111 protein-coding genes, 3 pseudogenes and 1 riboswitch (2 of these 115 only partly in view) are annotated in these 115,343 nt (G+C 51.5%); of the genes and pseudogenes, 69 read left to right on the top strand and 45 right to left on the bottom strand.

Going from position 1 to position 115,343, the window contains the following annotated elements; all coding sequences use genetic code 11:
* From Q9L42_RS15060 to Q9L42_RS15040, 5 genes are all read left to right on the top strand, one after another.
* Positions 1–1,216, top strand: the 3' portion of a protein-coding gene (locus Q9L42_RS15060; protein ID WP_349431341.1) for a GTPase. It extends 527 nt beyond the left edge of the window; only the last 1,216 of its 1,743 coding nucleotides appear in the window; its start codon lies beyond the left edge, outside the window; it ends in the stop codon at positions 1,214–1,216.
* Positions 1,197–2,771 (top strand): GTPase, encoded by a 1,575-nt coding sequence (locus Q9L42_RS15055; RefSeq protein ID WP_305907595.1) that lies wholly within the window; start codon positions 1,197–1,199, stop codon positions 2,769–2,771. Before Q9L42_RS15060 ends, Q9L42_RS15055 begins: the two co-directional genes overlap by 20 nt.
* A gap of 359 nt (positions 2,772–3,130) precedes the next feature.
* Positions 3,131–3,493: a hypothetical protein gene (locus tag Q9L42_RS15050; protein ID WP_305907596.1), complete on the top strand. Its 363-nt coding sequence runs from the start codon at positions 3,131–3,133 to the stop codon at positions 3,491–3,493.
* The gene (locus Q9L42_RS15045; protein ID WP_349431340.1) at positions 3,459–4,529 is read left to right on the top strand and encodes a DUF763 domain-containing protein; all 1,071 of its coding nucleotides are present in this window, start codon (positions 3,459–3,461) and stop codon (positions 4,527–4,529) included. Before Q9L42_RS15050 ends, Q9L42_RS15045 begins: the two co-directional genes overlap by 35 nt.
* Before the next feature lie 775 nt (positions 4,530–5,304).
* The gene (locus tag Q9L42_RS15040; protein ID WP_305907597.1) at positions 5,305–5,736 is read left to right on the top strand and encodes an ATP-binding protein; all 432 of its coding nucleotides are present in this window, start codon (positions 5,305–5,307) and stop codon (positions 5,734–5,736) included.
* Between the two features lie 19 nt (positions 5,737–5,755).
* Here the strand turns inward: Q9L42_RS15040 and Q9L42_RS15035 are convergent, their stop codons facing one another.
* The 3 genes from Q9L42_RS15035 to Q9L42_RS15025 all read right to left on the bottom strand — a co-directional run bounded on the left by Q9L42_RS15035 (position 5,756) and on the right by Q9L42_RS15025 (position 8,835).
* On the bottom strand, positions 5,756–6,091 hold the full coding sequence (locus Q9L42_RS15035; RefSeq protein ID WP_305907598.1) for an STAS domain-containing protein: 336 nt from the start codon (positions 6,089–6,091) through the stop codon (positions 5,756–5,758).
* Positions 6,092–6,220: 129 nt separating this feature from the next.
* Positions 6,221–7,309 carry an amino acid ABC transporter ATP-binding protein gene (locus Q9L42_RS15030; RefSeq protein WP_432648848.1) on the bottom strand — a complete coding sequence of 363 codons (1,089 nt, stop codon included), beginning with the start codon at positions 7,307–7,309 and terminating at the stop codon, positions 6,221–6,223.
* The gene (locus tag Q9L42_RS15025; RefSeq protein ID WP_349431339.1) at positions 7,306–8,835 is read right to left on the bottom strand and encodes an ABC transporter substrate-binding protein/permease; all 1,530 of its coding nucleotides are present in this window, start codon (positions 8,833–8,835) and stop codon (positions 7,306–7,308) included. The genes Q9L42_RS15030 and Q9L42_RS15025 overlap by 4 nt, the downstream gene beginning before the upstream one ends.
* A gap of 85 nt (positions 8,836–8,920) precedes the next feature.
* Between Q9L42_RS15025 and Q9L42_RS15020 the strand changes: the two genes are divergently transcribed.
* From Q9L42_RS15020 to Q9L42_RS21505, 3 genes are all read left to right on the top strand, one after another.
* Positions 8,921–9,466: a DUF6444 domain-containing protein gene (locus tag Q9L42_RS15020; protein WP_349431337.1), complete on the top strand. Its 546-nt coding sequence runs from the start codon at positions 8,921–8,923 to the stop codon at positions 9,464–9,466.
* A gap of 115 nt (positions 9,467–9,581) precedes the next feature.
* Entirely contained in the window at positions 9,582–10,061 is a 480-nt protein-coding gene (locus Q9L42_RS21510) for an IS66 family transposase (protein ID WP_432648847.1), read from the top strand.
* Positions 10,055–10,489, top strand: coding sequence for an IS66 family transposase (locus Q9L42_RS21505; protein ID WP_349431147.1), 435 nt, complete (start codon positions 10,055–10,057; stop codon positions 10,487–10,489). Before Q9L42_RS21510 ends, Q9L42_RS21505 begins: the two co-directional genes overlap by 7 nt.
* Here Q9L42_RS21505 and Q9L42_RS15010 read toward each other — a convergent pair whose 3' ends face one another.
* From Q9L42_RS15010 to Q9L42_RS14985, 6 genes and pseudogenes are all read right to left on the bottom strand, one after another.
* A complete protein-coding gene (locus Q9L42_RS15010; protein ID WP_349431336.1) occupies positions 10,490–11,968 on the bottom strand; it encodes a transporter substrate-binding domain-containing protein in 1,479 nt (492 codons plus the stop codon).
* The gene (locus tag Q9L42_RS15005; protein WP_305907602.1) at positions 11,965–13,923 is read right to left on the bottom strand and encodes a SpoIIE family protein phosphatase; all 1,959 of its coding nucleotides are present in this window, start codon (positions 13,921–13,923) and stop codon (positions 11,965–11,967) included. Before Q9L42_RS15005 ends, Q9L42_RS15010 begins: the two co-directional genes overlap by 4 nt.
* Positions 13,907–14,761: pseudogene (locus tag Q9L42_RS15000) on the bottom strand (ABC transporter substrate-binding protein); the annotation flags it as partial. The gene Q9L42_RS15005 and the pseudogene Q9L42_RS15000, both read right to left, overlap by 17 nt.
* An 893-nt stretch (positions 14,762–15,654) precedes the next feature.
* Positions 15,655–16,749, bottom strand: a complete 1,095-nt coding sequence (locus tag Q9L42_RS14995; RefSeq protein WP_305907604.1) for a 5-(carboxyamino)imidazole ribonucleotide synthase — start codon at positions 16,747–16,749, stop codon at positions 15,655–15,657.
* On the bottom strand, positions 16,746–17,243 hold the full coding sequence (gene purE / locus Q9L42_RS14990; RefSeq protein ID WP_305907605.1) for a 5-(carboxyamino)imidazole ribonucleotide mutase: 498 nt from the start codon (positions 17,241–17,243) through the stop codon (positions 16,746–16,748). Before purE ends, Q9L42_RS14995 begins: the two co-directional genes overlap by 4 nt.
* A 95-nt stretch (positions 17,244–17,338) precedes the next feature.
* Positions 17,339–17,485 (bottom strand): hypothetical protein, encoded by a 147-nt coding sequence (locus tag Q9L42_RS14985; protein WP_305907606.1) that lies wholly within the window; start codon positions 17,483–17,485, stop codon positions 17,339–17,341.
* A gap of 135 nt (positions 17,486–17,620) precedes the next feature.
* On the opposite strand from Q9L42_RS14985, the gene Q9L42_RS14980 reads away from it, so the two are divergent.
* From Q9L42_RS14980 to Q9L42_RS14890, 19 genes and pseudogenes are all read left to right on the top strand, one after another.
* A complete protein-coding gene (locus Q9L42_RS14980) occupies positions 17,621–18,253 on the top strand; it encodes a DUF6781 family protein (protein ID WP_305907607.1) in 633 nt (210 codons plus the stop codon).
* 14 nt (positions 18,254–18,267) lie between these two features.
* Positions 18,268–19,950 (top strand): ABC1 kinase family protein, encoded by a 1,683-nt coding sequence (locus Q9L42_RS14975; protein WP_349431335.1) that lies wholly within the window; start codon positions 18,268–18,270, stop codon positions 19,948–19,950.
* 202 nt (positions 19,951–20,152) lie between these two features.
* Positions 20,153–20,575 (top strand): hypothetical protein, encoded by a 423-nt coding sequence (locus tag Q9L42_RS14970; protein WP_305907608.1) that lies wholly within the window; start codon positions 20,153–20,155, stop codon positions 20,573–20,575.
* A gap of 71 nt (positions 20,576–20,646) precedes the next feature.
* Positions 20,647–21,096: an SUF system Fe-S cluster assembly regulator gene (locus Q9L42_RS14965; protein ID WP_305907609.1), complete on the top strand. Its 450-nt coding sequence runs from the start codon at positions 20,647–20,649 to the stop codon at positions 21,094–21,096.
* Between the two features lie 17 nt (positions 21,097–21,113).
* Entirely contained in the window at positions 21,114–22,562 is a 1,449-nt protein-coding gene (sufB, locus tag Q9L42_RS14960) for a Fe-S cluster assembly protein SufB (protein ID WP_305907610.1), read from the top strand.
* Positions 22,563–22,653: 91 nt separating this feature from the next.
* A complete protein-coding gene (sufC, locus tag Q9L42_RS14955) occupies positions 22,654–23,403 on the top strand; it encodes a Fe-S cluster assembly ATPase SufC (protein WP_305907611.1) in 750 nt (249 codons plus the stop codon).
* A complete protein-coding gene (sufD, locus tag Q9L42_RS14950) occupies positions 23,403–24,728 on the top strand; it encodes a Fe-S cluster assembly protein SufD (RefSeq protein ID WP_305907612.1) in 1,326 nt (441 codons plus the stop codon). The genes sufC and sufD overlap by 1 nt, the downstream gene beginning before the upstream one ends.
* 122 nt (positions 24,729–24,850) lie before the next feature.
* Complete coding sequence (locus Q9L42_RS14945) at positions 24,851–26,074, top strand: cysteine desulfurase (RefSeq protein ID WP_305907613.1); 1,224 nt, start codon at positions 24,851–24,853, stop codon at positions 26,072–26,074.
* The gene (sufU, locus tag Q9L42_RS14940) at positions 26,074–26,526 is read left to right on the top strand and encodes a Fe-S cluster assembly sulfur transfer protein SufU (RefSeq protein WP_305907614.1); all 453 of its coding nucleotides are present in this window, start codon (positions 26,074–26,076) and stop codon (positions 26,524–26,526) included. The genes Q9L42_RS14945 and sufU overlap by 1 nt, the downstream gene beginning before the upstream one ends.
* A 77-nt stretch (positions 26,527–26,603) precedes the next feature.
* Complete coding sequence (locus tag Q9L42_RS14935) at positions 26,604–27,392, top strand: class I SAM-dependent methyltransferase (protein ID WP_305907615.1); 789 nt, start codon at positions 26,604–26,606, stop codon at positions 27,390–27,392.
* A 16-nt stretch (positions 27,393–27,408) separates the two neighbouring features.
* Positions 27,409–27,729 carry a non-heme iron oxygenase ferredoxin subunit gene (locus Q9L42_RS14930; protein ID WP_305907616.1) on the top strand — a complete coding sequence of 107 codons (321 nt, stop codon included), beginning with the start codon at positions 27,409–27,411 and terminating at the stop codon, positions 27,727–27,729.
* A gap of 389 nt (positions 27,730–28,118) precedes the next feature.
* A complete protein-coding gene (gene lgt, locus Q9L42_RS14925) occupies positions 28,119–28,922 on the top strand; it encodes a prolipoprotein diacylglyceryl transferase (RefSeq protein ID WP_305907617.1) in 804 nt (267 codons plus the stop codon).
* 203 nt (positions 28,923–29,125) lie between these two features.
* Positions 29,126–30,223 (top strand): peptide chain release factor 2, encoded by a 1,098-nt coding sequence (prfB, locus tag Q9L42_RS14920; RefSeq protein WP_305907618.1) that lies wholly within the window; start codon positions 29,126–29,128, stop codon positions 30,221–30,223.
* A gap of 87 nt (positions 30,224–30,310) precedes the next feature.
* Positions 30,311–31,807 (top strand): lysine--tRNA ligase, encoded by a 1,497-nt coding sequence (gene lysS / locus Q9L42_RS14915; protein WP_349431334.1) that lies wholly within the window; start codon positions 30,311–30,313, stop codon positions 31,805–31,807.
* On the top strand, positions 31,807–32,121 hold the full coding sequence (locus Q9L42_RS14910) for a DUF2818 family protein (RefSeq protein ID WP_305907619.1): 315 nt from the start codon (positions 31,807–31,809) through the stop codon (positions 32,119–32,121). The genes lysS and Q9L42_RS14910 overlap by 1 nt, the downstream gene beginning before the upstream one ends.
* 1,064 nt (positions 32,122–33,185) lie before the next feature.
* Positions 33,186–33,979, top strand: a pseudogene (gene ltrA / locus Q9L42_RS14905) (group II intron reverse transcriptase/maturase); the annotation flags it as partial.
* Positions 33,980–34,084: 105 nt separating this feature from the next.
* Positions 34,085–34,498 carry a group II intron maturase-specific domain-containing protein gene (locus tag Q9L42_RS21500; protein WP_349431453.1) on the top strand — a complete coding sequence of 138 codons (414 nt, stop codon included), beginning with the start codon at positions 34,085–34,087 and terminating at the stop codon, positions 34,496–34,498.
* Between the two features lie 450 nt (positions 34,499–34,948).
* Complete coding sequence (locus tag Q9L42_RS14895; protein ID WP_305907620.1) at positions 34,949–35,434, top strand: flavin reductase family protein; 486 nt, start codon at positions 34,949–34,951, stop codon at positions 35,432–35,434.
* A 167-nt stretch (positions 35,435–35,601) separates the two neighbouring features.
* Positions 35,602–35,757 (top strand): hypothetical protein, encoded by a 156-nt coding sequence (locus Q9L42_RS14890; RefSeq protein WP_305907621.1) that lies wholly within the window; start codon positions 35,602–35,604, stop codon positions 35,755–35,757.
* A 345-nt stretch (positions 35,758–36,102) separates the two neighbouring features.
* Here Q9L42_RS14890 and Q9L42_RS14885 read toward each other — a convergent pair whose 3' ends face one another.
* Positions 36,103–36,975 (bottom strand): winged helix-turn-helix domain-containing protein, encoded by an 873-nt coding sequence (locus Q9L42_RS14885; RefSeq protein ID WP_305907622.1) that lies wholly within the window; start codon positions 36,973–36,975, stop codon positions 36,103–36,105.
* Positions 36,976–37,832: 857 nt separating this feature from the next.
* Between Q9L42_RS14885 and Q9L42_RS14880 the strand changes: the two genes are divergently transcribed.
* From Q9L42_RS14880 to Q9L42_RS14855, 6 genes are all read left to right on the top strand, one after another.
* Positions 37,833–38,786, top strand: a complete 954-nt coding sequence (locus Q9L42_RS14880) for a hypothetical protein (RefSeq protein ID WP_305907623.1) — start codon at positions 37,833–37,835, stop codon at positions 38,784–38,786.
* A 109-nt stretch (positions 38,787–38,895) separates the two neighbouring features.
* Positions 38,896–39,861 carry a hypothetical protein gene (locus Q9L42_RS14875; RefSeq protein ID WP_305907624.1) on the top strand — a complete coding sequence of 322 codons (966 nt, stop codon included), beginning with the start codon at positions 38,896–38,898 and terminating at the stop codon, positions 39,859–39,861.
* A 95-nt stretch (positions 39,862–39,956) separates the two neighbouring features.
* Positions 39,957–40,313 (top strand): hypothetical protein, encoded by a 357-nt coding sequence (locus Q9L42_RS14870; protein ID WP_305907625.1) that lies wholly within the window; start codon positions 39,957–39,959, stop codon positions 40,311–40,313.
* Positions 40,314–40,343: 30 nt separating this feature from the next.
* Positions 40,344–41,036 (top strand): C39 family peptidase, encoded by a 693-nt coding sequence (locus Q9L42_RS14865; RefSeq protein WP_305907626.1) that lies wholly within the window; start codon positions 40,344–40,346, stop codon positions 41,034–41,036.
* A 13-nt stretch (positions 41,037–41,049) separates the two neighbouring features.
* The gene (locus Q9L42_RS14860; protein WP_305907627.1) at positions 41,050–41,541 is read left to right on the top strand and encodes a hypothetical protein; all 492 of its coding nucleotides are present in this window, start codon (positions 41,050–41,052) and stop codon (positions 41,539–41,541) included.
* Positions 41,542–41,682: 141 nt separating this feature from the next.
* Complete coding sequence (locus Q9L42_RS14855) at positions 41,683–42,933, top strand: ISL3 family transposase (protein WP_305907628.1); 1,251 nt, start codon at positions 41,683–41,685, stop codon at positions 42,931–42,933.
* A 687-nt stretch (positions 42,934–43,620) separates the two neighbouring features.
* On the opposite strand, the gene Q9L42_RS14850 is transcribed toward Q9L42_RS14855, so the two are convergent.
* Complete coding sequence (locus Q9L42_RS14850) at positions 43,621–44,880, bottom strand: transporter (RefSeq protein WP_349431333.1); 1,260 nt, start codon at positions 44,878–44,880, stop codon at positions 43,621–43,623.
* A 1,459-nt stretch (positions 44,881–46,339) separates the two neighbouring features.
* Between Q9L42_RS14850 and Q9L42_RS14845 the strand changes: the two genes are divergently transcribed.
* The 4 genes from Q9L42_RS14845 (at position 46,340) to Q9L42_RS14830 (ending at position 52,096) form a co-directional block, all read left to right on the top strand.
* Positions 46,340–46,843, top strand: coding sequence for a DUF1269 domain-containing protein (locus tag Q9L42_RS14845; RefSeq protein ID WP_349431332.1), 504 nt, complete (start codon positions 46,340–46,342; stop codon positions 46,841–46,843).
* A 304-nt stretch (positions 46,844–47,147) separates the two neighbouring features.
* Complete coding sequence (locus Q9L42_RS14840) at positions 47,148–48,758, top strand: multicopper oxidase family protein (protein WP_349431331.1); 1,611 nt, start codon at positions 47,148–47,150, stop codon at positions 48,756–48,758.
* Positions 48,759–48,867: 109 nt separating this feature from the next.
* Positions 48,868–50,271, top strand: a complete 1,404-nt coding sequence (locus tag Q9L42_RS14835; protein WP_305907632.1) for a cytochrome c peroxidase — start codon at positions 48,868–48,870, stop codon at positions 50,269–50,271.
* Positions 50,272–50,878: 607 nt separating this feature from the next.
* Positions 50,879–52,096, top strand: coding sequence for a D-alanyl-D-alanine carboxypeptidase/D-alanyl-D-alanine-endopeptidase (locus Q9L42_RS14830; protein WP_305907633.1), 1,218 nt, complete (start codon positions 50,879–50,881; stop codon positions 52,094–52,096).
* A 225-nt stretch (positions 52,097–52,321) separates the two neighbouring features.
* Here the strand turns inward: Q9L42_RS14830 and Q9L42_RS14825 are convergent, their stop codons facing one another.
* Genes Q9L42_RS14825 through Q9L42_RS14770 form a run of 12 tightly spaced genes read right to left on the bottom strand, consistent with a single transcriptional unit; the run spans position 52,322 to position 61,591 of the window.
* The gene (locus tag Q9L42_RS14825) at positions 52,322–52,678 is read right to left on the bottom strand and encodes a (2Fe-2S) ferredoxin domain-containing protein (protein ID WP_305907634.1); all 357 of its coding nucleotides are present in this window, start codon (positions 52,676–52,678) and stop codon (positions 52,322–52,324) included.
* Positions 52,671–54,047: a precorrin-3B C(17)-methyltransferase gene (gene cobJ, locus Q9L42_RS14820; protein WP_305907635.1), complete on the bottom strand. Its 1,377-nt coding sequence runs from the start codon at positions 54,045–54,047 to the stop codon at positions 52,671–52,673. Before cobJ ends, Q9L42_RS14825 begins: the two co-directional genes overlap by 8 nt.
* Entirely contained in the window at positions 54,047–54,442 is a 396-nt protein-coding gene (locus Q9L42_RS14815; RefSeq protein WP_305907636.1) for a cobalamin biosynthesis protein, read from the bottom strand. Before Q9L42_RS14815 ends, cobJ begins: the two co-directional genes overlap by 1 nt.
* Positions 54,442–55,188 carry a cobalamin biosynthesis central domain-containing protein gene (locus Q9L42_RS14810; protein WP_349431330.1) on the bottom strand — a complete coding sequence of 249 codons (747 nt, stop codon included), beginning with the start codon at positions 55,186–55,188 and terminating at the stop codon, positions 54,442–54,444. The genes Q9L42_RS14815 and Q9L42_RS14810 overlap by 1 nt, the downstream gene beginning before the upstream one ends.
* An 8-nt stretch (positions 55,189–55,196) precedes the next feature.
* Positions 55,197–55,973, bottom strand: a complete 777-nt coding sequence (cobI, locus tag Q9L42_RS14805) for a precorrin-2 C(20)-methyltransferase (RefSeq protein WP_349431329.1) — start codon at positions 55,971–55,973, stop codon at positions 55,197–55,199.
* Positions 55,966–57,264, bottom strand: a complete 1,299-nt coding sequence (gene cbiE, locus Q9L42_RS14800) for a precorrin-6y C5,15-methyltransferase (decarboxylating) subunit CbiE (RefSeq protein WP_349431328.1) — start codon at positions 57,262–57,264, stop codon at positions 55,966–55,968. The genes cobI and cbiE overlap by 8 nt, the downstream gene beginning before the upstream one ends.
* A gap of 1 nt (position 57,265) precedes the next feature.
* A complete protein-coding gene (locus tag Q9L42_RS14795) occupies positions 57,266–58,366 on the bottom strand; it encodes a cobalt-precorrin-5B (C(1))-methyltransferase (RefSeq protein WP_305907639.1) in 1,101 nt (366 codons plus the stop codon).
* A gap of 13 nt (positions 58,367–58,379) precedes the next feature.
* Positions 58,380–59,048, bottom strand: coding sequence for a precorrin-8X methylmutase (locus Q9L42_RS14790; protein ID WP_305907640.1), 669 nt, complete (start codon positions 59,046–59,048; stop codon positions 58,380–58,382).
* Between the two features lie 9 nt (positions 59,049–59,057).
* Positions 59,058–59,909: a sirohydrochlorin chelatase gene (locus Q9L42_RS14785; protein WP_305907641.1), complete on the bottom strand. Its 852-nt coding sequence runs from the start codon at positions 59,907–59,909 to the stop codon at positions 59,058–59,060.
* Positions 59,906–60,685, bottom strand: a complete 780-nt coding sequence (gene cobM, locus Q9L42_RS14780) for a precorrin-4 C(11)-methyltransferase (RefSeq protein ID WP_305907642.1) — start codon at positions 60,683–60,685, stop codon at positions 59,906–59,908. Before cobM ends, Q9L42_RS14785 begins: the two co-directional genes overlap by 4 nt.
* Positions 60,678–61,406, bottom strand: coding sequence for a CbtA family protein (locus Q9L42_RS14775; RefSeq protein ID WP_349431327.1), 729 nt, complete (start codon positions 61,404–61,406; stop codon positions 60,678–60,680). The genes cobM and Q9L42_RS14775 overlap by 8 nt, the downstream gene beginning before the upstream one ends.
* A gap of 5 nt (positions 61,407–61,411) precedes the next feature.
* Positions 61,412–61,591 carry a CbtB domain-containing protein gene (locus Q9L42_RS14770; protein WP_305907644.1) on the bottom strand — a complete coding sequence of 60 codons (180 nt, stop codon included), beginning with the start codon at positions 61,589–61,591 and terminating at the stop codon, positions 61,412–61,414.
* 112 nt (positions 61,592–61,703) lie between these two features.
* Positions 61,704–61,914: riboswitch (cobalamin riboswitch) on the bottom strand.
* 518 nt (positions 61,915–62,432) lie between these two features.
* On the opposite strand from Q9L42_RS14770, the gene Q9L42_RS14765 reads away from it, so the two are divergent.
* Complete coding sequence (locus Q9L42_RS14765; protein ID WP_349431326.1) at positions 62,433–64,001, top strand: ISNCY family transposase; 1,569 nt, start codon at positions 62,433–62,435, stop codon at positions 63,999–64,001.
* Positions 64,002–64,217: 216 nt separating this feature from the next.
* Here Q9L42_RS14765 and Q9L42_RS14760 read toward each other — a convergent pair whose 3' ends face one another.
* The 3 genes from Q9L42_RS14760 to Q9L42_RS14750 form a co-directional block, all read right to left on the bottom strand.
* Positions 64,218–64,724 (bottom strand): hypothetical protein, encoded by a 507-nt coding sequence (locus Q9L42_RS14760; RefSeq protein WP_305907645.1) that lies wholly within the window; start codon positions 64,722–64,724, stop codon positions 64,218–64,220.
* Positions 64,725–65,159, bottom strand: a complete 435-nt coding sequence (locus Q9L42_RS14755) for a hypothetical protein (RefSeq protein ID WP_305907646.1) — start codon at positions 65,157–65,159, stop codon at positions 64,725–64,727.
* A 99-nt stretch (positions 65,160–65,258) separates the two neighbouring features.
* Entirely contained in the window at positions 65,259–65,894 is a 636-nt protein-coding gene (locus Q9L42_RS14750) for a class I SAM-dependent methyltransferase (protein ID WP_349431325.1), read from the bottom strand.
* Positions 65,895–66,304: 410 nt separating this feature from the next.
* Between Q9L42_RS14750 and Q9L42_RS14745 the strand changes: the two genes are divergently transcribed.
* Together Q9L42_RS14745 and Q9L42_RS14740 are read left to right on the top strand one after the other, a co-directional pair.
* Positions 66,305–66,766 (top strand): YkvA family protein, encoded by a 462-nt coding sequence (locus Q9L42_RS14745; protein ID WP_305907648.1) that lies wholly within the window; start codon positions 66,305–66,307, stop codon positions 66,764–66,766.
* Position 66,767: 1 nt separating this feature from the next.
* Positions 66,768–67,640 (top strand): ZIP family metal transporter, encoded by an 873-nt coding sequence (locus tag Q9L42_RS14740; RefSeq protein ID WP_305907649.1) that lies wholly within the window; start codon positions 66,768–66,770, stop codon positions 67,638–67,640.
* A gap of 25 nt (positions 67,641–67,665) precedes the next feature.
* Here Q9L42_RS14740 and Q9L42_RS14735 read toward each other — a convergent pair whose 3' ends face one another.
* The 9 genes from Q9L42_RS14735 to Q9L42_RS14695 all read right to left on the bottom strand — a co-directional run bounded on the left by Q9L42_RS14735 (position 67,666) and on the right by Q9L42_RS14695 (position 77,609).
* Entirely contained in the window at positions 67,666–68,475 is an 810-nt protein-coding gene (locus tag Q9L42_RS14735; RefSeq protein WP_305907650.1) for a class I SAM-dependent methyltransferase, read from the bottom strand.
* 87 nt (positions 68,476–68,562) lie between these two features.
* Positions 68,563–69,105, bottom strand: coding sequence for an acyl-CoA dehydrogenase family protein (locus tag Q9L42_RS14730; RefSeq protein ID WP_349431324.1), 543 nt, complete (start codon positions 69,103–69,105; stop codon positions 68,563–68,565).
* Positions 69,051–69,731, bottom strand: coding sequence for an acyl-CoA dehydrogenase family protein (locus tag Q9L42_RS14725; protein ID WP_349431322.1), 681 nt, complete (start codon positions 69,729–69,731; stop codon positions 69,051–69,053). The genes Q9L42_RS14730 and Q9L42_RS14725 overlap by 55 nt, the downstream gene beginning before the upstream one ends.
* 62 nt (positions 69,732–69,793) lie before the next feature.
* Positions 69,794–70,729: a SufB/SufD family protein gene (locus Q9L42_RS14720; RefSeq protein WP_305907652.1), complete on the bottom strand. Its 936-nt coding sequence runs from the start codon at positions 70,727–70,729 to the stop codon at positions 69,794–69,796.
* The gene (locus tag Q9L42_RS14715) at positions 70,716–71,438 is read right to left on the bottom strand and encodes an ATP-binding cassette domain-containing protein (RefSeq protein ID WP_305907653.1); all 723 of its coding nucleotides are present in this window, start codon (positions 71,436–71,438) and stop codon (positions 70,716–70,718) included. The genes Q9L42_RS14720 and Q9L42_RS14715 overlap by 14 nt, the downstream gene beginning before the upstream one ends.
* A gap of 3 nt (positions 71,439–71,441) precedes the next feature.
* Positions 71,442–73,433 (bottom strand): heavy metal translocating P-type ATPase, encoded by a 1,992-nt coding sequence (locus tag Q9L42_RS14710; RefSeq protein ID WP_305907654.1) that lies wholly within the window; start codon positions 73,431–73,433, stop codon positions 71,442–71,444.
* 108 nt (positions 73,434–73,541) lie between these two features.
* Positions 73,542–76,061, bottom strand: a complete 2,520-nt coding sequence (feoB, locus tag Q9L42_RS14705) for a Fe(2+) transporter permease subunit FeoB (RefSeq protein WP_305910182.1) — start codon at positions 76,059–76,061, stop codon at positions 73,542–73,544.
* Positions 76,062–76,165: 104 nt separating this feature from the next.
* Positions 76,166–77,110, bottom strand: coding sequence for a radical SAM protein (locus tag Q9L42_RS14700; protein WP_349431321.1), 945 nt, complete (start codon positions 77,108–77,110; stop codon positions 76,166–76,168).
* Positions 77,111–77,234: 124 nt separating this feature from the next.
* A complete protein-coding gene (locus Q9L42_RS14695; RefSeq protein WP_305907657.1) occupies positions 77,235–77,609 on the bottom strand; it encodes a NifB/NifX family molybdenum-iron cluster-binding protein in 375 nt (124 codons plus the stop codon).
* Between the two features lie 170 nt (positions 77,610–77,779).
* Between Q9L42_RS14695 and Q9L42_RS14690 the strand changes: the two genes are divergently transcribed.
* Together Q9L42_RS14690 and Q9L42_RS14685 are read left to right on the top strand one after the other, a co-directional pair.
* Positions 77,780–78,478, top strand: a complete 699-nt coding sequence (locus Q9L42_RS14690; RefSeq protein WP_305907658.1) for a metal ABC transporter ATP-binding protein — start codon at positions 77,780–77,782, stop codon at positions 78,476–78,478.
* Between the two features lie 6 nt (positions 78,479–78,484).
* The gene (locus tag Q9L42_RS14685; RefSeq protein WP_305907659.1) at positions 78,485–79,255 is read left to right on the top strand and encodes a metal ABC transporter permease; all 771 of its coding nucleotides are present in this window, start codon (positions 78,485–78,487) and stop codon (positions 79,253–79,255) included.
* Between the two features lie 16 nt (positions 79,256–79,271).
* Here the strand turns inward: Q9L42_RS14685 and Q9L42_RS14680 are convergent, their stop codons facing one another.
* Together Q9L42_RS14680 and htpX are read right to left on the bottom strand one after the other, a co-directional pair.
* Positions 79,272–79,496, bottom strand: a complete 225-nt coding sequence (locus Q9L42_RS14680) for a DUF2835 domain-containing protein (protein ID WP_305907660.1) — start codon at positions 79,494–79,496, stop codon at positions 79,272–79,274.
* Positions 79,497–79,542: 46 nt separating this feature from the next.
* On the bottom strand, positions 79,543–80,418 hold the full coding sequence (gene htpX, locus Q9L42_RS14675; RefSeq protein ID WP_349431320.1) for a protease HtpX: 876 nt from the start codon (positions 80,416–80,418) through the stop codon (positions 79,543–79,545).
* Positions 80,419–80,530: 112 nt separating this feature from the next.
* Between htpX and Q9L42_RS14670 the strand changes: the two genes are divergently transcribed.
* From Q9L42_RS14670 to Q9L42_RS14630, 9 genes are all read left to right on the top strand, one after another.
* The gene (locus Q9L42_RS14670; protein WP_349431319.1) at positions 80,531–81,643 is read left to right on the top strand and encodes a PQQ-dependent sugar dehydrogenase; all 1,113 of its coding nucleotides are present in this window, start codon (positions 80,531–80,533) and stop codon (positions 81,641–81,643) included.
* Entirely contained in the window at positions 81,640–82,239 is a 600-nt protein-coding gene (locus Q9L42_RS14665) for an NUDIX domain-containing protein (RefSeq protein ID WP_305907663.1), read from the top strand. The genes Q9L42_RS14670 and Q9L42_RS14665 overlap by 4 nt, the downstream gene beginning before the upstream one ends.
* A 101-nt stretch (positions 82,240–82,340) precedes the next feature.
* Positions 82,341–83,237, top strand: coding sequence for a tRNA 2-thiocytidine(32) synthetase TtcA (ttcA, locus tag Q9L42_RS14660; protein WP_305907664.1), 897 nt, complete (start codon positions 82,341–82,343; stop codon positions 83,235–83,237).
* 2 nt (positions 83,238–83,239) lie between these two features.
* Positions 83,240–83,971, top strand: coding sequence for an SAM hydrolase/SAM-dependent halogenase family protein (locus Q9L42_RS14655; RefSeq protein WP_305910183.1), 732 nt, complete (start codon positions 83,240–83,242; stop codon positions 83,969–83,971).
* Positions 83,952–85,652: an AMIN domain-containing protein gene (locus Q9L42_RS14650; RefSeq protein ID WP_349431318.1), complete on the top strand. Its 1,701-nt coding sequence runs from the start codon at positions 83,952–83,954 to the stop codon at positions 85,650–85,652. The genes Q9L42_RS14655 and Q9L42_RS14650 overlap by 20 nt, the downstream gene beginning before the upstream one ends.
* A 216-nt stretch (positions 85,653–85,868) precedes the next feature.
* A complete protein-coding gene (locus tag Q9L42_RS14645; RefSeq protein WP_305907667.1) occupies positions 85,869–86,720 on the top strand; it encodes a hypothetical protein in 852 nt (283 codons plus the stop codon).
* Positions 86,721–86,800: 80 nt separating this feature from the next.
* Positions 86,801–87,847: a UDP-glucose 4-epimerase GalE gene (gene galE, locus Q9L42_RS14640; protein WP_305907668.1), complete on the top strand. Its 1,047-nt coding sequence runs from the start codon at positions 86,801–86,803 to the stop codon at positions 87,845–87,847.
* Between the two features lie 56 nt (positions 87,848–87,903).
* Positions 87,904–89,484, top strand: coding sequence for a peptide chain release factor 3 (locus Q9L42_RS14635; protein WP_349431317.1), 1,581 nt, complete (start codon positions 87,904–87,906; stop codon positions 89,482–89,484).
* 64 nt (positions 89,485–89,548) lie between these two features.
* Positions 89,549–90,244, top strand: coding sequence for an SDR family oxidoreductase (locus tag Q9L42_RS14630; RefSeq protein ID WP_305907669.1), 696 nt, complete (start codon positions 89,549–89,551; stop codon positions 90,242–90,244).
* Between the two features lie 580 nt (positions 90,245–90,824).
* On the opposite strand, the gene Q9L42_RS14625 is transcribed toward Q9L42_RS14630, so the two are convergent.
* Entirely contained in the window at positions 90,825–91,073 is a 249-nt protein-coding gene (locus Q9L42_RS14625; RefSeq protein ID WP_305907671.1) for a hypothetical protein, read from the bottom strand.
* 225 nt (positions 91,074–91,298) lie between these two features.
* Here Q9L42_RS14625 and smrA point away from each other — a divergent pair, with 225 nt between their 5' ends.
* From smrA to Q9L42_RS14565, 12 genes are all read left to right on the top strand, one after another.
* Positions 91,299–91,892 (top strand): DNA endonuclease SmrA, encoded by a 594-nt coding sequence (gene smrA / locus Q9L42_RS14620; protein ID WP_349431316.1) that lies wholly within the window; start codon positions 91,299–91,301, stop codon positions 91,890–91,892.
* A gap of 658 nt (positions 91,893–92,550) precedes the next feature.
* Complete coding sequence (locus tag Q9L42_RS14615; protein WP_305907674.1) at positions 92,551–93,129, top strand: tetratricopeptide repeat protein; 579 nt, start codon at positions 92,551–92,553, stop codon at positions 93,127–93,129.
* 53 nt (positions 93,130–93,182) lie between these two features.
* Positions 93,183–95,105 (top strand): ATP-dependent DNA helicase, encoded by a 1,923-nt coding sequence (locus Q9L42_RS14610; RefSeq protein ID WP_349431315.1) that lies wholly within the window; start codon positions 93,183–93,185, stop codon positions 95,103–95,105.
* A complete protein-coding gene (tsaB, locus tag Q9L42_RS14605; RefSeq protein WP_305907676.1) occupies positions 95,102–95,785 on the top strand; it encodes a tRNA (adenosine(37)-N6)-threonylcarbamoyltransferase complex dimerization subunit type 1 TsaB in 684 nt (227 codons plus the stop codon). The genes Q9L42_RS14610 and tsaB overlap by 4 nt, the downstream gene beginning before the upstream one ends.
* A 36-nt stretch (positions 95,786–95,821) precedes the next feature.
* The gene (locus Q9L42_RS14600; protein WP_305907677.1) at positions 95,822–96,442 is read left to right on the top strand and encodes an L-threonylcarbamoyladenylate synthase; all 621 of its coding nucleotides are present in this window, start codon (positions 95,822–95,824) and stop codon (positions 96,440–96,442) included.
* Positions 96,443–96,460: 18 nt separating this feature from the next.
* Positions 96,461–97,114, top strand: a complete 654-nt coding sequence (locus tag Q9L42_RS14595; protein WP_305907678.1) for a site-2 protease family protein — start codon at positions 96,461–96,463, stop codon at positions 97,112–97,114.
* Between the two features lie 23 nt (positions 97,115–97,137).
* Positions 97,138–97,947 (top strand): segregation and condensation protein A, encoded by an 810-nt coding sequence (locus Q9L42_RS14590; protein WP_305907679.1) that lies wholly within the window; start codon positions 97,138–97,140, stop codon positions 97,945–97,947.
* 40 nt (positions 97,948–97,987) lie between these two features.
* Complete coding sequence (scpB, locus tag Q9L42_RS14585; protein WP_305907680.1) at positions 97,988–98,776, top strand: SMC-Scp complex subunit ScpB; 789 nt, start codon at positions 97,988–97,990, stop codon at positions 98,774–98,776.
* Positions 98,658–99,530, top strand: a complete 873-nt coding sequence (gene rluB / locus Q9L42_RS14580; protein WP_432648846.1) for a 23S rRNA pseudouridine(2605) synthase RluB — start codon at positions 98,658–98,660, stop codon at positions 99,528–99,530. Before scpB ends, rluB begins: the two co-directional genes overlap by 119 nt.
* Positions 99,531–99,656: 126 nt before the next feature.
* Positions 99,657–100,544 carry a LysR family transcriptional regulator gene (locus Q9L42_RS14575; RefSeq protein ID WP_305907681.1) on the top strand — a complete coding sequence of 296 codons (888 nt, stop codon included), beginning with the start codon at positions 99,657–99,659 and terminating at the stop codon, positions 100,542–100,544.
* A 10-nt stretch (positions 100,545–100,554) separates the two neighbouring features.
* The gene (locus Q9L42_RS14570) at positions 100,555–101,469 is read left to right on the top strand and encodes a quinoprotein relay system zinc metallohydrolase 2 (protein WP_305910185.1); all 915 of its coding nucleotides are present in this window, start codon (positions 100,555–100,557) and stop codon (positions 101,467–101,469) included.
* A 71-nt stretch (positions 101,470–101,540) separates the two neighbouring features.
* Positions 101,541–102,365, top strand: coding sequence for a quinoprotein dehydrogenase-associated SoxYZ-like carrier (locus tag Q9L42_RS14565; RefSeq protein WP_305907682.1), 825 nt, complete (start codon positions 101,541–101,543; stop codon positions 102,363–102,365).
* 51 nt (positions 102,366–102,416) lie between these two features.
* On the opposite strand, the gene Q9L42_RS14560 is transcribed toward Q9L42_RS14565, so the two are convergent.
* Positions 102,417–103,046 carry a hypothetical protein gene (locus Q9L42_RS14560; protein WP_349431314.1) on the bottom strand — a complete coding sequence of 210 codons (630 nt, stop codon included), beginning with the start codon at positions 103,044–103,046 and terminating at the stop codon, positions 102,417–102,419.
* Between the two features lie 522 nt (positions 103,047–103,568).
* On the opposite strand from Q9L42_RS14560, the gene Q9L42_RS14555 reads away from it, so the two are divergent.
* On the top strand, positions 103,569–104,171 hold the full coding sequence (locus tag Q9L42_RS14555; protein ID WP_305907684.1) for a GNAT family N-acetyltransferase: 603 nt from the start codon (positions 103,569–103,571) through the stop codon (positions 104,169–104,171).
* Positions 104,164–105,024, top strand: a complete 861-nt coding sequence (locus Q9L42_RS14550) for a carbon-nitrogen hydrolase family protein (protein WP_305907685.1) — start codon at positions 104,164–104,166, stop codon at positions 105,022–105,024. The genes Q9L42_RS14555 and Q9L42_RS14550 overlap by 8 nt, the downstream gene beginning before the upstream one ends.
* A 74-nt stretch (positions 105,025–105,098) precedes the next feature.
* On the opposite strand, the gene Q9L42_RS14545 is transcribed toward Q9L42_RS14550, so the two are convergent.
* The 6 genes from Q9L42_RS14545 to Q9L42_RS14520 form a co-directional block, all read right to left on the bottom strand.
* Positions 105,099–105,530, bottom strand: coding sequence for a host attachment protein (locus tag Q9L42_RS14545; RefSeq protein ID WP_305907686.1), 432 nt, complete (start codon positions 105,528–105,530; stop codon positions 105,099–105,101).
* Between the two features lie 448 nt (positions 105,531–105,978).
* Entirely contained in the window at positions 105,979–107,679 is a 1,701-nt protein-coding gene (locus tag Q9L42_RS14540; RefSeq protein ID WP_349431313.1) for a SulP family inorganic anion transporter, read from the bottom strand.
* Between the two features lie 13 nt (positions 107,680–107,692).
* Entirely contained in the window at positions 107,693–108,412 is a 720-nt protein-coding gene (locus tag Q9L42_RS14535; protein WP_305910186.1) for a carbonic anhydrase, read from the bottom strand.
* Positions 108,413–108,478: 66 nt separating this feature from the next.
* Entirely contained in the window at positions 108,479–108,901 is a 423-nt protein-coding gene (locus Q9L42_RS14530) for a hypothetical protein (protein ID WP_305907687.1), read from the bottom strand.
* Positions 108,902–109,529: 628 nt separating this feature from the next.
* Positions 109,530–110,390 carry a sugar phosphate isomerase/epimerase family protein gene (locus Q9L42_RS14525; RefSeq protein ID WP_305907688.1) on the bottom strand — a complete coding sequence of 287 codons (861 nt, stop codon included), beginning with the start codon at positions 110,388–110,390 and terminating at the stop codon, positions 109,530–109,532.
* A gap of 595 nt (positions 110,391–110,985) precedes the next feature.
* Entirely contained in the window at positions 110,986–111,621 is a 636-nt protein-coding gene (locus tag Q9L42_RS14520; RefSeq protein ID WP_349431312.1) for a TetR/AcrR family transcriptional regulator, read from the bottom strand.
* A 119-nt stretch (positions 111,622–111,740) separates the two neighbouring features.
* Here Q9L42_RS14520 and Q9L42_RS14515 point away from each other — a divergent pair, with 119 nt between their 5' ends.
* From Q9L42_RS14515 to Q9L42_RS14500, 4 genes and pseudogenes are all read left to right on the top strand, one after another.
* Positions 111,741–112,172, top strand: a complete 432-nt coding sequence (locus Q9L42_RS14515) for an SRPBCC family protein (RefSeq protein WP_305907691.1) — start codon at positions 111,741–111,743, stop codon at positions 112,170–112,172.
* On the top strand, positions 112,169–112,573 hold the full coding sequence (locus tag Q9L42_RS14510; protein ID WP_305907692.1) for a hypothetical protein: 405 nt from the start codon (positions 112,169–112,171) through the stop codon (positions 112,571–112,573). Before Q9L42_RS14515 ends, Q9L42_RS14510 begins: the two co-directional genes overlap by 4 nt.
* A gap of 299 nt (positions 112,574–112,872) precedes the next feature.
* Positions 112,873–115,021, top strand: a pseudogene (lpdA, locus tag Q9L42_RS14505) (dihydrolipoyl dehydrogenase).
* A 41-nt stretch (positions 115,022–115,062) separates the two neighbouring features.
* Positions 115,063–115,343 carry the 5' portion of a DUF3592 domain-containing protein gene (locus tag Q9L42_RS14500; RefSeq protein ID WP_349431311.1) on the top strand. 139 nt of this gene lie beyond the right edge of the window, so 281 of the gene's 420 nt are visible here — the first part of the coding sequence; the start codon lies at positions 115,063–115,065; the stop codon falls past the right edge of the window.

The following is a 115,343-nucleotide window of genomic DNA, read 5'->3' as shown; positions in this document are numbered from 1 at the left end:
CATCGTCTTGGTGGTCAGCAAGGAAAAATACGCCGATCAGTCGGTTTGGGAAATCATGGCTATGATCGAGCCGTTCAATCAACCGACGCTGATTTGTGTCAATAAGCTGACCGAAGGCAGCGAACAGTTCATCCTTCCTTCGCTAAAACAGAAATGGCTGCAGGTGCGCAGTGACGCGTTTCCGGATGCGGCGGCATTATTTTACGACAAACAGACCGGCGCGCCGAGCTGGCCGGAAGATAGGGTTGATGTTTTTACCGCGCTGCAAAAAAAGCTCGCCCCTAAAAAACATGCGCTTTATCAGCAACAATTGCTGAATAAGTATTGGTCTTCTTGGCTGGAACCGGTTTATGCGGAACAGGAGGCGCTGGAAAACTGGCGGAACCTGGTCGATCAATGTTTGCAAAATGCGCTGAAGGAATATCGGCGTGATTATCTGGATCATCCCCATCATTACGAAACCTTCCAGAACGCCTTGATAGAATTACTTAATCTGCTGGAAATTCCCGGCATGGCCAAAGTACTGGGAAAAACCCGCCGGGTCATGACCTGGCCATACAGAAAGCTGATGTCACTGGGGAAAAACAAGTCATTGGCCAATATCAGTCATGAGGTCAGTTTGTTAGAGCAAATCGGCGAGCACGTCATGATTCAGTTGTCGGACCGGCTGCTGGAAAAAACCGAGACGGAAACGATGAATAGTGGTTGGTGGAAGGATGCCTGTGGCGTACTCAGACAGCGCAAGGAAGCCATTCTGAAGCGCTACGATAGGGAAGTGGCGCTTTATCATGAAAATTTTCAGCAGGATATCGAGGCCACCGCCCATCGTCTCTATAACAAATTGCTTGAACAGCCGATGACCCTGAATGCGCTACGGGCGACCCGGGTAACGACCGACGCCACGGCCCTGGCCCTTGCGATCAAGACCGGCGGTATCGGCTTGCATGATTTGATTATCACGCCGGCGATGCTGTCGGTGACGTCGTTACTGACCGAAAGCGCCCTAGGCGGCTACATGAACAGGCAGGAAGCCGAATTGAAGCGGCATCAGCTGAATACCGTGACGACGCTATTATTCGATGACACTCTAAAGCAGACGCTCTACCAATTACCGGATCATTTGCCGGGACCCAAACGATTCAACATATCAGCGGAACAACTACAACAGGCCGAACACGATTTAAAAGAGAAAAAACATGGCTTACGAATACTCTGATTTAGTGGCCCGCGCCCAACACTGGGCGGAACAGGCCATTGCCGACCAGCGTCTGGACCAGGAACAGGCTCAGGCAATCATGGCCGTCGATGCTCGCACGCCAGACAATTTATTCGCACAACTCGATGCCAGACCTCTGATCGTCGCCTTCATGGGCGGCACCGGGGTCGGTAAGAGCTCTCTATTGAATCGCCTGGCCGGCCAGGCGATCGCCAAGACCGGTATAGAAAGGCCGACGTCCAGAGAGGTCACGCTCTACCATCATCATTCGGTGACGATACAACAATTGCCGGCCGGTTTGCCGGTGGACAAGGTCAATATCAGCCAGCATCAGGATGACAGCAAAAGCAATATCATCTGGGTCGACATGCCCGATTTTGATAGCGTCGAACTCAGCAACAAGCAGTTGGTATTGGATTGGTTGCCGCATATCGATGTCTTGCTTTATGTCGTCAGTCCGGAACGTTATCGCGACAGCAAGGCCTGGAAATTATTGTTGGCGGAAGGCGCCAGACACGCCTGGTTGTTTGTGCTGAATCAATGGGATCGCGGCCAGCTTTCGCAATATGATGATTTGAAGAGGCAATTGGCCAAGGCCGGCTTCGAGGACCCCTTGGTGTTTCGCACCATATGCAATGGCTCGTCGGAGGATGAATTTGACGATTTACTGACGCAGTTGGAGGCATTGTCGACCGGGCATAGCGTACAGGAATTGGAGCAACGCGGGAGAGAGGTGCGCATTCAACAACTAAGCGAGACCTTGCAGCCTTACCGGCATCTGTTTGTCGGTCAGGATTATCAGCAATTGAAGGAGCATTGTCGTCAGCAATGGCAAAAAACCGAGAGCTTGCTAGGCGACGGATTTAACTGGCCTTTACGACAGTTGGCGTTGGCTTATGCGGGAAAAGGAGGGGCTAAGCCCGATATCAAATTATGGGACGATTGGGCGCAAAGTCGCTTGAATGATCTGTTGGATGATGTGATCGTAAAGGCTTCTCAATTACAGCTGCCGGTTAAGCCGCTGAAGCAATCTTTATTACCGCTGCGGGAAAATGCGGACAAAATCATCAGCACCCAAACGGAACTGGCCTGCAGGCAGGCTTTGATCAGGCCGGGAAACGCTTTGCAACGTTTTTTCATCAAGCTGATGCGTGTTTCGGAATTTTTATTGCCGCTGACGGCGATGGGCCTGGTCGGCTATAAGGTCGTGACCGGTTTTTACCAGAGCGCGTTGACTGGCAACCACCCCTATCTGGGAACCAACTTCGCGATACATAGCGTGCTGTTAGTCGTCCTCAGCTGGTTAGTTCCTTATTTCCTGCATAAGAAGATGCAACCGTCGCTGGAAAAGGCGGCGATTGCTGGGCTGCGTAAAGGCCTGGAGGCCGCATTCGTGCAGATCGAGACGCAGATCAAACAGGCGCTGGAGAACGAACAGCAACAACATCAACAGCTTAATCAGCAACTTAACGATATACTCGAATCCTGTCAAAAGGCTTCCAAGGCCAAGTCGATGAAGCACGATCCTCAACTCGACCGCATGCTGATCGATTAGCATGCGCATTTATGGATTCGGCCTGGGCGGCGTCGAGATAGTCTTTTTGTCAGGAGATCTTAAATTTTAAGTAACTATTCAGTATCTTTCGAGTTTTAGGCAGTAGGTCATTGATTTCTCGGGACGCGTGAATACATCCCTGTAAGCTCTGACTGCAACGTCCTGTTGCAGACAGCCCGATAAATCAATAACCTACTCCCTCTTAGTAAAACTACGCTGAATAATTACAATTTTAAGATGCCAAGCTGGTTTTAAACTTTCTCATCGCATCGGCCATGAGCCGGGTGCTGCTGGTCAATATTAATGTATAACGTATAGGCTTATTCGTTGGGCATAGAACAAGCCGAAGGCGAGAATGGATGAAACCGATGAAGTTATTATGGCGCGTCGTTTTAGTTTTATTGCTTTTTGCCACTGCGTCTGGGTGTGCGGAATTGTTTAGACATAGAACGGCTCGTTACGCCAGCGGAGTTGTCGATTATTTGTATCCGAACAAGGAGTCTATTGAAACTCCTGAAATTCCACATCTTCTTTTGCCGCTCCAGGTAGGCATTGCTTTTGTGCCGGAATCGAAGGCCGGATTGATGGATAGCCGATTGAGCGAACAGGAAAAGATGGATCTGATGGAGCGTATATCGGCTGAATTCAAGAAGAGCCCGCTTTGTTTTGCTATCGAATTGAAATTTAATGAGAACCGGATTCAGTCAATTACCGTTGCATAGCGGCAGGGCGCCGCGCTGGTTATTCGAACGAATGACGCGTCTGGCCCGCGAGATTATCTGTCATCTGGTCAGTGAATATGGCGCCGAAGGGGCCTTACGACGGCTGGCCGATCCTTTTTGGTTTCAGGCTTTCGGCTGTGTGTTGGGCTTCGATTGGCATTCCAGCGGTGTGACGACGACAACTTGTGGCGCCGTTAAGGAGGGTATTAAGGGCTTAGAGCATGAGTTGGGTTTTTATGTCGCCGGCGGAAAAGGCAGGGTGTCGCGCAAAACTCCGGAAGAGATTCAACAGACCTGCGAGAAAACCGGTTACGATGCCGAAAAGCTGGTCAATGCCAGCCGCTTGTCGGCCAAGGTCGACAGTTCCGCGTTGCAGGATGGTTATCAGATCTATCATCATGCCTTCTTTTTTAGCAAAGCGGGGCGCTGGTGCGTGGTCCAGCAAGGCATGAACGAAGCCAGCGGCATGGCCAGGCGATATCATTGGCTGGGCGACGAGCAGACCGATTTCGTCAACGAACCGCATGCCGCCGTCTGTTGCGATCATCGCGGCAAGGCGCTCAATTTTGTCGCCAGAGAAAGCAAAATATCCCGTGAGCGGGTCACCCAATTGGCGGCTCAACCGGACCGGGAGGTGGAACATGTCATGCTGCGACGCCAAGAGTTATTGATGCCGAAACGACACTGGGTCCGTAGCGAAGATATCAATCCGAAATATCTGCACAAAATCTTATTGAAGACTTATGAGCAAGCGCCGGCCGATTTCGCCAGTCTGTTGGCGATACGGGGGGTCGGTCCGAAGACTTTGCGGGCGCTGGCGTTAACGGCTGAATTGATTTATGGCACCAAAACCAGCGTCAGAGATCCGGCGCGGTTTTCATTCGCCCATGGCGGGAAGGATGGTACGCCATTTCCGGTGGATCGTGAAAACTACGACAAAACCATCGAGATTTTGCATGCGGCGTTGCACAAGGCCAAAGTCGATCGCAGCGAAAAGCTGGATGCGTTAAAAAGATTGGGGCGGTTCAATAAATAAGTTGTAAATCAGACATTGACTACCTCAATTCAATAGGCTTCGGACCACAATTGAAGCTCATGAGCATGATTTGTAGTAACTATTCAGTGTAAAAATGCTTTTACTATCAGTTACTTGCTCCAGAAGACGCCGTGGATATGTCCCTATAGGCTTGGATGCGACATCCCTGTCGCATACACTTCTTCCACAAGCAATTGATAGTAAAAGAAATATTTTCTCAGTATCAAGCTGAATAGTTATGATTTGTAGATGATAGATGAGTCTCACAACGCGAGGCGCATTGTTGCGATTCCTACCTCACCGCATCTATAGGCTTCAAGATGGCTGTTCTACCGACTAGACTTTCAGCAGATGGCCGATTATTATGGCCCGTCAGAGCGTTAATGCTCCGCAATAAGTTTGGATTCGCCTATTGAGTGCCGAAATGGCGGCCAATCCAGAAGGCTTTCAAGAGCCATAGTCATTGATGCGGGTGTTTATAGTGTGAAAATGTAACTATTCAGGGTCTTGCAGTCTTTAGGGAGCAGGTCATTGATTTCTCGGGACGCGTTCACCCAGCACCTAAATAAACGACGATTATAAATCATTGCCAATAGTCTATGGTATTTAGGTGCTGGGTGAATACATCCGTGTAAGCTCTGACTGCAACATCCTGTTGCAGACAGCCCGATAAATCAATAACCTACTCCCTCTGAAAAAAAACTATGCTGAATAGTTACGTGAAAATTAACTTAGCCAGATTGACGAATTCAAACTAACTGAATCTCTTCTTGACGTGCACATTAAGAAAGTGTTGCTGGATTACCAGGTCCCTTCAAGACTCGAAGAAATCGAGACTCTGGCCGATGCTGTCAACAACGTGCTTAGCGATCGGGATCTGGCGTTCTCTGTCAACTTGTGCCTGGAAGAGTTGATTACCAACACCATCACTTACGGCCTAAACGGAGCCTCGGACCGGTTTATTCACGTGCAAATAAACAGTACGGCGGAATGCTTGGAGATTGTTCTCAAAGACGATGCGCCGCCATTTGACCCGTTTGTACAAGTCCCGGCGCCTAAGCTGGACCAGGATATCAACGATCGCCCGATCGGCGGTCTCGGTATACACTTGGTTAAGAAAATTATGGACGATGTCCACGCGTATTATGACGGCACTGGAAATTTGATCGTGCTGCACAAGCGCTTACCTCATCAAAGTAAGGTATAAAGCCCAAGAAGACCTTAAGTTAGGTGAGTGTCGCCAGCGCTTCGGCGACGGAATTTTCCATCTTGAAAAGGGACGCGAAGCCGGACATCTCGAAGACCGAGCGGACGTTGCCATTGACGTTGGCAAAGCAGACATTGCCGTTTTTTTCCTTCAGCAGCTTGGCCATCAGCAGCAGAGCCCGAAGGCCTGCGCTGCTGATGTAATCGAGTCGTGCAAAGTCCACGACAAAGTCGGTAGTGCCGCTGGTAATCATTTCTCGGATTCTTTTTTCATACTCAGGGGCTGTTACCGCATCCAGCCTGCCACTGATTGTTACGATGGTGGCGTTATTTTCTATGGTGGTCTGCAAATCCATGGACGTTGTTCTTATGCGTGTTTACTATGAAAGTCGCGAAGCGGCCCCTTAATCTCCCTGGCCCTCTGGGAGAGGGCCAGGGAACGATCAGGCACTTGATGCTAGGGTGGCGCTCAAGCGCCATGATCGTTAGGTCTTAAGCAGCAATTGTAATCGGTTTTTGCCGTCGATCCATCTATATTCAATGCTTTCCGTCAAATTCTTAATAATCATCAGGCCCAGGTCATCGGTTAAACTCGAACTTTCGAGCGGATTACCTTCCTCTCCGCTACTTTCACAGATAATTTCGAGGCGTTCGTTCTTTTCCGAATAGGCTATGGTCATATCCAGAATGATCGTGCGCAGATAAGGATTATAGATTTGCAGCAATTCCTCCACCAATAGCAGCAAATTGTATCGGCTTTTCTTGGGCAGGATCTGCTTTTCACAAAAGGCCTCGATTTCGGCATTCATTGCATACAGATCGTAATCGGGCGAACTGATCTGGCAGCTGTAGCTGCGGACCCTGTTGATGAAAGCCCGGGTTTTTTCCCTTAACGGGCTATCGAAAATCTGTTCCGGCGGTCCGTCTTCGTAGATGATCCCCTCGTCCATGTACAAGATCCGGTTCGATACGTCACGGGCAAAATCCATTTCATGGGTGACGATCGCCATCGTCATGCCCTCCTTGGCGAGGCGACGGATGACCGACAGCACTTCTCTGACCATGGTCGGATCCAGCGCCGAAGTCGGCTCGTCGAACAGGATGATTTCCGGCTCCATAGCGAGACAGCGGGCAATGGCCACGCGTTGTTGCTGGCCGCCGGAAAGTTCGTCCGGATAACTGCCGGCTTTTTCGGCCAATCCGACCAGGCGCAACAGTTCGAGCGCTTTTATCCGGGCGTCTTGCTTGCTTATCCCTTTAAGCCTGATCGGCGCGATGGTGAGGTTTTCCAGCACCGTCAGGTGGGAAAACAGATTGAACGATTGGAACACCATGTTCATCTTCTGGCGTATTTTGGCGACATTGGTCTTCTTATCCAACATATCCTGGCCATTAATTTGAATAGTGCCGCCGCTAGGTGTTTCTAGCAAGTTCAGGCAGCGCAGCAGGGTGCTTTTGCCGGTGCCGGAAGGACCGATGATCGAGACGACTTCCCCGGTTTTTATTTCGGTGGTAATGTCCTTCAGCACGACAAGATCGCCGAATTTTTTGGACAGATGTTCTACCTTGATCATGCCTTGCTTCCTTTAAGCCGCTTATATTTGGGATCGGTAATCCGTTCCAGATATTCCAAAGACAGCATCAGCACCCAGGCAATCACGAAGTACAGGATCGCCACCATGATCAGCGGAAAAAAAGCGTCGAAGGTGCGGGCGCGAATGATATCGCTGGCCTTGGTCAAATCCTGCACTGCGATGTAGCCGACGATAGACGTCATCTTGACTAAGGAAATGAATTCCCCCTTGTAAACCGGTAAAATACGCTGCACGGCCTGCGGCAGCACGATGAAGATAAAGGTTTGTAGCTTCGTGAACCCCATTGCCATGCCGGCTTCGGTCTGGCCTTTGTCGACGCTTTCGATGCCGGTGCGGAACATTTCCGAGACATAGGCGCCGAAATTCAGGCCGAAGGCGATGATGGCGACCAGCACCGGACTGATATTGACCGACGCGAACACGACATAGAAGATCAGCATCAACAGAACCAATACCGGCATGCCGCGCAGGAGGTTGATATAGATTCTAGCGGGCAAGTTCAAAACCGTGCGTTTCGACATTCGCATGAAACAGACCAAGGCGCCGACCAGGGTCCCGAACAGCGTCGCAAAGATCGAAATGACCACAGTGGTCTTCAGTCCGTCCCAGATCAATAAGTAGCGTTGCTCGTGGATGATGTTGCTGTAAAAACTGTCGGCGACGCGGGTAAGGAAGGCTGGGGATATCGTCGCTATATTAGACGAGCTGTCGTAGGCGGCCAGGTTTTTCTTTAGAGTGAAGACGCTGGCCTTTAGGTCAAAGTAAGGCTCGGAAAAATCGATTCGGGTCTTGCGCTCGTCGGTGATCATCAGTGTGCTGTCGATCATGTCGATCTTACCGGAAGAGACGGCGGCGATCAGATTGCCGAATTCCATGTCGGCGTATACGACTTTTTTGTCGAGATAGGCGCCGAAGCGCTCGGCCAATTCGATATCGAAACCGATCAATTCGTTGTTTTGAATGACGGCGAAGGGTAGCCCTTTGTCGCTGACGGTCCCTACCACCAGTACGCCATTGCTACCCGCATTGGCGATCTCAGGCATCACGCTATCGCCTTGTTCGATCCAGCGATTCACCACGTCATCCAACACGCCGTTCGCTTGTATTTGTTTCAGGAAGGCATTGAATTGCTCCCGCAAGCCGTCATTGTCCCGGTTGAAGCCCATGCCGACCGGAATGGACAGCACGGGGTCTCCCAATAAAGCTAATTCCTTGTCTTTGTGGAAGATTTGAATCAAATTCGCTCGGTTATAAATACCGGCATCGATCTTGCCGGATCGGACCGCCAATATCAGATCGGACGGCGATTTGTACTGCAGAATCTCGGCTTCTGGGTAATGCTCGGTCGCATAGGTATCATAGACCGATCCCAACAACACACCGATGCGCTTGTCGTTGAGATCGGCGACCGTCATCAGTTTGTCGGTGGCGACGTTTCTCTTCAGCCCAAAGACGCGGGTGCCCATCTTGAAATAGGGATTGGAAAACTCGATGTAAGTATTCACACACCCTAGCTGAAAATACAAAATAATTGACAAACCGACACAAGAACATTGTACAAATCCATTAAGAAGCCTTAGTATTTATCCCATGCAACTCAGTAACCAGGACCTAAGCCAAATCGATGAAGACGAGCTTCTCAATTTACCGGAAGAGGAATTACGTTACCTATCGATTAAGTTACTTAACGACCTAAAAGAAGCGCGTGAGCGCTTAAGCCAAAATTCGCGCAACAGCTCTCGTCCACCTAGCAGCGAAGCGCCTTGGGATAAAGCAGCTACAGATAATACAAACGATCAAGAACAAACGGAGATCGATAAGTCTGCTGAAACGGAAGACACCGTCACCCCCCCGTCGCCTTCTAAAAAAGATCAGCAACAGTCCGCTGATCCTAACAATGAACATCAAGAACCCCGCAAACCCGGCAAACAACCAGGCGCACAAGGCTTTGGCCGGACACAAAAGCTAGCCATTACCCACTATCAAGATCATTACCCTGAAATATGTGCCTGCTGCCATCAAACATTAGAGCCGCGTCATGCTATCGCCTATGCCGCGTATGAAACAATCAATGTCGAATGGGGCGATGTTGAGCATCCAGGCATTCTAGTCACCCATACCAAGCACACTCTATGAAGTAGTGTGCGCCAATGGACATATCACGCGCAAAGAAGTCAGTCGTAGCAGTCATGCTCAATTGCCGGGTATTAGCCGAACTGAATGGCGTTTAGTGGGGCCTGGACTGGCAGCAATGATTGTTTGTCTTGCCTACCGTATGCGCCTATCGCGTGAGCGTATTCAGGAATTTTTATATGACTGGTTAGGTATTAAATTAAGTGTTGGCACCATCAATAATACCCTGCATGAAAGTGGCGCAGCGGCTATGCCGCTTGAAGATGAGTTTGCACAAGAAATCATTAACAGCGAATTGCTGCATGTAGACGAAACCTCCTGGATGGAGCACACGACTTTTCTTTGGTTATGGGTGTTCAGTACGAATCGCGTCACAGCCTATTGGATTGCTACGCGTAGCGCTGAATTATTGGAAAATCTTTTAGGCGACGACTTTAATGGTTGGTTAATGAGCGATGGCTACACGGTTTATCGCAAATATCTGAGTCGGTTACGTTGCTGGGCTCATCTTCTGCGTAAAGCGAAAGGGCTCAATGAAAGCTTAAACAGAGACGCCCAGCTTTTGGTCAACAAACGCACGATTTACTGGCTGTGTTGATAGGTGCGGTACGCAAAGCGCGAATAACACCACCTGATACGCCACTTTCTGAAACTTATCGCCTGCAATTACTGCTCTATCAGCAGATGTGTATACAAATGAAAACCCATGAACATAAGAAAACAGCAGCATTAGCCACGGAAATGCTAAATGACTGGACAGCTATTTTTCAAGTTCTGGATCAACCGCATCAGCCCTTAACGAATAATGAAGCGGAGCGAGCGTTGCGCCACTGGGTTATTTTACGCGGCATTTGCTATGGCACGCGCTCGGAAAATGGGACGCGTGTGTTCGCTATTTTAATCAGCGTCATTGAAACCTGCCGCAAAAGAAATCAGTCACCGTGGATTTATTTGGCACAAGTGATCGCAAGTCAGCGGTCAGGCTTGCCGGTACCGGCCTTGCCAATTGTTAGGGTGTCTGAATAATTACAACTCGATTTGTTTTTTTCTTTCTTCGGTGACATAGATTGAGCTGATAATGATGTCGGCCTTGCCGGTGGAGACGGCGGCGATCAAGCTGCCGAAATCCATGTTGTTGAATTTTACTTTTTTGCCGAGATAGGCCGCGAATCGTTTCGATAACTCGATGTCGAAGCCCACCCATTGGTTGTCTTGAAGCGCGACAAACGGCATCCCCGCGTCGCTGACACCGACGACCAGAACGCCATTGTTTTTGCTGTTTTCGATAACAGGCATTTGGGTATCGCGTCTTTCCATCCAGCGCCGCAGCATGTCGGCGTAAACGCCGTTTTGCTTGATCTGTGCCAGAAATTCATTGAACCGATTCCTGAGTTGCGGATTGTTTTTGTTGAATCCGGCTGCTACGTCAAAGTCGAACAAGGAGCCGCCCAGCAAAGCCAAACTTTCGTCATGACGCATGATTTCGCGTAGCGGCTCGGCATCGTACAATGCGGCGTCGACCTTGCCGGTCTTGACCGCTAACGCGACATCGGCCGGGGACTTGTATTGAAGAATCGTCGCATCGGGATAGTGTTCGGTAGCATAGGTGTCGTGAGCCGAGCCCAGCAGCACGCCGATGCGCTTGTTTTCCAGGTTTGCGACGGAGGAAAGTTTTACCGATTGCTTGAGCGTTGTTTTCGGGTCGTCGGCGAACCCGGTTGATGGCGCTCGTTTAACCAGCATCACTTGAGCGTTGGCGTAATACGGCTGGGTAAAATCGACAAACTGACTGCGTTCCTGGGTTGCCGTCTTGCCGGTGACGATGATGTCGACCTTGCCCGATTGCAGGGCAGGGATTAGCGCCATGAATTTCATGTTGTAAAATTCGACCGGACGCTGCAGTTTGGCGCCGATAATTCGGGCAAATTCACCGTCATGACCGCTGACCCTGCCGTTTTTGTCGACAAAACTGAACGGTTCCCGTGTCGCGCTGACCCCTATTTTGAGCGGCTTCCCTTCGCTCGGCAGGGTAATGTTTAATTCTATATAAGGGCTTAAATCCGGTTTGAACCAGCGCTTTTTCATCGAAGCGAGCGTGCCGTCATTTTTCAGTTCATCGATGAGTCGGTTCAACGTGGCGAGTAACTCGTCATTGCCTTTCCTGACCGCAATCGCGGTATTTTCGTGAGCTAGCGGTTCGGACAACACGGTGAATTCCGGGTTCTTTTTCGACACCTGAAGCGCAGCGGGAAATGCCGTCACGATGGCATCCAATTGTCCGGATTTCATTGCAGCGACGGCATCCATGATGTCGTCGAAGCTTTTGACCTGAGCCTGAGGAAATCTTACGAGCGTGATGGCTTCACCGGTGGATCCGGTCATAACCCCGATTCTTGCTTGTTTTGCATCATCGAAACGGCTGATGACGATTTCGTTTTTTCTGCATCCGCTGAAAAACACAACGGTCGCCAGCAAGATCATCAAGATCGGTATTGCCTTTTTCATCTATTCTCCTTGCGTATAGTAGCCGGCGGCTTCTTTGCCATTTTTATCGCTAACATCGTGATGTCGTCCGACTGGGAAGCCCCGTCGGCATGACGAGCGACTTCCGAACCTATGTAATGGACCATGTGCATCACGTTTGTATCAGGGGCGGATTGCAACGCATTCAGCAAGCGCTCTTCACCCAAAAGTTCCTCTGATGGATTTTTTGCCTCGGTCACACCGTCGGTATAGAGAAACAGGAGGCCTTCCTGTTCTAATTGGAGTTGTTCGGTTACAAAGACCGTGTCGTCCATCGCCCCCAGCATCAAGCCCGGCTTCGGCTTCAGGTATCGTGCGCCCCGTGAATCGGTAATCAGCGGCGGGTTGTGGCCGGCATTGGCGAAGCGAACGTATCCGCTGGTTATGTCGAGGATAGCGCAGAATACCGTCGTAAACATGCAGCTTTCATTGTCCGCCGCAAGAATGGTGTTGACGGAAGATAAAATCTTGTCCGGTTCCCCTAGACGCTGCCCTTCGGTCTTCAGCAGGGTTTTTGCCACCATCATATACAGGGCGGCGGGAACGCCCTTGTCGGAAACGTCGGCAATCAGAAAGCAGAGATTGTTCTCGTCGATGAAAAAGAAGTCATAGAAATCGCCGCCGACTTCTTTGGCGGGAACCATCGATGCGTAGATTTCAAATTCGGGATGATCGGGGAAGGGCGGAAAGATGCGTGGCAACAGACTCGCCTGAATATCGGTCGTAACCTTGAGCTCGCTCTGAATGCGTTCTTTGGCCGCCGTGGTCTCGGTCAAGTTTTTGATGTATTCCTTCAAAGATTGCTCCATGACCTGGAAATCGTGAGTCAATACGCTCACTTCGTCATTCGACTTCGGCATCGGCAATGCAACCTCGAAGTTTCCAGTCGCGATCTGATCGGTCGCCGCGGTCAATAATTGCAAAGGTTTGACGATCGTCTTGGCAATGTAAATGACTGCCAGAATCAATAGCAATATCCCGACGAATCCCATCGACGCCATGGTCATGCTCAATTTGCGAACATTTTCCAGTAGCTCTGTCTCCGGGAAGACGACGGCCAACGACCAGCCGGTCGAAGGGATCGGCGTGTAATACAACCAGCTGTTAATGCCGACCAAGCTGGTGTAATGGACGAAACCGGACTCGCCCCTGACCATTTTTTTGCCGAGTTCCCGCAGCGAAGTGTCATGGCGTCCCTCCGCAATGCTGAAAAAGGTTTCGTTCATGATGGCGTCCTTCATCGGGTGAGCCAGCACCATGCCGTTGCGGGAAAGCAGGGCCGCGTAGCCGGTCCTGAGGATTTTGACCGAACTAATGTATTCGGTCAGGGCTTCGAGAGAAATGTCCGCAGTTACGATACCCTGGAGTTGTTTCTCGTCATCGCCGTGCTTATAAAACGGAACCGAACAGGTCGACATCAGAATGTTGCCGGCGCCTTCATCGAAATAAGGTTCGCTCCATTCGAGTTCGCCTAACTCACGGGGTATCTGATACCAATCCCAGTATAGGTATGGCAAGTGTTGGTAGGAAACTTCCAACCGTTCAAAGCTAATTGTCCCGTTTTTCCGGTAATAATAGGGCGCATAGAGACGCTCATTGGTGCTGAAGGCATAGGGTTCGAAGGCGACGGCCGAGCCATATATCTCGGGATTGTCTGCGACAGTGGTTTTGAGCAGCGTCAGTAGCTGCTGTTTCTTATGCTCGTTAACTTCCAATGAGCGCGCCATCCCTTCCGCCACTTTGGCAACCGCCGTTAGCTGAGTCTCTATACGATAGACTATTGACATGGCGAGATTGCGAGCGTTGCTTTCCAACTCTTGCTGCAGGATGGTACGGGATCGATAATAGTTGTAGCCGAGCGTCACAGAAAAGATGATAGCGCTGAACAGCGTGATGACCAGAACGAGTCTGGCGGCGATGCTACTTTTCCTCGGCATCGGTCCTCCAGACAAAGGCATTGTAATCGGGATAGTCGCCGATCAGGCCTTGTTCTTGCATGGTGCGGCCTACGGCCTCGTAATCCTGCTCCCGCAATTCGCCGAGTCTGGTTTGTGTGTCGGCAGGCATCATCAGATCCCGCATTCGGTCGAGCATCCATCGCTGGTGAACTCGGTTGGCGGGTAAATGAGCTTTTTGCATGTAATCGATGACGATATCCAGCGCTTCGTCGGAATGATCAAAGGCATAGCGCCATCCCTGCAACGAAGCTTCGACGAATGCCGTCGCCAGCTCGGGGTCAAGAGAAACTGTGTTTTCCAGCGCGTAAATCCCATCCTCCAGAAGGTTCATGCCTTGGTCTCTGAGGAAAAAGACGTTTAACTCCTCAGGATCGATGCCGGAATTAATAATCGTATGATACTCGTTGAACCACATCGCGGAGGTCACATCGATGCCGCCGCGCAGAAACAGATTGACGGTATGCGACTGACGCACTGCGTGAATCTTAATGTGGTGTTTGGCGAACAAGGCGCGAGGCGGAATAGATACTTCTCCTTCCCATAGCCCTACCTTTTTGCCGTCCATGTCGGCAATGGCGTTGATTCCGGATGTCTTCTTTGCAATCAGCAGCATCGACGAACGTTGATTGGTTTGAGCCAAGTTCACCAGTAAAGTCCCTGCAGTACGATGCCGTAGGGCGGACGTCAACCACAAAATGGCAAAGTCGGCGACGCCTTTCTGCAGCGCGTCAACGGGAGAATGGCCGGGGCCAGCCCTGAGAATCGTTAGATCAATGCCATGCCTGGCATAGATGCCTTTGTCGAGCGCCACATAATAACCGGCGAACTGCGCCTATGGCTCCCAAAGCGGCATCAGGGAAGCTTTCTTGAGTGGCATCTCGGTTGCGTCAACAGGAAATGCAATAGCCCAAAAAATGAAAAGGTACATCACGGCGGAGATTGAATCACTCCATATTTGAGGGTAACTCTTAGATGACATTTTACTCATGACCCATTTGTTTACCCTTCCGGGCAAGGCTATCCCACTCAATATACTACCCGTCTTGTGAGTTATAGTAATTTCTGTTGCATCAGAAGAAAAGCATAAAGCGCTAGCTGGCTCAATCGGGATGTCAAAATCGGGTATCCATTCTCAACCAGCTGTCGTCACCGCGCTAACACTGAATGTTCTTATTGATAATAACCGGAGAAATGGATTTTACAGATTTAACTGTGGAAAGAACTCGCCATCTTTGTGGTTATGCTTAACCCCGGAGATTGTGCTAACATGATTCGGTCGTCTGGACAACCATGTTTCTGAAAACACTAGAGGGATTAAAATCTCCGCCATCAAAGAAATGGTTATGTTAAGCGCCAAGGTGGAAGACGCTGCCTCCTTGGCATGGGGGCGCCCTCATTTAGAACACCGGGAATTGATCTGCGAACGCCTCGATGCAGTGTCACACGTCTTCACATACAACAAACCGGAAGGAGCTTATTGTAATCCCTAAAATTGTGGCCAAACATCAAGATTCCCATGAATTTTCGCTACGACTGTTAAACGACGCCAAGGTTACCGTCACACAGGGCAGTGCCGGCGAGCATCATGTCAGAATGGCTTATTACGTTTCGAACGCCATGATTAATCGTGCTTTCGATAGAATTGAAGCCTTATACGGAACGTAAGCTCTAATACTGCTCGTCATGTTCCTTGTGGCTGGAAGTGATTGATCAGGAATCGTCGCTGGCTTCGGCCAGGATGATCAGTTGTTGCAAGGATTCCTTGTATTGTTCGGCGTCATCCGAACGGATCGTCGCATGGGCGACTTTGCGGCCTTTGCGGGCGGTTTTGTCATAAAGATGTAAATGAGCATGCGGTATCTTTAATACCTGTTCGGTATCCGGCATACCGCCGATGAAATTGACCATCGCGGTATGACCGCGCGCCTGGGTCGAACCCAACGGTAAATCGAGTATCGCGCGCAGATGATTTTCAAACTGGCTGGTTTCGGCGCCCTCGATCGTCCAGTGGCCGGAGTTGTGGACGCGCGGGGCGAACTCGTTGGCCAATAATTGGCCGTTGACGTCGAACAGCTCCAAAGTAATGACGCCGACATAATTTAGCGCCTCCAGTAGTCGAGTCACATGGCTTTCGGCGGCTTCCTGCAGGGGATCGACTTCGCGGCATTCCGCGACACGTAAGATACCGCCGCTGTGGCTGTTTTCAGACAATGGATAAAAGGCCACCTCTCCACCCGGGCGCCGGGCGGCAATGATCGAAACCTCGCGCTGGAAGGGGATAAAGCCCTCGACGATCGATGGCGCATCCTGCATGGACGCCCAGGCATAGGCCAGTTGTTCGGCCGATTTCAACACGACCTGCCCCTTGCCGTCATAGCCCAAGCGTCGGCTTTTTATAATGGCGGGATAGCCGATTTCAAGCATGGCCTTTTCCAGGTCTTCCAGGCTATTGATCGGTGCAAACGGTGCAGTGGGAATATCGAGTTGATGGAAGAAGTTTTTTTCGGTCAGGCGATCCTGAGAAACCTCAAGGGCCTTGGCCGGCGGATAGATGCAGGTGTGATCGCTAAGAAACTTGGCGACGTCGGCTGGCACATTTTCGAATTCATAGGTCACGATATCGGCGGTTTCGGCCAATTCGCCGAGCAGCTTCATGTCGTCATAAGCGCCGTGCAAATGTTTGCCTAGTCCGACGGCGCCGGCATCGGCGCCCGGGTCGAGGATGGTGAAATGCTGCGCCAATGGATAGCCGGCCAGGGCAATCATGCGGGCCAACTGGCCGCCGCCTAAAATTCCTATGTTCATTGGGTCACCTTACGGGGGTCGGGGGTGGCTGTTACGCTATCGGTTTGACGTTGCCGGTAATCGGTCAGCGCTTGACGGTATTCCGTGTGCTTGTTGCTGATGATGGCGGCGGCCATCAGGGCGGCGTTGATGGCGCCAGCGCGACCGATGGCCAGGGTGCCGACCGGAATGCCGGCGGGCATTTGCACGATCGATAATAATGAGTCCATGCCATTCAGCGCTTTCGATTGCACCGGTACGCCCAGCACCGGTAATAGGGTTTTGGCGGCGGTCATGCCGGGCAGGTGGGCGGCGCCGCCGGCGCCGGCTATGATAACTTCAAGGCCTTTGTCTTCGGCGCCTTCGGCATACTGAAATAGTTTATCAGGGGTCCGGTGCGCAGACACCACTTCCACTTCATGCGGTATGTTCAGTTGTTGCAGCGTTTGCGCGGCATGTTGCATGGTCTCCCAGTCGGAAGTCGAACCCATGATAATGCCAATCAATGCGGTCATGCACAATCTCCTGTATCAGCAGCCTATAGCCGTTTAATAGCGGTAAAAATTTTTAAATCGGAAATTATCTCACAAATGATCTGTGTTGTGAGTAGTCAAATCGGCAAAATTTCATTACTTAACTGGGTGCGATAACTGGCAATGGCATTAAAGCCGGGGTAAGTAATGAAATCGTCCAAGGTTTCTTCCATCCAGGTGAGGAAAAGTGTGGATTTTCCTAGGCAATGTCTTTGCTTTAACATAGAATTTTCTAATGAATTGGTGCTCGTCATATAGCAAGGTCTGCTCTCCTGCCGAGGGGGGAGGAGGGCGATACAAATCAGTGTTATGATCAATCCAGCAGACCCCTCTATCATCCATTAACCCGGAGTTGCAAAATGAACGATACGACTACACAGCAAGTTGAAAACACGGTCCGTGAAGCGGTTGAATCAGGCGAGGATATTTATCAAAAAGTCCGGTCGATTACCTTGAAGGCCTTAACTGAGCGAGAGCTCGACCGGGATAATATCGCCGATGTTGTGCAAGCGGTTGGCGAGGGTATCAGAACCGGTATGGGCGCACAATATGAAACATCTCGAACGGCGTTTCAAGAATCGACGCAGGCCCTCGACGATGCCTTGGCCAGCACCGCCGAGGCGACCAAGCTGGCGGTGGAGGAAGCCGCTTCGAGAATGGATGAGTTTTCCAGGACGGACCTAAAGAGAACGACGGATGATTTGAAAGGATTGGAAGAGTTATTTCTGGAAACGATGGGGAATATCGCCAAAGACAGTCAAGGGGTTATGTCCGATGTTGTCCGGGATTTTATTAGCCATGCCCAGACCAAGGGCACGGCGGTGGGAAAACAGGCGGAATTGGTGTTGGACCGGATTAAGCATGTGGTGTTAAGTGGCGAGCATTCGGCGTTGTCCTCCGCCCGGGAAACGACATCGACGCTAGCCAGGATTGGTAGCGGCTTTTTGGCCGGCATTGCCGAAAGTTTGCAGAGCGAGTCTGGCAAAAAATAACGCAAGGATAATCTATGTTATGGGAAATGCTTAATGCCGCCCGCGACCTTGGGCGCATGCAGGAAATTGCCGGGGTTTTGATTCGCTACGGCTTCGGCAGTTTTGTCCATGTCATTGGTATAGCTCATGCGCTGGAAAAAGTAGGACGGACACTGCATTGGCATCATGTCGAAGATTACAGTCGTATGGATACCGCCCAGCGTCTGCGCAAGGTGCTGGAAGAACTGGGGCCGACCTTTATCAAAGTCGGGCAAATCCTGGCGACTCGGGTCGATTTGTTTTCGCCGGCCTTCATCACCGAGTTCGGGAAATTACAGGATCAGGCGCCGCCGATGGATTTTGAGGCGTTGCGACCGCAGCTGGAAGATGATCTGGGTGGGAGTGTCGATGACATCTTTCTGCAAGTCGACAGAGAGCCGCTGGCGGCGGCGTCGCTGGCTCAGGTGCATAGAGCGGTCTTATTGGACGGCACGCTGGTCGTATTAAAGATTCGTCGGCCAGGCATACGCAAGATCGTCGAAGCGGATTTGCGTTTGCTGTCCCGCTTGGTGGAAATCGTTGAGGCGGATACGCCTGAATTCAGGCGCTATCATCCAAAAGAAGTGGTGCGCCAGATTACCCAGTCCCTGCGCAGGGAGATGGACTTTGCCGCCGAATGTCGCAGCGCGGAGAGGGTGGCGGCGAATCTGCTCGAAGATAGTAATATCATCATTCCCAGGGTTTATTGGGAATGGACCGGCGAGCGTTTGAATGTGCAGGAATATATTCGCGGCATTCCTGGAAAAAATCTGCAGGAAGTCGATGAAGCCGGCTTGGATAGGAGGCAGTTGGCCGAACGCGGCACCAAGGCGGTCATCAAGATGATCATGGAAGACGGTTTTTTTCATGCCGACCCTCATCCGGGCAATGTCTTCTACCTACCCGATAATAAGCTTGCCTTCATTGACTTCGGCATGGTTGGACGTTTGACCGAAGATCGGCGTGAACAGGTCATCAGTTTTTTGTATGGCATGATTAATCAGACTCCGACCAAGGTCGTGGAAATACTCGAGGACTGGTCGGATGTGATTCAAACCGATGAACAGGCGTTGGCGATCGAAATCGAATCTTTTGTCGATCAATACAGTTCGCTGCCGCTGAAGGATCTCAGCCTGCCGATGATGATGGGGGACCTGATGGCTATCTTACGCGACCATAATTTGTCGTTGCCGGCCGATTTGGCCTTGCTGATTAAAGCCTATATCACATTGGACGGCTTGGGTCGTCATCTCGATCCGGAATTTCAGACACTGGCTTTCGCCACGCCCTATATCAAGGAATTGATGGTCGCCCGCTATCAGCCGGATGCGATCGCCAAACGAGGGTGGCGGAACTTGGTCAGCGTCGTCGACTTGATGTCCAGCTTTCCGAAGGAGTTGCATCACTTGTTGCGCGCATCGAGGAAGGGAGCGATTCAGGTCGAAATCAATGTGCGCCGCTTGGACCAGTATGTCGATAAAACCGACCGTGCGATCAGCCGTTTGACGATGGGGATCGTGACGGCGGCCTTAATTATCGGCACATCGATTATTATGACAATCAGAGGAGGGCCGGAAATCATGGGCTTGCCGGTGTTCGGTTTTTTTGGCTATATGTTTGCGACCTTTGGCGGTATTTGGCTGTTGTTTTCCATTTGGCGCAGCGGCAGAAGTCGTTAGCATAGGCAGCAGTGATTTTTGCGGAATAATCCATCAACTCTATGGTTGTGAAGTATCCAGGCAAGTTATGACTCCTCTGATTTAATGCTAAAGGTCTTCCGAATGGATGAAGCATTTTACAGAGTATATGCGAGTGCCTTCAGGGGCGCTTAATGGTCGCTTGCTAGATTGAAGGTTTTGTCATTATTTTCTCGCCTTAATCATGTTTCGAATTTTTTCCTTCATTTCTTTGATCTTGTTATCCCTACCGGCCAGTGCGCAAATGACTCGCTGCACGTTGACTTATAGTCTGCAGGGCTGGTCATTTTTCTATCAGGAATATAGAGGCAGTGGCGTGGTCAGTTGCCGCAATGGTCAACGCGCCAGTGTTGCCATCGTCAGCCGAGGGGGTGGAGCGACCCTCGGTAAATCAGAGATCGATAACGGCAAGGGCGTCATTTCCGATGTCAGAAGCATAGAGGAGGTCTTTGGGACCTATGTGTATCTCAATGGTCATGCCGGTGCGACTCGCTCCGCCGAGGGGCGGGTGATGACTAAAGGTCTGGTCTCGCTGGCTTTATCAGGATTCGGGCGCGGCTTCGATCTGGGCGTGGCGATCGGCGCATTTTCGATCAAACCAAGATAAAATAAAATTCCCTAGTACTTTACTCTGGAATTAAATGGGACTAAAATGGTCCACAATCATGTGGAGAGGCTATGTTGAAGCTGAGTAAGTTAACTGATTACGCCACCGTCATTCTGAGTTGTATGGCGAGGGATGACAGCAGGGTGCATGCCGCTCTGGAAATTTCCGAGGCGACCGGTATCGCTCAGCCTACAGTCAGCAAGGTATTGAAAATGTTGGTTAAAGCGGGGGTGCTAAGTTCGGTGCGCGGGGCCAAGGGCGGTTATGCGCTGACCAGGACTCCGGAAAAAATTACCGTAGCGACGGTCATTAGCGCCGTGGAAGGCCCTATCGCATTGACTGAATGCAGTCAATCGCACAGGAGCTGCGAGCAGGCCAGCGGTTGCCACATTCAGGGGCACTGGAATTTGGTCAACCAGAAAATTTTTAATGCGTTGGAGTCGGTGACGCTGGCGGATATGATCCTGCCGGTCAGGTCGCCGCAGGAAGTGGCGATTCCCGTTACCAGTTTATATCGTTAATAACCGTAAGAGTGTTTATGTCATCAAGTACACAAGAAATCGAGCAACTGATCGATCGGGAGTACAAACAGGGTTTTGTGACCGAACTGGAAGTGGATACTTTTCCGCCTGGCTTGGATGAGGAGGTTATCCGTCGACTATCTTTGGTCAAAAAAGAACCGGAGTTCATGCTGGAATATCGATTGCAGGCGTTTCGGCATTGGCAGGAGATGACGTCACCGGATTGGGCGCAGCTGAATATCGATCCGATCGATTATCAGGCGATCAGTTATTATTCGGCGCCGAAGAGAAAAGATGATGGACCGAAAAGTCTCGATGAAGTTGACCCTGAGCTGCTGGAGACCTATAAGAAACTAGGCATTCCGTTGGATGAACAGGAACGCTTGGCCGGTGTTGCCGTGGACGCCGTTTTTGACAGCGTATCAGTGGCGACGACGTTCAAAGGCAAGCTTAGCGAGGCGGGAGTGATTTTCTGTCCGATATCCGAAGCCTTGATTAAATATCCTGAGCTGGTCAAACAATATTTGGGCACCGTCGTGCCGCCGGGCGATAATTTCTTTGCCGCACTGAATTCGGCGGTGTTTACCGACGGCTCGTTCGTATACATACCCAAAGGCGTACGCTGTCCGATGGAGCTGTCCACCTATTTTCGCATCAATGCCGCCAATACCGGCCAGTTTGAGCGCACCTTGATCATTGCCGACGAAGGCAGTTATGTCAGTTATCTGGAAGGCTGTACCGCACCGATGCGTGATGAAAATCAGTTGCATGCCGCGGTGGTTGAATTGGTGGCCTTGGACAATGCCGAGATCAAATATTCCACGGTACAAAATTGGTATCCGGGCGATAAAGACGGCAAAGGCGGTATATACAACTTTGTGACCAAGCGGGCGGAATGCCGGGGCGTTAATTCCAAGGTTTCCTGGACCCAGGTTGAAACCGGTTCGGCGATTACCTGGAAATATCCCAGCTGTGTGCTGTTAGGCGACAATTCGGTGGGTGAATTTTATTCGGTCGCGTTGACCAATAATCTGCAGCAGGCCGATACCGGAACCAAGATGATTCATATCGGAGAAAATACTCGCAGCACCATCGTATCCAAGGGTATTTCCGCCGGCAAGGCGCAAAACACCTATCGCGGCCTGGTCAAAGTCGGTAAAAACGCCAGGCACGCCCGCAACTATACCCAGTGCGACTCGTTGCTGGTAGGCGATCGCTGCGGTGCGCATACTTTTCCTTATGTCGAGGTCAAGCAGCCTTCGGCCCAGGTCGAGCATGAGGCGTCCACGTCGAAGATCAGTGAAGACCAGTTGTTCTTCTGTCAGCAGCGCGGTTTGTCCGCCGAAGATGCCGTGTCGATGATCGTCAATGGCTTCTGTAAGGAAGTCTTCAAGGAACTGCCGATGGAATTCGCCGTTGAGGCGCAGGCCTTGTTAGGCATCAGCCTGGAAGGGGCTGTCGGTTAACTTATTGCAACGATTATTTAGCTCGGGTTTACCCTAAGGCAAGAATTGGCCGCGTGGATATGACCCGACACACTAACAAACAGGTAAACAAATGCTCAGCATAGAAAATCTTCACGTTAATGTCGATGATAAAGCCATTCTGAAGGGCTTGAACTTACAGATCAATCCGGGCGAGGTGCATGCCATCATGGGACCTAATGGGGCCGGAAAAAGCACGTTATCTCATGTCCTGACGGGAAAATCCGGTTACACGGTGACCGAGGGTTCGGTTAGCTATCAAGGTAAGAATTTGCTGGAACTAGACCCGGAAATACGTGCTCGGGAAGGCATTTTTCTCGCCTTTCAATATCCGGTCGAGATTCCTGGTGTCAGCAATATTTATCTGCTTAAAGCGGCCTTGAATTCGATCCGCAAATATCGTGGTTTGAGTGAAGTGGATGCGATGGATTTCCTGGCCTTGGTCAAAGACAAGGTTGAATTGCTGCAGATGGATGAAAAGTTTTTATACCGCGCCGTCAATGAAGGTTTCTCCGGCGGCGAGAAAAAACGTAATGAAATCCTGCAGGCGGCGGTGTTGGAGCCCAGGCTTTGCATACTAGATGAAACCGATTCCGGTCTCGATATCGATGCGATGAAGATCGTCGCCGACGGTGTTAATTCGCTGCGTTCGGCAGAGCGCTCGTTCTTGATGATTACCCATTATCAGCGTTTATTGGACTATATCAAGCCGGATTTCGTCCATGTTCTGGCGCATGGTCAAATCGTCAAGTCCGGTGGAGCGGAACTGGCGCTGGAGCTGGAAGAAAAAGGTTATAGCTGGATTGAAGAGCGGGCGGCATAATGAGCGTGGAGCAAGCAATCAACCGTTATACGGCGGACTTTCAAGACATTGTCGAACAACTCCCGGGACAATCGCTGTCCTGGCTGCGGGATTTTCGCGCCGAGGCATTGACGGAGTTTTCCGGACGCGGTTTTCCCTCGATACATGAGGAAGAATGGCGCTATACCAATGTTTCGGCCATCGAGAAAAAACGTTTTACGTCGGTGCTTACCGCGGATTCAGCCGAAATCGATGCCAGCGAGATAGAAAAGCATCGTTTGCAAGATGCCTGGACGGTCGTGTTGGTCAATGGGCGTTTCGCGCCGCAGTTGTCCGATTTGGAAGGCATGGCCGACGAGGTGACGGTGATCGGCATGGCCGACGCGCTGGAGACCGATGCTGAACGGGTTAGGAAATATCTTGGGCAAGCGGTCGCGCATACCGAACATGGTTTTGTCGCCTTTAACGGCGCCTGGTTCAGCGACGGGATCTTCATTCATGTGCCGGCGAAAACAACGTTGACTAAATCGTTGCAGATATTGCATGTGGTGAGTCAGCCGGAATTGTTGGCGACGACGCGAAATTTGCTGGTTGTCGACGCCATGGCGGAAGCGCAAGTCATCGAAACCTATGTCGGCGCCGACCAAGCCTATTTGACCGCGACGGTGAGCGAGGTGTTTGTCGCCGAGAATGCCGGCCTGACCCTGTATAAGATGCAGACCGAATCAGACAAGGCTTATCACTTTGGCGGTACTTATGTGAAGCAGGCCCGTGACAGTCGTTTTCGCCACGACAACTTTGCCTTTGGCGGCTTGTTGGCTCGAAATGACATACACAGCGATCTGGACGTCGCATCGGAATGCGATTTGAACGGCCTGTATCTGGGCGGCAAGCGTCAGCATCTGGACAATCATACCCGCATCAATCACTTAAAACCTCATGGTATCAGCCGTGAGCAATATAAAGGTGTATTGGCTCAGCGGTCTAGAGGCGTGTTTCAAGGTAGGGTGGTTGTCGCCGAGGATGCGCAGAAAACCGATTCGGAAATGAATAATCGGAATTTATTGCTATCCGATGATGCGGAAGCGGATACCAAGCCGCAGCTGGAAATTTATGCCGATGATGTAAAATGCGCTCACGGTGTGACGGTAGGGCAATTGGATGAAAAATCGATTTTTTATCTGCAATCGCGCAGCATCGATGTAGAGACGGCTCGCAACATGCTTACTTTCGCATTCGCCAACGAGATGGTCAATAAGATTAAAATCAAAAGCTTACATGATTTGGTCTTGGCTCATTTGCTGCGGCGTTTTCCGCAACAGGGCATCGACATGAACTGGCTATAAGGTAATTCTTATGCTGAATAGTTACCATCGTTTAAGGATAGGATTCTAAAATCCTCATCATAAGTAATAAAACGTCGCCGTTTAGCAAGAAAACATTCGGTAACGTTAGGAACAACATAAACATGACAGACTTCCCGATAGAAAAAATTCGTGCGGATTTTCCGATTTTGCAGGAGAAAATCCGTAATAAGCCGTTGGTTTACTTGGACAATGCAGCGACCAGCCAAAAGCCGGAAACGGTGATCGACAGTATTTCGCATCTGTACCGCCACGAATACGCCAATGTGCATCGAGGCGTACATACCTTGAGCGTCAAGTCGACGGATCGTTATGAAGGCGCGCGAGAGAAAGTGAAAAATTTTATCAATGCCGCCAGCACGAAAGAAATTATTTTCGTTAAAGGCACCACCGAAGCGATCAATTTGGTCGCGCAGACCTTCGGCAGGACGAATATACAGGCCGGTGACGAAATCCTGATCACCGCGATGGAGCATCATTCCAATATCGTCCCATGGCAATTACTATCCGAACAAACCGGTGCGGTGTTGAAAGTGGCGCCGATCAATCTACAGGGCGAATTGATCTATGATGAGTTCGAAAAGTTGTTTAGCGATAAAACCCGGCTGGTGTCGGTGGCCCATATGTCGAATGCCTTGGGAACGATCAATCCGGTGAAACAAATCGTTGCCGCCGCCCACGCCAGAAATGTGCCGGTGTTATTGGATGGCGCCCAGGCGATTCCGCACATGCCTGCCGATGTGCAGGAACTCGATTGCGACTTTTACGCGTTTTCCGGCCATAAACTGTATGCGCCTTCCGGCATCGGTGTTTTGTACGGCAAGCAGGCCTTATTGGAAGAAATGCCTCCTTATCAGGGCGGCGGGGACATGATCCGCAAGGTCACGTTCGAAGAAACCGAATATAATACTCTGCCCTATAAATTCGAAGCCGGCACGCCCAGCATCGCCGATGCCATCGGTTTGGGCGCTGCAATCGATTATCTGAGCGCAATCGGCATGGACAAGGTGGCGGCCTATGAGGCCGAATTGCTCAGTTATGCGACCGAGCACGCCAAACAGATACCGGGATTGCGCATTATCGGCGAGGCTGCCGAGAAAGGGGCGATATTGTCCTTTGTCTTGGATAAAATACACCCGCATGATATAGGCACGATGCTGGATAGCCTTGGAATCGCGGTCAGGGCGGGCCATCATTGCGCGATGCCGGTGATGGATTTTTTTGAGGTTCCGGCGACGGCGCGCGCCTCCTTTGCGCTATATAACAGCAAAGCAGAAATTGATGTGTTAATAGACGGAATAAAATCGCTGATAGAGGTATTTGGCTAATGTTTGATGATTTGCGTGATCTTTATCAAGAGGTAATCTTTGATCACAATAGAAACCCGCGTAATTTTCGCGCGATGGAAGATGCGGATCGCAAGGTGGAAGGCTTCAACCCCTTATGCGGCGATCGTTTGACGCTATACTTGAAACTGGATGGCGATGTGATTACCGACGCCAGCTTCCAGGGCTCCGGCTGCGCGATTTCCACGGCATCGGTGTCGTTGATGACCGAAATCATCAAGGGCAAGACCGTAGCTGAAGCCGAACAGCTGTTTAAGCAGGTTCATGAAATGGTGACCGGTAAAGACGAAGAGGTCAATCTGGAAGCGGTCGGTAAACTGGCCGTGCTGGCCGGCGTACGCGATTATCCGGCGCGGGTCAAGTGCGCCTCACTCGCCTGGCATACCTTGGACGCGGCGATTCAGAACAAGGAAAAATCGGTTTCCACCGAGTGATGGGGCGATGGCGAGCTTGAATTGCTGTCTCGGCTCGACCGAGAAGCGCGGGCCAATTTTCTATCAATTAGCGATACATGACCGATCATAGCTCTCCGCGAGATGCGCGGATCGCTCTTGCTTATCAAACCGATGACGACAAACTGGATCAGCAGAAATTGGCGGATAGGTTGGCGCTTCCCTTAATGCCGCTGGCCGATATCGTTGGCAACGCCGAGCTCCAATTTTGCCTGATTTATCGTGATGGTTGCCTGAAATTGTTAGACCGGCAGGCGCTTAAGAAAGGCGGCTTAGCGGTCGATATCGAACCGCGCAGCGGCGAACAGCATTCTTGGCCGGCGCCGAAGAAAAGTCTATTTGCCCAGGCCATAGGCAAGAAAACCCGTACCGTCGTCGATGCGACGACCGGTTGGGCTCAGGACAGCCTCGCTTTGTTTCGGATGGGGTATGCGGTCACTTGCATCGAGCGATCACCGCTGATGGCCGAGCTGGTCGCCGATGGCTTTGCCCGCCTGGCTGGGAAAGACTGGGTGCGGCGGCGCTCGTTAACGCCGCCGCAATTGCTAGTCGGCGACGCGATCGAGATACTGAGGCATTTGCCCGAACAGCCTGATTGCATCTACCTGGATCCGATGTTTCCTCCTAAGCGCAAAAAGTCGGCCTTGGCTAAGAAGTCGATGACGATATTGCGCGATATCTTGGGCGACGATTTAGACCGTGACGCATTGTTCGTGGCGGCAATGGAGGCGACCGGTAAACGGGTGGTCGTCAAGAGTCCCGATTATGCCGAACCCCTGGGCGGCAAACCGACGCAAAGTTTTCAGGGCAAGTTGCTGCGCTACGATGTGTATTTGAAAAGTTGTTGAGTTAGAGAGGAAGATAATGAGCGATTGGATCGATGTCGCTGCCGTGGATGCGGTGGCCGAAGGTGAATCTGTGATCGTTGATGTCGATGGCGCCGATGTCGCCGTGTTTAAAATCGGCGGGAAATTTTACGCAATCGAGGATGTGTGCAGCCATGATGGCGCAGAAATCGCCAGCGGCGAGCTCGTGGGGGATGAAATCGTCTGTCCGCGCCACGGCGCCCGTTTTTGTGTTAAAACCGGCGAGGTGAAATGCGCGCCCGCTTACGAAGATATCGAGACTTTTCCAGTACAGATCGTCGACGGTCGTGTGCAAGTCAGGGACGATCGCTGGGATTGATAGAAGGCTAACGACGGCAGCCTGTCCTGGCCGGCATCCTGAGAAAAGATCGACAATGATTTGTCTAGGGATGTTTCAGCAATTCCCATCAGTTTGAGTATTTTTGCGGGGTTAGGGCATGGGGTGTGTCTGTCGAGGAGCGCCGTTCACCCAGCACCTAAATTATGCTGGAATGTAAAATATAGTCCAGTAGCCATGGAATTTAGGTGCTGGGTAAACCCATCCCTGGGGGGCTTGACGGCAGCATCCTTGCTGCCGACATCCACGCCAAACACACCCCATGCCCTTTTTTGAATGCCAAAGTGGGAATTGCTGGGGATGTTTTTGCGCTGTCAGCGTTCGCTGTTATTTGTGGTAAATTACCCGATTTGCACAACCTGTACCTAATCATGATGAATTATTTTGTCTGGGACATCGATCCGATTCTACTGGCTCTGGGGCCATTGAAAATCCGTTGGTATGGCTTAATGTTCGCCTCCGCTTTTATGACCAGTTACGGTTTTATGTACTGGATTTATAAGCGCGAACAGAAAAATGTCGAGGACTTGGACCGGATGCTGTGGTATCTGGCGATTGGCACCGTGGTCGGCGCCCGATTGGGGCATTGTTTGTTTTATGATCCGGCTTATTATTTCAGTCATCCGTTGAAAATATTAGCTATCTGGGAAGGCGGGTTGGCCAGCCATGGCGCTTTTATCGGCATCTTAATCAGCCTGTATCTTTATAAATTGAAAACCGACGACAGTTACATCTGGTTGATGGACAGGGTTGCAGTGTCCTGCATCTTGGGCGCCAGTCTGATTCGAATCGGCAACTTCTTCAATTCCGAGATTCTCGGCATACCCACCGATGTGCCTTGGGCGGTGATATTTTCCAGGATCGATTATTTACCCAGGCATCCGGTGCAATTGTACGAATCGGCCGGCTATGCCTTGGTTTTTCTTGTCTTGATTTTCGCCTACAAAAAAACCGCCTATCTGCCGATAAAAGGCTTGCTCACCGGTTTGTTTACCACGTTGGTGTTTTTGCTGCGCTTTCTGCTCGAATTTGTTAAAACCGAACAGGCCGCCTATGCCAACGAGCTTAGTTTAACGACCGGCCAATTTTTGAGCATTCCATTCTTTCTGATCGGCGTCGCCTTCATCATTTGGTCGCTGCGCAACTATCGTACGAATAACCTGAGTTCGGGTTAACAAATCAGCCTGTATCAGATAGCGCTTCCAGAGCGACCTGATGCGGTCTTAACCCTTTGCAATATATGATTCTGTTATCCCGAACTGAGGTTACAAATACAGTCCTGTAAATCAGCCGCTTATCGGATTATAATATAAGGTTCGTTTTTACACCGAAGAGGCGTCAGCGCTTTTCGGCCTATGATGAATGGATAAAAAAATTCATGCAAGAAATTAACCCGATAAAAAACAAGATTGCCGATTTGCATCAACGCGCCCAGGCGCTGAAGAGCTATCTTGATTTTGAAGTGAAAAGTGAGCGCTTGGTTGAGGTGCTCAGAGAGCTCGAAGATCCGTCGGTGTGGAATAATCCGGAACAGGCGCAGGCCTTGGGGAAGGAGCGCGGCATGCTGGAAGCCGTCGTCGATACCATCAAGGAATTGGAGCAAGGGCTGACCGATGCCGGCGAGCTGCTCGACATGGCCATCGACGAAGGCGATGAGGAAACGGTCGAAACGGTCGCCGCGGATCTTGATGAATTTGAAAAAAAAGTCGAAGGCCTTGAGTTTCGCAGGATGTTTTCCGGCGAAATGGACGCCAACAATGCCTTCCTGGACATACAGTCCGGTTCCGGTGGCACCGAGGCTCAGGATTGGGCTTCGATGATCGAGCGCATGTATCTGCGCTGGGGCGAACGCAAGGGCTTTAAAACCGAACTGATCGAAGAATCGCCCGGTGATGTGGCCGGCATCAAAAGCGCAACAATCAAATTTGAAGGGGAATATGCGTTCGGCTGGTTGCGCACCGAGACCGGCGTGCACCGTCTGGTTCGAAAGTCGCCGTTCGATTCCGGCAATCGTCGCCATACCTCATTTGCCGCGGTGTTTGTTTCCCCGGAAATCGACGACGATATCGAGATCGATATCAATCCGGCCGACTTGCGCATCGATGTGTATCGGGCCAGCGGCGCCGGCGGCCAGCACGTTAACAGAACCGAGTCGGCAGTCAGGATTACCCATAATCCGACCGGCATCGTCGTGCAATGTCAGAATGACCGTTCCCAGCACAAAAACAAGGATACGGCGATGAAGCAGTTGAAGGCTAAATTGTATGAGCTGGAAATCATGAGGCGCAATGAAAGTCAGCAGGCGGTTGAGGACTCCAAATCCGATATCGGTTGGGGAAGTCAGATTCGCTCCTATGTCCTCGACCAATCGCGGATCAAGGATTTGCGTACCAGTGTCGAGACTGGCAATACCCAGGCGGTGTTGGACGGCGATCTCGATCAGTTCATCGAAGCCAGCCTGAAAAGCGGTCTGTAACATTATAATCGGCTGGATCAGCACTAACGGATCCGGCATCATTAACATAGCGGGTTTTGCTTAATCCCATTAGAAATTAAAACCAACATGTCAGAAATCGAATTAGACGAACAGGAACAGATTAAACAACGACGCAGTAAACTGAGTGCTCTGCGAGAGGAAGGTATTGCCTTTCCAACGGACTTTCGCCGCAATGTCGTCAGCGGGGAATTGCTGGCCGAATACGGTGAAAAAAGCAAGGAAGAACTTGAAGAACAGCCGGTTCGGGTAAAACTCGCCGGACGCATGATGACACGACGGATCATGGGCAAGGCCAGTTTCTGTCATATTCAGGACATGTCCGGCAAGATTCAGCTTTATGTGACCCGGGATACCCTGCCGGAGGGATTTTACAACGAACAGTTCAAGAAGTGGGATATCGGCGATATTATCGGCGCCGAAGGCACGCTGTTTAAAACCAAGGTCGGTGAACTGAGCGTGCGAGTCGACGATATTCGTTTATTGACTAAGGCCTTGCGTCCGTTGCCGGAAAAATTTCATGGCATCGCCGACCAGGAAATCAAATATCGCCAGCGTTATCTCGATTTGATCATGAGCGATGAGTCGCGCAAGACCTTCCTGATGCGCTCGAAAATTGTCGCCTACATTCGTGATTTTTTAACCCGGCGTGATTTTCTCGAAGTCGAAACGCCGATGATGCAGACGATCCCCGGCGGGGCAACGGCCAGACCGTTTACCACCCATCATAACGCGTTGGATATGGGCTTGTATTTGCGCATCGCCCCGGAGCTTTATCTGAAACGCCTGGTGGTCGGGGGCCTTGAACGAGTGTTCGAAGTCAACCGCAATTTCCGTAACGAAGGTTTGTCCACTCGCCATAATCCTGAATTCACGATGCTGGAATTCTACCAGGCCTATGCCGAATACGGCGACCTGATGGACCTGACCGAGGCGATGCTGAAGGGCTTGGCTGAAGATGTGGTCGGTCAAACGGTGATCGACTATCAAGGGGAGCAGTATGACTTCGGAAAACCGTTCGAGCGCATGACCGTGCTCGAATCGATACTGCATTTCAACCCGGAACTGACGCTGGCTGATATCGCTAACCGTGAGTCGGCGGTCAAAGTCGCGGAAAAACTCGGTATACCGATTAAAGACAGTTATGGTTTAGGTAAGGTGCAGATCGAGATTTTCGAAAAAACCGTCGAGCACCGGTTAATGAATCCGACCTTTATCACGGCCTATCCGGTAGAAGTTTCCCCATTGGCCAGGCGCAACGACGACGACCCTCATGTCACCGACCGGTTCGAATTTTTTGTCGGCGGCCGCGAAATCGCCAATGGTTTTACCGAATTGAACGACGCCGAAGACCAGGCCGAGCGTTTCAGAAAACAGGTCGAGGAAAAAGAAGCCGGCGACGATGAAGCGATGCATTTCGATGCCGATTATATTACCGCGCTGGAACACGGCATGCCGCCAACGGCGGGTGAGGGCATCGGCATCGACCGTTTGGTGATGTTGTTTACCGATGCGCCCAGCATTCGCGATGTGTTGTTATTCCCGCATATGCGTCCCAAAGGTTGATGACTCTGACGGCGCTATATCAAGCTTTTATTGTCACCGCGTTGATAACGGCCAACCTGCCTTGGTTGAGTGGGCGATTTTTGTTGTTTATTGCTTTTGACAAAAATGCCTGGTGGCGATGGTTGGAATGGCTGGTCTATTATCTTTTGACCGGCCTGCTGGCCTGGGGGCTTGAATTTAAATTGACCGGCATGCATCAGTCCCAGGATTGGGAGTTTTATGTCACGACCTTATGCCTGTTTGGCGTATTCGCATTGCCGGGCTTTATATACCATTATGATTTAAGAAAATTATTCGCTAAATCATCAAAGTAGATTAAATGATAACTATTCTGTGTGTGGCGGCCGCTAGCGATGTCCTATCTTACGCGGCACTTGCACTTCCCTGTGCGGCGTAAGTTATGGCTGCAACGTCTGATCATCAGGGACGATGGGAATACAGATTTTGCAGGTAGATTCTACATTTCCGCCTTCCTGGGCGGTCAGAGCAAAAATCTGCCTGTTGCAGCCTTGTTTATGATGATTGAATAGATACGAGTAATTATTCAGCTTGATAATGAGAAAATATGTCTTTTACTATCAATTGCTTGCGGAAGAAGTGTATGCGACAGGGATGTCGCATCCGAGCCTATAGGGATATATTCACCCAGCACCTAAATTCCATAGGCTAATGGCTGCGATAAATCATCTTCGTTCGCTGAAAATCTTGGAAACGGAGCGGTGTGACTGGCATGGTAGTCAGCTAGCTGGTGAAAGTCCAGCCTTTGCCCTGTGAGAAGGGAAGAAGTAGGCGAAAGCAAGGGTGTCCAAAGAAACTCCCGGTAGCTACCCAACAGGGAAGCACGGTTACCGAGAGCCAATGCGGAATCTGAAAGAAGCTCTAGCCGAATCGGTCACCTAAACGAGAGTGAACCTTCGTAAGGCGGCAGCAAGAGGATGAGGTGCCCGCGTCCACCGAAGTCCGATATTCTCACCGTAACTTGCTGTTGTATTGAAGGTAGGTGGACCGAGATAAAGTTGACTATCTTACCCAGTGAAGGGCCGTCGGCTTCGGGTCGGTGTAACTGCGACACCTTAAGCCCTAAGCGCAGCAGTAATGCTGACGTGATGAACCGAGGGTCTGCAGATGAAGCCGTAGTAATCGTAAAGTTCGATGCCGATGAGGTTATGGTGACATAGCTGAGGGAAAAACATCGAACCAGTGACAGGAAGTTGGAGGTGAAGGGTGGAACACGTAAGCGGCCATGGCCGTTGATTATAAACTGAGGGTCTGAGATCAGCCTGACAGGAGCAATCGACTATTCGCGTCGTAAACAGTGAACGAATCGATTGCGCGAGATTGAAGAAAGGCCATTGCAAGAGAGAGAAAAAAAAGTGAAATGAACGAACATGACCGATTGATTGAGGAACCAAGACTCTTTGACCAACTGTGCTCAACGTTGTATTTGAGTGCGGGATTTGAACAGGTGAAGAAGAACAAAGGCAAACCCGGCATTGACGGGGTCACGATAGCCGACTTTGAAGCCCGTTTAGACGAAGAGCTAAGTCGTCTGCAACAGGAATTGCAGGATTGGACTTACCAACCCTCGCCGGTTCGCCGAGTGGAAATACCTAAGCCTGGCGGCAAGGGCGTACGTCTGCTCGGCATACCGACGGTGCGGGATCGTGTGGTACAGACGACCCTGAAATTGTTGCTGGAACCGATCTTTGATCCGCATTTTTCAGGGCACAGCTATGGCTTTCGTCCGGGACGGAGTCAACACCAAGCGGTGCAAGCGGCGCAACGGATCGTGGAAAGCGGTAAACCCTATGTGGTGGACATCGACTTATCGAAGTTCTTCGATCGTATTCACCACGACCGGCTGATTGGCCGGATGGGGCAACGGATCGCCGACAAACGCATCTTGCGCTTGATCGGCATGATGCTGCGCAGTGGCGTGATGATCAACGGCGTCGTCAACCCCAACAAGGAAGGTGCGATGCAGGGCGGACCGTTAAGCCCTTGCTGAGCAACATTGTTCTGGACGAACTGGATCAGGAATTGGAAAAGCGCGGACTGGAATTTTGTCGGTTTGCCGATGACTGCAACATTTTCGTTGGGTCGCAAAAGGCGGCGGAGCGAGTGATGGAGAAAGTCAGCCAATTCATCGAAAACAAGCTGAAACTGAAGGTGAACCGGGAGAAAAGCCAAGTGGCTAAATCCGATGCGGTAAAGTTCTTAGGCTTTACCGTGGTCGACGGGACGGTAGCGATTGCGCACAAAGCCCTGCAAACGGCCATGAGTAAAGTCAAAGCCTTAACGCCGCGAGGCACCCATCAGACGCTGAATCACACCCTGGCCGACCTTAATCAGTGGTACGTGGGCTGGGCCAACTACTACAGCTTGACCCAATACCCGTCCCAGCTGAGGAAAATCGAAGCCCATATCCGGCGACGATTACGAGCGAGGCTGGTGAGTCAGCAGAAGCGGAAACAGCATCTGTATCGAAACCTGGTCAAACGGGGCGTACCGCGAAAGCAAGCCGCCCAGACGGTCTTTTCCAACAAGAAACGGTGGGCGCTTTCCGCAACCCGAGCGGTGACGAGAGCCTATCCGAACAGTTGGTTTATCAACCTGATGGGACAGGAAATACGATCCGACCGACAGTTAGCGCATTGGTTTGAGGTATCTCAATGGATTCGTCTTACGTGAGGAGCCGTGTACGGACCCGTACGCACGGTTCTGTGGGCAGACGGGAGCTGCGGCTCCCTCTGACCCGATAAGATTTTTAGTCCCCGATAGGCGTAGGGCCGATTGTTTTGTCGGAATCGAAGCGAGAGCGAAGGTGGAGACAAAATAAAAGGTCTCCCGAAACGCCGTCAAGTCATTTGTGGGAGTGCGACGGAGCCCGCATCGAGTTTACGATGATATGGCGGAGTGGCACGGACGCAGGACGAATCGGGGCCGCCGGAGGCAATAATCGCCACGTAATTTCTGCCGCTTGCTTGGGCTGGGATGCCCAAAACAAGCTTTCGCAGAAATAGTGGCGCGCTAGTATTTAGGTGCTGGGTGAACGGCGTCTTCTGGAGCAAGTAACTGATAGTAAAAGCATTTTTATACTGACTAGTTACAGATACGATTAAATATGACTAAGAGAAAATTATGGCAGTTAACGATCAAGAATTTAAGAATGCTCTGAAATTATGGGCGAGCGGTGTCACCGTGGTGACCTCAAAAACCGAGCAGCACGGCATCAAGGGCATGACGGCCACCTCATTCAGTAGTGTTTCATTGGAGCCGCCACAAATTCTGGTCTGTATCAATCGCTCTACCGATACTGGCGAGGTAATGCTGGAAGGAAAACATTTTGCCGTGAACATTCTGACCGCCGAACAACAGCAAGTATCTAATCAATTCGCCGGTGGCAGCAGTCAGGAGGAGCGTTTCGCTAACGTTGCCTGGCATGAAGGCGCGCTAGGATCGCCGGTGCTGGATGAGGCCTTGGCTTCGCTTGAATGCAAGGTGGTTCAGCAGGTCGAGGCCGGCACGCACTGGGTCGTTATCGGCCAAGTTGAAGAAGTGTGCTGTCGTTCAGGAGAGCCGTTGTTGTATTTCGATTCCGCCTATCGTGAACTGGCGACACGGTGATTTACTAAATTTTAAGTAGAAGGATACAGCGAGAAAAAGTTTCATGATATTGTTTCTTTATAAGAAATAATTAAGTTAAATAAAGCCGTATTGTTTCTTTTTGTATAGTTAATTATAGTGTGCCCGTAGGCAACTTATTATTTTTAACCCATACAGAGGATGCTAATATGACTAGTTTGAAAAAAGATATTTGGGTTGGTGGGCTGTTTTTTGTCGGTGTCTTCGGGTTTATGTCCGGAGAATTCATCATTTCAACCGTCCTTTTCGCCACGGCGACCGTTTTCAGCACTCTCGAAGAAAACCTTAACATCGGCGGCCGTTAAGGCATCTTCTTTTGTAATTATTCAGCGTATTTTTATCAGAGGGAGTAGATTATTGATTTATCGGGCTGTCTGCAACAGGCAGGTTTTTTGCTCCTGCAAAATCTGCATTTCCATCGTCCCTGACGGTCAGACGTTGCAGCCAGAGCTTACATGGATGTATTCACGCGTCCCGAGAAATCAATGGTCTACTCCCTAAACCCTGAAAGATACTGAATAGTTACCTTCTTTTTTCATCACTGCATCTCGCTTTTTACCTTCGCTAGTAAAACTCCCATAGACTAGGGCTTTGGGAGTTTTATTGGCGATATGCGTAGCCCCCTCTCTTTTTAGCCGTTATCCCCGATTTCAAGATGATGCTTGTTTGTAATTCAGATATTCGAGTGTTTGCCCGCTCTCTTTCAATGCAGGCGTTATATTAAGCTTATATCCAACGCCTTTGACATTGATTATCCAATAAGGGCGGGCGGGATCTTTTTCGACTTTTTTGCGTAACAGGTGCATATATTGGTAAAGGTCGGATTTATTGGCTCGGTCGGTTCCGGGCCACAGGTGCTGAATGATTTCATCCGCTGTGAAGGCGCGTTCAACATCAGCTGCAAGTAAACTGAAAAGACTAAACTCTTTGCACGTTAAGCCCAGATTCTTGTCTTGCAAATAAACAGATTTGCAGTTTGTGTTGATTTCAAAAGGGCCAAGAAAATAAGTATTGTCGTTTTTTTCCGGAACGGAAAAAGGTGAGCTATGGACATAAGCATGAGACGGACTTGCTTGTTGCGAGGAGGAAAAAAATCGGCGTCGGTCCGTATTAGTCCTTCTATCTTTACGCCTTCGTTCGGGAAAAGAATGAGGCTTATGATGAAACTGGGTTCGCAGGTAGTTACCTAACTGTTCCAATATCGGTTCTTTCAAAAAGCATTCTATCCATGGGGCATCTTTGCTCAGTTGATCTTGCAAGGGGTCTAGGATTGCACAGACCGGTATATGATGCCCATCACTGATTTGATGTAATAGATTAAGGTTGGGTTTTGTCAGTGATGATTTTTGTTTACGCAAATCAACAATAATCAGCTTAACGCTTTTATTTATATTATTTTCTTGTAATATTTCGTGATTCGATAATTCCTCTAATGTTAAGTCGTAGGCAACGCAATACCCTTTGATCATGCCCAGAATATAATTATCGTCGGATATTAATAATATATGGCGATTTAACAGCATAGCTTCTATCCTCGGTTGCAGCTGGTCGATCAAAAATTTAATTTGTGTCCTATTGGGGCCAATGAAATTCGGATGATAACAAGCCGATTCAAAAACGTTGTCTTGGCATAAGTCTTTTCTCCAGAAAAATAGTGCTATCGATTGTTAATAGTTTTTCCGGCTTTTAGTGATCTCAAAAGTCTATAAATCATAAGGTATTTAAATATTTAGCACAGCTCATGCCAATTACAGGATGCTCCATGTCATTAATTGTGTGTCTTACGGTCTGAATTATCGTCTTAATGTGCTTGCAACAGGACATCGTTACTCTTTTTGTAAGAATTTTGTGCCCCCATGTCAGAAGAAAAATAGTCGACTAAAGGAATTATATTAGCCGCGAGACAACTAACGACTGTAAAAAAAAATGACACTCAAGAGAGTTAATATAACTGATGACCTGATGGGTAAGTCGATCTATAAGTGAAAGATATCAAACGGATATTTGTTATTTTAAAAGGAAAGATCAGGCTTATGGTGTCGATAATGCTAGAAAAATCCTGTAAAAAATCATGACATTCAGAAGATATCAGATGGCAGACTCTCTGTTAATGTCAAGCATCAGTTATTTTTACCTGGTAGTGTCGGCTCACGATGACGTGGAAGCCCATGTTTTGCCGGTGGAGGTTAACAATCACAGATAAAATAAATGCTCGATTTTTTAGATAAATTTAATGTCCCGTTTATGGAAATTTAAGGTCGTATTGGCGACACTGATTACGCGTTAGATAATTGCGGGTATCGTAATGATAATTATCTCGCATACCGACCCATCAGACAGTTGTTCTGGTGACCTTATAAATTTAGAAGGAGTTAAAGACATGTTTTATTTCAATAAATCATTACTTGCCGCCAGTATCACCCTAGTATTGAGTTCAGCCGGAAGTGCTTGGGCGAATCCGACTAATGAAGCCGGCAGCGCTACTAGCCAGACCGCCTATGTCGATTCGATTTCTGACGGCGCAGCAAATGCATCCGCGACCGAAGGCAGCACCGCAACAGGCGGTACGGTAACCGTCGATTATGCCAACAGCAGCGCCAACGATAGCGGCAATACGACCAACATCACGAAAAGCAAATCCAAGGATTTAACGTTTACTCAAACGGAATCTGAAACCATCACTAAAACAAAAACTGATGACAGTGTTAACTTCAGTAATAACATTAAAACCATTTCCAAAACGGAAACGGAAACCATCAGTAAAACTAAAACAAATAACAGTACAAACGATAGTAACAACTCTGAAACGATTTCCGAGTCTTATTCGACTGTGCTGAATAAATCGAAAAGCGATAGCAGCAGTAACGACAGTAACAACAGCAAAACGATCAATATCGATAAAAGCTATGCCAAGGCCAAAGATCAGGCGGCCGTAGTCAATGGCAACGGCGACGCCTTGTCCGATAACAGCGACCACTCGATCAACAACAAATCCAAAGCCTACGGCGACGGCGCCGTTTCTTCAAATGCTGGAGATGCATCTTCCGTTTATACCAGCACTGATGTGGCTTCAGAAGGGCGTGGCAATGCGGTTGCCGGAGTCGGCGACGCCAATTCGACTTATTCGGTCAATAACTCGGTATTAAGCGGTGAAGTTTCAGGCATGGGTGTGGCCGGTATACCAGGTGGGGCAGAATTAACTCCCGTAAACAATAGCATCACGACCTCATTTAATAGCTTTGCCGGCATTAGTCAGAACGTACAGAACTCAGGCGCCGCCGCTTTGACCCAGCAGCAAGTGTCGTTTCAAGGCAACGTGAATGTCGGCCAATAAACAGGTGCCTCATTTTATCGTGTAGGCAAATATTGGAAGCAGGATGAACCTTACACAGGCGTCATTCTTCGATTTCCATATCGTCATTACAATTGATGGAGTTAGTATCATGATTACAGAAAATAAAACAGTATTGGCCGCAAGTATTGCGCTGATTTTGGGCGCCTCGTCAAATGTCTGGGCAAATCCAACCAACACAGCAACCGAGGTAGTTGATACGCAAAGCGCTTCGGTGACGTCGGATGCTTATGGAAAAGCTAACGCCTCGGCTAGCGAAAATTCGACAGCAAACGGCGGCAGCGCCAGCAAGACAATTAATGACAGCAGTCAGAATTATAGCAATAACGCTGAAACGGTGAATGTCACCAAGACGCTCAGTAAAAATATCTCCACCAGTGAAACCGAAAATAAGAGCTTCAGTTTCACGGACGGCAGCACCAACGACAGCGGTAATAGCGAGTCTTATACTAAAAATGAGACCGAGAACAAGACGTTCAGCTATACGGATAGCAGTACTAACAATAGCGGCAATTCATATTCCTCAACGATCAATGAAACTGAGGATAAGAGCTTCAGCTATACCAACAGCAGCACCAACGATAGCGGAAATACCACAAATATTTCCAAAAATGATAGCTTTGTAAAAGCCAAGGATCAGGCCGCTGCGGTGAATGGCACCGGTAATGCTACGTCGGACAACAGCGACAATTCGACCAACAATTATGCAAAGTCCTCTGGAGATGGGGCGGCATCATCCAATGCCGGAAATGCCACCTCGACCTACACTGAAACCAATGTCCAATCGTATGGCAAGGGCAATGCGGTTGCCGGCGTCGGCAATGCGACAGCGACTTATTCGGTCAATAACTCGGAGTTGATGGGCAGTGTGACCGGCCAAGGCGCTGATGGCATACCTACTTTGGTTGCCGGAATTCCCGCCAATAACAGCATAGAAGGATCTTTCAGCAGCTTCGCAGGCATCAGCCAAAACGTTCAAAACTCTGGGGCTTCGGCTCTGACACAACAACAAGTGTCATTCCAGGGTAATGTTAATGTTGCTCAGCCTGCACCATAAGCTGATTGCTGTCGATTTAACTTGGTTGGTATGTATGCCGGTGGACAACATGTTCACCGGCAGTTACAGGTTCATTAATTCAGGAGGAGTTTGTGATGGAAATACGATTAAAAAAATACCTGTTATCTCTTCTGGTTTTGTTGTCAAGTCAAAGCAATCTGCGCGCGGATGTGGTTCGAGAGAATGCGCTGCCGAATGTTGAACCGGTGTTGTTAAACGAGTTGGACGAGGCGCGGGGGCGTGGGGGCGTAGTTGATGTGACGACGCTTAACAAAATGTCTGTGGGGGCCTATATGGCTGATAACGTGGCGGTAAATAATACCAATGGCTTCAATATGATCGATAACGGTTCCTTTGCCGGCTCTAGTGGCTTCATCTCGGTAATTCAAAATACCGGAAATCAGGTCATTATTCAGGACTCGACGATAGTGAATGTGACGATCACGCCTTAGCGTGTTAATTCGACTGTCAGGAGGTGGTGTATGAAACATCTGATTTTAGCCTATGTGCTGGCTGTGTTGCCCGTGATGCCGGCATGCGCAGGCAGTATCGCGCTGAATGGCATAGCCGGCGGCGGTAATTACAATGTTTCGGTAACGAGTTTTAAAGAACGCTTGTTTAAAACTGTCTACAGGCAGCAATTCGACTTTAGCTGTGGTTCGGCGGCATTGGCCAGCTTGCTGACTTTTCACTACGAAGACAATGTCAATGAACAACATGTTTTTCTTGATATGTATCGGCATGGCGATCAGGAAAAAATAAAAAAATTAGGCTTTTCATTGTTGGATATGAAGCTCTATCTGGAGAGAAAGGGCTATAGCTCCGACGGCTTTAGGATAAACTTGGATCAGCTGACGAAGGCTAATGTCCCGGCCATAACCATTATCAATAATAATGGCTATATGCATTTCGTTCTTATTAAAGGGGTGAGTGATACCGAGGTTTTGGTAGGCGATCCTGCCGTCGGCGTTAAGGCGATAGACCGAGATAAATTTTCAGAGATCTGGAATCATCGCATCCTGTTTTTAATTCATGATAAACAGGAGCTGGCGGCGAATCATTTTCAGGATCGACGCGAATGGGCTCTCAGGGTCAAGGCGCCCTTAGGCACTGCGGTAGACAGGTCAAGTTTGGCTGATTTTAACCTGCTGCAGCCGGGCAATTTCGATTTATAGGAGAGTGATCAAGATGAAAGCATACAAATACCGTTTTTTTCGAATTAAATTGATCAAACCCGCCGGAGTTGCATTGCTGTTGAGTTTGTTGGGATCGATTACCTTTGCCGAAGCGGATGATGGGGATTATCCGGAGAGCCGAATCAGGCCTGACTGGCGTAAAGTTTCAAATGCCGAATTGGATGCGTTGCGAGGAGGCTTCGCTCTGGCTAATGGAATGGTGGTTGACTTTAGCTTTGAAAAAATAATTTATCGCAACGGCGTAGAATCATTTTCGTCTTATTTAAAATTGCCTGAAAATATCCCTCTGATTCAAAATGGTTCATTAAATTTTGCCGCCGACTTAACTCATTCGATGCTGAATTCCGTTATTCAGAATAACTTGGATAACCAGGTGATACGCACAGTCAATACCATTAATATAGACATAAGTAATTTGAAAAATATTAACCATGATATGGCGGGCGCTTTTCGAAATTATATTTTGCCGACAATGGTTAAATAATTCTTCATTTATTTGTTTTTGTGGTAATTTTTTGGTTCTTCCGGATTTCCCGTGGGAGACCACAACATATAGTATGTTAGAAGACCGCAACCGGAGCCTCTTGTAAAATACCAGAACGACACGACTTTTTTTTGAATGCCAATGAATCAACCGCAGATACAAATACCGTTAGACTTGCCCAATGTTAGCGTCGAAAAATACGAACAAACCGATAAGGGTCTGGTGATCACTGTTGTCAGTACCCGTGATACGGCGGTATGTCGTCACTGCGGACGGACGATCGACAAATTTCACGGTTACGACAAAGCGATTACGCTACGGCATCTGCCGATTTTTGACCGACCGGTCTGGATTCGCATCCGGCCGAAGCGTTTTCAATGTCCCTACTGTGACAAAGGGCCAACGACAACGCAACGTTGCGAGTGGTACGATCCCAAGAGTCCGCATACCAAAGCCTATGAGAATTGGATTTTACGCGAGTTGGTCAATAGCACGCTCAGTGACGTCAGCCTGAAACGGAATCTCAGCATCGGTTGTATTGAAGGTGTCCTCGATCGGCATATTCAGCGCCAAGTGGACTGGTCGACAGTGCCCGATTTAGAGTTGATTGGAATTGATGAAATTGCCTTGAAGAAAGGCCATAAGGATTTTGTCGTCATCGTGTCCGGACTGACGGCGCAACGTGAAAAGTATCTCTTGGCGGTGTTACCGGATCGCAAAAAAGAAACCGTCAAGGCCTTTTTAAAGACGCTGCCGCCTCGGCAATGCCAAAGCATCCGTCGTGTCTGCATCGATATGAACGAAGGTTACTGTAATGCCGCTCAAGAAACCCTACCCAACGCTCAGGTTGTGGTAGACCGCTTTCATGTCGCCAAACATTATCGTGACTGTGCCGATAAAGCGCGCAAAGCCGAAATGAAGCAACTGAAACAAACCTTACCGGAATCGGAGTATGCTCAACTGAAAGGCGCCATGTGGGCGTTTCGAAAGCCTTGGAATCGCTTGACCGAAGAACAGCAAATCGTTTTATTGGCGTTATTCCGGCAGGCACCGGTACTGAAAGAGGTCTATGTTCAACGTGAAGTCCTAACCGGTCTCTTTGAACAGAACCTGACCAAAGCGCAGGCCGAACAGGCGTTAACGCAGTGGCTGAATAGAATTGCGGAATTGAGATTGGATTGTTTCACGTCTTTTGTCACAACATTAAACAACTGGCGTGATCACATCACCAACTATTTTATTCGGCGTGAAACCAGCGGGTTTGTTGAAGGGTTGAATAACAAAATCAAAGTGATCAAGCGCCGCTGCTACGGTATTTATAACCTGGGCCGATTATTCCAGCATATTTGGCTGGATGTGCAGGGACGCCGGACTTTGTTTACGGGACACTAGATATTGGGGTTACCACGGGAAATCCTAGAGAGCCAATTTTTTAAAAGTCAGTTTTGCGAGCTGTTATCGATTTATTTATACCGCATCCGTCATGGCGGTTGCGGTAGTCCTAGTCCGCATTTTTGTTCGAGTAGGTGATTGGTCATGAGTTCAGTTGTATAAGCTATCATCCATGGTGACAGGATTCCGGCAATTCATGCCGGAATGACTAAGCATCTGACCGTCTGACTAATTTCTTGGCACTTACAAAGACTCCAACAAAGACTCCAACAAAGACTCCAATAAGCAGAAACGATAGGGGACTCCCTTTTAAATTGCGCTGAGTCTTTACGATATGAGCTTCTTTTCAAGCTTCAATAATTTCCCGCTCTGTACACGATAAAAAATCTTAACAATCCGTAATAAATTGATTTGCATGGGTGATTCTGGTTTCTTGTGGGGGGATGGATGCGACTGCAAGGATGCAAAAAGTAGGGCAACGCGGGGAGCGGTTGTCGAGAGCAACGCGAAACCCATCTGTCTAGGCTATTGATGGGTTTCGCTATCGCTGCTACCTACACCGCCATCTTCATGAAACATTGGGCAATATTGTCGTGACATAACACTATAAAGATTGTCGTGACATAACACTATAAAGGAATGCGGGCTCTCAACTTTGGGAAGACAAACTAATCTCGCATCGTCCCGTCAATAAGCCTGGGACAAAAAGTCGAAGGTCATCGGCAGTCTAAGATTGAGTTTAATATCTTGAGCATCTTCTGTCGTGCCTATTCCCAAAGATAAATTGATGTTCGTTTTGGGCGTGAATCTGAATGAATAGCCGATTAATAATTGACCAATATCCAGTTCACTGCCATTCACTGTTTGGCCGTTAATTTCGGATTCAAACACATGCTTATGGGAATAACCCAGGCTAAAGGAAGAGCGTGCATTCAGGGCGAAACCCATGCCGAAACTTAGGCCGACTGCATCGCCTGGGTCGACCTTACCGACATTTTCATTGGTTTCCGCATTGTAGCTGTAACTCAGATTGCCGAAGAAGACGCCTGGATCGCTAGGGTAAAGCGCGGTAATGCTGGGTTGAAAGCTGAAGTAACCGGAGCCGGTGGGTAATTCAGTGGGGAAAACAGCACCCGGTGTGGATTGCACAAAATCAACTTCAAAAGGACTGGTCCCGGTTGGAACCGTCGCCACCATGTTGCCTACAAAAATCGGCCAACCGCCGCTGCCGCTATTGAGTTGATAGCGAGTGGCGAATTCCAGATCCCCAATATCATTGCCGCTGGCGTTAAATATTTCATCTTCACCGACGCCAATGCTAACGGCTCGAGAACGTTGACTGTCGGAGCGGTATACATAAGGAGCTCTGAATTCAAATTCCAATCTGTCTGTGATGCCATAACGCGCCGCTAGGCTTCCAATGAAACTATGGCGCTTAATTTCACGCAGGTCGATTAGGCCGACAGCGATTGCCGGTAAAAATGTAAATGCATCAAGAAAAACTCGATTATTATCGGTATAGGCGTATTCCAATGCAGGCTCGATGACTAGATTGCCTTTTCTGGTTAAGACGCCGCCGACTGTCTCGCTTAATCTTGGGATTTCGGGAGGGCGGGGTTTTTCACTCGCTTGAGGCGGCGCCTGGCCGACCGGTTTGCTCGGTATTTCTATTTTCTTTTTGGGGGATGTCGCGGCTATCACGGTTTGATCGTTATTGGCTTCAGTAGCAGGTGGCTGTGACGAGGGGCTTTGCGCCGCTAAGGAATTGATGCGAGCCTTAAGGATTTCGATCTCTTTGCCTTGTTCTTCGATAATTCGACGTTGTTTCTCGAATTCTTTTTGTTGTTCGGCAAATAGCTGGCGGTATTGTTCTAATGGGTTGTCTCGTTGTAAGTCGTTTTCAGCATAGCCATTTCCGCCATAAAATGACAATAAACAAAAAAACACCTTGTTTAAACAATTCATTCGGAAGTAGCGAGAATTATTAAATGTATTCAAATCCATTCTTTTGCCAGCTTATTTGCCTTACCGGTTTATAAAAATTTATGAAGATGTTAAACCTGGTTTATTTTTGATTCGGTAGAGCTTAATTTATTAGTTTTAGTTATTGTAACTATTCAGTATCTTTCAGGGTTTAGGGAGTAGACCATTGATTTCTCGGGACGCGTGAATACTTCCATGTAAGCTCTGACTGCAACGTCCTGTTGCAGACAGCCCGATAAATCAATAGCCTACTCCCTCTGATAAAAATACGCTGAATAATTACTAGTTATTTTTCTTAAGAATGCGTACAGAGGTCATCTGTTTAAAGCTTTATCGTTATACATATATTGCGGAATGTCTCAATTTGTAGGTTGGGCTGAATGAAATGAAGCCCAACAAATTAGGTGCGCCGGAAATGTTGGGCTTCGTAAGCGCTCAGCCTACCTACGACATATTCGTATATAACGGCAATGTTTAAAGCTGTCTAGTACATAGACTGCTGTTCAATATATACTTATACCGCGCTCAATTCAAGGTAATATCTTAACTCATTAAAGCAATGCCGGACATAACAAAGCGAGGTTAAACTCTCGCCGTTATCCATGAATAGCCGTAGTAGCGGGCGAATGAAGCTTTTTGCGCCGAGTGGGCGTCCGAGAAAAAACAAACCATACAGCAAAACATAACGCTTACGCTGAAAATCTTGGAAACGGAGCGCCAGCGAAGTGAAGATTTTTAGTCCCCGATAGGCGTAGGGCCGATTGTTTTGTCGGAATCGAAGCGAGAGCGAAGGTGGAGACAAAATAAAAAGTCTCCCGAAACGCCGTCAAGTCATTTGTGGGAGTGCGACGGAGCCAGCATCGAGTTTACGATGATATGGCGGAGTGGCACGGACGCAGGACGAATCGGGGCCGCCGGAGGCAATAATCGCCACGTAATTTCTGCCGCTTGCTTGGGCTGGGATGCCCAAAACAAGCTTTCGCAGAAATAGTGGCGCGCTAGTATGAGCTAAGTTTTTACTATGTATTTACATTGGCTGCTTTTTTGCTTTTAACTGATGTGATATCGGTACTAATAATCTTTAAAACAGTCAAACTCTTTAGCTCTTCTGTCTCTATGTTTAGTGGGCTTAAAGTGAGGAATTTATGGGCTTTACCTCTATTAATAAAATGGGTTATCGTTAAGTTAACAAAAGTTTTAAAAATTCAGTTGAGTCAATGCTGATTTAACCGGCGTGTCAAGTTGGCAGGGAGGCATAGCCAATATCCATCATGACAAGTGATTGATATTGTTAGCTAGGAAAACTTTATTCCCGGGATGGGTGTTGAGAATCTCGAATGGCATTGTTCAGCGCTTGCCTCAGGGTTAAACAGCACTTTTGTCATAGGATTAGCCCTTTAGTCATTAACGCGGAGAGAAGGACATGAGAAGAATCTATTTTTTGGCGCCGAATATCGAAATCACCCATAAAATTGTCGATGAATTACGTGTGCAAGGTATCGAAGACCGACATTTGCATATATTGGCCAAACGGGATACACCATTAAAAGATTTGCCTGAAGCGACCGAATTCCAAAAAACCGACTTTATTCCCGCCGTGGAACGGGGAGCTGCGCTAGGTGCGACCACCGGTTTATTGGCCGGGCTGGTAGGCTTGCGTTTTGCCGGTTATGCGATCGCCGGCGGCCCTATTCTAGGCATACTCGTGTATGGGGCGACGATAGGCGCGATGATGAGTGGATTGGCCGGATTACAAGTAGGCAATTCAAAAGTTAAAAAGTATGAAGAGGCGATCGAACAAGGTGAATTGTTAGTCATGGTGGATATTGCCAAAGAACGTATCGAGGAAATCAGTAAAATAATCACCAAGCATCACCCCAAGGCAGAATTCGAGGGCATAGAGCCGCTGCTGCCGCCGGGTTATTAAGGTTGTTTGATTAATTTTGCTATGAAACTGCCTGAACATGTGCATAAGCAGGCGTAATAATTGACAAACTTCAACATAAACTCTTGGACTCTAGCGGACATCGCTCTTTGTGACGGTCAAACAAAAAGGCTGGTTTGACAAGCAATATCAGTTTATTATTAATTACAGATTGCTTGCATTCCAGCCTGTTTTTTGACGAATTCGAAGGGCATGAAGAGGCTGCTGATGCTCTACCTGAAATCATTATTATTCAGATAGATGGTTATATCCCATAATAATTAAATAAAATTTGGAGCATACAGAGATGAAAAAAACGATGGATATACAACGCAGAAGGTTGCTGAAATATACCGGTGTCACAGTCGCTGCGGCAGTCTCTCATCCCGTCTTGGTTTCGGCCAAAACTGCCGCGATGAAAAATCAACCATCGCCCAATTTTAACCCCGATGCGGAGATCGAATTGAAGATGGATTCGGTCCGCATTCCTATCTTTGATGGAAAACCCACCCGGATCTGGAAAATTTCCGGAAACGTAATGAAGGGAAACAAAAATGTCTTGGGTGATATTCCCGGCACTTATCTCGCTCCGACAATACATCTGCACAAGGGGCAAAAAGTTCGTATCTATCTGAGGAATAATTTACCGGCCGAATCGATTCTGCATTGGCACGGTTTGCATGTCCCTGCTGACATGGACGGCAATCCGATGTATGCGATTCATCATGGCCAGACCTATGTCTATGAATTCGAGATTCTAAATCGCGCCGGCACTTATTGGTACCATGCCCACACTCACGGTGTCACCGCTAACCAAGTCTATTCCGGCCTTGCCGGCTTATTTATCGTCAGCGACGATGAAGAGCAAGCACTGGAATTGCCCAGCGGTCAATACGATATACCGCTAGTGATACAGGACCGCAGTTTCGATCGCAACAACCAGTTGCGTTATATCAGTCATATGATGCAGCGCATGCAAGGCTTTCTCGGTGACCGTATTTTTGTCAACGGGGAGCCTGATTTTAAATTGCCGGTCGAAACCCGAGCCTATAGATTGAGGGTGTTGAATGGCTCCAACTCCCGTATTTATAAATTGGCTTGGGATGACGGCTCACCTTTTACCGTCATCGGTGTCGATGGTGGCTTGTTAGAACGCCCGCAACGTTACCCCTATCTGATGCTCGGGCCGGCGGAGCGTCGAGAACTTTGGGTCGATTTTAGCGATTATAAAGTCGGTAGCGAGCTCACGCTGCGCAGCATTCCGTTTTCCGCTTCCGGACATATGATGGGGGGCGGCATGATGGGGGGGCATCGCGGCGGCATGATGGGCGGCGGCATGGGAGGAGGGCGCATGATGGGAGGTGCACTGCCTTTAGGCGGCGATTATCCATTGTTTAAAGTGAAGGTGGTGAAACAAAGCCAAGGTCATCAGCGTTTGCCGGAGCGGTTAACGACGATTGAACCTTTGCATTATAAAGAGGCCGCCAATGCCGATCACCCTAGGAGAATCACCTTATCGATGCGCCATATGTCGGCGTTATTGAATGGTCGTTCCTATAAAATGAACGATGTTAGGGCCGACGAAGTCATACCGGTCAATACCCTGCAAGTCATCGAATTCGACAACGGATTCCATCATGGTATGCATGGCATGATGGCGATGCCGCATCCGATGCATTTACATGGTGAGCAATTTCAAGTTATCAAACGCGAGGTCAATTCTAGGCATCGGCGTGGCTATGATACAGTCGAGGCCGGATTGGTCGACAGCGGTTGGAAAGACACCGTTTTGGTGATGCCGGGCGAAAAGGTCACGGTGCTGAAACCGTTTAACGACTTCAAAGGATTGTTTATGTACCATTGTCATAACCTGGAACATGAAGATATGGGCATGATGCGCGATTTCCTGATCAAGTAAGGATTCGGTCTTGAACCGACCCGAGGTTAATTTAACGACTCACTAAAGCTGGCTCTGTATCCGCACACAAGTTGTTCAATATGAACGCTCTAACAATGGGATTCTGATTATGAAAAAAATAGCATGGTTTTTGCTGTTATTGTCGGCAGTGATGATATTTTTCGCCCTTTCCAATCTGATTGGTTTACAGGGTGAAAACGAATCGATTGCGCCAGTTAAGGGCAGCGGCGAAACTTTTGTCAAAGTTTCGTCGATATTACAGCAGAAATGTGTCTATTGCCATTCGCCCGGCATGGCTCGTATGCCGATATATGCGCAATTGCCGATCGCCAAACAACTGATGCAACATGATATCGAACAAGCCAGTCAACGTCTGCATTTGACCGAAAAACTATACAGCGGGAAAGAAGCATTTACGCCGCTGATGCTGGCCAGGATCGAGAGCGTTATCCGTAACGACAGTATGCCGCCGACGCTATATCTCTTGATGCATTGGACGGGGAGTTTGACTGACGTCGAGAAACAAAGCATCCTCGCATGGATTGCCGAGGAACGTGCGAATCTGCCTTGGGCTCAAGGAGCTGTTGCTTGGCTAAAAGGCGAACCGGTGCAGCCGTTGCCATTGTCGGTCGAGCTGGACGAGGCCAAAGTCGCGCTGGGCGACAAGTTGTTTCATGAACGTTTACTGTCCGGCGATAACACCCTGAACTGCGCGTTTTGCCACGACTTGGCTCGAGGCGGAACCGATCAGTCCAAGGTCGCGACCGGCATACGAGGACAACTAGGACCGATCAATTCCCCGACCGTTTACAATGCGATGTATAACATTTCGCAATTTTGGGATGGCCGAGCGAAGGACTTGCAGGAGCAGGCCGCAGGGCCGGTCGCCAATCCGGTCGAAATGGGCGCCGAGTGGAGCAATGTAGTTGAAAAATTAAAACAAGTTCCCGAATATCAACAGGCTTTCGCCGCATTGTATCCTGAACAGGGTCTGACGAAAATGACCGTGACCGATGCGATCGCCGTTTTTGAAGAGTCGTTGGTGACGCCGAATTCCCGATTCGACCAGTATCTGAGAGGCGATGAGGAAATTCTGAGTGTCGATGAAAAGGAAGGTTATGACTTGTTTAAGAAAAATTGTAGTTCCTGTCATTTCGGGCCAGCGCTAGGTGGTTTGTCCTACGAAAAAATGGGCGTCAAACGCGACTATTTCAAATTACGCGGAGGGCCTTTGACCGAAGTCGATTCAGGCCGTTTCAATGTCACGAAGCAGGAGAAAGACCGCCATTATTTCAAGGTGCCGGTGTTGCGTAACATCGAGTTGACTTTTCCTTATTTTCACGACGGTTCTGTCGAAACGCTTGCCGAGGCGGTAAAAATCATGGCTCAGGTTCAATTAGACAAAACCTTGACCGGTGACCAGATTGGTAAGATAGTCGCCTTTCTGAAAACCCTGACCGGCGAGTATAAAGGCAAACCGCTGACGCAGTTGACGGCAGAAGATCTGAAATAATGATTGTGGCGCTTGGAGCCCTCTGAAAATCAGATCTTCAAGCGTCTTTCTTACGTATTCCTACACTCGCCCTTTCCATCGGGTTTCTTTTGAAGTGCGAAAGTATAACTTCCGGTATCTGCACTATCGTTCCCGCGCTCTGCGTGGGAATGAAGACTGAACCGCTCTGCGGTCAGGGACGCTGAAGCGTCCCTGACCGGGTTTCCACGCATAGCAATCATCGTTATACACATCTTTATGTTCCGGCAGGAATTGCCGGAATCCAGGCTATATGGATGTATTTTGCCCGCCATTCTTGGCGCTGGATACCCTCTTCCCGGCGGGTATGACGAGACTTATGTATAAAGATGAGCGCAGAGCATGGAAACCAATCGGGAAGTTATTTTTAGCATAATCCTTACCGAACTTGATCGCTTTAACGCTTCCTATCAGCATCGGGTATATACTATAAATGTTGATTTAAGAACAAAGCCGCATTGAGCAGAATTCAATTCGAATGTTGATTTAAGAACAAAGCCGCATTGAGCAGAATTCAATTCGCAAGCAACAATTGTTTTCCTATCGTTAAGAGGGAGTTTCTATGTATGTTTCTTTCACATTGAGTCCTATGAAACCTATTCTAACCTGGGTGATTGCGTTAGCGCTTTTGACACCTGTTTCAAGCATTGCGGGTGAGGCCTTGTCGGCTTTTTCCAGACTTAATCATGCGGGTCTGGTTGTATTAGATTCGGGTGGACGGACTGTTCTTGCCGACCATGCCGACAGGCCTTTGATTCCGGCCTCGACGACCAAGCTGGCGACCGCCTGGATGGCGTTAAGGCAGTGGGGCGAAGACTATCGCTTTCGCACCCGATTTTATCTGGACGATGCCAGCAAAACGCTGTGGGTCAAAGGTAGCGGCGATCCTTATCTGGTTTCGGAAGAACTGGAAATTATCGCCAGGAATCTTAAACGGAAAGGTTTGAAACAAATTGAAACCATCGGTTTGGATACGTCGGTTTTTGCTGAAGATTTAGTGTTGCCTGGCACCGGTGCGACCAACAATCCCTACGATGCGGTGCCTAGCGCCGTCGCGGCAAATTTCAACACGGTAAACCTTAAAAAGGTTAGTGGCAGAGTGGCGTCTGCCGAAGCCCATACGCCTCTGACCGCTTATGCGGAAAGTTTAGCGGACTCGATTGGCAATGGTGTCTTGCGGGTCAAAACCGGCCCGAGTCCGCGCGACGCCGAGCGATATTTCGCCGAATTGTTGGCGGCTTTGTTAGGGAAACAGGGTGTCGAAGTTGGTTCTCAGCTTCAGATTGTTTTCGGCCAAGTTCCTAACCGGCCTGTTTTTTATACGCACGTCAACAGCAAGACGCTGGGCGAGATCGTGCGAACGATGCTGAAATATTCCACGAATTTCATCGCCAATCAATTGATTTTAATGCTGAGCTCGGAAACCTATGGCCGCCCGGCCAACACCGCCGATGTGCAGCGTTATATGGAAGAAAAGCTATCCCGCCGCTTTGCCTGGAAAAATTTTGCTTTGGCCGATGGCGCCGGCTTGTCCCACACTAACCGTCTATCGCCGCAACAGTTGACCGAGTTGTTACAGGCTTTTCGCCCTTGGAAGCATTTGTTGCCGGAAATTGAACCCGGCATCTACGCGAAATCCGGAACGCTAAACGGCGTCAGCGCGTTGGCGGGTTATTTCGTCGAGCATGGCCGGTGGCGGCCTTTTGCCATTGTCATGAACGAGAAGGTGCCTTATCGCTTGAGAAACCGTATTGCCCGTGAACTGTCGACGAAACAAGGCGCCAATGTCGCCAGCTTTTTCGATTAACTGAACGGTATTTCCGAATTCGGCCATTATGTGAAGTTTCCTTTTATGTATAGTGGTGTTGCCGCGAGCGAGATGCGATACCAGCCAGTCAGTAGATCGAAATATAGAAGATCTGAATGTCGGATTTTTAGCGCTCGCCGGATAGCTAATTGAGATTTATATAACGGATACCGTTAGTAAGTAATCTCGAATAGCCGACCGGAAATACCTGATTAAATCTCCCTATTAGTCATATTCGCATCCGGGGCCGTGATGAAAAATCAGCTCATCCACCGGCGCGCCGCCGAGCAAATGCTGCTCTATGATACGGTCGAGATTGGCTTCGGTGACGTTGTAATACCAAACGCCATCTGGCTGCACGCAGACGATAGGCCCCGCCTTGCAGGTGGCGAAACAAGCCGTGCGGGTGCGTTTCACCCGTAACGCGCCCTTATCCAGACCCGCCGCCTTGAACTTTGCGCCCAGGCTGTCGAACAAGGCCTGAGATTCGCCGTTTTGCGTACAACGAGGACCGGTGCAGACCAGCAAATGGCGTTTGTAATCGCCCAGCTTGGGTTTTTCGGGAATAGTCGTGTCATTCATCGTTTTTCTCTTGTTCGGAAATATCGTCTTCTGTAAAGCTTGGCGTTTGACCGAATTGTTCGATGGCTTGCTGGAAGCACTCAAGAGCATTCTGGTCGAATTGACCGCCCGCTTTGACCAGCAGCAACGAACAAATCGCTTCTCCGTGAGCGTCTAGCAAATACATTCCCCGTTGTTTGTCGCCCTGACTGAAAAACCAGGCGCTGGCGATGCGGCCGGTATCGACATGCAAATGGCAATGCTTGTTGGTTAAATTCAGCCATGAATCCTTCCGGGTCAGGTTTTGCGCTTCCAACAGGATTTCGGCGATGGCGCCATGACTGCGCACCACGGCCCGCAGTCGCCCCCAATTCCGTGCGGTAACCAGCACGTCTTCCAGCTGATCGTCAGCTATTGGCCGGGCCAGCATCGTTCCAGCATCATCTTCTTCTCCGGCTTTCGCGACAGCCGCCACTATTTCGCCCAACGGCGCGTCGAAATGCGCGGCGACGTCGCGAAGGTTCGCCTCCGGATGCTCGCCAATATGACGGCGCACGCAGGCATGCCAGCCGTTAAGCCCCATACTCAGCGAACGGCCCGCCTGCTCGCCGTTTTTGGTGTCGCCTGTAAGGGTGTCATATTTATTGGCATAGCCGCGCGGCGTCACCATCAAGCCTTCGCGAACGAAGGTGCTGCTGTTGCCGATCAATACCGTGCATAGCATGCCGATCTCGCAATCGGCCATATGCGCCAATGTCGTCATCTGAATAGACTGACGCCGCCGGTAGCCGGATTTGACGATCGCCACCGGCGTCTCCGGCCGGCGATGCAACAGCAAGATCCGTTGCGCCTCGACGATCTGCCCGGTGCGGCGGCCGCTTTTCGGGTTGTACAGCCCGACGACGAAATCTGCCCGAGCCGCGGCTTCCAACCGGCGGGCGATGGTCGGCCACGGCGTCAGCAAATCGGATAACGAGATCGAACAAAAGTCGTGCGTCAGCGGCGCGCCGACCAGCGCCGCGCAAGCATTCAAGGCCGTCGCGCCGGGAATGACTTCGACGCTTAATTCGCTATCCGGCGTCCAGCCGGCCTGGAACAAGACTTCGTAGGTCGGTCCCGCCATGCCGTAAACCCCGATGTCGCCCGACGACACCAGTGCGACCGTTTTACCCAATCGGGCATGTTCGTAAGCCTCGATGCTGCGATCCAGCTCTTCGGTCATGCCTTTACGGATCACTTCCTTGCCGTCAAGCAGGTCCTGCACCAATTTGATGTAAGTGGAATAACCGATCACCACATCCGCTTCGGCGATGGCGTCGAGGGCGCGTTGGCTCATATGCTCCGGCGCGCCGGGGCCGAAACCTACCAATAAAATTTTGCCTTTGTTCATCAGTCTCTCATGTTGACTATCGAAACCGTGGCGTTTTTACCGTCCTCGCCGCGGTATTTGTGTTTTTCCAGTAATAAGGCCGACATAGTCGCATTGGCCGCCAACAGCGCGGCCGCTTCAGCGACTGCGGGCGTGCCCATGTATTTGCGCACGGTTTCCGACGGATTCGGCACATCGACTTGCGCCAGTTGTTGCGCGCTGAAAAATTGCAAGGGCCAGCCGTGCCGCTGCGCCAGCTGTAAAATCGCGGCCTCGTCGTTTTTCTTGTCGATGGTCGCCAGGCCGGCAACGGCGCGCTTGTCCAAACCCGCCAGAACCAAAGCCTGGTCGACCGCGCTCTGCAAAGTAGCTGGCGAGGTATCGCGATCGCAGCCCAGACCCAGTATGACTTTCATCAGTTCTGATCCAGCGGCGGGCGATAAACCACCAGACGTTCGGCGAGTTTTTCCCAGCATCCGGGCTCGATGTCGCGACGGGTAACCCATAGCACGGCGCGATAATGGTCGAGATCGACCTGTTCAAAACTATCGAACACATGGATATTGCCGGGCAGCGGCGTCGGCCGCGACCACCAGTTCTTGGCGCCGGCCTCCTGCACGAAGGCAACCGGCTCTTCGTTGACGACATGCGCCGATACGCGGGTGATGTTGATTTTCGGCGCCTCGACCCGCCAGCCCAATTCCCGGCCCAGAATATCCACCGGGATGGTTTTGCCGACATCGGACGCCGTGGTCAATACGGCTTGCGCATCCAACAGCGCCGCCAACCGTTCGGCAAAGGCGTTGGCCCCGCCGACATGGCCGGACAACACCGGAATCACGAATTTCCCGGCATCGTCGATGACGACCACGCCGGGATCTTCATCCTTGGATTTAAGGTGCGGTGCAACAAGCCTGACCACCGCGCCCAGCGAAATGAACAGCACCAACTGATCGTAGTTTTCAAACAGCCTGCCGATATTCGTGCGCAAGGCGCCTGGCAATACTTCGATGGGATTGGCGATAGCCGGCAAATCGGCGGCGAATTTTTCCGAAACCGCCAAATGGGATTCGGGTAAGTGCGCGGCCAGGTCCAGGGCTTGCGAAAGGCCGTGTTTGGTGATCGCGACCAGGGCGATACGGGGTTCGGACAGTGAATTCATGATAGTATTTAGCTCGTTGTGGTTTTCTTGCGGCAGCCGCGAATCAGTTCGCCACGCCGCCGGTGCGGATTGCGGATCAGCAGCAAGGACAAATAGTTGACCTTTGCGCCGCGCAGATGCTCGATATCGCGCTCGACCCGTTCCTCCGGCGCGCCGGCCTTTTCGACGAAGGCCGCTTGCGCCAGCAGATTGCGGCGCTGCAATAAATCGATGATGTCGTCCAATAACGGTTTGACTTTCAGCAAGATCAGCGTGTCGAAATCGTCCAGCAAACGTTCGATCATGCCGATGCCATAACCGGCCGGAATGATCGCGACGGTCTCGTCGGTATCGGCCAGCGGCATCGCCACGCGCGCGGCGGCGGCGTTGAAAGACGACACGCCGGGTACGGTTTCTATCGCGACGGCGGCTTCCAAAGCCTCTACGGTGCGGGCCAGATGGCCGAAAGTCGAATAGGTGGAGGCGTCGCCCTCGACCAGAAACAGCACGTCCCGACCGCTGTGCAGATGCGCCAATACGGTTTCGGCGGCGCGCAGCCAGTAGCCGGCCAAAATCTCGGTATCGTGGGTCATCGGAAAGATCAACGCCGACTGTTGCGGCGGCAGGGCTAAGCCGCCGCGCAAGGCGATTTGCAAGGCATGGCTGTCGGCGCCCTTGCGCCGGACAGGATAAGTCCAGCAGCAATCTCGTCGCTGCAACAATTCCCAGGAGCGGCGGGTTATCAGGCCGGGATCGCCGGGCCCCAGCGAGACGCCGAACAGACGCCCTGGTGTACGCTCATTCATCGTTTGTTTCCTGTGGCGCACCGGATTGCGCGCAAACGATCCAGATCGGGTTTTCGGCTTGCAAGCGGTGCATGTGCAAAATCGGTTTGCTGCGTGCGGCTTGCAGCTGCACCACATCCCAGTCGGCGCCGGCCGCTTTCAACGCCTCTGTGGCCGTGGCCAGGTTTTCCAGCGTTGCGAAGTTCATGACCAACTGGCCGCCTTCGCGCAAACGATTCAGACATAGTGCAATCAGCTCGCGCAATTCGCCGCCGGAGCCGCCGATGAATACCGCATCGGGATCGGGCCAGCTTTCCAGGCCATCCGGCGCGCGGCCGTGGCGCAGCGTGTAGTTGCTGACTTGCAGACTGCTGCGGTTGGCCGACACGATGGCCACGTCTTCGGCGTTTTTCTCGCTGGCGTAGACATGGCCTTGCGGGCATAACCGCGCGGCCTCCAGGCCGACCGAACCGGAACCGGCGCCGATATCCCAGACGACGCTGTCGGGCTTGAGCGCCATTCGCGCCAATGAGACGGCGCGCACTTCGCGTTTGGTGATCAGGCCTTTATCGGGCTTGCGTTGTCGATAGCGCCGGTCCGGCAGGCCGAACAGCGCTTCTTGTTTAACAGGCTTGCGCCGGATCAGCACGATATTGGGGTCGGCGAAACGGCGGCCGGCGGCCTCGTCGACCGACAGCCAACCCGAGTTAGCTTCTTCGGCTTGCATCAGTTGGGCGGCCACCGCGATGTCGTAATCTTCGGTCAGTTCTTCCCGTTGCAACATACGGGCGATGCGGTCCGGGGTGTTGTCAGGGCTGGTCAACACCGCCGTCAACGGCGATTGCCGCAATAGTTGCAACAATCCGTACAAACCATGCCGGGCATCGGCGCCGCAAATCCATTCGCCGGCATCGCGGCTATGCACCGAACCGATGCGCACCTCTTGCCAGGCCAGCCCCAAACGCGCGCAGGCCAATTGCAGCATGGACAGGTTGGGTAGAATTTGTAGGCGTTCGCGGCCGAGTTTGTCGATCAGAAAATGGGCGATGCCGTGACATAAGGGATCGCCGGTCGCGACGACCACGACTTTTTTGCCGGTTTGTTGTGCCTCAGCTATCCACAATGGCACGCGGCTTAATTGACCGGTCAGGTCGCGGCGTTCGGCGCTTGGCGCTATTACATCGGTCAACAAAGCCAATAATCGCGATCCGCCGATCACGACTTCGGCCTGCTGCAGATACGCCAAGGCGTCGGCCGTCAGACTGCGGCTGCCGTTGTCCAATACGCCGATGATTCGGCAGGGTTCCATCATCTCAAAGTTCTCCTGCGACTTCGGCCAACTTGTTGCCGTCGAAATCGCACATCAATATGCGTAAATGAAATTGTCCGGCATAGCGCTCGCGTAACGTGGCGATGACGCGCCGGCCCAATGCCCGATAAAACGGATCGATCAAGCCCAATTCCTCCATGCGCTCACTGGCGTAACGGGCCATTTCCGATTGCCGAATCTCGTTGCAAACGGCCGGAGGAGCGCCAATCTCGGCGGCGATGTTCGCCAACAGATCGGTATTGACCGCGCTGCGGTTGGCATGGGTGATGGTTTCGCCTTGGGCAATCTTGGTCAGCTTGCCGACCATACCGCCGATCACCACGTGGCGAATCCCGCATTTGACTACGGTGTCCAGCGCGTATTTCAGGAAATCGCCCATCTGCACGAAGCAGGCCGGAGCCAGTTCGGGTAATTCGCGCATCGTGAACTTTTCGGTGCGGCCGCCGGTGGTCAATACCACGACAGCCTGGCCCTGATTGGCGGCCACTTCGATGCCTTGAATCACGCTGGCCCGAAACGCGGCCGTCGAATAAGGATGAACGATGCCGGTCGTACCCAGAATCGAAATCCCGCCGACTATGCCCAGACGATCATTCAGCGTTTTTTTCGCCAATTCTTCGCCACCCGGCACCGAAATGGTCACTTCCAGGCCCCTTTGTCGCAGCAACGGTCCTGCGGCGGCGCGGACGTTGGCTTCGATATTGCGGCGCGGCGCCGGATTGATCGCCGGTCCGCCGACTTCCAAACCCAAGCCTTGCATCGTCACCGTGCCGACCCCATCCCCGCCTTTCAAAATCACGGTATTCGCTGGTTCGGGAAGCAGGCGCAGGTCGGCGGTCAGCGGGGCCTTGTCGGTGACGTCCGGGTCGTCGCCGGCATCCTTGATGACCACCGCATGCGCCGATAGGCCATCGCAGAATGCATCGCTGACGCTAAACCATACCCGTTGCCCATTCGGCAACTCGCATTCGACTGTTTCCGGCACGCTGCCGGTTAATAGCCCCAACGCCGCGGCCCGCGCCGCCGCTGCGGAGCAGGCGCCGGTGGTATAGCCTTTGCGAGTGCCTTTGCGTTTACGTTCCACGCGCCGCTTCAGCCTATGCCGCTTGTTGCGCTTCGGCCAAGGCCAGCAAGGCGTGGATGGCGGCCACCACTAGTGTCGATCCGCCCTTGCGGCCATCGATGACGATCCAGGGGATGGTTTCGGTTTCGGTTTCGCTGAGCTGCGCCTTGGATTCGGCCGCCGAAACGAAACCGACCGGCATGCCGATGACCAGGGCCGGCCGCAGCTTTTCCTCCCGCACCATGCGCACCACTTCCAGCAAGGCGGTCGGCGCATTGCCGATCGCGACGATGCCGCCATCCAGCAAATTCAGGCGTTGCGCCTTGCGCATCGCCTGCACGGCGCGCGTGCTGTTTTCGGCTTTGGCCTGGGCGATGACGTCTTCGTCGGCGATGAACTGATGAGTGGTGACATTAAAATGATTCAGGCGCGGCGTAGAGAGGCCGACGCAAATCATTTCTACGTCGGCCACTATCGGCGCACCGCTTAATAGCGCTTGCACCCCGGCTGCCACAGCCTGCGGCGCAAATTGGGTCAAACCGTTGAATTCGAAATCGGCCGTGGCATGGATCATCCGGCGGACCACTTGCCATTCCTCGGTCGAATAGCCATGCGGGCCGGCTTCGGCATCGACGATGGCAAAGGAGTCGTGTTCGATTTGACGACCGGCATGGGTCAGTTGTTCGGTGACGATGTTTTTCATAAGGCGTTTTCAAGCATGGTGATGATGACCGTGACCATGATCGGCGGCGAATTCGCGATATTTACAGCCGTCGCATTCCATCATCATTGGTTGGGTGTTGGAAGTGGCTTCCTCTATGCGTTGATCCAGCAGTTCGTAAATTTCGTCCTCGAAACCCAGATAATCGCCGAGGGCAAAGTTAACTTGCGGATACTGGCTTTGCAGCCGCTCCATCTGACGGCGTATGCGTTCGATCAAGGTGCCGGTGAACAGATAAAACGGCAACACCACGATCTGCCGCATCTCTTGCCTGATCTGGCGCTGCACTACCGATTCCAAGCGCGGATGGGTGATGCCGGTAAAGGCGATATCGACCAGATCATGATCGCTTTCTTCGTACAGCCAGCGCGCGATTTTGGCGACTTCGCCGTTAGCGACCCGATCCGACGAACCGCGCCCCAACACGATGACGCCGGTATTGCGCGGGTCCGGCGCGTCCAAGGCATGCATCGCTTTGCTTAGATTGCGTTTCATCGCGGTCAGGATTTCCTCGCATGCGCTCAGGTGCCGGCAATAGATGAACTCGACAGCCGGATAGCGCAAACGGGCATGTTCGATATGCTCGGGGATTTCCATCTTGACGTGGCCGGCGGCATTTAGAATCAACGGCACGACGACGACCTGGCCGCCGCGTTGCGCCGCTTTATCCAGGCCCTCGTCCAACAGCACGTCGGCAAATTCTATGAAGCAGACTTCGATATGGCGTTGCGGTTGGCGTTTTCGCCATTCGTCGGCAAAGGCCAGAATTTCCAGATTGCCGGAGGCTTCGCGCGAGCCGTGGCCGACCAATAAAACGGTTTGTGTTTGTAAGTTTGAATTCATGTTTTCGTGGCCTTGCGGAAGCGATGCGAAAAACCGGCATCGTAGAGTTTGGAATGCTGAATCTCGGGCCAATAACGAGCGCCGAGCGCCGGGCTGGCGATGATCATCGCCTGGCTGTTAATCTTTTCGGCGCGGCAACGCTCCCGAATGTCTTGCAAGGTGCCGCGCACGATTTTCTCCTCGCCGGGCCAACTGGCTTTTTGCACCACCAGCATCGGCGCAGTCTCGGGCCAGCCTGCGGCCAGCAAGGCTCTCTGCACCTCGGCCAACAGCGTAATCGACAAGAAAAGACATAAGGTGCTGCGGTGCGCAGCCAGAGCTTCCAGTTCTTCGCCGGCCGGCATCGGTGTGCGCCCGGCGACTCGGCTCAAGATCACGGTTTGCGTGACTTCCGGCAGCGTCAAGGTTTCGCCGGCCGCAGCCGCCGATGCCAATGCCGAAGAAACGCCGGGCACTACCGCCCAGTCGATGCCGGCTTGATCCAGCGGCCGTACCATTTCGGTCAACGCGCCGTAAAGACAGGGGTCGCCGGTTTGCAGCCGGATGACGGTTTCATGTTGCCCGGCCTGCTCGATCAACCATGCGGTGATGTCGCCCAGCGTCATGTCTTTGGAATCTCGAATCAGACATCCGGCAGGGGCGTATAAGGTGGCCGCTTCATTAACCAAAGAGCCGGCAAACAACACCGCACCGGCTTGGGCCAATAAGCGTTGACCTTTGACGGTAATCAGTTCGGGGTCGCCTGGACCGGCGCCGACAAACCAGACTTTAGCCATGTGCGCTCTCCCGTGCCGGCGAAAGCGGATCTTGCTTTTTCGGCTCGAAACGAATCGCCAACGCCGCCGACAAGCCGCCCAAGGCCAGCCAGAACAGCAAATTGCCGAGACTGGTCGCCTGTACGAATTGCGCTTCCAATGCTGCCGGCGCCAGACTTGTCGCGATGGCCGGTTGCGGTGCGCCTATCGCATGTGGGAGGAATATCAGCAAAGCGCCGGCCCATTTTAAGACCTTATGGTTTTGCAGAAACAACAGTCCCAGGCCGGCTGCCGTCGCGCAAACCGTCGCCAACCACCAATATTGGCGGGCGACTAACTCGGCGGACTCGGCGCCGGGCAATTCCGGCGGCAGTCCCAAGCTTGGGGCTAGGAAAAACACCGCATATCCCGCCAAGCCCCATGCAAGGCCATTAGTCCAGCGCGAAGGCTTCCGCAAGCAATAGGCGCCCGTCAACATCGAGGCGAAACCGATGGCCATAAGGATGTTGCCGCTGACCGTCGCCAGCGTTCGTTGCCAGCCGTCCTCGGGCTGCCAGGCTTCGTCTAGGTGTTCATGACCGGCAATGGCGTCCGCTGATAAATCGGATGCCGACGACAGGGTTGTTTCAAAGGTCTCGGCTTGCAGAATCAACGGCGTAACCCATAGAATTTGAATCAGGGATAACAATATCGCCGCCGCAATTCCGGAAATGCCGGCAGACAACAGTAGTGATTTCGACATGCTCATCAGTGGCAAGGAAAACCGGTGGCGTGGCGGGTGTCGTGAGTCGTATTGTGTACTTCGGCAAGCGGCTTAAAACCAACGGCCAGCACCATGGATGCGCCGAACAGTATCATGGATACGCCAGAGATAATGCGCGCATCGAGCGCGGCAGCCAAAGTGGAAAACGTGGATTGAAAAAACATGTCAGTCTCCTCGAACAAAGTGGATTTCGGGAGCAGACTGGATAGGAAAATGACGCGTACAGAGACGGATTTCGAGAAGGTCTCCTGCCTGCGCTCTCCCACCGAGAGTCAGCAACCATAATTAGATCAGGCCGGTCTTCTGGCTCACCGTCATTTGAAATCGTCCACCTTCCCACACAAAACGCGCAGTGGCATCAGGACGAATCATCAGGCTTACAGCAGCGGGGGCTGCGCCGGACTCGATAGATAACTATCTCACCGGACTTCCCGTTTAACTTCGGCACACATATGCGGACCGAAGCACCTTATCGTTTAGCCAGTATAAATCATACGTGGTAAAAATGGCTACGTTTTTTGTTAATCCTCCTAAATTTTGTACTATCAAATGCCTTGAAGGCATATAAGAGGGGGTGTTACGAAAAATGAAGCCGACGTTTGTGGAACAATAGGCTCAATGTCATAAGGGTCGCAGCGCCGGCATAAGGTTAAGGGACGAACCAGTTTCGCCTTTTACGATGTTCGGCGCCTCATTGCCGAGGCCTCGCTCAGTGTGGATTTTGATAGGATTTACCACAAACCAGCCAATCCCACGAAAAATTCGCTGGTCGAGGTGCTGTTACGCATGGTGGCTTGATGAATTTTTAGAAAACTTCAGCTAGTTAGTGCCTGACCGAAAATTGATTATCCCTAAAATAATCAATGGGATATAATGAATTCCGGGAAATGAGTTTGCAGCCCAAAATCACGATTGTTGCGTTGCTCAATCCGTAAGGTACTGATTTTGGGTGAGCGCCGCCATAAAAATTTACGAAAACCAGAAATCTTCGTCCGTTGAAATCCTATGCGCACCGTCAAGAATCCGCAAATGAGCCTCGGTCAGGTCGATATTGCCGACATCGAGATTAACCTCAAATCCAGAGACGACATCCCGCAACTGCTGCTAGGGTTGCAGTACATCTATACCACGCCCGAACTGCGCGACCGTGTGTTCGCCATCCTCGAGCAGGTTATCCCCTACCGAAGCGGTCAGGGCCTTAGCGAAGCAGAGCGTCAGCAACCCGCTGACCCAGGGCGCGGTCGGCCCGGCCTGGAACAATGGAAAATTCTAGTGCTGGGCGTTTTGCGTCTGGGCCTGAATACCGACTATGACCGCATCCATGAACTGGCCAACCACCACAATACCATTCGACAGATGCTGGGCCATAGCGACTGGTGTGACGACACGAAGTATTCTCTCCAGCGCATCAAAGACAATCTGAGGCTGTTCACCCCGGAACTGTTCGATCAAATCAACCAGGAAGTGGTCAGAGCCGGCCATGCCCTGGTAAAAAAAAAGCCAAACGCTGGGCCAACCGTCCGCAGTGACTCGACTGCCGCCGCGACGGTCGACCACAGCGATAAACTGAGAGGACGGTGCGATTCCTTTGTGGTCGAAACCGACGTCCATTTTCCGACCGACATCAACCTGCTGTATGATGCGATCCGCAAAGCCATTGAAGAGAGTCATACGCTGGCGAAACACTATGACCTGCCGGACTGGCGCCAATACCGGCACAACATCCGGCGACTCAAACAACAGTACCGAAGAGCTCAACAGCTCAAACGCTCCACCAGCCAGGATGAAAACAAACAAGCCGTACGGGAACAAGCCATCCAACAGGCTCATCAGACCTACCTGGACCTGGCGAGCGCCTACCTGGGCAAATCCGAGCGCACCTTAAAACAAGTCCTGGACCGTGGCGCCCTGGCCGATGAAACGCAGCCGTTGCAATCCTACCAGGCCTATGCCCGCCTGCTGCTGGACCAAATTGAGCGCCGCGTCATACGCAGCGAGACCATCCCTCATGCCGAAAAGATCTTCTCCGTGTTTGAACCGCACACCGAATGGATCAGCAAAGGCAAAGCAGGCGTCCCGGTTGAGTTGGGTTTAAGGGTCTGCGTGATGGAGGACCACCATCGCTTCGTTCTTCACCACCTAGTGATGGAAAAGCAAACCGATGACAAAGTCGCCGTCGACATGGTCACCGAAACGCGCCGGCGCTTCCCCGAACTGACCGTGACCAGCTTCGACAAAGGCTTTCACAGCCCGGCTAACCAAAAGGAACTGAAAAATCATCTGGAACAGGTGGTTTTGCCCAAAAAAGGCCGACTCAGCGCCGCGGATCAAGCGCGGGAAGGCAGCAATGCTTTTAAACAACTACGCCACCAACACTCCGCCGTGGAATCGGCCATCAATGCCCTGGAGCATAACGGCTTGGATATCTGCCCCGACCACGGCCTCTATGGCTTCAAACGCTATGTCGCACTGGCGGTCGTCTCGCGCAATATCAAACGGTTGGGCGCCATCCTGCGTCAGCAGGCGCAGGCGAAAGAAAAACGCAAGCGCGGCCCCTACCAACAAGCGGCCTGAACAATACCATCGGAGTGAGAAAAGGCTCACTACAGGATAGTTGCGTCCGCAGACCGGTGAATGGCCCGCTAATGAAGAAATCAGACGAGTCAGCGATGGATTTTTTCCGGAAAATGGCCTGGGCTGATCAAAATGAGTGTGGCAAAAGTTGGGTATCGGTTGAAAAAAAGGCTTTTTCTGTCAGACACTAGTTACATTAAAGCCGCTTTATTTTTGTCAGTGCAATGAAAGTCTTTCAACCAACAAACCATTGATGACGGCAAAGATTATCAGATATAAACACAGCACCCACGTATAGGTCACGCCAAAATAATGGATCATTAACGGCAGCAACGGCGGTTTTATCGCCCGACTACAGAGAAAAGTCGCGATCAGCGCCTCTCGCATTCCTTTTTGCCGCAGTTCGCTCAATAGGGCGTACCAGGCATAGATCGGTCCCATTGAGACGATACCTCCGATCACTGCCATTCCCCAACCTTGGAGACCACTCTGTTTGCCCAAATAACGGCTGATTCGTTTAGGATCGACCACGAGATTGGCGATAAGCAGCAGTAAAAAAATCAGTCCTAATACGGGTATCAACTTTCCCATTGACTGTCTGAAAAAAGTCGGTGCTCGTATCGACGCTTCCGGATTAAGAATACCGACCAAGCCATAAGCGAACAATACCAAGACTAGAAACGTCCAGCCGTGGTAACGGTTTTTTTGTTGTTCGCCCCGCATTCAGATCGTACCCAGTAAGCGCAGGGTGGATGTGGTCAAAAACGCGATCGCAATGGCCATTAAAAAAGCGATCAGGTTGCGATAAACGGCAAAGCGCGCTCCCAATATCAACGCTTCGGTCGGTATCTGTATCATTCCGACTGTGACCCAGGTTACCAGCAGGGCGGTAACGGCTGTTAATCCTACGCCGCCATTTAGCATTTCTCCGGCCAATAGATAGCTGGCCAGCGGATGGCCGGCGGTCATGCTGCCGATAGTAGCGGCAAGCAGGGTATCGAGAAGAGAACCATTTCCAAATAGGCCAGCATAAAACTGCTCCGGGAACAGTGTGATTAGGAGACTGGTCAGCAACAGCATGCCGACGATAATAGGCAAGACATTAATGAAAGTCCGTGCGCTCTTTTCAAAGCAAATCAGTAAATTAGCTTTATACATAATGTTTACAGGCTCTTAGCTGACTATCTGCTGTTTACTTGCTGCAGGATCATCGGCGCATTCCAACTGAAGCGGACTCTTTACCACAACGGCGATCGATCAGCTTTCTGTTGTCGCCGAAACTACCACAAAAGAACAATGACCGCGCCCTGGGCGTAAGGCTTCGATCTCCCGTATTTCCGGAAGGGGGTGTGCGAGTGTCTGGCCCCAGGCATCAATGGTAAATCCGTTATCGAGTAGCAGCTTTTCCACTTCGTCGGCGGAAAAGAACGTGGCTTCCTGATAAAAAACGCTTTCGTGCTGATGCGCCAGATAATGTGCGCCGATCGAGCTGGTCCGGTCGATGAAGCCGATCACCAGACGCCCGCCGGGTTTGAGTATTCGGCGTGACTCGGCCATCATAGCTGTTGCTGAATCGACGAAACAAATGGTTGTCACGTTCAGGGCATAATCGAAACTGTCTGTCGCGAAAGGTAAATTCTCGGCCGTCCCATGCACGGCCTGGATTCCTCTGGCCCGTGCATGCGCCAGCATGGCGGGGGAAGGGTCTACGCCTACCTGTATGCCCAGCGGCGCGGCGAAACGGGCGCTGCCGACGCCGATTTCGAGTCCCAACCCCCGCCATGGAACGAAGGGGCGTAGCGCGAGAAGTTCCGAAATATAGGCGGCTTCATGTTTTTCAAACCACGCTTCATAGCGTAGATGATGATCTTCGAACGGTGCAATTTTTGGCATACAGAACGCTACCCCGGGAGCATTAAAGGTTTTATCCGAATATCCGTGACTGGATGCGGTTATTCAACGTTGGCTGTAAAATACTGGCATTTCCGATCGACATTGACAAGCGTAATTTGCGCCCATAATATGATTCACTCAGTAGTCGGTAGAGCTCCCGAGATTTATCTTTCTGCACGATGAGTTTTCCGCCCGAACTTTCACGATAGGCATCATTGTAGGCTCCTATCTTATTCGAAATCGATCAGTACTAAGCGAGTTGAGATTAGGTGTTAAACGAATTGCCGATTCCCCTGGTTGAGTAAGTACCTAATCGGTCTTTAATCGCATCGCTAGATTGATGTCCGAAGCCTCGGTGGCGCTTGCAATCCGCTATCCACTTTTTTGCAAGTCGCTTAACGGAATTCAATATGAATGTTGATGACAAAAACCGGCGCGCTAAAGACGGCTTGAATCAAGCCTTCTTTAAACGCAACGGCAAAAAAATGACGGGGCGGCATTTTGATCGGATTATCGAAAAGGCGCGCGAAATCGAGGCTAAGGCTAAAAGCATTCCTGCCTTGCATAAAGTTATTAAGGATGTGTTGCTGTGTCTGGAATTGATCAGGGATTATCGTTCGGGCGTCTACAAGGATATCGAGACCTGGGCGATTGTCGCCGTGGCGTTTGGTCTGCTGTATTTGATTAATCCGGTCGAGTTGATTCCGGATTTCATTCCGGTGGTTGGCTATCTCGATGATGTCGCAGTGATGGTGGTTGTCTTGAAACTGGTGAAAGTCGAGATCGATAAATACGCGCAGTGGCGAGAAAAACGTTCGGAATATGAGGATGCTTTCGGACGCCTGTTGAATCACGATCGAGACGGAAATTAACTTGACTATCGATTGGCATCCGACTTTATTCAGCACCTTAGACGCTGGTATTTTTCAAGTAGCCTTCCATTGGTTTGCCGAGCGATCTCATATCCTCCAGGCCCTGTTGGCTGCCTTGTTTACCTGGGGCATGACTGCGCTGGGCGCAGCGTTGGTATTCTTCACCAAACGCATCAACCAGAAATTGCTGGATGCGATGCTTGGATTTTCCGGCGGGGTGATGTTGGCGGCCAGTTATTGGTCATTATTGGCTCCGGCGATCGACTTGTCGCAGGGTTATGGCGCTTTGGCCTGGTTTCCGGCGGCGCTGGGATTCGGACTGGGGGCGTTCGTACTCAGTCTGTCCGACAAGTTGTTGCCGCATTTTCAGCTTGGAGCGTCAGTGCAGACAGAAACGGCGGAAGACACGACCTGGCGACGCACCTTGTTATTGGTTTTCGCGATAACGCTGCATAATATTCCCGAAGGCTTAGCGGTCGGTGTCGCCTTCGGTGCCTTGGCCTGCGGTTTCGATTCCACTAGCCTCGGCGCCGCAATCGCCCTTGCCCTCGGCATCGGTTTGCAAAATTTTCCCGAAGGTTCGGCGGTGGCGTTGCCTTTGCGTCGCGCCGGTTGGTCGCAACTCCGCAGTTTCTATTACGGTCAGTTATCGGCCGTGGTCGAGCCTATAGCCGCGGTGATCGGCGCGGCCGCCGTGACCGCCTGCATGCCCATCATGCCTTATGCCTTGGCCTTCGCCGCCGGCGCGATGATCTATGTCGTCATCGATGCGGTGATCCCCGAGTCGCGGGATCGCGGCAATACCGAGATCGCGACGCTGGGCGCGATAGTTGGGTTTATCGTGATGATGGTGCTCGACGTCGCTTTGGGTTGAGGCGTTCCTATTCTGTTGGAGAACCTTAAGCCAATGCGGGATTATGCTCGATCACATACAGGAAGCGCACCAGCGTTCCGCGCTCGGCGTGGTCCTTGAACCAGCCGTTTTCGGCCATGCGGGCCTCGCACAGGAAGGCGTTGCCTTCGGCCGTGAACTCGGCTTGCAGGGTGTGTGAGTATTGGTAGTTTTTTATCCAGTGCTCGCGGATGTTCCGGGTGAAGTCGTGCTGAACATAGGTGAAGCCTAAAGTCTGCAAAGCCTTGTCCATGCGGGTATGGCCGGGTTGCAGTATGGTCTCGGGCTCGTCGTCTTCTCGGGCCTGGAACGCGGCGATGAGCATTCGGCCGCCGGGCTTCAGTCTGGCATTGAGCTTGGCCAGGGTCTTGTTGTAATCGCCCATGAAGTAGATCGAATCGATCGCCAGGATCGTATCGTAATCGCCGTCCGGCAACTCATCCCGGATCAGATCCGCGCAGCGAAAATTCAGCGAAGCCGTCTCCCGGGTCCGGGCTTGCGCCTGGGCGATGGCTGCATCGGCATAATCGAGACCGAGGATATCGCAACCGCTCTGCCCATGCAGATATTCGCTGATATAGCCGTTCGAGCAGCCGACTTCCAACACCTTCTCGCCGGGCTTCAACAATGTCGCCAGAAATTCCATTTCCTCGATGTCCATCATGCCGTGCTGGCACAGGTCCCGGCCGTAAACGGCCTCACAAAAGCGCGAATGCGCCCGGCTTTCGACCGCCCGACGAAAATATTCGTTATACCAGTCCTTGGAAAACATCTCGGCCTGGCCCATATCGGTCGTGTGGCTCATCAATTCGTTCATGCTTTGTTCCATGATTGTCTCGTGCCTCTCGTAGTTGTTCGATTATGAATTGGGGCCGCGGCCTGAACGGCGCGGGACGCGGCCGGATTAGAAACGGAAAAACGGCCAGTCGGGATCGAGCCCGAGCAGGATTTGACCGACCGATTCCAGCTTGCTGGCGTTGGTGAAGCCGTGTTGGGCGATGACGTGAGCATCGCGGAAGTGTTGGGCAAAAGGGGATTCTTCGCGTATCGCCGAGGCGCCGGCGATCTCCTGGATCAGCCTGACGGCTTGGGCGCATTCCTGCGTCGCATGGGTCATCGCCAGCTGCATGTCGCCTTTACGTTTAAGCGTGATCGGTCGGTCGGAGACGGCCTCCTGCCAGGCTTGCTCGAAGGCCTCGAAGAAATAGGCGCGGCAGGAACCGAGCTTGGCTTCGGCCCTGGCCAGCTGTGCTTGCGCGACACCCTGATGCTTCAGCGTTTTCTGACCGTAGGCCGGAACCTTGTTGCCGATCAGTTCTATCGCTTCGTCGATGGCCGCGCGTGCGACGCCCAGCGCCGGCGCCACCAGCGCACCGATCGCCGGCCAAATCGTCAGGCGGTAAAGCGCCCCGTGTAGGCGTCGCCGGGTTGTTGCAACGGTCTCCATGGCGCGGTCCAGTGTTCGGGAATGAAGACGTCCTGCATGGCGACGTCATGACTGCCGCTGCCGCGCATGCCCATGGTGTTCCAATTGTCGACGATTTCCGCCTCGGAGGCCGGGACCGCGATAATCTTGGTTACGGCATTGCCGTCGTCGTCCAGGCGCAACTCGCCGTCGTCATGGACATTGGCGAAGCCGATGAAGGCCGTGGCATGGTGGGCGCCGCTGACATACGAGGTGCGCCCGGAAATACGGTAGCCGCCCGCCACCGGAACGGCTTTGCGGGCGGGGTTGAAGGCGCCGACTGGAATCGCGTCGGCGTGGAAAATCTCCGCCGCCGCGCTGTCGTCGAACCACGGCGCGAACAGGTCGTGGGCGACGGCGATTTGCAGGTTCCAACCCGCCGCGCTGTCGATGCGCGAGACGGCTTCGATGATGCGGAAACCCGAGACCGGGTCCAATTCATAACCGCCGAAGGCCTTGGGCCGCCACATGCGATAGAGTCCCGTCCGATGCATCGCCTCGGCCACCGGCGCGGACAGTTTTCGTTCGCGCTCGGCTTCGGGGGCGTATTGGCGAATGATTGGCTCGATGTCTCGAACCGCGTTTAACAGATTCTCGGTTATAGTCATGATTCTCCCGGGTGTTCGGCGATTAGTCTCATATTATAATATCCTTATTCATTATAGGGAAATCAGCGCAACATGCCCAACACGATCATGTCGGTGGCTTGTTCCGGAGACAGACCGTGGGCGATCAAGGTTTCCAGTTGTTTCTTGTCGACCGTGCCGATCGCCGCTTCATGGGTGATCTTGGCCAGAGGGTGACAAACCTTGACGATCGGCGTCGATTGACCGATCGCCTGGTCCTTGATGATTTCCAGACAGTCCATATGACCTCGGGCGCCTTCGGCGCGGCCCTCGGTGACGCCGACGATGTCGGCTCGGGCTTCGTCCTCTAATGCGACCCGGCTTTTGATCATGCTGCGGGAGAAACGGCCGTTCAGGCTGACTTTTTCGTCGATGCTGATGCGGTCGAGTTGATGGCCGTAGACGCGCGAGACCAATTCGACAACGGCCTCGTCGTCGGCCTGTACCGATTCCTTCAGGTCGAGCTTGCCGACCAGGCCCGACGTCAACGAGAAATCGGCGCTGTAACGGGCTTTTTTGCCGACCTTGACGGTATTTTTCGTCTGCACATCGATGCCGGCCGACAGGCCGTGTATATGGCTGTCGCTGAAATGCAGTTCCGAGCCTTCGCCGAGTTCGATGGTTTTCTCCATGCGGTGTCGGAGGCGCTCGACGTTGGCGAACAGGCCGTGGGCGATGAACGTGGCCTTGGCGCCGGCTTCCAGCGTGATAGCTAGGTTGAAACGCTGTCCGCCTATGCGTTGCAGCAGGCCGAAGCACAGATGGATCGGCTTGTGGATGTGTTGATTGCGGGCGATGCGGATTTTGGCGAGGGTGATGTCATCTTGTTCGTCAATCTTCATCGCGACGCCGGGGATCGTCTGTCGGCTCAGCAGGGTTTGACCATCGGCGACCAGGTGGGCTGTGTCGCGGTCGTTCAATACTGCGCCGTCGGCGCCGGCGGCATTCAATAGCGCATAAAATGACTCAACCCGCTGCATAGTCGCACTCCTGACCGTCACAGACGATACATTGTCGGGATTTGTATTGTTCGACGATCTGTTGTGGATCGCCGCTGGCGATGATATGGCCGCCGCACAGCAGCGAGGCGCGATCGGCGATGGCGGCGACTTCTTCGCGGTGACTGATCAACAAAATTGCCGAGCCGTTTTGCTTGATACGGCCGATGACGGAGAGGATGTTGCGAATCGAGAGCAGATCGATGCCGGACACCGGCTCGTCGAGGATGCACAGTTTGGGTTGCAGGGCCAGCATCGAGGCCAGTTCGATGCGTTTGCGCTCGCCGCCGCTCATGGTCTGGTCGAGCGGCCTTTCTAGATAGTGAGTCGGGTTCAATCCGAACCGGTTCAGACAGGATGACGGATCGATTTGCTTGTCGCCAAGACTCAGGTAATCGCGCACCGAGATGCCTTCGAACAGGGCCGGCTCCTGCCAGACCATCGACAGTCCGAGGCGGGCGCGGTCCTGCATGCGTCGGTCGCCGATGTATTCGCCTGCGAACAGGATTTTTCCGGCGCTGAGGCGGTAACCGTCGCAGCCCATGATCAGTCGCGCCAACGTGCTCTTGCCGGTGCCGTTGGTGCCGATCAATACATGGGTCTCGCCGGCTTCGATGGACAGGCTCAGGTCGTTCAGTATGGTTCGATTGCCGGCCTTGAAGCGGGCATGATGGATTTCCAATAAGGCCATCGTTTAACCTTCTTGTTCGGCGACCGCGTTTTCGGCTGTGGACGGTTGCGCCGGATTGCGGCACAGTCGCTTGCGTTCGGTCAAACTATCCATTTTTTGGAAAACCGGTCCCAGCAACGATCGCTCTATGCCGGTGAAATACAGGCGGCCGGCATTGACGACGACGAACACCGAGCTGAAGTGGTGCAGCAACGCGGCGAAGATCGGGTTCAGAAAGCCGAAGGTCGCCAGCGCCAGACCGACGCTGTTGAAGGCGACGGCCCACAGATAATTCTGGCGGATGATGTTGCCCATCTTATGACTGAGGCGCAGGATCGTGACCATGTCCTGGGCGTCGTGGCCGAGGATCACGATATCCGAGGAGACGATCGCCAGGCTGACATTCTTGTGACCGCCGATGGCGATGCCGACATTGGCGGCGGCCAGGGCCGGCGCATCGTTGACGCCGTCCCCGACCATCGCGACCCGGCCTTGGGCCTGGAATTTCTGGATCAGCGCCGTTTTATCCTCCGGCGTGCAATTGAAATGATATTCATCGGCGCCGATGTAGTCGGCCACCCGCCGGGCTTCCTGTTCCTCGTTATCGCCGGTCGCCAGCACGACTCTGTCGATGCCGCAGTCGTGTATCGTTGCGGCGAGGTTTTGCATTTCCGCCAGCATGATGTCGCGTATCACGATCACGCCCTGAACTTGCCCGTCCAGCGCCAGCCAGATCGCGCGGCCGCTGTAATCGATGGCCGGGATCTCGATGTCCTGATAACGTAGCGTTTCGGCGCTGCCCAGCAATATTTCCTGCTGTTCGATGTGTCCCCTGATGCCGCGGCCAGGCAGGTCCTCGGCCTGTTTAACCGGTAGCAAGGCGTCGACGCCCTGTTGTTTCGCGTAGTTGATAATCGATCGTGAGATCGGGTGATCGAAGCGGGACTCTATCGACGCCGCCAGTTGCAACAGGCGCAGTTTCGGCATATCGAGCTCGATGACTTGGCTGACTTCCGGTTCGGCCAGCGTCACGGTGCCGGTTTTGTCCAGAATCAGGGTTTTGATGTCCTGCATGCTCTCCAGCGGCTCGCCGCCCCGCGCCAGGATGTTGCTGCGCGCCAGTCGACCGATATTGGCGGCGAACGCGGTCGGCGTCGCCAGCGCCCAGGCGCAAGGGCAGACCACGGCCAGCGCGGTCGCCATCAGATGCAGGCTGCCGGTGATGTAGAACAACATGAACGCATAGGCGGTGACCGACAGCAATAAGATCTGCACCGTGGTGTCGGCGCGCCGCTGCAGCTCCGATTTATTCAGCAGGCTGTTTTCGATTTCCTGGCTGATGACTGCAATGAACGAGTCGTCGCCGTTTTTATCGGCCTTGACCTGCAGCGGCTCGGTCAGATTCAGCGTGCCGGAGGTGACGCTGGCGCCTTTTTCTTTGTAGACAGGGAAGGGTTCGCCGGTGATGATCGCCTCGTCGATCGACGAAGCGCCGTCGAGAATCAGGCCGTCGATCGGCACCATCGCGCCTTTGGGAATGATGACGACATCATCTTTTTTGATTTGGTTGATCGGGACTTCCTCGATCCGGTCGCCTTGCAACAACTGGGCGGTTTTCTTGCCTTCTTGGATCAGGCTTTCGATTTTTTCCCGGTTCTTGCGGATGATCGTAAACGAGATATAAAGCCCTAAACCGATGAACCAGGCCACCATCGCGCCGCTCAACGGCGCGCCGTCGATCAGCGTAACCGTCATGACCAGCACGATCAGCAGCTCCGCCGAGACCTTGCGCATCAACAGCAGGCTTTTCAGCAGGCCTTCCAGATATAGCGCCAGACAGAACAAATAAAACGGCATGCCCAGCCAATACAGCGCAGGCAGGTCGTAGAGCGCATCGAGGCCGTAAAAGATCATCGGGATCACCGCGGCGATGACCCTGAGCAACATGATGTCCTGATGCGGACTGATTTTAAGCAGCTGTGCGTCGATTTGATCGAAATAAATTTTGTAAGCCATATTTGTGTCCTGAGTTAAAGCAATTTGTGATGCCGCTGAGGAACGAAGCGCATCATGCGTATGAATCGGTTATCGATGCGCTTCACTGCGTTCAGCACATCTATCCATTCAATCTGCCACGGTGCGCCGTTTGCCCCAATGGCGAAAACTCAGCACAATCCCTGAGGCGGTCAGCGCGATTCCGGCCAGCCAGGCCGTCGAACTGGCCGGGTGCTGAGTGTAGGTCGCCAGTTGATAAAACAGCGTCGCGCTCAGATAGGCCAGGGCGCTGGCCCAGACCACCATGAACAGCGCCCAGCCCCGACCGGATTCCTTATAGGCGGCGGCCGTCGTCGCGATGCACGGAAAATAAAGCAATACGAACAGTAAATAGGCGAAGGCGCCGATTTGGCCGTGAAAATGCCTATGCAATGCCGCCGTGAATGGAGAGGGGCCGGATGTCTGTTGCATGCCAGCGAGGCCGAACATTTTTTTCAGACCCTGCGGTATCGTGTTAAAGGCCGCTATGACCGAAGCGCCCAAGTCGAAGGCTTGCGCACCGTCGACGGCTTTTCTGGCATCGGTTTCCGCATAAATCGTTTTCAGCGTGCTGATCACGACGACCTTATGCAGTACGCCGGTCAGCAACGCGACCGTCGCCGGCCAATTGTCTTGTTCGACGCCCAACGGCGCCAGCGCCGGCGTAACCGCGCGTCCGGCCGCGCTGAGCAGCGAATGTTCGATGTTGTTGGTCTTGAACGAGCCGTCCGTGCCGATCGACGCGAGCAGGTTCAGGATCACGACCATCGTGACGATGATTTTTCCGACCCTGACGACGAAGGCGCGGACCCGGGTCCAACTGTTGAGCCAGACGTTTTTCAGTTTCGGTATATGGTAGCTGGGGATTTCCATCAATACCAACGAGAATTCCTGATGGAGAAACGTGTGTTTCAGCAGCAACGCGGTCAGCACCGCAAAACCGACGCCGATCAGGTACAAGGTAAACACGATCAGTTCCGCGTTGTCGGGGAAAAACGCCGCGGCGAACAGCGTGAACACCGCCAGGCGCGCACCGCAGGTCATGAGCGGATTCAACAGGATGGTCAGCAGGCGGTCGCGCGGCCGTTCCAGCGTACGGGTCGCCATCATCGCCGGCACGTTGCAGCCGAAGCCGAGGATCATCGGCACGAAGGCCTTGCCGGGCAGCCCCAATACTCGCATCAGCCGGTCCAATGCAAACGTCGCCCGCGCCATATAGCCCGACTCCTCCAGCAGCGAGATGAACAAATACAGAAAGCCGAGGATGGGCACGAATGCGGCGACTTCGCGAACGCCGTTGCCGACGCCCGAGGATAGCAAGACGATCAGCCAGGACGGACTGTCCAGCAGCGTCAGAAAATGGCCGACGCCGTCGACGAACAACGCCTGGGCGAGATCGTTGAAGAAAGGCTTGAAGGCGCGGCCGAGTTTGATCGTCAACGTGAACAGTAAGTAGATCACCGCGAAGAAGATCGGAATCGCCAGGAAACGATGCAAGATAATGCTGTCGATCTTATCGGACAGGCTGCGACCAAGAGCCGCCGAGGACGTCAGCGTTTCGCTCACCAGCCGGTTGATGTAGGCGTAACGGCTGTCGGCAATCAAGATATCGGCTTCTTCGCCGCTTTGATCCTCGATTTCCCGGCGCAATTGCTCGGCTGTCGCTAGCACGGAGGGGGCGGCGTGGGTTAGCGCGTAACCGTCCCGTTCCAGCAACTTGGTGGCAAGCCAGCGCGCGTCGCCGACGGGCTTGCCTGACTGCTGTTCAATCTGAGGGGTCAGGTGATCGAGCGCCTGCGCAATCTTGGGTGGGTAATCGACCACCGTATGGGCCAGGATATTTTGTGCCACGAGGCCATCGATGGTCGATTTCAAGGCCTGGACCTGCGCGCTCCGGGTCGCGATTAACGATTCCAAGGGACAGTCGAGACGGCGGGCGATTTCGTCGCTGTCGATAAGCAAATTGCGGCCGCTGGCGTCGTCCATGTTGTTCAGCACCACCAGCAGCGGCAGCCGCATTTCCAGCAGTTGCAGAGTTAAATACAGGTTATGTTCGAGATGCGAGGTGTCGACGATATTGACGATCAGGTCGGCCTGCTGAGCCAGGATGTAATCGCGGGCGATTTGTTCGTCCAGCGACGAGGCTTTTTCGCCGACGTCCAGCGCATAGATGCCGGGCAGGTCGACGACGTTGATACGCTTACCGGCGTATCGATAAGCGCCGGATTTTTTCTCGACCGTGACCCCGGCCCAGTTGCCGACATGTTGGCGGGCGCCGGTCAAGCCGTTGAACAGCGTGGTTTTGCCGCAGTTGGGATTGCCTATCAGCGCGATCGTGAATGCCGGCTCGGGCGTCGTCCGCCGCGCCCCGGTGCTTTCGTTAGCCAGACGTTCGACTCGCAGACCCGCCACCTCGTCGCGGCGCAGACTCAGATCGGCGCCGCGTATCCGAATTTCGACCGGATCGCCCAATGGCGCGATGCGTACGATCTTGAAGTCGGCGCCGGGGGTCAGGCCCATCGCCAGCAATTTATGCCGGTGGGGACGAAATGCCGGGTCGAAACCGAGAATGCGGCCGCTGTCGCCAGTCTGCATGTCTTTCAATCGCATCAATACTTTCTCCGTTAGGGGATGCTGAAAAATGTAGATTGGGTTAGCGAAGCGTAACCCAACAACAAACTCAAGATGTTGGACTATATGCCATTCGGCCCAATCTACTTCTTGGGTCGATAAGCTCTCAGATAGTAAGTCTTGCCTTGATATTGTAATTCCCGTAACTGGTTTTTCCGGACCAGGTTTGCAACGATAGACCAGTCGCTTTGACTCTTGGCCAGCAGGGTCTGAACGGCGTCCCGGCGCATCGGGTGGACCGCCGTGATCGCCAATAAATCCTCGACCGGATCGCCGCTGGCAGCGAAGGCGTTGCCTTCATAGCCGGTCAACAGCTCGACATTGGCGAGGCGTGCTTTGATCGTTTGATAAATCGCATTGAGCCGCTCGGCATCGGGCGCGGCCATGCCGGCTTCGGCGGTCGGCCGGGTTGGGATGGCCAGATAGGCCTTATCCGGTTGCAGTTGTTCCAGATAATCGCCCAATGGGTTGATCTGCTCGTCGGCGGTATTGATGGCTTCGAGCAGCATCGTTTCGGTGGCCAGGAAACCGTCGAAGCCGTCGGCGAATGATTGAATGGCCGGCAATATCGTTTGCAGTCTCAAAGCGGGATCGGGGCGGTTAATGCGCCGCCAACAGTCTGCATCGACGCTGTCAATCTTCAGCGACACCCAATCGGCCAGTTTCAGCGCTTCCCTGACATCGTCGCGCCAGATCAGCGAGGCATTGCTGATGACGGCGATGTTGATGTTCAACTCGCGCAATAGCTTGATCGATGTCGCCAGATTTCGATCGAGCGTCGGTTCGCCGTCCGGGACGAAGGTCAGATAATCGACGCGCTCATCAGGTTCCAGTCTCGACAAACGGTCTTTGACGGCCTCGACGATTTTTTCCGGTTGGAAAAAGACGCGCGGCGCGATTTCGGTTTGAGACGTCTTGCCGACCTGGCAATACAAGCAGGAATAGGAACAATGTTTGGGCGGAATATTGTTGATGCCCAGGCTGCGCCCCAGGCGTCTGGATGGAACGGGGCCGAATACGATGTTCATGTCATGCTTCCTCGACGTTATATTCGTTTCAAACCAGCAGTAGGAGTCCCGCCCTCGGGCCGAATGAAACGTTTCGCGCTCCTACGAGAGCCTATGGATTAAGAAAGAGTTCCTAACGGGTCAGTTAGTCGCCGCGTTCATGGGCATGTCTATGGCCGTGCTCATGTGGTTCGATCGCGCGAGTAACCAAGCTTCCATTGAGATAGGATTCGACCGCCCGATCGGGTACGGTTTCCGTCGTCACGACGGCTTCGATGTTCTTGTCTTCGAGTCGACGCACCAGACCCGAGCCCATGCCGCCGGCGATCAGTACCTGAACATCATCCAGCGGCGAAGGGTCGTGCGGGAAGCTGTCGTGAAACGATTGTTCCTTAGTCAGTTCCAGCAATTGTTTGTCGGCTATCGAATCGTTTTCGATGTGGTAAATCCAGAATTTTCGACAGCGTCCTGCGTGCTCGGTGATGTCTCGCCGGTTTTGGCTTGCGACTGCTATTTTCATGCTCAACTCCTATAAAGGATTGGATAGGCTACAATTAGGCGCACTTGCTCGCAGTAACAGAAATAATGCTAACATGAGTTTTCATGCGATAAATAGCTAATGCATGTTTTTAGAATATAATAAATTCTTAAAATTTGAAACCGCTTTCAATAAAAATAAGAGGTAGCAGCATGACTGATGAAAACGCGGTGTTAACGGTCAGCCACCTTGATGTCGCTTATGACGGCGCCGGCGTGATCAGCGATCTGTCCTTTTCCGTGGACAAAAGAGATATTCTGGTCGTTTTGGGCCCGAATGGCGCCGGCAAAACGACCTTGCTCAGGGCTTTGCAGAATTTGTTGCCCTATCACGGAACGATCACTTGGCAGGCTCGGAAGATCGGTTATTTGCCGCCGCAAGAATTTCTGCAGCGACAAAACCTGCCGCCGCTGACCATCGACGAATTTTACGCCTTCAAAAATCCGGCGGAGGGTGACGTCTCAGAGATACTGAGTCAAGTCGGTCTGGACGAGAGCTTGTTGAGCCACCAGTTCGGCGAGCTTTCTACCGGGCAGTTTCAACGCATGATGATCGGTTGGGCCTTGCTCGACAAACCGGATGTGTTGATTCTGGACGAGCCGACCTCGGGCATCGATGTCGGCGGCGAGGAAACCATCTACAGCTTATTGCATCAATTCTGGCGGAATCAGGAATTGACGATCCTGTTGGTCTCCCATGATTTGAATATCGTCTGGGAATACGCCACCCAGGTCATTTGTTTGAACAAGCAGCAGATGTGCATGGGCAAGCCCGAAGAAGTGTTGACGCCGGAACAATTGAAAGCATTGTACGGAACCGGCATCAAATTTTACCGCCATCAACACAGGTGACAGATCATGACTGGACACATCTTGCTTGCACTGATTTTAGGCGGCGCGATCGGCGCCGTGGCCGGTTATCTGGGGTCGTTGATGTTGACCAAGCGCATGGCCCTGATGGGGGGCGCGCTCGGTCACTTGACCCTGCCCGGCGTCGCGCTGGCCTTGTTATACGATTTCGATGTTTCGCTCGGGGCAATATTGTTTCTGGCTTTCGGCGTGACGATTATTTGGTATTTGGAGCAGAAAACACGTTTGCATCTTGAGGCGCTGACCGCTGTCGTCTTTTCAGGATCTTTGGCGACCGCTTTTCTGTTTTTGCCGCAGGAAGAAACCGATATCGCCTTGTTAGGTGATATTTCCCAGATTTCATTAACCACGACGGTCATGGCGGTGGTGATTTCGCTGTGTCTGTATGCGGCGATCAAATCTATCTATTCGGAATTGATATTGGCCGGCATCTCGCCGGATCTGGCTCACAGTAATGGCGTCAACCTTAAACGCAACAATATCCTTTACCTTGTCTGTATTTCGATCACAGTGGCCTTAGGCGTCCGTATCGTCGGCGGCTTGATGACGGCCGCACTGTTGGCCGTGCCGGCTTGCACCGCCAAAAATATCAGCGGCAGCCTTAAAAGCTATGTCTGGGTCAGCATCGCGGCAGGCGCTCTGTCCTGTGTGGTCGGCATATTGATTTATGCCTTTTTCGGTTTGCCGGTCGGTCCGATGATTATCATCGCCAGTGTCGTGTTATTCCTGATTTCGGTTTTTAAGCCCGTCCAGTTTTAAGATTGATGACGATCATTCAGCGTATTTTTTTGATGCCGATAAACTTATGTTGTCGAGAAAGCTCCATCTCAAAATATCCATGAATGCCATCCTTAGTCAGGAATGGCTGAATATTGCCAGCCGGAAAATCGATCAGACGGCCGTCGTCGGCCTTGACGCGGACCGTTTTACTGAGACCTTGATAAACGCTGAGGTATTGGTCATAGCCGATGTGTAAATGAAAGCGGATGCACTGATTCATAGTTAAAAAGACGCCGGTCAGAAAAACCGGCGTTGAGGGGGAGAAATTAACGTTGATTTTGCAGCGCTGCGATGCGCTCCTCCAGAGGCGGGTGGCTCATGAATAATTTTTGCATCCCGCCGCCGTTGATGCCGAAAGCCGCCAGTTGTCCCGGCAAGTCTTCGGGGTTATGCGCTCTTTGTAAGGCGCGTAGCGCGCCGATCATTTTTTGCCGGCCCGCCAGTCTGGCTCCATCGGCGTCGGCGCGAAATTCCCGGTAGCGGGAGAACCACATGACCAGCATCGACGCCAGTATCGACAATACGATTTGCATGACGATTTGGGTCACATAATAGGCCGGTCCATAACCGCGTTCGGTTTTAAAGACGACGCGGTCGACGACATGGCCGATGACGGTCGCAAAGAAATAGACGAAGGTGTTGACGACGCCTTGCATCAAGGCCATCGTCACCATGTCGCCGTTGGCGACGTGGCTGATTTCATGGCCGACCACCGCTTCCACCTCGTCGGCATTCATGTTTTGCAGCAAGCCGGTGCTGACCGCGACTAGCGCATTGTTCCGACTCATGCCGGTGGCGAAGGCATTGGGTTCCGGCGTCTGGAAGATACCGACTTCCGGCATGCCGATGCCGACCTGTTTGGCTTGCTGGGCGACGATGTTAACCAGCCATTGTTCGGTCTGGTTTTGCGGGTGCTCGATGACATGGACGCCCATCGCCTTTTTCGCCGACCACTTGGACAGGGCCAGCGAAATCGCCGAACCGGTCATGCCGATGATCGCGGACATGATCAGCAGGGCTTCGAGATTCAGATTGACGCCCTGGGCATCCAGGGTGCTTTTCAAGCCCAGCAGATTGAATATGACGCTGATGACGACCAGGATGGCCGCATTGGTCGCGAGGAAAAGAAGTATTCTCATCATGTTGTAGAACCTTTAACTTATTATAGTGTTGTTCAATATATAGGGATGCGGGATATTAAATTCAATTGATAGAGTGTTAAGATGCGATAAAGTTTATTGCAAGGAGTAAAAAATGAAAATATTTGCCTTTTTTTTGGCGATGCTGGCGGCCACTCAAGCTATTGGTGCGGCTGAGGCGGATAAGCAACAAGTACTACGGCAACTGCAATTGCCAGTGGGTTTTAAAATCTCTTTGTTTGCCAGCGATGTTCCGAACGCCAGGTCCCTGGCATTGGGTGATCAAGGCGTGATATATGTCGGTACGCGTCAGCAAGGCGCTGTTTATGCGTTGCAGGATGTCGACCATGACGGCGTCGCCGAACGGCGCTACGAACTCGCGAAGGGGCTTTATATGCCTAATGGCGTGGCTTACCGTAATAATCAGTTGTTTGTCGCCGAAACCAACCGCATCTTACGCTTCGACAACATCGGCGACAATCTGGCCAACCCTCCTAAACCGGTCGTGGTTTATGACCGCTTGCCGAGCGACAAGCACCACGGCTGGAAATATCTGCGTTTCGGTCCGGACGGCAAGCTCTATACGTCGGTCGGCGCCCCCTGCAATATCTGCAATCCGGACAAGGAAATCTACACCTCGCTGGTCAGGTTGAATGTCGACGGCAGCGGCTTCGAGATTCTGGCCCGTGGCATACGCAACACGGTCGGTTTTGATTGGCGACCGGGTAGCGATGCGTTATTTTTTACCGAAAACGGCCGCGATTATCTTGGGGATGATGTGCCGCCCGATGAATTAAATCGTTGGAGCGAGAAAGGCCAACATTTCGGCTATCCCTATTGTCATGCCGGCAGCATCGCCGATCCTGAATTGGCCGGCGATCGGCGTTGCGACGAGTTTGTCGCGCCGGAGTGGAAATTCAAGGCCCATATGGCGCCGTTGGGTCTGCGCTTTTATTCCGGCAAGCAGTTTCCTAAACGCTTTCACAATCAATTATTGGTAGCACAACACGGTTCCTGGAACCGCAGCAAGCCGCACGGCTATCGGATTGCGCTGGTTAAGTTCAAAAACAACAAACCCTATAAAGAACAGGCTTTTATCAGCGGTTGGCTGACCGAAACAGACGAAGTTTTGGGACGCCCGACCGATATATTGCAGTTGCCCGACGGTAGTCTGTTGATAGCCGACGATACCTTGGGCGTGATTTATCGGGTTGAATATCAAAAATGACGGAACAACGCTTCGAAATCGTCGATAAGGAAACGGTTTATAACGGTTTTTTCAGGCTGGAAAAATATCGGCTCAGGCATACGCTGTTTCAGGGCGGCTGGAGCAAGGAATTGGACCGCGAATTATTCCGCCGCGGTAACTGTGTCGCGGTGTTGTTGTATGATCCCTTGCGGGACGAGGTCGTGTTGATCGAGCAGTTCAGGGTCGGGGCGATCTTGCAGCCGGAGCGGGCTTGGTTGCTGGAAATCGTTGCCGGCGCGATTGAGGAAGGTGAAAGCGCCGAGCAAGTGGCGATGCGCGAAGCCAAAGAGGAGGCCGGTTGCGATATTCAGGAGCTGCGTTTGATTCGGAGTTTTTACACGACGCCGGGCGGCGCCTCGGAATGGTTGACGTTGTTTTATGGCCGGGTTGATAGCAGCGGGGTTGGCGGCATCCATGGGCTGGATCATGAGGATGAGGATATCCGGGTCAGCGCGGTCAAGTTCGACGTGGTTTATCGGCTGTTGGAAGAAGGTAAAATCGAATCGGCGATTCCGATCATCGCAATACAATGGCTATATATACATAGGGCTGTACTCAGGGCCGAAGCGAGTTGAGGTTGTCATCTATGGGACGAGGCCTTGCTTTTTAACTCTTTAATTTACAAAGAAAATCGTTCATAATGCTCGGTTTTTTCTAGCATGGTGACAGTTTCTGCATGAAAACGTTAACGGGGTCGGCAAAATACAATTTTAATAAATTACAAAAGCGCTTGCGCCGACAAACCGGGCAAGCGATAGAAGATTACAACATGATAGAAGCGGGCGACCGGGTCATGGTCTGTCTATCAGGCGGTGCGGACAGCTATACGATGCTCAGCATCTTGATGAGTCTTAAGAAAAGCGCGCCGGTTGATTTCGATCTCGTTGCGGTCAATCTGGATCAGAAACAACCCGGTTTTCCCGAACATGTACTGCCCGAATACCTGGCTGACTTGGGGATCGAATATCATATTATCAATCGAGATACTTATTCGATCGTCAAGTCCAAAATACCGGAAGGCAAGACGACCTGTGGCTTGTGTTCGCGTTTGCGCCGAGGCACGTTATACTCGTTTGCCGAAGAGATAGGCGCCACTAAATTGGCGCTGGGTCATCATAAGGACGATATCGTCGAAACGCTGTTTTTGAACATGTTTTATGGTTCCCGTATTTCTGCGATGCCGCCTAAATTATTGTCCGACGATCAGCGTAACATCGTCATCAGGCCCCTGGCTTATTGCCGCGAGAAGGATATCAAGCGCTATGCCGAGGCGATGGAATTTCCGATTATTCCTTGTAATCTGTGCGGCTCGCAGGAGAATCTGCAGCGTCAGGCCATCAAAGCCATGCTGACTGAATGGGAGAACAAAGGCGGCGGGCGCACCGAGGCCATTTTTACCGCGCTGCAGAATATCGCTCCGTCACAATTGGGCGATAACGAGTTGTTCGATTTTAAGAATCTAAAAATCGACCGCAGCGGAGAGCGAACGCCCTACGAGTTTGAAACGAATCAGACGGTGGTGTCAAACTTGGTCAATTGGCGGGACAGAAGCTTGGAAATCCTGGAATTGTAGTGATGGCGATTGTTTTGTTCACCGATTTCGGCGCGGAGGGCCCTTATCTGGGACAAATGGAATCGGTGATCGCCGAGATTGCGGCTGACTGTAGAGTCATCAATTTGCTGAGCAATGCGCCGAAATCCGATCCGTTGTTGAGTTCTTATCTGCTAGCCGCCATGGCTAAGGATTTTCCGGTAGGCACTGTTTTTTTGGCCGTCGTTGATCCCGGTGTCGGCGGCGAGCGCTCCGCCGTTGTGTTGGAGGCGGACGGACGGTTTTTTGTCGGCCCCGATAATGGATTGCTGAACACCGCGGCTGTTCATGCCAGTCAGCGCCGTTGGTTTGAAATTATCTGGCGACCGCAGCGCTGGTCCACTAGTTTTCATGGTCGGGATATTTTCGCGCCGGTGGCCGCTCGATTGGCCGTCAATAGCGCCGATGATGATGACTTGCAGCCGTATCAACAGTCCTTGCACGGTTGGGCGAAAGATTTGCAGCGGGTTATCTATTTCGATCATTATGGCAATGCGATGACCGGTATACGTTTTGACGACCATTGGAACGGAGAGACGCTTCAGGTCAACGGCCGCAGCATTAAACAAGCCGATACCTTTTCCGATGTTCAGGAAGGCGAGGCGTTTTGGTATAACAATTCTTCAGGATTAATCGAAATTGCCGCTAATAAGGACTGTGCGCGAAATCGATTAAGCTTAAGATTGAGAGACGAGGTTGGCAGGTGTCTGGAATAAAAGAGTCTTTACGGCGATGATCGGGGACGCGCTCAATCGTTTGGCTAGGCGTTCATTAACGCCGCTGATCTTCAATGTTTTGTGGCTGGCTTCTGCGCCTTTGTTTGCGCAGACTGCGCAGGTCATCCTGGCTCGTCAGGAAGTGCTGGCCGAAAACAAGGCGGTTTTTCATTTCAACCTACCTGAAAACAGCCAATTTGAGATTCATCCGCTGCATAATCCGCAACGTCTGGTCATCGATGTTACCGGCGCCGGCATAGGCGAGGACTTGCCCCAATCATTGCCGGCGCATCCATTCGTCACTGCCGTCCGCGCAGCCAATTATTCAGGCAATAAGGCCAGGCTCGTCATCGAGCTGAAGGATGATGTGGTCATCGACAGTTTTAACAGCCAAACCGAAGTGTCGGTCGGACAGCAAACATTAACGGTTTTTTTGACGGTGAAAACGCCCGCGAAGTCGCCTATTTTCGTAGCTAATACCCGGAAGCCAACCCAAGGGGCGAACGATGACGAAGCCGAAGAAGCCATCCCGGAACTATTAACGGATTGGGATATTTCTGGTGCCATCGGCGTCGAAAATCTCGCCTTTATCCATGAAGGCTTGGCGCCGGAACAACATAATAATTATGTTTCGGGCGTTTTTCAGGCGGAATTCTATAAGACGTGGGATGACGGTCGGCAAAGTTTCGCCTTTGTGCCATTCTATCGCTATTCCCAGCATGATAATCGTAGAACTCATTTCGATATCCGTGAGCTGACTTGGTTGATGGCGGAACGAGACTGGGAGTTAAGAACCGGTTTTCGGAAGATTTTCTGGGGCGTCGCCGAAGGTTTGCATCTGATCGACATCATCAATCAAACGGACCTGGTCGAAAATCCCGACACCGAGGATAAATTAGGCCAGCCGATGGTCAATCTTGCACTGATCAATGATTGGGGGACCATTGATTTGTTCGTGATGCCGGGATTCAGGGAAAGAACTTTTTCCGGCGTGGAAGGGCGTTTCAGATTGATCCCGGAAATTGCGGTCGGCGATGCGATCTTCGACAGGAGCGGGCTGGAAAAGCATATGTCTTATGCGGTGCGCTGGGCGCATTATTTTGGTGCCTGGGATATCGGTATTTCCCATTTTTACGGTATGGGTAGGGAGCCGCGTTTCATTCCTACTTTCGATCGTAACGGCCAGATCAGTAAAATTGTGCCGCTTTACGAAACCATCAACCAAACTAGCCTCGACCTTCAAATGACCCACGAGAGTTGGCTATGGAAGCTCGAAGCGATGGTGCGCTCCGGCATGGGCAAGACTTTTTTCGCCGCCGTCGGGGGCTTCGAATATACCTTGTTCAATGTGTATGAAAGCGGCCTGGATTTAGGCTTCGTGCTTGAATATATGTACGATACCCGGGGTTCTAGGAATTTCTACGCTCCCTTTCAGGACGATTTTCTTACGGCGTTGCGTTTCGGTTTCAATGATGCGCAAAGCACCGAGATTCTCGCCGGGGTGTTGTTCGACAGGACCAGTAACAGCAAATTCTATAATATCGAGGCGAGTCGTAGGCTTGGAGATAGTTGGACGATAGAGGCGGAGATGCGTTTGTATGCTGGCTCTCCATCCTATGACAGTCCTTATTTTTTAAGGGAAGACGATCATTTCAGGATAGAGTTGAACTATCATTTTTAATGGCTTGTTGTCGGAATATTTGACACTTGGCGCAATATTTTTATCTGGGAAAAATATTTTTCTTTATAAAATAAAGGGATAGTTTAATGAGAACGAATATTGCTTGCTTTTATATGAGGCTATTTCCGCATGGCAGCTATTCAGCATTTTTACGGCTTTATTGTCGGTCATATATGTTGAATAAATTGCCTAGGTGACATCGATAACGGGCGGGTCATGATAAAGAAAGGCGTTTTTCTTTTGGGTATGTTGCTTCTAGCAATACCCTTATGGTTTGCAATAAAAAAGGGGGTAGAGAATGACCTCGTCGACAAGATTAATCGAGACCTCACTCTGAATCCTTCTTCTGCGGGTCAAGCCGAAGCTTTTAAGCTGCTCGACGGCAGTCAGTATCGCGGTAAAATTTATCCCTGGCTGGGATATCCGGTGACGATACTGTATGAAGATCAATTGTTAGGGGAAGGCGACAATGCCGGTCGCCCTCCCGATGAGTTCAAGGTCAAGGAATTATTGTTAAAACAGCGCAGTAAGAAAAGGCTGATACTCAAAATAGACAGCTGGAAAATAACCTCGGCTGGCGATTCTGAAGCCAATCAGCTTCATGTCAAATGGTATCTGCAGATACTGAAATGGGCGCACGAAGTGGCTCCGGAAGTCAATCTTGGTTATTTCGGCATGCCTTATTCTCCCTGGTTTGCATTGCAAAAACCTGATATCCGTATGCGCGATTATCAGAGTATTTTATCCGAGCTATCTCCGGTACTGCTGGAATCCGACAGTCTCTATCCGGTTTTTTTTGTTCAATACGGCGATTCAGAGCATTTGTTCTATACGATGAGCACGCAATTGTATATTGCAAAGACGTTTGCCAAGCCGGTTTATCCGATACTCTGGCAACGCGGCTTATCAGCCAACAACGTCAGTCGCGAAATTCTGCCTGCCGATTTAATTAGGCGGCAATGCCTGTTCGTCAAAAAATACGCCGACGGTATGGTATGGTGGTCGGATAACAGCGAGTCCTGGGAGGACGGCTGGTATGACGATGTCAAAAAGATTTGTTTTGACTGAACCGGTGCAGTCGCCCAGTTTCGTCGTCAATGCTGGCGGTGCTTTTCTAACGTTATATTTTTCTGCATAGTCTTTAGTTAATGAGTAAAACAATCTTAGTGACCGGAGGCGCCGGCTATATCGGCAGTCATGCTTGCGTGGAGCTGTTAGGGGCGGGGTTTAAGGTCGTCATTGTCGACAATTTATCCAACAGCAAAGTCGAGGCGATCAATCGCATCAAGACGATTACTGGCCAAGACGTCGTTTTTTATCAGGTCGACGTCAGGGATAGAGCCAAATTACAGTCCATTTTTCAGGCCCACGATATTACGGCGGTGATTCATTTCGCCGGATTCAAGGCCGTCGGCGAGTCCTGTCAGCAACCGGTCAGTTATTATGACAATAATATCAACTCGACCTTGATTCTGGTCGAGGTGATGAAGGAGCATCATGTCAATAAGCTGGTGTTCAGTTCTTCGGCGACCGTATACGGTGATCCCGACAGCGTGCCGATCATGGAGGGCTTTCCATTGCAGGCCACCAACCCTTACGGCAGAAGCAAATTGTTCATCGAGGAAATTCTGCGCGATATCGCCCAGTCCGACGAATTGAATGCCGTCGAGCATCCCTGGAAAATCGCCATCTTGCGTTATTTCAATCCGGTTGGCGCCCATCATAGCGGTCTGATCGGAGAAGATCCGAACGGTATTCCGAATAATTTGATGCCTTATTTATCCCAGGTCGCCATCGGCAAGTTGGAGGTACTATCGGTATTCGGCAATGATTATCCGACTAAAGACGGTACCGGCGTCAGAGACTACATCCATGTCGTTGATCTGGCTAAGGGCCATGTCAAGGCGCTGGACTTCCTGGTGGCGACGGAGAAGACGGAAGCCGTCTGCGAACCCTTCAACTTGGGCACCGGTAACGGTTATAGCGTACTGGATATGATCCACGCTTTTAGCGAAGTGACCGGGCGAAAAATCAATTACAAGATAGCGCCTAGGCGCGCCGGCGATATCGCCGAATGTTACGCCAACCCCCAGTTGGCCGCTACGAGGTTGCATTGGCAAGCGGAGAAAAACTTGCGGGATATGATGGCCGATACCTGGCGTTGGCAGAAAAGCAATCCGCGTGGATACGAATAAGAACGGGACCGAAAATTACGTTATAATGACAGGTTTTATTGTATCCTCATACACGCATGTCAGCATTATCCACAGAAATCAACAGGCGCAGGACTTTCGCGATCATTTCGCACCCCGATGCCGGTAAAACCACCATTACCGAAAAATTGCTGCTGTTCGGCGGCGCGATACAGCTGGCCGGCTCGGTGAAGGGGCGTAAAGCGGCCCGCCATGCGACGTCGGACTGGATGGAAATGGAAAAAGAGCGGGGCATTTCCGTGACGACCTCGGTGATGCAGTTCGAACACAAGGACTGCATACTCAACTTGCTCGACACGCCTGGGCATGAGGATTTTTCGGAAGATACTTATCGTACGTTGACCGCCGTCGACTCGGCGTTGATGGTAATCGATGTCGCCAAGGGTGTCGAGGCTCGAACCATTAAGTTGATGGAAGTGTGTCGCTTGCGCACGACGCCGATATTGACCTTTATCAACAAGCTGGACCGCGAGGGGCGTGAGCCGATCGAGTTGCTCGACGAGGTCGAGAGCGTGCTGAAAATCAATTGCGCACCGATGACCTGGCCTATCGGCATGGGCAAGCGATTCAAGGGCGTTTATCATCTATATAAAGATGAAGTTTTGTTATTCAGTCCCCACCATGAAGGCAAAATAGCCGAAGCCGAAGTCATCAAGGGCCTGGACAACCCAAAATTGGATGAGGTGTTGAAAGACCAGGCCGAGGAACTGCGTGAAGAGATTGAGCTGGTTAAAGGCGCTAGCCATGAGTTCAACCTGGAAGACTATTTGTCGGGACAGTTGACGCCGGTGTTTTTCGGCTCGGCGATCAACAATTTCGGCATTATTGAATTGCTGGATGCGTTCGCTGAATATGCCCCGGCGCCTAAACCGAGACAGGCCGAGCAGCGGGATGTGGCGCCGGATGAAGGAAAATTCAGCGGCTTCGTGTTCAAAATTCAAGCCAACATGGATCCTGCCCACCGCGACCGAATCGCCTTCATGAGAATTTGTTCCGGAAAGTTCGATAAGGGGATGAAGATCAATCATGTCCGTATCGGCAAGAACATTCAGGTAGGAAACGCGATCACCTTCCAGGCAGATAGCCGTAAAAACGTCGAGGAGGCCTATCCCGGCGATATCATCGGCTTGCATAACCATGGCACGATCCAGGTCGGCGATACCTTCACCCAGGGGGGAAAATTAAAATTTGGCGGTATTCCTTATTTTGCCCCGGAATTGTTCCGTCGTGTGGTACTGAAGGACCCGTTGCGTTCCAAGGCTTTGCAAAAAGGCCTCACCCAGTTGACCGAAGAGGGCGCCACGCAGCTTTTCAAACCATTGAAAAACAACGACCTGATCTTAGGTGCGGTCGGGGTGTTGCAGTTCGATGTGACCGCGCATAGGCTGAAAACCGAATACAATGTGGAATGTGTCTATGATGCAATAGGCATCAACACCGTGCGTTGGGTCAGCGCCGATGACCCGGCCAAGCTGGAAGAGTTTAAGAGGAAGGCGTACGATAATCTGGCCGAAGACGGTGGCGGATATCTGGTCTATCTGGCCAACAGCCGGGTTAATCTGCAGTTGACCGAAGAGCGATGGCCCGATATTCAATTCAACGCCACTCGGGAATTATAGCCCTGTTACGATAAAGCTTCAGCGACAGGGATAGGGTATTGCAGCAAGTCTATAGGTGAGAGCTATGAACACGGTGTTAGTGACTGGAACCAACCGCGGATTGGGGCTGGAATTTTGCCGGCAATATGCGCGGGCAGGCTGGCGGGTGATCGCCTGTTGTCGCGGGCCGGAGCAGGCCTCCGCATTGAAGCGGCTTGCCAGCGACAACGCGAATGTCCAGATTTATCGACTAGATGTTTGCGATCACGCCACTATCGATTGCTTGGCGGAACAGCTGGCGGATACCGCGATCGATCAGCTAATCGCCAATGCCGCTTATTATGGGGATTGTAGGGGACACGGCTATGGCCGTCTGGATTATCAGGCCTGGCGCACTACGCTGGAAACCAATGTGCTTGGAGCGGTGAAGGTCGCCGAGGCTTTTACTCCGCATTTGCGTCGTCGCGCCAAGCCATTGATTGTCGCGGTGAGCAGCTTGATGGGCAGTATTGCCGATAACAACAGCGGCGGCAGCTTGTTGTATCGGTCCAGCAAGGCGGCTCTGAACGCGGCGATGAAGAGCCTGGCCATCGATTTGCGTTCCGCCGGTATCGGCGTATTAATTTTTCATCCGGGCTGGGTTAAAACCGACATGGGTGGGCCTGATGCATTAATCGACGCCGAAACCAGTGTGGCCGGAATGATGAAGCAAATCGATGTGTTTGATATTTCCCAAAGCGGCAGTTTTCTCAACTACGATGGCGCGGCCTTGCCTTGGTGACCGCAGTCAGTCCATATTTTCATTTTGGCCGAAATCGCTCAACAGTGGTTTGATTGATCTGAGGAAGGCAGGGCTACCTCAGTAAATGAATGAGTGGCAAAACAGAATTTAACAACAAATACGCCAGGGGGATCCGCTGTGCGAGATCCATCTCACGGATGTGGGTGTGCTGATGGTAGGAAGAGCACCTTGTTTCGATGCGCTTCACGCTGTTCGACACATCCGAAGGCAAGGCTACATTGGCATGCAACCGTAGGGTGATTCGCCGCCAGGTAATGCGCCCGGATACCACAATGACCCCAATTTTGCCTCCGGCGACGGTTTTTGGCGGCTTGCTTCGCGAAGCCGCCCTACGTTGGCGGATCCGCTACGCTTGATCCGCCCTACCGGTGCGGGTAGGGTAGGGTAGGGTGTGCTGGCGATAGGAAGCGCACCGGTTTTGATGCGCTTCACGGTGTTCGACACATCCGAAGGCAAGACGGTGCTTTGCGTAGGAGCGCCGCCCTCGGCGCGAAAAGCAAGTAGTCCGCATCGCTATGCGAAATGCAGGTCAACGAGGTCCTGAACGATTCAACCGTGATTAGAGTAAGTTAAACGTTCGGGGCGGGTTAAATAACCCGCCCCGCCCAAGAAGGTGTTTTTTAATGAGGGAGCCCTGCTGAGGAAGGGCGTAGTGGTTTTTGTTATCAGCCTGCCAATGATGCGACTCGAAGTCGAAATCCGCTGGAAGAATCTCGTTCGCTTTGTATAGACTCCATTCGATGTGATCGGCTAACGGCAGATCATCCATATGCTCATAATCGATATCGTTGTGATTTAGCTCATTCATGATGACTCTCCTCTCCGATGGGGCTGAAAATCCAAGTTACATCGGCGCTCAGCAAAAATCTATTGTACTTTGGTGCAGGCCGAGCAAATCTTGATGAGCTCTGTGATTTAATTAATGTTTTTCTAGGGGACGTTTTTGATCGGATAAGAGTTAGGAAACTTATACTGGGTTTTCGCTGTCTTGCAAACAGTGTGTTCGTTTGGGCGTGTCAGATAGGTGAGAGCGATGAAGACTTCAGCAATAAATAATGATGTGGAGCTGTTTAGCAAGGAAATGGAAGGTGTGCGGCCGATTCATCGCGATGCCAGGGTTGCAATGAAAAAAGTCGTTGCTGAAAATCCCGGGCAACAGTACAGAAGAGAGTGCGCGGCTTTTGATCGAGATGAAACGGAGTGTCCGTTGTCGCTGGTGCTGAGAAAAAAATTAACCGCCGATGACTGGTTATGTTTTAAGCGTGACGGTATTCAAAGCGGCGTTTTTAAAAATCTGCGTACCGGCAAATATCCTCAGGAAGCGACATTGAATTTGAACCGCAAAACGCCTCAGCAGGCGCGAGACGAGCTCGTGCAGTTTGTCGATGACTGTCAGGAAATGAATGTTCGTAGCGTGTTAGTTTTTTTCGGTCATGGTCAGGGCGGTCATTTGCTAAAAAGCTACTTGGCTCAGTGGTTGCCGGAATTAAAAAACGTCCAGGTTTTTCATACCGCGCTGAAACATCACGGCGGCAGTGCCGCTGTTTATGTGATGTTACGGAAGAGCGAACAGAAGAGAATGGAAAACAGAGAGCGTCATGCCGCCAGGTTGGGCAAGGCTTTGTAGCAGTAATTCTCAGTTTGAGCGTTTCTTTATTAACCAAATTCAGCAATTCTCAATTTGGACAGCAAAGAGGGCCTGGGGTTGTGTTTGGCGAGGAACGAAGTTCACCCAGCACCTAAATTATCCTGGAATGTAAAATATAGTCCAGTAGCCATGGAATTTAGCAGCAATTCCCATATCATCAGTTTGAGTATTTTTGCGGTGTTTAGGGCATGGGGTGTGTCTGTCGAGGAGCGCCGTAAACCCATCCCTGGGGGCTTGACGGCAGCATCCTTGCTGCCGACATCCTCGCCAAACACACCCCATGCCCTTTTTGAACGCCAAAGTGGGAATTTCTGGGAATTTAGGTGCTGGGTAAACCCATCCTTGGGGGCTTGCCACCGACATGCTCGCCAAACACAACCCTAGGCCCTAAACACCACTAAAACGCTCAAACTGAGAATTGCTGAGCCAAATTGATGTTGCTGGCCTTGTCGTATAATTCATGCCGTTGTGGATCGGTTTGATATAATGAAGTTCGGCGCTCTTATAGGCTCAGGCGAAGCTTGTAACAGACACCGTCATCTTTCGAATAGATTGTGCCGTGTTGATCATAGGGGCGAAATTAGCTGGCCGGCGCCTGATAGGGCGCGGCGTTACCACTCATAAGACATAAGCCCGTATGAAACATTATAAACTCATCCTTGCGCTCCCTTTTTGTTTGCTGCAAGCTTGTAGCGAGTTTTACGGTTACCAACCTCCTGCGCCGGTATACGGCAAGCGGGTGACGAATCCTTACGAATCGGAAACAGGGCGTTCATATTCGGCGACAGGTGTCGATACGCCGTCTTCTGAAGATAGGGAAGTATTGCAACAGAAGGAGCAGGCCGCCTCTTTGCCGACCTCTAAACCGGCTTATCGTGCGCCATCCATGTCGCCCGCTGTCATCGCCTTAGTGGCGGAATCGGATCGAAGCAGCCGTTCCGGTGATTTGGAATCGGCTGTCGCCGGCCTGGAACGGGCGTTAAGAATAGACCCCAGAAATCCGACACTGACTTATAAATTAGCCGAAATCAGGATGAAACAGGAAAAGCCAAGACTGGCCGAGGACTTAGCCAAGAAAGCGGCCTTGCTGGCTGCGGGCGATAGCGCATTAAAAAGAAAAAGCTGGTTGTTAATCAGTGAAGCGCGGAAAATGCAGCAAAATTATCATGGCGCAAAGGAAGCCAAAATAAAGGCAGAAAGTTTCGTTAGCCCTTGACGTAAATATTTGCCATGTTAGGCTAAGCGGCTTTTTTAGGTTTTGATGTTGCAGTGACAGAGTTCGAGCAAATTTTCGCCAGTGATGGGGCCTTGGCTTCGGTGATTTCAGGTTATAGGCCCCGTTCGGCACAGCTTGAAATGGCAGAGGCGATTGCCTCGGCCATAGCCGAGGAACAGAATTTAATAGCCGAAGCCGGCACTGGCACCGGTAAAACTTTTGCCTATTTACTTCCCGCTATTTTATCGGGTAAAAAAGTCATTGTTTCTACCGGCACCAAAAATCTGCAGGATCAGTTATTCAACAAGGATTTGCCGCTGATACGGAAGGCGCTGAAAAAAACGCCGTTCAAGGCCGCCTTGTTAAAAGGCAGAGCCAATTATCTATGCATTTATCGTCTTGATAATGCACTGAATTCCTCATTTGGTCATCACAAAGAGGATGCGGCGGCGCTGGCGCAGATCAAGTCCTGGTCGAAACGGACCAAAGTCGGCGATATTTCCGAAATCAGCGACGTTAAAGAAGGCGATCCGGTCTGGTTCAATGCCACCTCGACCGTCGATAATTGCCTGGGACAGGATTGCCCGGATTATGCCGATTGCTTTCTGGTCAAGGCGCGTAAGCGGGCCCAGGAATCCGATATTATCGTCGTCAATCACCATCTGTTATGCGCCGATTGGTCGATTCGAGAAACCGGTTTTGGCGAATTATTGCCCAATGTAGAGGTTGTTATCATCGACGAGGCGCACCAACTGGCCGATACCGCCTCCAATTTCCTCGGTACGTCCCTGGGGGGGAAGCAGCTCAACGACCTGGCGACCGATACGCTCAGCGAATACCTCAGTGACGCCAAGGATATGCCGGATTTACGCCAGGCATGCGAAGACTTGCAACTGGATGTCAAGGATTTGCGCTTGGCATTCGGCTTGGAATTGCGGCGCGGAGAATGGAAGGAAATCGAGAATAATCCGAAAATTTCCGGCGCGTTGAACGCCGTGCATGAACAACTGCAAAGGCTGACCGACCAGTTGGAAATCGCCTCGGTGCGCAGCAAGGGTCTGGAATCCTGTTTTGAACGCGCGGAGACCTATGAGGCGCAACTGGACAGCATTATCAACGACACCCATGGCGAATGGATCAAGTGGTATGAGACCCATAGCAAGAGTTTCACGCTGAGCCGGACGCCGCTGGATATCGCCAAGGAATTCAAGTCGTTTATGCAGCATCATCAGGCGACATGGATCTTCACCTCTGCGACTCTCAGCGTCGCCAACAATTTTGTCCATTTCAGCAAAAACCTCGGTTTGTTCGATGCCGCAACCCATAGCTGGGAAAGCCCATTCGATTACCCCAATCAATCGTTGTTTTATCATCCTAGGGGCTTGCCGAAACCGACTCAACCGGATTATACCGACAAGATCATCGAATTCGTCGTGCCAGTGCTGGAAGCGAGCCGGGGGCGGGCGTTCTTTTTGTTCACCAGTCATCGGGCCCTGCAGCGAGCGGCGCAATTGCTGGAAGACCGATTGGAATATCCGCTGCTAGTGCAAGGCAGGCGATCCAAATCGGCGCTGCTGGAGGAATTCAAGCAGCAGGGCAATGCTATCCTGCTGGCGACCGCCAGTTTCTGGGAGGGGGTGGATGTGCGCGGCGACGCCTTGTCCTGCGTCATCATCGATAAACTGCCGTTCGCCTCGCCAGGCGACCCGGTGCTGAAAGCGCGTCTGAACGCGATGGAAAAACAAGGGCGCAATCCTTTTTTCGAACACCAGTTGCCGGCGGCGGTAATCGCCCTGAGGCAGGGGGTCGGGCGATTGATCCGCGATGTCAACGACAAAGGCGTACTGATGGTCTGTGATCCGCGTCTATTGAAGCGCGCCTACGGACAAATGTTTTTGGACAGCGTGCCAGCCATGAAAAGAACTCGAGATATCGCCGATGTGCGACAATTTTTTCAACGAGAGGAACAAGATTGAAGCTATTAGCCGTGGAAACCTCGACCGAAGCCTGTTCGGCGGCTTTGTATGTCGATGGTGAGATACAGGAAAAATTCGCGCTAGCGCCGCGCGAACACACGAAATTAATACTGCCGATGATCGATGAGTTAATGGCCGGTGCGCAATTGTCGCCTCAACAACTGGATGCCGTGGCGTTCAGTCGCGGGCCGGGCTCGTTCACCGGAGTCAGAATCGCCACCGGCATCATTCAAGGCATTGCATTCGGTGCAGATCTGCCGGTCGTTCCGGTGTCGACGTTGGCGGCTATCGCTCAGGATTATTTCAATCAGAATCGGATCAACGTCGCCTTTACCGCGATGGATGCGAGGATGGGGGAAATTTTCTGGGGCGTATATCAGCAAGATCGTCAGGGCTATGCTAGATTGTTGGGTAAGGAAGCCGTGACGCCGGCGCTGGATGTCGTATTTCCCGATATTGCCGGCGCCGGCGTCGGTTCCGGCTGGGGTGTTTATCGGCAGGAACTGGCAACTCGATTAGGTTCATTGCTGTTGGCGACCGATGCAAAGAAACTCCCTAGGGCGGCCGCGATAGTGCAATTAGGCGCCGATGGCTTTAGCAATGAACAGGCGGTTGCGGTGGAGGAGGCGATGCCGGTTTACTTGCGTGATAAAGTCGCGAAAAAAGAATCTGAAAGATAGGGTACAATGGCGTCTTTAATAATTAATACAATAACTATGGCGCAGTTTTTTGAAATACATCCTGAAAATCCGCAGTTGCGTCTGATTCACCAGGCTGTTGAAATCATCGCTAAGGGCGGCGTAATCGTTTATCCGACCGATTCTTCCTACGCCATTGCCTGCCAAATCGGCGATAAACAGGCGTTGGACAAAATAAGGCGCATTCGTAGGCTGGATAGCAAGCATAATTTTACCCTGGTCTGCAAAGATCTGGTGCAGGTTTCCAATTTCACTAAAATCAGCAATGATGCCTTTAGACTGATTAAAAACCTGACGCCGGGACCGTTCACTTTCGTGCTGGATGCGACCAAGGAGGTCCCGCGGCGTTTACAGCATCCGAAAAAGAAAACCATCGGCATCCGTGTGCCCGATTGTAAAATCGCCCTGTCGTTGGTCGAAGAGTTAGGGGAGCCGCTGTTTACCTCGACGATGATCCTACCCGATAAGGAGCAGGCGATGACCGACCCTTATCAAATCCGTGAGCGTCTGGAGCATGATGTCGACTTGGTCATCGATGCCGGTATTATCGAATATCAGCCCACGACCATTATCGCCTGCAACAGCAGTCAGATTGAAATTCTCAGGCAAGGCGCCGGCCAGGCGCCGATGTTGGGTTAATCCTCGGGACATAAGTTTATGATGAATGAATTATCGATGGTCCAGCGCATCGTCGTCTGGGTGTTGCCGGTGGTCTTTGCGATTACCGTACATGAAGTCGCGCATGGCTGGGTCGCTAAAAAATTTGGCGATAATACCGCCTTTCAGCAGGGCCGGCTGACGCTGAATCCGGTCAAGCATATCGATTGGCTGGGCACCATCGTAATACCGGGAGTGTTGCTGTTGTCGGGGTCCGCCTTCATCTTCGGCTGGGCGAAACCGGTTCCGGTCGATGCCCGGTACTTCAAGAATCCCAGGAAGGCGATGGCCGTCGTCGCATTAGCCGGTCCCATGTCCAACTTACTGATGGCGATTGCCTGGGCGCTAATCGCCAGAATCGGCGTGATCGTGCATAGCGAATTCATCTCGCTGCCGTTGATTTATATGGGCATCGCTGGGATTTCGATCAATTTGATTTTGGCTTTGATCAATCTGCTGCCAATTCCGCCGCTGGACGGCAGCCGCATCGTCACCGGTCTCTTGCCGCATAGACTCGCCTGGCAGTACAACCGGCTGGAACGCTTCGGCTTCCTGATTTTGCTGGCTTTGCTGATGAGTGGAGGTCTGGGCTATCTACTCGCCTATCCGATGTATTACACCCAGAAATTGTTTTTCACCTTGGCCGGCTTATAATCTTGCCTAACGAAGAACTTGTTTTGATTGAACAGAGCCCGGAATTTCAGCAACAATCTCAGCCTATAGCCAAGGTATTGGGCGCGCCTTATCAGGACATGCCGGAGGATCTTTATATTCCGCCCGATGCCTTGGAGGTTTTTTTAGAGGCATTTGAAGGACCACTGGATTTGCTGTTATATTTGATTCGCAAGCAAAATATGGATATTCTCAATATTCCGATCGCGCAAATCACTCAACAATATATCGGCTATATCGAGATGATGGATGCCTTGCGCTTGGAGTTGGCGGCGGAATACTTGGTCATGGCCGCATTGTTGGCGGAGATCAAATCGAGAATGCTATTGCCCCGACAGCCGGAAGTGGAGGAGGAAGAAGATGATCCCCGCGCCTATTTAATCCGTAAACTGCAGGAATATGAGGCGATTAAGAAGGTGGCTGAACAAATCGATCAGCTGCCAAGGAATGAACGGGATGTCTTCGATGCGACGGTCGACGTATCGACCATCAACGTGCAGCATCAATTACCGGATGTTCGGTTACAGGATATGTTATTGGCATTTCAAGATGTACTCAAACGCGCCGAGCAGCTCAGCCATCATCAAATAACCAAGGAGCCCTTATCAGTCCGTGAACGAATGGCAGCCATTTTGGAAAAACTTAACCGGCCAGATAGCCTCCCTTTCGCAGCGCTATTTAGCCGACACGAAGGAAAAGGCGGGGTGGTTGTCTCGTTTCTTGCCATCCTCGAACTCAGCAAGGAAGGACTCATCGAAATCCTCCAACCCGATCCCTTCGACGAGATCCGAATCCAAGGTAGATCTCAAACCTGAAACCGTCGTTGCGCCGCCCAAGCAGCGCAAAAGGAAGCCCGTGTCCGTAGCACAACCGCAAGAGCGCCAGCCGGCCAAGCAAGCAGTCACCGAGGAGAGTCCTCCGGAACCGAAGAAACTACCAGCAGAATTTAAACCTAACGAGTTTGATGTGAACACCAAGCGCATTGTAGAGGCGATTTTATTTGCGGCGAATCGCGCCATGTCCGCTAAACAGATCCAACAGGTTTTTCCGGAGTTGGAACAGCCCGAGATCAAAGAAATTCAGGCCGCGATCGACGCTATTATCGAGGATTACAGGCTTCGTCCCATCGGTCTGCAAAAGTTGGCCAGCGGCTATCGGTTCCAGGTCAAGGAAGGCATGTCGCCGTGGATCACTCGCTTGTTCGAGGAAAAACCGCCTAAATATTCGCGCGCCTTGCTGGAAACGCTGGCCATTATTGCTTATCGGCAGCCGGTGACGCGCGGTGAAATCGAAGAGATACGCGGTGTCAGTGTCAGCACTCAAATCATCAGAACCTTGCTGGACAGGGAGTGGATACGGGTGATCGCCCATAAGGAAGTTCCCGGCCGTCCTGCGCTGTACGGGGCTACGAAACAATTTCTGGATTATTTTAACTTATCATCATTCGATGAATTGCCGACCATGGAAGAGATTAAAGATCTCGACTTAAATGCCGAAACTATTGCACCAACAGAACAAAATCACCGTGAAAAACAAGAAACATCCGTCCAGGCCGAAAGCTCAGAACCCGAATCGGAAGCCGTCGAATCGTCGACAGCAGGCGAAACAACAGGCGCCGCGCTCGAAAACAGCACCATCCACTGACAAGGCGGTCAACAAAGAAGGCGGCGAACGCATTCAAAAAGTTCTGGCGCGAGGAGGTCTCGGTTCCAGACGCGAAGTCGAACGTTGGATCGAGGAGGGGCGTCTTGTCGTCAACGGTAAAAAAGTAACGCCGGGTTATCATCTCAAGGAGGGCGACCATCTCCAATTGAATGGCCGGGTGGTTAAATGGGAAAAATATGTCATGCAGCCTACTCGCGTGCTTGTCTACCATAAACCGACCGGCGAGGTGGTCTCGCGACGAGATCCGGAGGGACGCCCGGTCGTGTTCACCCAATTGCCGCGTCTATCGGTGGGACGTTGGATCGCCGTCGGCAGACTCGATATCAATACCTCGGGGTTGTTATTGGTGACTAACAATGGAGAATTAGCCAATCGTTTGATGCATCCCTCCACCGAAGTGGAACGAGAATATGCCGTGCGCATTCTCGGTGAAGTCGACGACGAAATGCTGGAACGCTTGAAAACCGGAGTCGAATTAGAGGACGGGGTCGCTCATTTCGACGATATTCAGTTTTATGCCGGCGAGGGCGCTAACAAATGGTATCACGTCGTGGTCCGGGAAGGGCGTAACCGTCTGGTCAGAAGATTATGGGAATCGCAAGGCGTTAAAGTCAGTCGTTTGAAAAGAGTGCGTTACGGGCCGGCGATGTTGCCGGAAAGAATTAAATCGCATTCTTATTATGAGCTGGATGATAAGGAACTGGTGTTATTGATGAAGTTTGCCGGCTTGTAAGAGTCGTAAATTGGCCGGTTTTCAGATTGGCAGAACGATCAAGATAAGGTATATTGTATTTTTCTAATATGTTTGTGGTCCCTGGTCTTAAGCCATTGTTTCTGAATAAAGACGTCAGGAATTGATTTGAACCCAAATCATTTATTAACCTTCGCCGTCGTCGCCAGATGTAAAAGCATTACCCAAGCGGCGCAATATTTGCAGATAGGCCAGCCGGCCGTGTCTGGGCAGCTGAAATTATTGCAAGGCGCCGTTGGAGAGCCTCTTTATGAGCGCAAGGGTCATCAGATTGCATTGACGCCGGCCGGCAGCGGTTTGCTGGAATACGCCGAGAAAATGTATTGCGACTTCAATCAGGCGATCGATTATGTACGCTGCTTGAAAGACGTCAATGCCGGAAGTTTGCGGATCGGCGCGACCAGCACGCTGGCCAGTTTTTATCTGCCTCGTTTTGTCGTGCAGTTGCAAGCAGAGCATTCCGGTGTTCAGGTTTATATGGAGACCGAAGATACCCGGGAAATTGTTGCTAAAATGCATGATTATGATTTGGGCTTCGTCGAAGGCACCGTTGAACGTGAAGAACTGCCGATCAATTATCAAGTCATTCCTTGGCAGACCGATGAAATCGTGTTGATTTTGGCGGAAGATCATCCGTTGGCTGTGCAATATCCGCAGGCGGCGCCGTTGACGGTTTTTGCGGAGTATCAGGTGATTTGGCGCGAACCGGGTTCAGGAGCCCGTCAGGTGGTGCAAAAAGCCTTGGCCGAGGCCGGAATCAGTGCGCCGATTAATATCGAAGTCACCGGTGTCACCGGCGTCAAGGAAGCGGTCAGGGCCGGCATGGGCATCGGGTTTTCTTCATCGCAGGCTCTCCGACATGAAAGCGAGGGCCTGGTTGCTCGTCGTATCAATCCGCCGCAGGGCTTGCCTTGGCATTTGAACTTGATTGCGCCTAACCCAGCGATGCGATCTAGAGTCGCGAAGGCTTTTTTGGCGTTATGCCTTTCCGAATAAAATGAAAATTATGCGTATCCTGCTATCCCTAGTCTTGTTAATGATCAGTCCTTTGTCGCAGGCCCAAGCGGCATTGACGGTTGAACAGGTGGCGCCCGGCATATATCTGCATTTTGGCGAACATCAATTGCCCGACCGCAACAATCACGGCGCCATCGCCAATATCGGCTTCATCATTGGCGATCAATGCGTCGCCGTGATCGACAGCGGCGGCAACCCCCAACAGGGCGCTGCCTTGAAGAAGGCGATCGAAGCGACTACCGACACGCCGGTTTGCTATGTGATCAATACCCACGTTCATCCCGACCATATCTACGGCAATGCCGCATTTAAAGCGGAAAATGTTCATTTCATCGGTCATTACAAACTGGCCAGGGCGATGGTTACGCGCGGCCAATATTACATCGATAAGGCGGCCGAGCAATTGGATATCGAACTGACGGCCGATAACTTGATAGCGCCCGATATGCCGGTCAAAAAACATATGACGATCAATTTGGGCAACCGGGAATTGGTCTTGACGGCACACCGCACCGCTCATACCGATAACGATTTAACGGTCTACGATAAAAAAACCGATACCTTGTGGTTGGCTGACTTGCTGTTTATCGATCATTTGCCGGTGATAGACGGGAGTCTAAAAGGCTGGCTGGCGGAGTTGGAAAGATTGGAGAAACAGGATTATCACTATGTCATTCCGGGGCATGGCCCGCTGGTGACCGATTGGCCGGCAGCGATGCAGCCGCAGAAAAAGTATCTGACCCTTTTGCTGCATGAAATTCGAGCGATGATCGCCCAAGGTAAATTCATCGAGGAGGCGGTCAAGACGGTCGGCAGGTCGGAACGGCAGAACTGGAAGTTGTTCGACCAGTTCCACGCCAAGAATGTGACGACGGCATTCGCCGAGCTGGAATGGGAGGATTAGCCGGCCTCGGAGCGATTTAGGCGCTCACCCAAGCTACAATCGATGGTTATAACCCAACTGAGAGTATCAATATGAAATTAAAACGATTTTTTATCCCCTTACTGATGCTGCCGATGTTGGCCACTGCGGCTCAGGATGAAAGCAAATGGAATAATGAACTGAAAGCACAGTTTTTCAACGGTCAATCGGTACGGGAATCCGATGACATTATCGAAATCGATGCGCCTTATCGGGCCGAAGATCCTGCTTTGGTGCCATTGAAAATCATCAGTAAGATTCCCCAGACCGAGGACAAATACATCAAGAAAATACTGGTCCTGGTCGACAAGAACCCTTTTCCCTATGTCGGCGAGTTTGAATTCACGCCGGACAGCGGCAAGGCCGATTTGGCGATGCGCGTTAGGGTCAATACCTATAGTTATATCAGGGCGATTGCGCAATTGAATGACGGCAGTCTGCACATGAGTAAGAAATTCGTCAAGGCCAGCGGCGGCTGTTCGGCGCCGATCGGCGCCGATCTCGATGCGGCGATGAAACGCTTGGGCAAGATGAAGTTTAGACTGGACAACGGCGTCAAGGTGGGCGAACCGACGATGGCGCAGTTGTTGATTAGCCATCCCAATATTACCGGGATGCAAATGGACCAGGTCACGCGTTTCGTGAAAAAATCACATTTTGTCGATCGGCTCAAGGTGACTTTCAACGGTAAGCCGGTGTTGACCGCCAACACCGATATCGCCATCAGCGCCGACCCAAATTTCAGATTCTATTTCGTCCCGCAAGGCGAAGGGGTGTTGAAAGCCGAGTTTACCGACACCTCCTGTGAGCAGCCTACCACCCGCGACCGCTGCACCGAGGGGCAGCGATATGTCAAAACCGAGACGGTGACGCCCTAAACACAGCAAAAATACTCAAACCGGGAATGGCTGATACCTGTCGAGTACCCGTCATATATAAAATGACTGAGTACTTCGCGAAGCCGCCCTACGATGCGGTAGGGTGTGCTGACGATAGGACGCACACCGGTTTTTGATGCGCTTCACGCAGTTCAGCACATCCGAAGGCAAGGCTACATTGGCATCGCAACCGGGCGGATTCGCCGACAGGCAATCCGCCTGGATATGCACAACAGCTAATTTCGCCTCCGGTGGCGGTTTTTGGCGGCTTGCTTCGCGAAGCCGCCCTACGTTGGCGGATCCGCTGCGCTTGATCCGCCCTACCGGTACGGGTAGGGTGTGCTGACGAAAGGAAGCGCACCATGTTTCGCTGCGCTTCAAGACGATCGGCTTTACATTGGCATCGCAACCGGGAGGATTCGCCGCCAGGCAATCCGCCTGGATATGCACAATGGCCAATTTTTCCCTCGGTGCGGTTTTTGGCGGCTTGCTTCGCGAAGCCGCCCTACGTTGTTGGCGGATCCGCTGCGCTTGATCCGCCCTTACCGGTACGGGTAGGGTGTGCTGACGATAGGAAGCGCACCATGTTTCGATGCGCTTCAAGACGATCGGCTTTACATTGGCATCGCAACCGGGAGGATTCGCCGCCAGGCAATCCGCCTGGATATGCACAATGGCCAATTTTTCCCTCGGTGCGGTTTTTGGCGGCTTGCTTCGCGAAGCCGCCCTACGTTGGCGGATCCGCTCCGCTTGATCCACCCTACCGGTACGGGTAGGGTGCGCTGACGATAGGAAGCGCACCATGTTTCGATGCGCTTCACGCAGTTCGGCACATCCGAAGGCAAGACGGTGCTTTGCGTAGGAGCGCCGCCCTCGGCGCGAAAAGCAAGTAGCCAGCATGTCGCTATGCGAAATGCAGGTCAACGAGGTCCTGAACGATTCAACCGCGCCCAAAGCAAGTTAAACGTTCGGGACGGGTTAAATAACCCGCCCCGCCCAGTGTTACTGAACAAGCCTTGATATATTCTCGGCGTCTATCGCTATTGCGGCTTTATTTGGTTGGAAAGTTGTGGCATCATGCTTTCCCTTTTTGGGCGTCCGCGCTTTTAGTCATCTCGCTATCGGCAACCCTATACGGGCGTTCGTATTCGTTAAATCAGATGCCTAGGTGGGCGTCGAATATGCTTTGATGCAGAGTGAAACATGGCAAAAAATATTCGTATAGAGCGTTTAAGCGGTGATAAGCTGGTCAAATATATTCCCGAATTGGCCAGATTGCGGATAGAAGTCTTTCGGGATTTTCCTTATCTGTACGATGGCGACTATGGCTATGAGGAAAAATATCTGCAAACCTATATCGACTGTCCGGAAAGCGTTATCGTGTTGGCTTTCGACGGCGATAAAATTATCGGAGCATCGACGGCGATACCGCTGAAATACGAAACCGATGAAGTCAAAAAGCCTTTTATCGAAAACGGTTATCATCCCGACGAGGTGTTCTATTGCGGTGAATCAGTGCTGAACAAGGCTTATCGAGGCCTAGGAATCGGCGTGCGTTTTTTTCAGGAACGCGAAGCCCATGCCGAAGAACTCGGCGGTTTTAAGCACATCTGCTTTTGTTGCGTCGAGCGGCCGGCCGATCATCCGCGCAGACCGGCCGATTATGTGCCGTTGGATAAATTTTGGAATAAACGCGGTTATTTCAAACATCCGGAACTCAAGACCCGCTATTCCTGGAAGGATCTGGATGACAGCGAAGAAACCCCAAAACCGATGACCTTCTGGTTGAAGGAAGATCATGGTTAAGATCGCCAGCGCCCAGTATGATGTCAGTTTTTTACAAGATTGGCGTCAATATGAACAAAAAGTTAGCGCCTGGGTGGGCGAGGCGGTCGAGCAACAGGCTGAACTACTATTGTTTCCGGAATACGCGAGCATGGAATTGGCGTCGTTGTTTCCGGAACAGGTGTATTCCTCGTTAGAGCAACAATTGAAGGCGCTGCAGAGTTTGCTGCCTGATTTTCTGAAACTGTATTCGGAACTAGCGCTTAGCCATAACATTTATATTCAGGCCGGCACCTTTCCGGTCAAAATTGAAAATGGCGGCTATCGCAACCGCGCCTATTTATTCACCCCGGCGGGTGAGGTTGAGTATCAAGAAAAATTGATGATGACCCGTTTCGAAAACGAACAATGGCTGATCGAACCCAGCCAGGATATCCGGATTTTCGAAACCCGATTCGGTAAGTTGGGCATCAATGTCTGCTACGATAGTGAATTTCCGCATTATGCCCGGCAAATGGTCGAGCGCGGCGCAGCACTGATTCTGGTGCCCAGTTGCACCGATACCAAGGCCGGCTATTATCGGGTTCGTATCGGTTGCCAGGCCAGGGCATTGGAAAACCAATGTTATGTGGTGCAGTCATCATTAGTCGGCGAGGCGCCATGGTCCGAGGCGGTCGATGTCAATTGCGGGGCTGCCGCCGTCTATACCCCGGTCGATCGGGGTTTCCCCGATGATGGGGTTTTAGTGATCGGTGAATTCAATAAGGTCCGTTGGGTTTTTGCAGAATTGGATTTACGAAAAATGGAACGGGTCAGGATGGATGGCCAGGTTTTTAATTATCAGGACTGGCCTAAACAGTTTCGTGCCGACTAAGGCAGCCGGCAGATGGCCGCTATTCGATAGTCGATCAAAATAGCGACCATTTTAGCGCCTAATCGAGTTTATCGTTAAAACAGGTGCTTGCGGATGTTGGCTTCATTCTGGCCGACTAGGTTTTTATCGAGGCTCTGGATCACCATTTTTTTAGCTTGATCCGATAGGTTGTCACGCAACAAGCCCAGAAACTTCGGTGGAGAGACCAGAATTAATTGTTCCAGTTCACCTTGGCCGCGGGCTTTTTCGACTTTTTCCGCGATTTTTTTGGCGAAGGTGATGGTTGCTTGTTCTTTAGGGCTGACCTGAGGCTCCTTCGCATGTTTATTGCCGTTAGGGCCGCTGGTGCTTGTTCGCCCCGGCAGGTCGCTGGTTAGCTCGGATTCGTGTATTTTCGAAGCCGGATTAAGTAGTTCTTGAATTTGGACTAGGGGTTCTTTTTTGGAAGGAACGGTGAAAAATCTTGCTTGACTGCTTTCCGCAGTGATAACCCAAGTTTTGTACATAGTGTCCTCACTTTTTTTGTTTCGCCCTTTGACTATAACCCCTTTATTTCTCAAGTACAATCAATAAATTTAGCCGTTTTTTGGGCGACATAGGCGCAGTTCTATTACTCAGTAATGTTATATGACGGGGACTCCGGAGGTGTCAGCCATTCCTAGGTTAAGCATTTTTGCTGTGTTTAACCTGAGTTCGGGGTGAGAAACCAGCCTGTATCAGGTGGCAGTTGCAGAAGACGCCGTTCACCCAGCACCTAAATAAACGAAGATGATTTATCGCAGCCATTAGCCTATGGAATTTAGGTGCTGGGTGAATACGTCCATGTAGGCTTGACGGCAGCATCCTTGCTGCCGACATCCTAGCCAAACACACCTCATGCCCTCTATTAATCATAATGCATTGGCTCTAAATTCTTATTTTCAAGATCAAGGCCGCCTTTGTGAAATATCCGGGCTAGATCTGTGCAGCATAAAATTCGGCAAACAGCCAGAATGCAAAGGTGGTCGCCGCCAATGTCACGATGGTTGCCGGTATGGCTTTTCTTGCCCACGATGTCGTAGCGATGACATCAGCGTCGGCATTGCCAACGGCTAAGTTATGAGACGAATTTTGCAGTTTTTCCGTCAGAATATCATCCAGTTCGACCTTGATGTTGTCGTCCGGCGCCGTTTTCAGGAAGTTCTGCAGTGTCTCTTTAATATCGTGATCGATGAATTTAGCTCTCGATCCGTCGATGAGCAAGGTGCTGTTTTCCTCAACACTGTTCAGCAAGCGTCTGAGCAGGGCCTGGTTAAGGAAGGAGACATCCTTGTTCAGTATCAGTTTGAAGTGATCTTCTTCGCGATGCAGCAAGATCGATTCGTGATAGTTTGAAATCATCACGAAAACCAAACCGAAGGCGATGCCGATAATGATGCCTTGCAGTAAGTCGGTGACCAGAATAAACACGACCGTCGCGATAAACGGCAGAAACTGATTCCAGCCTTGGCGGTAGAGGGCGAAAAATTGCTGTGGTTTCGCCAATTTATAACCGGTTTGCAATAGTATCGCCGCCAAGCAGGCAAGCGGGATCAGGTTCATCACTTGCGTGAAAAACAAAATGCTCAGCAGCAGAAAAAGACCATGTACGAAACTGGAGACTTTGGTGTGTCCTCCCGCGTTGATGTTGGCCGAGCTGCGCACGATCACCGCAGTGATCGGGAGGCCGCCGATCAAACCGCTGATCATGTTGCCCAAACCTTGAGCTTTCAATTCCCGGTTGGTCGGTGCGGTGCGTTTCAATGGGTCCAGTTTGTCGACCGCCTCCAGGCTGAGCAGCGTTTCGAGGCTGGCGATGATCGCCAGCGTGAAGGCGATAGTATATATCTGAGGATTGGCCAGAAAACTGAAATCCGGCCAGATAAACAAGTTGAGAAAATCGTTCACGGTTTCGGTGGCGGGAAGATTCACCACGTCCTCATCGTGGACGACCAGTTCCGGGATCCATTGCCGTGACATGACGTTATAGGCAATCCCCCAAGCGACCACGAGTAAGGGTCCTGGAATCAATTTGACCAGCGAAAACTGTTTAAGCCAGCGCGTTTCCCATAACAGCAGTACCAGCAAGCCGACGACGGTGATGATGACGCTGCCGTAGGTGAATGCACTTAGGGAGTCGAATAATTCTTGGAAACTCATGGCGGCGGTTTCGTTCATGTAGCTTTCGTCGCCTTCATAACCCTTGTGGTATCCCACCGCATGCGGCAATTGCTTGATGATCAGAATCAGGCCTATCGCCACCAACATGCCCTTGATCACGGCCGAAGGAAAAAAAGCGCCGATGATACCGGCGCGTAAGTACCCAAGGAGCAACTGAATGGCGCCAGCCAATACGACGCTGACCAGGAAGCCGGCAAAACTCCCCAATTGTTCGATCGCGGTGAAAACGATCACGGTCAAGCCGGCCGCCGGACCGGAAACGCTCAATTGAGAGCCGCTGACCCAGGAAACGACGAGGCCGCCGATTAAACCGGCAATCAAACCGGAAAATAATGGCGCGCCGGAAGCGAGGGCTATCCCCAGGCATAGCGGCAAAGCAACCAGAAATACCACCAGTCCGGCGGGAATGTCGTGTTTCAAGTGGCCTAGATAATATGCAATATGTTTATGTATCATGGTTTTATCCTCATCAGCACGCTTCTAAATGGTCGCCTGTGATGTCACGGTTCATCACGCGTTCAATTTTTGAATGTTCCAGGTGTTCGAAATCAGGGGCTTCGTATTGAAAAATCGGATGGATTAAATCCTCGTTCGGGGATAAGGTGATCAGCGGGTTCAGCAGACCGTCCTGTAAACCATAAACCCAGCCATGAATGATCGGGCCGTTTTCGCCGCGCCAGGCTCTCTGGACTATGGAGGTATGCGCCAATGAATTGACCTGTTCGATGATATTGAGCTCGACCAGTCGATTCACCTGGCGGCCTTTATTCTCGATGATATCCAGCTCATGTTGGTGCAGGCGGTAAGTGTTTTTTAGATGCATCAACCATTTATTGGTAATGATCGAATTGGACGACTGTTTTTGCAGCGCGGCGTGGACGCCGCCGCAGTTGTAGTGGCCACAGACGATAATGTGCTTAACTTTCAATACATTGACTGCGTATTGCAAGACGCTCAGGCAATTGAAATCGGTGTGAATGACTTGATTGGCGATGTTGCGATGGATGAAGATTTCGCCAGGTTCGGCATTCACGATAATTTCCGCCGGCACTCGGCTATCCGAACAACCAATCCATAAAAATTCGGGCTTTTGCGTGTTCGATAGTTTGCTGAAAAAATGCGGATCTTCCTCTTTCTTCGCCGAGGACCATTGCTTATTTTGTTGTAATAATTTTTCAAACGATTCCATAGTCAATAGTCAATGCCTTGTATTGAGCATATTTTGATAAATAGCGGCGGCGGGGGCTCATTTATGTTATAAAAAAACCAAATAACTGATACCGAGCGCGCCTAAAAAACAACCGGAAACAAACTTGAACTTTTTTATAAACGTTTGTTGTTGCCAATTGTTTTTGGTCTGTTCCTTTATGTCCTTACAGCGACACGGTAGCGTTTCTCTTAGCTCGTTGATTCGTTTTTTGAAAAAACGATAAATTCGATAAACGGGATAGAGAATCATTGCCCACATCAGATAAAAAACGATGATCTGTGTGGTATGCCGGTCTGTGTGAAATAGATGTTCAATGATTTCATCGAGTGCTCCCTCTATAACCTCAAACAGGGCGTGTAGAAGCTCAAATAAGGTGTGGATCAACCAGACGGCAAAATCGGGGACGATAATTAAAATCCCCAAGGTTGTTAGCAACAAAAGCCATTTGATTTTGCTAGAAGAGTTCATATCAGCCTCGGATGCAAAACATTAAAAATTCGCTATTGTCCATTCCATCATTCAAAGCAGTCGTTAGTGTGTATTGCTTGGATAGTATTGTATCGATACTACCTTACAGAAACCTTTCAGGATGCGAATATTTTTTTCGGTTTTAAAGAGAGAGGTCAGCGTAATTTATAAAAAGATTTATAAAATAATGGCTGATGTCTATGGTGCTGGTTGTCGGCCAGAAAAGATGATAGGCGGCTGAGAGCGGTGATTATGCAAGGACGTGCTTAAATCGTAATTATTCAGCGTATTTTTATCAGAGGGGGTAGGCTATTGATTTATCGGGCTGTCTGCAACAGGACGTTGCAGTCAGAGCTTACATGGAAGTATTCACGCGTCCCGAGAAATCAATGGTCTACTCCCTAAACCCTGAAAGATACTGAATAGTTACCTTAAATCTACATATGCACAAGGAAGGGCATAACTATTCGATGTCGGGGATGGTGGGGAGAAAGTGCGATCGGGCTACGAGAAAAGAAAGGTTTGGCCGTTCAAATGGTCTGATAGTCCAGGTCATCGAGGCGAAGCAGGAAAAACGTGAGCTATACGCTTTTCCTGGAATAGCAGAGTGAAATTTGACCGTCGTGAATTAATAACGTTCTTTCATATACATCAGCGCTTTCTTGGCTAAATCATCGGAATCATCCCAGAGATTGCGCCACACGCAAAGAGTATTGGAAAGGTTGGGATCAACGACTTCCGACGAGAAGGATTCAAAAGTGATCGGGCCGCTGTAATTGATTTTCGTTAACGCGGCAAAGAACCGGTCGAAGTCAACATTTCCGGTGCCCAGATAGCCTCGATGGCTTTCGCCGATATGAACATAGCCCAAGCGTTCTTTTGCCGCCAAGACGGATGTTTCCATGCCATCTTCTTCGATGTTCATATGATAGGTATCCAGATGCAAATAAGCATTGGGGCGATCAATTTCGTCCAAGAATGCTAAACCTTCGATGCCTGTATTGATGATATTGGTTTCATATCGGTTCACGACTTCAAGGTTGATATTGATGCCTTTATCCGCCGCATAATCCGCCAACCGTTGCATCGCGGCGACCGAATTGGCTCGGTTTTGTTTCGACGCCGGCCCCGGATATTTGCCTAGGGCGCAATAAATAACGCCGCACAGTTCTGTGCCGCCAATCTGGTAAAGTACATCGGTCGCCTTACGGAGCAGCTCATCACCCTTGGCGACGATGGATGGGGCTATGCTGGTTACGTCGGTACTGGCCGATAAGCCTAACGATGCATGGGCGCGAAGATTAAACTCCTGAAGCAGATCTTTTGTGAGAGCGACATCTACCTTCCAGGGGTCTAATAGGGCGATTTCGATAAAATCATATCCAGCCTGAGCGGCCCCGCCGATGGCTTTGCGTGCGCCCTCCGGACTCCAGTCTCCGGACCAGACGAGTGCGTGACCGCCGTATTCCAATGGTTTGCTAACTGTCATAACAAGGTTCCTTGAATCGATAGGACTGTCGATTCTAAGGCAATTAAATTAGCGAATGCAATGGGTAGCCATTCAGTGTCTTTCAGTATCTGGGCGGGGCGGGTTATTTAACCCTCCTCAAACGTTCAAAGTCTGCCCGTAGGAGGCCCGCCCTCGGGCCGAATGGTTCTTTTCGCGCCGAGGGCGGCGCTCCTACGCAAAGCACCGTCTTGCCTTCGGATGTGCTGAACTGCGTGAAGCGCCTCAAAAACCGGTGCGCTTCCTCTCGTCAGCACACCCTACCGCACGTAGGGCGGCTTCGCGAAGCAAGCCGCCAAACCCCGCACCGAGGGAAAAATTGGCCATTGTGTATATCCAGGCGGATTGCTTGGCGGCGCATCCGCCCGACGGTTGCGATACCAATGTAAAGCCGATCGTTTTGAAGCGCATCGAGACATGGTGCGCTTCCTATCGTCAGCACACCCTACCGCACGTAGGGTGGCTTCGCGAAGCAAGCCGCCAAACCCCGCACCGAGGGAAAAATTGGCCGTTGTGCGTATCCAGGCGGATTGCTTGGCGTATTTGTTGTTAATTTTCTGTTTTGCCACTCATTCATTTAATGAGCTAGCCCTGGTTTCCGATGGTTGTCAGCTTTTCCATGAGTAGCAAGTGACGAAAAAGGCGACAACAATTGATCGACGATCGCTTGTAGGCTCGCGGAATCAGCTCCGGTTTTGTTATAAAGTCTGAGTCCGAAAATGCCGGAGACCAGGAATTTCGTCAGTACGGTCGGGTCTTGATCGGCACTCAGCTCATCCGCGTTCTGGGCTTCGGTCAATAATTGTTTCAATTCCTGTTCCACTTCGGCAAACATCTGCTGCAGCCGGGAATTGATGTCTTCATGCTGTACCGGAATTTCCGATAGCGTGTTGATCAATAGACAGCCTTTACGATCCTGATCTTCTGTGGATTCTTCAATGAGCTGAGTAAAAAAAGCGCGCAGACGCTCCAATGGCGCTTTATCACTGTGTAGCACGTCGAATAGCTTTTTCTTCATGTCGTCAAAATAGGCATCCAGCGCCGCCAAGAAGAGGCCTCGCTTGTCGCCGAAAGCGGCATACAGGCTGCCGGGCTGAAGTCCGGTGGCATCCACCAGGTTTTTAATCGAGGTGGCGGTGTATCCTTGCAACCAAAAAACATTGATCGCCTGTTGCAAGACGTGGTTGCGGTCGAATGTGATCGGTCGGGCCATGTTGTCCTCGGATTTGTCAAAACATTATTATTGAACATTCGTTCAAAAATAGCTATCTTAGTTCATTATTGAATATTCATTCAATAAATCACTAGCCATTCAAACTTAAGGAGTTGAGCATGCCGCAATGTTACCAATCTATCGTAGTCGATGCACCGATCGAAAAAGTCTGGGATACCATCGAGGATTTCCACGATATGTCCTGGGCGGAAAGCGTCATTCAATCCTGCGAAGCTGTCGGTGACCAGCCAGGAACTGCCGTCGGCGCCAAGCGCGTGTTGAATAATGTCTTTCATGAAACTCTGCTCGAGTGCAGTCATGACGATTTCCGTATACGCTATTCGATCGATGATGGTCCGTCGCCGGTGTCGCCCACCGAAATATCAAATTATGTCGGGCAGATTCAACTAAAACCGGTGACGTTGGGCGGAACGACTTTTGTCGAATGGCGCTCTAGTTGGGAATCGGCTTCTGAAGAAGCGCGCGATTTTTGCCATCAGATTTATATCGCCTTGTTGAAGGCTCTGGCCGAAGAGGCGGCAAAGCGATGAAACGTCCGAGTCACTTGCAATGGTCATTGTTGTTCATGCGCGCCAGTATTTTTGTCGTGATGCTGATGTGGACGCTGGATAAATTCATCAATCCAGGGCATGCGGCCAAGGTATACGAGAAATTTTATTGGCTGACCGACCTAAACGTCCCACTCATGGCCGTGATCGGGACCGTAGAACTGATCATCTTGGTCGGTTTTCTGCTCGGATTATATAAACGTTTTAGCTACGGTGCCGTGCTGGTTTTTCATGCCATATCCACCGTATCGTCGTTCCAGCAGTATCTGGCGCCGTTCGAAGGCCCGAATTTATTGTTTTTTGCCGCCTGGCCGATGTTGGCCGGTTGCTTGATGCTTTATTTGTTGCGCGATGAAGATAATTTTATGACAGTGAAACGTTAAGCTTACAAAGCAAAGGACTCGTCATGCACGTCTCGACAAAGATGTAAAGCTCTTTGGCGTATTGTGCCGGTATGGAGGCATTACAGCTAATCGCGAAAGCCTGTGCCGGCAAAGATAGATTATCGGCAACGGCCGATTGATCATCTCTTGTAAGTAATCGCCGATTTATCCGACCAACAGGCATCGAAGATTAATTCTAAATGGAGTGAAAATATGTTCGGATATTATCAGGGGCAGAAGCTTTCTCCCCGAGCAGCGACAAGCATGATCGAGCCGGTTTTGCCGAAGGAGCGCGCGCAATGAAGCTCTCGAAAATGCTGTTGTTGGTTTTAATCGTAGCCTCGATCTCGGCTTTTTTCGTGTTCGACCTGCAACAGTATCTAACTTTGGAAGCTTTAAAAGCCCGACAGGCCGATATCGAATCCTTTCGTAGCGCAAATCCGGTCTTAGCTATTGCAATCTACGCTCTACTCTATATCGCCGTCACCGGTTTGTCGCTGCCTGGCGCGACGGTATTGACGCTGGCCGGCGGCGCCGTATTCGGTCTGCTGTGGGGAACCTTGATCGTCTCCTTTGCCTCGACTATCGGCGCGACACTGGCGTTCCTGGCCGCGCGCTTCGTGTTTCGGGACGCCGTCAGGGCGCGCTTCGAAAAACGATTGCAAGCGATCGACGAAGGCGTCGCCCGTGACGGCGCCTTTTATCTATTCACCTTGCGATTAGTGCCGCTGTTTCCGTTTTTCGTGATCAATCTGGCGATGGGATTGACGGCGATTCGCACCTGGACCTTTTATTGGGTCAGCCAGGTCGGTATGCTGGCCGGCACTGTCGTTTACGTCAATGCCGGCACGCAACTGGCGCAGATCGATTCGCTGTCCGACATTCTGTCGCCGGCCTTGTTGGGCTCTTTCGTGCTGTTGGGGTTGTTTCCGTTATTGGCGAAAAAAATCGTCGAGGCGGCGCGCCGTCTGAAAGTCTATCGGGGATGGCGCAAACCCAAAGCTTACGACAACAACCTGATCGTCATCGGCGCCGGTTCCGGCGGTTTGGTGACCGCCTATATCGCCGCGGCGGTCAAGGCCAAGGTGACGCTGATCGAAAAACACAAGATGGGGGGCGATTGCCTGAACACCGGCTGCGTGCCGTCCAAAGCGCTGATCCGTTCGGCCAAGTGGCTGTCGCATCTCAAACGCCATGAGGAATTCGGCATCAAGCAGGCCCAGGCCGATGTCGATTTCGCCGCTGTGATGGAGCGGGTGCAGACTGTTATTAAAACCGTCGAACCGCATGATTCGATCGAGCGTTATAGCGAACTCGGCGTCGAGGTCGTGACCGGCGAGGCTAAAATTCTGTCTCCCTGGGAAGTGAAGGTCACCACGGCGCAGGGCGTGAAGACCCTGACCACCCGGGCCATCGTCATCGCCGCCGGGGCACGCCCGTTCGTGCCGCCAATTCCGGGGCTCGATAAAATTGACTACCTGACTTCGGATAATGTCTGGAATCTGCGCGAGCTCCCAAAGCGCCTGTTGGTCCTGGGCGGCGGACCGATCGGCAGCGAGTTGACGCAAAGTTTCGCCCGTTTGGGCAGTCGCGTCACTCAAGTGGAAATGGCGCCGCGCATCATGGGCCGCGAAGACCCCGAAGTATCCGAGGCGGTCATGAAGCGATTCAGCAAGGAAGGCGTCGATGTGCGGGTGGAACACACGGCCAAGGCGTTCATCATAGAAAACGGTGAAAAAATCCTGCTGGCTGAACACGAAGAACAAACGGTCAAGATCCCGTTCGACCAGGTCTTGGTCGCGATAGGGGCGCGCACCCAATGTGACCGGCTATGGCATCGAGGAACTGGGAATAGCGTTGTCGCCACGTAAGACCATCGCCACCGACCCGTTCCAACGCACCAATTATCCCAATATCTATGCGGTCGGCGATGTTGCAGGGCCATATCAATTCACCCATACCGCCGCCCATCAGGCCTGGTATGCCGCGGTCAACGCCCTGTTCGGCCGCTTCAAGAAATTCCGCACCGATTATTCGGTGATTCCGTGGTCGACTTTCACCGATCCGGAAGTCGCGCGTGTCGGGCTTAACGAACAGGACGCCAAGCAGCAAGGCATTGCCTATGAAGTCGTGTCCTACGGCATCGACGATCTGGACCGGGCGATCGCCGACGGCGAGGCGCACGGTTTCGTGAAGATATTGACCAAGCCTGGCAAGGACAAGATTCTAGGGGTCACCATCGTCGGAGAACACGCCGGCGATTTGATCGCCGAATTCGTGCTGGCAATGAAACACGGTATTGGCCTGAACAAGGTGTTGGGGACGATACATATCTATCCGACCCTGGCCGAGGCCAACAAATACGCGGCCGGCGTTTGGAAGAAAGCGCATGCGCCGGAAGGTTTGTTGCGCTGGGTTGAGCGTTATCACGGCTGGCGAAGAGGATAAAGCGGGGCGGGTAGTGATTTACTCGGAGTAAGAAAGAAACGATGATGATTCGGATCAAAGCGTTTGCCTATGCCTGCGCTTTTACCGCCTTGAGCGGATTTCTTTTCTACACCAGCGGAAGCGATTTATTTAAAAGCCTGCGCATTGCCATGGACGGCCTCACGACCGAAGGCCGGGTCGTTAAGGTTGATCGTGTAAGCAAAATTAACCAGCCAGACAATTTTTATCTGGTGATTCAATTTACCGATCACCGGGGAAGAACCCATCGATTCAAAAACCGGCATCCTTATAGTTATTTGTTTGCCCCCGAAGCCGACGATAG

The organism is Methylomarinum sp. Ch1-1 (assembly GCF_030717995.2).
Classification (GTDB): domain Bacteria; phylum Pseudomonadota; class Gammaproteobacteria; order Methylococcales; family Methylomonadaceae; genus Methylomarinum; species Methylomarinum roseum.
This window is presented reverse-complemented; position numbering and strand designations above follow the sequence as displayed.

Coding starts and splice junctions, on each gene's coding strand:
- Q9L42_RS15050 (WP_305907596.1), top strand. CDS start 3,131: ATGAAACCGATGAAGTTATTATGGCGCGTCGTTTTAGTTTTATTGCTT.
- Q9L42_RS14735 (WP_305907650.1), bottom strand. CDS start 68,475: ATGAACGAATTGATGAGCCACACGACCGATATGGGCCAGGCCGAGATG.
- Q9L42_RS14860 (WP_305907627.1), top strand. CDS start 41,050: ATGAAAGCATACAAATACCGTTTTTTTCGAATTAAATTGATCAAACCC.
- Q9L42_RS14945 (WP_305907613.1), top strand. CDS start 24,851: ATGACAGACTTCCCGATAGAAAAAATTCGTGCGGATTTTCCGATTTTG.
- Q9L42_RS14545 (WP_305907686.1), bottom strand. CDS start 105,530: ATGTACAAAACTTGGGTTATCACTGCGGAAAGCAGTCAAGCAAGATTT.
- Q9L42_RS14880 (WP_305907623.1), top strand. CDS start 37,833: ATGTTTTATTTCAATAAATCATTACTTGCCGCCAGTATCACCCTAGTA.
- Q9L42_RS14890 (WP_305907621.1), top strand. CDS start 35,602: ATGACTAGTTTGAAAAAAGATATTTGGGTTGGTGGGCTGTTTTTTGTC.
- Q9L42_RS14530 (WP_305907687.1), bottom strand. CDS start 108,901: ATGAACTCTTCTAGCAAAATCAAATGGCTTTTGTTGCTAACAACCTTG.
- Q9L42_RS14510 (WP_305907692.1), top strand. CDS start 112,169: ATGAAACGTCCGAGTCACTTGCAATGGTCATTGTTGTTCATGCGCGCC.
- Q9L42_RS15035 (WP_305907598.1), bottom strand. CDS start 6,091: ATGGATTTGCAGACCACCATAGAAAATAACGCCACCATCGTAACAATC.
- Q9L42_RS14555 (WP_305907684.1), top strand. CDS start 103,569: ATGGCAAAAAATATTCGTATAGAGCGTTTAAGCGGTGATAAGCTGGTC.
- Q9L42_RS15045 (WP_349431340.1), top strand. CDS start 3,459: ATGAGAACCGGATTCAGTCAATTACCGTTGCATAGCGGCAGGGCGCCG.
- Q9L42_RS14540 (WP_349431313.1), bottom strand. CDS start 107,679: ATGATACATAAACATATTGCATATTATCTAGGCCACTTGAAACACGAC.
- Q9L42_RS14535 (WP_305910186.1), bottom strand. CDS start 108,412: ATGGAATCGTTTGAAAAATTATTACAACAAAATAAGCAATGGTCCTCG.
- Q9L42_RS14790 (WP_305907640.1), bottom strand. CDS start 59,048: ATGAAAAACATCGTCACCGAACAACTGACCCATGCCGGTCGTCAAATC.
- galE (WP_305907668.1), top strand. CDS start 86,801: ATGAGTAAAACAATCTTAGTGACCGGAGGCGCCGGCTATATCGGCAGT.
- Q9L42_RS14695 (WP_305907657.1), bottom strand. CDS start 77,609: ATGAAAATAGCAGTCGCAAGCCAAAACCGGCGAGACATCACCGAGCAC.
- Q9L42_RS14625 (WP_305907671.1), bottom strand. CDS start 91,073: ATGAATGAGCTAAATCACAACGATATCGATTATGAGCATATGGATGAT.
- Q9L42_RS14680 (WP_305907660.1), bottom strand. CDS start 79,496: ATGAATCAGTGCATCCGCTTTCATTTACACATCGGCTATGACCAATAC.
- Q9L42_RS14685 (WP_305907659.1), top strand. CDS start 78,485: ATGACTGGACACATCTTGCTTGCACTGATTTTAGGCGGCGCGATCGGC.
- Q9L42_RS14690 (WP_305907658.1), top strand. CDS start 77,780: ATGACTGATGAAAACGCGGTGTTAACGGTCAGCCACCTTGATGTCGCT.
- Q9L42_RS14845 (WP_349431332.1), top strand. CDS start 46,340: ATGAGAAGAATCTATTTTTTGGCGCCGAATATCGAAATCACCCATAAA.
- Q9L42_RS14730 (WP_349431324.1), bottom strand. CDS start 69,105: ATGGAGACCGTTGCAACAACCCGGCGACGCCTACACGGGGCGCTTTAC.
- Q9L42_RS14825 (WP_305907634.1), bottom strand. CDS start 52,678: ATGAATGACACGACTATTCCCGAAAAACCCAAGCTGGGCGATTACAAA.
- Q9L42_RS15030 (WP_432648848.1), bottom strand. CDS start 7,309: ATGATCAAGGTAGAACATCTGTCCAAAAAATTCGGCGATCTTGTCGTG.
- cobJ (WP_305907635.1), bottom strand. CDS start 54,047: ATGAACAAAGGCAAAATTTTATTGGTAGGTTTCGGCCCCGGCGCGCCG.
- Q9L42_RS14700 (WP_349431321.1), bottom strand. CDS start 77,110: ATGAACATCGTATTCGGCCCCGTTCCATCCAGACGCCTGGGGCGCAGC.
- Q9L42_RS14765 (WP_349431326.1), top strand. CDS start 62,433: ATGCGCACCGTCAAGAATCCGCAAATGAGCCTCGGTCAGGTCGATATT.
- Q9L42_RS14600 (WP_305907677.1), top strand. CDS start 95,822: ATGGCGCAGTTTTTTGAAATACATCCTGAAAATCCGCAGTTGCGTCTG.
- Q9L42_RS21510 (WP_432648847.1), top strand. CDS start 9,582: ATGATTGTTTGTCTTGCCTACCGTATGCGCCTATCGCGTGAGCGTATT.
- Q9L42_RS14830 (WP_305907633.1), top strand. CDS start 50,879: ATGAAACCTATTCTAACCTGGGTGATTGCGTTAGCGCTTTTGACACCT.
- Q9L42_RS14745 (WP_305907648.1), top strand. CDS start 66,305: ATGAATGTTGATGACAAAAACCGGCGCGCTAAAGACGGCTTGAATCAA.
- Q9L42_RS15005 (WP_305907602.1), bottom strand. CDS start 13,923: ATGCCGAGGAAAAGTAGCATCGCCGCCAGACTCGTTCTGGTCATCACG.
- Q9L42_RS14755 (WP_305907646.1), bottom strand. CDS start 65,159: ATGTATAAAGCTAATTTACTGATTTGCTTTGAAAAGAGCGCACGGACT.
- purE (WP_305907605.1), bottom strand. CDS start 17,243: ATGACCGCATTGATTGGCATTATCATGGGTTCGACTTCCGACTGGGAG.
- Q9L42_RS14995 (WP_305907604.1), bottom strand. CDS start 16,749: ATGAACATAGGAATTTTAGGCGGCGGCCAGTTGGCCCGCATGATTGCC.
- Q9L42_RS14985 (WP_305907606.1), bottom strand. CDS start 17,485: ATGTTAAAGCAAAGACATTGCCTAGGAAAATCCACACTTTTCCTCACC.
- Q9L42_RS14775 (WP_349431327.1), bottom strand. CDS start 61,406: ATGTCGAAATCACTACTGTTGTCTGCCGGCATTTCCGGAATTGCGGCG.
- Q9L42_RS14855 (WP_305907628.1), top strand. CDS start 41,683: ATGAATCAACCGCAGATACAAATACCGTTAGACTTGCCCAATGTTAGC.
- Q9L42_RS15010 (WP_349431336.1), bottom strand. CDS start 11,968: ATGAAAAAGGCAATACCGATCTTGATGATCTTGCTGGCGACCGTTGTG.
- Q9L42_RS14720 (WP_305907652.1), bottom strand. CDS start 70,729: ATGCAGCGGGTTGAGTCATTTTATGCGCTATTGAATGCCGCCGGCGCC.
- Q9L42_RS14615 (WP_305907674.1), top strand. CDS start 92,551: ATGAAACATTATAAACTCATCCTTGCGCTCCCTTTTTGTTTGCTGCAA.
- sufC (WP_305907611.1), top strand. CDS start 22,654: ATGCTCAGCATAGAAAATCTTCACGTTAATGTCGATGATAAAGCCATT.
- Q9L42_RS14770 (WP_305907644.1), bottom strand. CDS start 61,591: ATGTTTTTTCAATCCACGTTTTCCACTTTGGCTGCCGCGCTCGATGCG.
- Q9L42_RS14980 (WP_305907607.1), top strand. CDS start 17,621: ATGAACGATACGACTACACAGCAAGTTGAAAACACGGTCCGTGAAGCG.
- cbiE (WP_349431328.1), bottom strand. CDS start 57,264: ATGATGGAACCCTGCCGAATCATCGGCGTATTGGACAACGGCAGCCGC.
- Q9L42_RS14865 (WP_305907626.1), top strand. CDS start 40,344: ATGAAACATCTGATTTTAGCCTATGTGCTGGCTGTGTTGCCCGTGATG.
- feoB (WP_305910182.1), bottom strand. CDS start 76,061: ATGCGATTGAAAGACATGCAGACTGGCGACAGCGGCCGCATTCTCGGT.
- Q9L42_RS14760 (WP_305907645.1), bottom strand. CDS start 64,724: ATGCGGGGCGAACAACAAAAAAACCGTTACCACGGCTGGACGTTTCTA.
- lysS (WP_349431334.1), top strand. CDS start 30,311: ATGTCAGAAATCGAATTAGACGAACAGGAACAGATTAAACAACGACGC.
- Q9L42_RS14935 (WP_305907615.1), top strand. CDS start 26,604: ATGACCGATCATAGCTCTCCGCGAGATGCGCGGATCGCTCTTGCTTAT.
- Q9L42_RS14785 (WP_305907641.1), bottom strand. CDS start 59,909: ATGAATTCAAACTTACAAACACAAACCGTTTTATTGGTCGGCCACGGC.
- cobM (WP_305907642.1), bottom strand. CDS start 60,685: ATGGCTAAAGTCTGGTTTGTCGGCGCCGGTCCAGGCGACCCCGAACTG.
- Q9L42_RS14665 (WP_305907663.1), top strand. CDS start 81,640: ATGACGGAACAACGCTTCGAAATCGTCGATAAGGAAACGGTTTATAAC.
- Q9L42_RS14965 (WP_305907609.1), top strand. CDS start 20,647: ATGTTGAAGCTGAGTAAGTTAACTGATTACGCCACCGTCATTCTGAGT.
- cobI (WP_349431329.1), bottom strand. CDS start 55,973: ATGAATGAGCGTACACCAGGGCGTCTGTTCGGCGTCTCGCTGGGGCCC.
- Q9L42_RS14525 (WP_305907688.1), bottom strand. CDS start 110,390: ATGACAGTTAGCAAACCATTGGAATACGGCGGTCACGCACTCGTCTGG.
- Q9L42_RS14725 (WP_349431322.1), bottom strand. CDS start 69,731: ATGACTATAACCGAGAATCTGTTAAACGCGGTTCGAGACATCGAGCCA.
- smrA (WP_349431316.1), top strand. CDS start 91,299: ATGAAGACTTCAGCAATAAATAATGATGTGGAGCTGTTTAGCAAGGAA.
- Q9L42_RS14815 (WP_305907636.1), bottom strand. CDS start 54,442: ATGAAAGTCATACTGGGTCTGGGCTGCGATCGCGATACCTCGCCAGCT.
- Q9L42_RS14655 (WP_305910183.1), top strand. CDS start 83,240: ATGGCGATTGTTTTGTTCACCGATTTCGGCGCGGAGGGCCCTTATCTG.
- Q9L42_RS15020 (WP_349431337.1), top strand. CDS start 8,921: ATGCAACTCAGTAACCAGGACCTAAGCCAAATCGATGAAGACGAGCTT.
- Q9L42_RS14970 (WP_305907608.1), top strand. CDS start 20,153: ATGTTTCGAATTTTTTCCTTCATTTCTTTGATCTTGTTATCCCTACCG.
- Q9L42_RS14570 (WP_305910185.1), top strand. CDS start 100,555: ATGCGTATCCTGCTATCCCTAGTCTTGTTAATGATCAGTCCTTTGTCG.
- Q9L42_RS14975 (WP_349431335.1), top strand. CDS start 18,268: ATGTTATGGGAAATGCTTAATGCCGCCCGCGACCTTGGGCGCATGCAG.
- Q9L42_RS15055 (WP_305907595.1), top strand. CDS start 1,197: ATGGCTTACGAATACTCTGATTTAGTGGCCCGCGCCCAACACTGGGCG.
- Q9L42_RS14910 (WP_305907619.1), top strand. CDS start 31,807: ATGACTCTGACGGCGCTATATCAAGCTTTTATTGTCACCGCGTTGATA.
- prfB (WP_305907618.1), top strand. CDS start 29,126: ATGCAAGAAATTAACCCGATAAAAAACAAGATTGCCGATTTGCATCAA.
- Q9L42_RS14840 (WP_349431331.1), top strand. CDS start 47,148: ATGAAAAAAACGATGGATATACAACGCAGAAGGTTGCTGAAATATACC.
- Q9L42_RS21500 (WP_349431453.1), top strand. CDS start 34,085: ATGAGTAAAGTCAAAGCCTTAACGCCGCGAGGCACCCATCAGACGCTG.
- lgt (WP_305907617.1), top strand. CDS start 28,119: ATGATGAATTATTTTGTCTGGGACATCGATCCGATTCTACTGGCTCTG.
- Q9L42_RS14670 (WP_349431319.1), top strand. CDS start 80,531: ATGAAAATATTTGCCTTTTTTTTGGCGATGCTGGCGGCCACTCAAGCT.
- Q9L42_RS14550 (WP_305907685.1), top strand. CDS start 104,164: ATGGTTAAGATCGCCAGCGCCCAGTATGATGTCAGTTTTTTACAAGAT.
- Q9L42_RS14810 (WP_349431330.1), bottom strand. CDS start 55,188: ATGAATTCACTGTCCGAACCCCGTATCGCCCTGGTCGCGATCACCAAA.
- Q9L42_RS14565 (WP_305907682.1), top strand. CDS start 101,541: ATGAAATTAAAACGATTTTTTATCCCCTTACTGATGCTGCCGATGTTG.
- Q9L42_RS14630 (WP_305907669.1), top strand. CDS start 89,549: ATGAACACGGTGTTAGTGACTGGAACCAACCGCGGATTGGGGCTGGAA.
- Q9L42_RS14645 (WP_305907667.1), top strand. CDS start 85,869: ATGATAAAGAAAGGCGTTTTTCTTTTGGGTATGTTGCTTCTAGCAATA.
- htpX (WP_349431320.1), bottom strand. CDS start 80,418: ATGATGAGAATACTTCTTTTCCTCGCGACCAATGCGGCCATCCTGGTC.
- Q9L42_RS14515 (WP_305907691.1), top strand. CDS start 111,741: ATGCCGCAATGTTACCAATCTATCGTAGTCGATGCACCGATCGAAAAA.
- Q9L42_RS14885 (WP_305907622.1), bottom strand. CDS start 36,975: ATGCTGTTAAATCGCCATATATTATTAATATCCGACGATAATTATATT.
- Q9L42_RS14835 (WP_305907632.1), top strand. CDS start 48,868: ATGAAAAAAATAGCATGGTTTTTGCTGTTATTGTCGGCAGTGATGATA.
- sufU (WP_305907614.1), top strand. CDS start 26,074: ATGTTTGATGATTTGCGTGATCTTTATCAAGAGGTAATCTTTGATCAC.
- Q9L42_RS14870 (WP_305907625.1), top strand. CDS start 39,957: ATGGAAATACGATTAAAAAAATACCTGTTATCTCTTCTGGTTTTGTTG.
- Q9L42_RS14595 (WP_305907678.1), top strand. CDS start 96,461: ATGATGAATGAATTATCGATGGTCCAGCGCATCGTCGTCTGGGTGTTG.
- Q9L42_RS14710 (WP_305907654.1), bottom strand. CDS start 73,433: ATGGCTTACAAAATTTATTTCGATCAAATCGACGCACAGCTGCTTAAA.
- Q9L42_RS14750 (WP_349431325.1), bottom strand. CDS start 65,894: ATGCCAAAAATTGCACCGTTCGAAGATCATCATCTACGCTATGAAGCG.
- Q9L42_RS14895 (WP_305907620.1), top strand. CDS start 34,949: ATGGCAGTTAACGATCAAGAATTTAAGAATGCTCTGAAATTATGGGCG.
- Q9L42_RS14520 (WP_349431312.1), bottom strand. CDS start 111,621: ATGGCCCGACCGATCACATTCGACCGCAACCACGTCTTGCAACAGGCG.
- sufB (WP_305907610.1), top strand. CDS start 21,114: ATGTCATCAAGTACACAAGAAATCGAGCAACTGATCGATCGGGAGTAC.
- Q9L42_RS14875 (WP_305907624.1), top strand. CDS start 38,896: ATGATTACAGAAAATAAAACAGTATTGGCCGCAAGTATTGCGCTGATT.
- Q9L42_RS14715 (WP_305907653.1), bottom strand. CDS start 71,438: ATGGCCTTATTGGAAATCCATCATGCCCGCTTCAAGGCCGGCAATCGA.
- ttcA (WP_305907664.1), top strand. CDS start 82,341: ATGAAAACGTTAACGGGGTCGGCAAAATACAATTTTAATAAATTACAA.
- Q9L42_RS14635 (WP_349431317.1), top strand. CDS start 87,904: ATGTCAGCATTATCCACAGAAATCAACAGGCGCAGGACTTTCGCGATC.
- Q9L42_RS14930 (WP_305907616.1), top strand. CDS start 27,409: ATGAGCGATTGGATCGATGTCGCTGCCGTGGATGCGGTGGCCGAAGGT.
- sufD (WP_305907612.1), top strand. CDS start 23,403: ATGAGCGTGGAGCAAGCAATCAACCGTTATACGGCGGACTTTCAAGAC.